Origin of the sequence: Mesorhizobium sp. M0051, assembly GCF_040323235.1 — a bacterium.
Taxonomy (GTDB): Bacteria; Pseudomonadota; Alphaproteobacteria; order Rhizobiales; family Rhizobiaceae; genus Mesorhizobium.
Genome location: NZ_JAMYUT010000015.1, coordinates 1 through 111,205, shown reverse-complemented (window position 1 = coordinate 111,205; position 111,205 = coordinate 1). Strand labels below are relative to the sequence as shown.

The 111,205-nt window shown below is 62.7% G+C and carries 111 protein-coding genes, 1 other RNA gene, 2 pseudogenes and 1 riboswitch (1 of these 115 cut by a window edge); of the genes and pseudogenes, 70 read left to right on the top strand and 44 right to left on the bottom strand.

Annotation, left to right across the window (positions count from 1 at the left end; translation table 11 throughout):
* Positions 1-458: the 5' portion of a LysR family transcriptional regulator gene (locus NKJ90_RS17410; RefSeq protein WP_023758592.1), read on the bottom strand. Its footprint begins 424 nt before the window's first position; the window shows 458 of its 882 coding nt (coding positions 1-458); its start codon is at positions 456-458; its stop codon lies beyond the left edge, outside the window.
* A gap of 164 nt (positions 459-622) precedes the next feature.
* On the opposite strand from NKJ90_RS17410, the gene NKJ90_RS17405 reads away from it, so the two are divergent.
* Positions 623-2,119: a CoA-acylating methylmalonate-semialdehyde dehydrogenase gene (locus tag NKJ90_RS17405; RefSeq protein WP_023758593.1), complete on the top strand. Its 1,497-nt coding sequence runs from the start codon at positions 623-625 to the stop codon at positions 2,117-2,119.
* Positions 2,120-2,363: 244 nt separating this feature from the next.
* Entirely contained in the window at positions 2,364-2,669 is a 306-nt protein-coding gene (locus tag NKJ90_RS17400) for a hypothetical protein (protein WP_023758594.1), read from the top strand.
* Positions 2,670-2,692: 23 nt separating this feature from the next.
* On the opposite strand, the gene NKJ90_RS17395 is transcribed toward NKJ90_RS17400, so the two are convergent.
* Positions 2,693-3,343 carry a GntR family transcriptional regulator gene (locus NKJ90_RS17395; RefSeq protein WP_031259971.1) on the bottom strand — a complete coding sequence of 217 codons (651 nt, stop codon included), beginning with the start codon at positions 3,341-3,343 and terminating at the stop codon, positions 2,693-2,695.
* Positions 3,344-3,449: 106 nt separating this feature from the next.
* Here NKJ90_RS17395 and NKJ90_RS17390 point away from each other — a divergent pair, with 106 nt between their 5' ends.
* The 13 genes from NKJ90_RS17390 to NKJ90_RS17330 all read left to right on the top strand — a co-directional run bounded on the left by NKJ90_RS17390 (position 3,450) and on the right by NKJ90_RS17330 (position 18,593).
* Complete coding sequence (locus NKJ90_RS17390; protein ID WP_023758596.1) at positions 3,450-4,343, top strand: dihydrodipicolinate synthase family protein; 894 nt, start codon at positions 3,450-3,452, stop codon at positions 4,341-4,343.
* A gap of 56 nt (positions 4,344-4,399) precedes the next feature.
* Complete coding sequence (locus tag NKJ90_RS17385; protein WP_031259973.1) at positions 4,400-5,737, top strand: NAD(P)/FAD-dependent oxidoreductase; 1,338 nt, start codon at positions 4,400-4,402, stop codon at positions 5,735-5,737.
* Between the two features lie 32 nt (positions 5,738-5,769).
* Positions 5,770-6,771 (top strand): 4-hydroxyproline epimerase, encoded by a 1,002-nt coding sequence (locus NKJ90_RS17380; protein WP_023758598.1) that lies wholly within the window; start codon positions 5,770-5,772, stop codon positions 6,769-6,771.
* A gap of 334 nt (positions 6,772-7,105) precedes the next feature.
* On the top strand, positions 7,106-8,008 hold the full coding sequence (locus NKJ90_RS17375) for a branched-chain amino acid ABC transporter permease (RefSeq protein WP_023758599.1): 903 nt from the start codon (positions 7,106-7,108) through the stop codon (positions 8,006-8,008).
* A 4-nt stretch (positions 8,009-8,012) separates the two neighbouring features.
* Complete coding sequence (livM, locus tag NKJ90_RS17370; protein WP_023758600.1) at positions 8,013-9,608, top strand: high-affinity branched-chain amino acid ABC transporter permease LivM; 1,596 nt, start codon at positions 8,013-8,015, stop codon at positions 9,606-9,608.
* Positions 9,608-11,158, top strand: coding sequence for an ATP-binding cassette domain-containing protein (locus tag NKJ90_RS17365; RefSeq protein ID WP_023758601.1), 1,551 nt, complete (start codon positions 9,608-9,610; stop codon positions 11,156-11,158). Before livM ends, NKJ90_RS17365 begins: the two co-directional genes overlap by 1 nt.
* A complete protein-coding gene (locus NKJ90_RS17360; protein ID WP_023758602.1) occupies positions 11,158-11,886 on the top strand; it encodes an ABC transporter ATP-binding protein in 729 nt (242 codons plus the stop codon). The genes NKJ90_RS17365 and NKJ90_RS17360 overlap by 1 nt, the downstream gene beginning before the upstream one ends.
* Before the next feature lie 112 nt (positions 11,887-11,998).
* Entirely contained in the window at positions 11,999-12,346 is a 348-nt protein-coding gene (locus tag NKJ90_RS17355; RefSeq protein ID WP_023758603.1) for a DUF6867 family protein, read from the top strand.
* Positions 12,347-12,483: 137 nt separating this feature from the next.
* The gene (locus NKJ90_RS17350; protein ID WP_352486401.1) at positions 12,484-13,602 is read left to right on the top strand and encodes a branched-chain amino acid ABC transporter substrate-binding protein; all 1,119 of its coding nucleotides are present in this window, start codon (positions 12,484-12,486) and stop codon (positions 13,600-13,602) included.
* Between the two features lie 304 nt (positions 13,603-13,906).
* Positions 13,907-17,365: a pyruvate carboxylase gene (gene pyc, locus NKJ90_RS17345; protein WP_023758605.1), complete on the top strand. Its 3,459-nt coding sequence runs from the start codon at positions 13,907-13,909 to the stop codon at positions 17,363-17,365.
* Positions 17,366-17,526: 161 nt separating this feature from the next.
* On the top strand, positions 17,527-17,787 hold the full coding sequence (locus NKJ90_RS17340; protein WP_013529099.1) for a DUF2312 domain-containing protein: 261 nt from the start codon (positions 17,527-17,529) through the stop codon (positions 17,785-17,787).
* Positions 17,788-17,833: 46 nt separating this feature from the next.
* The gene (locus tag NKJ90_RS17335) at positions 17,834-18,274 is read left to right on the top strand and encodes a hypothetical protein (RefSeq protein WP_023758606.1); all 441 of its coding nucleotides are present in this window, start codon (positions 17,834-17,836) and stop codon (positions 18,272-18,274) included.
* 7 nt (positions 18,275-18,281) lie between these two features.
* Positions 18,282-18,593 (top strand): hypothetical protein, encoded by a 312-nt coding sequence (locus NKJ90_RS17330; RefSeq protein WP_031259975.1) that lies wholly within the window; start codon positions 18,282-18,284, stop codon positions 18,591-18,593.
* A gap of 91 nt (positions 18,594-18,684) precedes the next feature.
* On the opposite strand, the gene msrB is transcribed toward NKJ90_RS17330, so the two are convergent.
* From msrB to NKJ90_RS17300, 6 genes are all read right to left on the bottom strand, one after another.
* Positions 18,685-19,089 carry a peptide-methionine (R)-S-oxide reductase MsrB gene (msrB, locus tag NKJ90_RS17325; RefSeq protein WP_013529102.1) on the bottom strand — a complete coding sequence of 135 codons (405 nt, stop codon included), beginning with the start codon at positions 19,087-19,089 and terminating at the stop codon, positions 18,685-18,687.
* Positions 19,090-19,194: 105 nt separating this feature from the next.
* Positions 19,195-20,385 carry a vWA domain-containing protein gene (locus NKJ90_RS17320; RefSeq protein ID WP_023758608.1) on the bottom strand — a complete coding sequence of 397 codons (1,191 nt, stop codon included), beginning with the start codon at positions 20,383-20,385 and terminating at the stop codon, positions 19,195-19,197.
* Between the two features lie 6 nt (positions 20,386-20,391).
* Positions 20,392-20,796, bottom strand: coding sequence for a type II toxin-antitoxin system HicB family antitoxin (locus NKJ90_RS17315; protein WP_023758609.1), 405 nt, complete (start codon positions 20,794-20,796; stop codon positions 20,392-20,394).
* An 11-nt stretch (positions 20,797-20,807) separates the two neighbouring features.
* Positions 20,808-21,002, bottom strand: a complete 195-nt coding sequence (locus NKJ90_RS17310) for a type II toxin-antitoxin system HicA family toxin (RefSeq protein ID WP_023758610.1) — start codon at positions 21,000-21,002, stop codon at positions 20,808-20,810.
* A gap of 62 nt (positions 21,003-21,064) precedes the next feature.
* Positions 21,065-21,511 (bottom strand): GNAT family N-acetyltransferase, encoded by a 447-nt coding sequence (locus tag NKJ90_RS17305; RefSeq protein WP_023758611.1) that lies wholly within the window; start codon positions 21,509-21,511, stop codon positions 21,065-21,067.
* A gap of 76 nt (positions 21,512-21,587) precedes the next feature.
* Complete coding sequence (locus tag NKJ90_RS17300) at positions 21,588-22,427, bottom strand: AAA family ATPase (RefSeq protein ID WP_023758612.1); 840 nt, start codon at positions 22,425-22,427, stop codon at positions 21,588-21,590.
* Positions 22,428-22,589: 162 nt separating this feature from the next.
* On the opposite strand from NKJ90_RS17300, the gene ssrS reads away from it, so the two are divergent.
* From ssrS to NKJ90_RS17280, 4 genes are all read left to right on the top strand, one after another.
* Positions 22,590-22,745, top strand: a non-coding RNA gene (gene ssrS, locus NKJ90_RS17295) — 6S RNA.
* A gap of 91 nt (positions 22,746-22,836) precedes the next feature.
* A complete protein-coding gene (locus tag NKJ90_RS17290) occupies positions 22,837-23,424 on the top strand; it encodes a 5-formyltetrahydrofolate cyclo-ligase (protein WP_023758613.1) in 588 nt (195 codons plus the stop codon).
* A gap of 70 nt (positions 23,425-23,494) precedes the next feature.
* On the top strand, positions 23,495-24,319 hold the full coding sequence (locus NKJ90_RS17285) for a TIGR00282 family metallophosphoesterase (protein WP_023758614.1): 825 nt from the start codon (positions 23,495-23,497) through the stop codon (positions 24,317-24,319).
* Between the two features lie 74 nt (positions 24,320-24,393).
* Positions 24,394-25,161 carry a TerC family protein gene (locus NKJ90_RS17280; RefSeq protein WP_031259977.1) on the top strand — a complete coding sequence of 256 codons (768 nt, stop codon included), beginning with the start codon at positions 24,394-24,396 and terminating at the stop codon, positions 25,159-25,161.
* Positions 25,162-25,244: 83 nt separating this feature from the next.
* On the opposite strand, the gene NKJ90_RS17275 is transcribed toward NKJ90_RS17280, so the two are convergent.
* The 3 genes and pseudogenes from NKJ90_RS17275 to NKJ90_RS17265 all read right to left on the bottom strand — a co-directional run bounded on the left by NKJ90_RS17275 (position 25,245) and on the right by NKJ90_RS17265 (position 26,603).
* Positions 25,245-25,712, bottom strand: coding sequence for an SRPBCC family protein (locus NKJ90_RS17275; RefSeq protein ID WP_023758616.1), 468 nt, complete (start codon positions 25,710-25,712; stop codon positions 25,245-25,247).
* Positions 25,713-25,738: 26 nt separating this feature from the next.
* A pseudogene (locus tag NKJ90_RS17270) lies at positions 25,739-26,100 on the bottom strand (hypothetical protein).
* Positions 26,101-26,120: 20 nt separating this feature from the next.
* On the bottom strand, positions 26,121-26,603 hold the full coding sequence (locus NKJ90_RS17265) for an SRPBCC domain-containing protein (RefSeq protein WP_023758618.1): 483 nt from the start codon (positions 26,601-26,603) through the stop codon (positions 26,121-26,123).
* Positions 26,604-26,655: 52 nt separating this feature from the next.
* Between NKJ90_RS17265 and NKJ90_RS17260 the strand changes: the two genes are divergently transcribed.
* From NKJ90_RS17260 to NKJ90_RS17250, 3 genes are all read left to right on the top strand, one after another.
* Positions 26,656-26,979: an ArsR/SmtB family transcription factor gene (locus NKJ90_RS17260; RefSeq protein WP_023758619.1), complete on the top strand. Its 324-nt coding sequence runs from the start codon at positions 26,656-26,658 to the stop codon at positions 26,977-26,979.
* A 211-nt stretch (positions 26,980-27,190) separates the two neighbouring features.
* Positions 27,191-27,940: a YebC/PmpR family DNA-binding transcriptional regulator gene (locus NKJ90_RS17255; protein ID WP_023758620.1), complete on the top strand. Its 750-nt coding sequence runs from the start codon at positions 27,191-27,193 to the stop codon at positions 27,938-27,940.
* Positions 27,937-28,233, top strand: coding sequence for an Rdx family protein (locus tag NKJ90_RS17250; protein WP_023758621.1), 297 nt, complete (start codon positions 27,937-27,939; stop codon positions 28,231-28,233). The genes NKJ90_RS17255 and NKJ90_RS17250 overlap by 4 nt, the downstream gene beginning before the upstream one ends.
* Before the next feature lie 18 nt (positions 28,234-28,251).
* Here NKJ90_RS17250 and NKJ90_RS17245 read toward each other — a convergent pair whose 3' ends face one another.
* Positions 28,252-28,401, bottom strand: a complete 150-nt coding sequence (locus NKJ90_RS17245) for a glycine zipper domain-containing protein (RefSeq protein ID WP_023758622.1) — start codon at positions 28,399-28,401, stop codon at positions 28,252-28,254.
* A 79-nt stretch (positions 28,402-28,480) separates the two neighbouring features.
* A complete protein-coding gene (locus NKJ90_RS17240; RefSeq protein WP_023758623.1) occupies positions 28,481-28,960 on the bottom strand; it encodes an anthrone oxygenase family protein in 480 nt (159 codons plus the stop codon).
* A gap of 126 nt (positions 28,961-29,086) precedes the next feature.
* Here NKJ90_RS17240 and NKJ90_RS17235 point away from each other — a divergent pair, with 126 nt between their 5' ends.
* Positions 29,087-29,728 carry a TetR/AcrR family transcriptional regulator gene (locus NKJ90_RS17235; protein WP_023758624.1) on the top strand — a complete coding sequence of 214 codons (642 nt, stop codon included), beginning with the start codon at positions 29,087-29,089 and terminating at the stop codon, positions 29,726-29,728.
* An 83-nt stretch (positions 29,729-29,811) separates the two neighbouring features.
* Here NKJ90_RS17235 and rpmE read toward each other — a convergent pair whose 3' ends face one another.
* Positions 29,812-30,033 carry a 50S ribosomal protein L31 gene (rpmE, locus tag NKJ90_RS17230; protein ID WP_006327661.1) on the bottom strand — a complete coding sequence of 74 codons (222 nt, stop codon included), beginning with the start codon at positions 30,031-30,033 and terminating at the stop codon, positions 29,812-29,814.
* A gap of 207 nt (positions 30,034-30,240) precedes the next feature.
* Here rpmE and NKJ90_RS17225 point away from each other — a divergent pair, with 207 nt between their 5' ends.
* On the top strand, positions 30,241-32,040 hold the full coding sequence (locus NKJ90_RS17225) for an ABC transporter transmembrane domain-containing protein (protein ID WP_023758625.1): 1,800 nt from the start codon (positions 30,241-30,243) through the stop codon (positions 32,038-32,040).
* A gap of 35 nt (positions 32,041-32,075) precedes the next feature.
* On the opposite strand, the gene NKJ90_RS17220 is transcribed toward NKJ90_RS17225, so the two are convergent.
* The gene (locus tag NKJ90_RS17220) at positions 32,076-33,563 is read right to left on the bottom strand and encodes a carboxypeptidase M32 (RefSeq protein ID WP_023758626.1); all 1,488 of its coding nucleotides are present in this window, start codon (positions 33,561-33,563) and stop codon (positions 32,076-32,078) included.
* 139 nt (positions 33,564-33,702) lie between these two features.
* On the opposite strand from NKJ90_RS17220, the gene NKJ90_RS17215 reads away from it, so the two are divergent.
* Positions 33,703-34,056: a DUF1304 domain-containing protein gene (locus tag NKJ90_RS17215; RefSeq protein WP_023758627.1), complete on the top strand. Its 354-nt coding sequence runs from the start codon at positions 33,703-33,705 to the stop codon at positions 34,054-34,056.
* 72 nt (positions 34,057-34,128) lie between these two features.
* Here NKJ90_RS17215 and NKJ90_RS17210 read toward each other — a convergent pair whose 3' ends face one another.
* The 9 genes from NKJ90_RS17210 to NKJ90_RS17170 form a co-directional block, all read right to left on the bottom strand.
* Complete coding sequence (locus NKJ90_RS17210) at positions 34,129-34,563, bottom strand: hypothetical protein (RefSeq protein ID WP_023758628.1); 435 nt, start codon at positions 34,561-34,563, stop codon at positions 34,129-34,131.
* A gap of 250 nt (positions 34,564-34,813) precedes the next feature.
* A complete protein-coding gene (locus NKJ90_RS17205; protein ID WP_023758629.1) occupies positions 34,814-35,845 on the bottom strand; it encodes a peptidoglycan -binding protein in 1,032 nt (343 codons plus the stop codon).
* A gap of 1 nt (position 35,846) precedes the next feature.
* A complete protein-coding gene (locus NKJ90_RS17200) occupies positions 35,847-36,872 on the bottom strand; it encodes a MotA/TolQ/ExbB proton channel family protein (protein WP_023758630.1) in 1,026 nt (341 codons plus the stop codon).
* 106 nt (positions 36,873-36,978) lie between these two features.
* On the bottom strand, positions 36,979-37,665 hold the full coding sequence (gene trhA, locus NKJ90_RS17195; RefSeq protein ID WP_023758631.1) for a PAQR family membrane homeostasis protein TrhA: 687 nt from the start codon (positions 37,663-37,665) through the stop codon (positions 36,979-36,981).
* 121 nt (positions 37,666-37,786) lie between these two features.
* Complete coding sequence (locus NKJ90_RS17190) at positions 37,787-38,587, bottom strand: inositol monophosphatase family protein (protein ID WP_023758632.1); 801 nt, start codon at positions 38,585-38,587, stop codon at positions 37,787-37,789.
* An 84-nt stretch (positions 38,588-38,671) separates the two neighbouring features.
* Complete coding sequence (gene efp / locus NKJ90_RS17185; RefSeq protein WP_023758633.1) at positions 38,672-39,238, bottom strand: elongation factor P; 567 nt, start codon at positions 39,236-39,238, stop codon at positions 38,672-38,674.
* Positions 39,239-39,377: 139 nt separating this feature from the next.
* On the bottom strand, positions 39,378-40,373 hold the full coding sequence (locus tag NKJ90_RS17180) for a tetratricopeptide repeat protein (RefSeq protein WP_050589516.1): 996 nt from the start codon (positions 40,371-40,373) through the stop codon (positions 39,378-39,380).
* Between the two features lie 46 nt (positions 40,374-40,419).
* The gene (locus tag NKJ90_RS17175; protein WP_023758635.1) at positions 40,420-41,067 is read right to left on the bottom strand and encodes a thiamine phosphate synthase; all 648 of its coding nucleotides are present in this window, start codon (positions 41,065-41,067) and stop codon (positions 40,420-40,422) included.
* Between the two features lie 132 nt (positions 41,068-41,199).
* The gene (locus tag NKJ90_RS17170; RefSeq protein ID WP_023758637.1) at positions 41,200-42,117 is read right to left on the bottom strand and encodes a DMT family transporter; all 918 of its coding nucleotides are present in this window, start codon (positions 42,115-42,117) and stop codon (positions 41,200-41,202) included.
* Positions 42,118-42,249: 132 nt separating this feature from the next.
* Here NKJ90_RS17170 and NKJ90_RS17165 point away from each other — a divergent pair, with 132 nt between their 5' ends.
* Positions 42,250-42,729 carry an Lrp/AsnC family transcriptional regulator gene (locus NKJ90_RS17165; RefSeq protein ID WP_023758638.1) on the top strand — a complete coding sequence of 160 codons (480 nt, stop codon included), beginning with the start codon at positions 42,250-42,252 and terminating at the stop codon, positions 42,727-42,729.
* Positions 42,730-42,928: 199 nt separating this feature from the next.
* The gene (locus NKJ90_RS17160) at positions 42,929-43,699 is read left to right on the top strand and encodes a sulfite exporter TauE/SafE family protein (protein ID WP_023758639.1); all 771 of its coding nucleotides are present in this window, start codon (positions 42,929-42,931) and stop codon (positions 43,697-43,699) included.
* 36 nt (positions 43,700-43,735) lie between these two features.
* Here NKJ90_RS17160 and NKJ90_RS17155 read toward each other — a convergent pair whose 3' ends face one another.
* The gene (locus NKJ90_RS17155) at positions 43,736-44,287 is read right to left on the bottom strand and encodes a DUF2269 family protein (protein ID WP_023758640.1); all 552 of its coding nucleotides are present in this window, start codon (positions 44,285-44,287) and stop codon (positions 43,736-43,738) included.
* A 329-nt stretch (positions 44,288-44,616) separates the two neighbouring features.
* Between NKJ90_RS17155 and NKJ90_RS17150 the strand changes: the two genes are divergently transcribed.
* The 19 genes from NKJ90_RS17150 (at position 44,617) to ftsH (ending at position 60,323) form a co-directional block, all read left to right on the top strand.
* Positions 44,617-44,997 carry a hypothetical protein gene (locus NKJ90_RS17150; protein ID WP_023758641.1) on the top strand — a complete coding sequence of 127 codons (381 nt, stop codon included), beginning with the start codon at positions 44,617-44,619 and terminating at the stop codon, positions 44,995-44,997.
* A gap of 377 nt (positions 44,998-45,374) precedes the next feature.
* Positions 45,375-45,908 (top strand): protease adaptor protein RcdA, encoded by a 534-nt coding sequence (rcdA, locus tag NKJ90_RS17145; RefSeq protein WP_023758642.1) that lies wholly within the window; start codon positions 45,375-45,377, stop codon positions 45,906-45,908.
* 179 nt (positions 45,909-46,087) lie between these two features.
* Positions 46,088-46,609, top strand: coding sequence for a crossover junction endodeoxyribonuclease RuvC (ruvC, locus tag NKJ90_RS17140; RefSeq protein ID WP_023758643.1), 522 nt, complete (start codon positions 46,088-46,090; stop codon positions 46,607-46,609).
* Between the two features lie 44 nt (positions 46,610-46,653).
* A complete protein-coding gene (locus tag NKJ90_RS17135; RefSeq protein ID WP_023758644.1) occupies positions 46,654-46,923 on the top strand; it encodes an AbrB/MazE/SpoVT family DNA-binding domain-containing protein in 270 nt (89 codons plus the stop codon).
* On the top strand, positions 46,901-47,338 hold the full coding sequence (locus NKJ90_RS17130; protein WP_023758645.1) for a type II toxin-antitoxin system VapC family toxin: 438 nt from the start codon (positions 46,901-46,903) through the stop codon (positions 47,336-47,338). The genes NKJ90_RS17135 and NKJ90_RS17130 overlap by 23 nt, the downstream gene beginning before the upstream one ends.
* A gap of 10 nt (positions 47,339-47,348) precedes the next feature.
* Positions 47,349-47,969 carry a Holliday junction branch migration protein RuvA gene (gene ruvA, locus NKJ90_RS17125; protein WP_023758646.1) on the top strand — a complete coding sequence of 207 codons (621 nt, stop codon included), beginning with the start codon at positions 47,349-47,351 and terminating at the stop codon, positions 47,967-47,969.
* Positions 47,970-48,036: 67 nt separating this feature from the next.
* Positions 48,037-48,321: an AbrB/MazE/SpoVT family DNA-binding domain-containing protein gene (locus tag NKJ90_RS17120; RefSeq protein ID WP_023758647.1), complete on the top strand. Its 285-nt coding sequence runs from the start codon at positions 48,037-48,039 to the stop codon at positions 48,319-48,321.
* A complete protein-coding gene (locus NKJ90_RS17115) occupies positions 48,318-48,722 on the top strand; it encodes a type II toxin-antitoxin system VapC family toxin (protein ID WP_050589510.1) in 405 nt (134 codons plus the stop codon). Before NKJ90_RS17120 ends, NKJ90_RS17115 begins: the two co-directional genes overlap by 4 nt.
* The gene (ruvB, locus tag NKJ90_RS17110; RefSeq protein WP_023758649.1) at positions 48,719-49,756 is read left to right on the top strand and encodes a Holliday junction branch migration DNA helicase RuvB; all 1,038 of its coding nucleotides are present in this window, start codon (positions 48,719-48,721) and stop codon (positions 49,754-49,756) included. Before NKJ90_RS17115 ends, ruvB begins: the two co-directional genes overlap by 4 nt.
* Before the next feature lie 155 nt (positions 49,757-49,911).
* Complete coding sequence (gene ybgC / locus NKJ90_RS17105; RefSeq protein WP_023758650.1) at positions 49,912-50,388, top strand: tol-pal system-associated acyl-CoA thioesterase; 477 nt, start codon at positions 49,912-49,914, stop codon at positions 50,386-50,388.
* A 273-nt stretch (positions 50,389-50,661) separates the two neighbouring features.
* On the top strand, positions 50,662-51,372 hold the full coding sequence (gene tolQ, locus NKJ90_RS17100) for a protein TolQ (protein ID WP_023758651.1): 711 nt from the start codon (positions 50,662-50,664) through the stop codon (positions 51,370-51,372).
* Between the two features lie 10 nt (positions 51,373-51,382).
* Positions 51,383-51,835 carry a protein TolR gene (gene tolR / locus NKJ90_RS17095; RefSeq protein WP_023758652.1) on the top strand — a complete coding sequence of 151 codons (453 nt, stop codon included), beginning with the start codon at positions 51,383-51,385 and terminating at the stop codon, positions 51,833-51,835.
* 8 nt (positions 51,836-51,843) lie between these two features.
* A complete protein-coding gene (gene tolA, locus NKJ90_RS17090; RefSeq protein ID WP_352486400.1) occupies positions 51,844-53,001 on the top strand; it encodes a cell envelope integrity protein TolA in 1,158 nt (385 codons plus the stop codon).
* Between the two features lie 67 nt (positions 53,002-53,068).
* Positions 53,069-54,352 carry a Tol-Pal system beta propeller repeat protein TolB gene (tolB, locus tag NKJ90_RS17085; RefSeq protein ID WP_502898032.1) on the top strand — a complete coding sequence of 428 codons (1,284 nt, stop codon included), beginning with the start codon at positions 53,069-53,071 and terminating at the stop codon, positions 54,350-54,352.
* Positions 54,353-54,390: 38 nt separating this feature from the next.
* Positions 54,391-54,768 carry a four helix bundle protein gene (locus NKJ90_RS17080; RefSeq protein WP_023758655.1) on the top strand — a complete coding sequence of 126 codons (378 nt, stop codon included), beginning with the start codon at positions 54,391-54,393 and terminating at the stop codon, positions 54,766-54,768.
* Between the two features lie 242 nt (positions 54,769-55,010).
* A complete protein-coding gene (pal, locus tag NKJ90_RS17075; protein WP_023758656.1) occupies positions 55,011-55,517 on the top strand; it encodes a peptidoglycan-associated lipoprotein Pal in 507 nt (168 codons plus the stop codon).
* Between the two features lie 224 nt (positions 55,518-55,741).
* Positions 55,742-56,839, top strand: a complete 1,098-nt coding sequence (gene ybgF / locus NKJ90_RS17070; RefSeq protein ID WP_023758657.1) for a tol-pal system protein YbgF — start codon at positions 55,742-55,744, stop codon at positions 56,837-56,839.
* Positions 56,840-56,898: 59 nt separating this feature from the next.
* Complete coding sequence (gene tilS / locus NKJ90_RS17065) at positions 56,899-58,269, top strand: tRNA lysidine(34) synthetase TilS (RefSeq protein WP_023758658.1); 1,371 nt, start codon at positions 56,899-56,901, stop codon at positions 58,267-58,269.
* A 125-nt stretch (positions 58,270-58,394) separates the two neighbouring features.
* Entirely contained in the window at positions 58,395-60,323 is a 1,929-nt protein-coding gene (gene ftsH / locus NKJ90_RS17060) for an ATP-dependent zinc metalloprotease FtsH (RefSeq protein ID WP_023758659.1), read from the top strand.
* A 363-nt stretch (positions 60,324-60,686) separates the two neighbouring features.
* Here the strand turns inward: ftsH and NKJ90_RS17055 are convergent, their stop codons facing one another.
* The gene (locus NKJ90_RS17055) at positions 60,687-61,562 is read right to left on the bottom strand and encodes a hypothetical protein (protein ID WP_023758660.1); all 876 of its coding nucleotides are present in this window, start codon (positions 61,560-61,562) and stop codon (positions 60,687-60,689) included.
* Positions 61,563-61,930: 368 nt separating this feature from the next.
* Here NKJ90_RS17055 and glmM point away from each other — a divergent pair, with 368 nt between their 5' ends.
* The 5 genes from glmM to serA all read left to right on the top strand — a co-directional run bounded on the left by glmM (position 61,931) and on the right by serA (position 68,482).
* Positions 61,931-63,283: a phosphoglucosamine mutase gene (gene glmM / locus NKJ90_RS17050; protein ID WP_023758661.1), complete on the top strand. Its 1,353-nt coding sequence runs from the start codon at positions 61,931-61,933 to the stop codon at positions 63,281-63,283.
* Positions 63,284-63,537: 254 nt separating this feature from the next.
* Positions 63,538-64,374, top strand: a complete 837-nt coding sequence (locus NKJ90_RS17045) for an outer membrane protein (protein ID WP_352486396.1) — start codon at positions 63,538-63,540, stop codon at positions 64,372-64,374.
* 169 nt (positions 64,375-64,543) lie between these two features.
* The gene (locus NKJ90_RS17040; RefSeq protein WP_348626154.1) at positions 64,544-65,443 is read left to right on the top strand and encodes an outer membrane protein; all 900 of its coding nucleotides are present in this window, start codon (positions 64,544-64,546) and stop codon (positions 65,441-65,443) included.
* 201 nt (positions 65,444-65,644) lie between these two features.
* Positions 65,645-66,820, top strand: coding sequence for a phosphoserine transaminase (locus tag NKJ90_RS17035; RefSeq protein ID WP_023758664.1), 1,176 nt, complete (start codon positions 65,645-65,647; stop codon positions 66,818-66,820).
* Positions 66,821-66,880: 60 nt separating this feature from the next.
* Positions 66,881-68,482: a phosphoglycerate dehydrogenase gene (gene serA, locus NKJ90_RS17030; protein ID WP_023758665.1), complete on the top strand. Its 1,602-nt coding sequence runs from the start codon at positions 66,881-66,883 to the stop codon at positions 68,480-68,482.
* A gap of 52 nt (positions 68,483-68,534) precedes the next feature.
* Here serA and NKJ90_RS17025 read toward each other — a convergent pair whose 3' ends face one another.
* A complete protein-coding gene (locus tag NKJ90_RS17025; RefSeq protein WP_023758666.1) occupies positions 68,535-69,446 on the bottom strand; it encodes a DMT family transporter in 912 nt (303 codons plus the stop codon).
* A gap of 206 nt (positions 69,447-69,652) precedes the next feature.
* Here NKJ90_RS17025 and NKJ90_RS17020 point away from each other — a divergent pair, with 206 nt between their 5' ends.
* Together NKJ90_RS17020 and NKJ90_RS17015 are read left to right on the top strand one after the other, a co-directional pair.
* Entirely contained in the window at positions 69,653-70,951 is a 1,299-nt protein-coding gene (locus NKJ90_RS17020; RefSeq protein ID WP_023758667.1) for an adenylosuccinate synthase, read from the top strand.
* A 74-nt stretch (positions 70,952-71,025) separates the two neighbouring features.
* Positions 71,026-72,684 (top strand): hypothetical protein, encoded by a 1,659-nt coding sequence (locus tag NKJ90_RS17015; RefSeq protein WP_352486393.1) that lies wholly within the window; start codon positions 71,026-71,028, stop codon positions 72,682-72,684.
* A gap of 23 nt (positions 72,685-72,707) precedes the next feature.
* Here the strand turns inward: NKJ90_RS17015 and NKJ90_RS17010 are convergent, their stop codons facing one another.
* From NKJ90_RS17010 to NKJ90_RS16995, 4 genes are all read right to left on the bottom strand, one after another.
* A complete protein-coding gene (locus tag NKJ90_RS17010) occupies positions 72,708-73,007 on the bottom strand; it encodes a CcdB family protein (protein WP_023762867.1) in 300 nt (99 codons plus the stop codon).
* Entirely contained in the window at positions 73,007-73,249 is a 243-nt protein-coding gene (locus NKJ90_RS17005) for a type II toxin-antitoxin system CcdA family antitoxin (RefSeq protein ID WP_031261359.1), read from the bottom strand. The genes NKJ90_RS17010 and NKJ90_RS17005 overlap by 1 nt, the downstream gene beginning before the upstream one ends.
* A 79-nt stretch (positions 73,250-73,328) precedes the next feature.
* Positions 73,329-75,149, bottom strand: coding sequence for an ABC-F family ATP-binding cassette domain-containing protein (locus NKJ90_RS17000; RefSeq protein ID WP_023762869.1), 1,821 nt, complete (start codon positions 75,147-75,149; stop codon positions 73,329-73,331).
* Position 75,150: 1 nt separating this feature from the next.
* On the bottom strand, positions 75,151-75,795 hold the full coding sequence (locus NKJ90_RS16995; RefSeq protein ID WP_023762870.1) for a thiamine diphosphokinase: 645 nt from the start codon (positions 75,793-75,795) through the stop codon (positions 75,151-75,153).
* Positions 75,796-75,882: 87 nt separating this feature from the next.
* Positions 75,883-75,997: riboswitch (TPP riboswitch) on the top strand.
* A gap of 43 nt (positions 75,998-76,040) precedes the next feature.
* Between NKJ90_RS16995 and thiB the strand changes: the two genes are divergently transcribed.
* From thiB to NKJ90_RS16975, 4 genes are all read left to right on the top strand, one after another.
* Positions 76,041-77,039, top strand: coding sequence for a thiamine ABC transporter substrate binding subunit (gene thiB / locus NKJ90_RS16990; RefSeq protein ID WP_031261361.1), 999 nt, complete (start codon positions 76,041-76,043; stop codon positions 77,037-77,039).
* Between the two features lie 236 nt (positions 77,040-77,275).
* Positions 77,276-78,895 carry a thiamine/thiamine pyrophosphate ABC transporter permease gene (gene thiP, locus NKJ90_RS16985; protein WP_023762872.1) on the top strand — a complete coding sequence of 540 codons (1,620 nt, stop codon included), beginning with the start codon at positions 77,276-77,278 and terminating at the stop codon, positions 78,893-78,895.
* Entirely contained in the window at positions 78,888-79,664 is a 777-nt protein-coding gene (gene thiQ / locus NKJ90_RS16980; RefSeq protein ID WP_023762873.1) for a thiamine ABC transporter ATP-binding protein, read from the top strand. The genes thiP and thiQ overlap by 8 nt, the downstream gene beginning before the upstream one ends.
* Before the next feature lie 257 nt (positions 79,665-79,921).
* Positions 79,922-81,391: a M48 family metalloprotease gene (locus tag NKJ90_RS16975; RefSeq protein ID WP_023762874.1), complete on the top strand. Its 1,470-nt coding sequence runs from the start codon at positions 79,922-79,924 to the stop codon at positions 81,389-81,391.
* 40 nt (positions 81,392-81,431) lie between these two features.
* Here NKJ90_RS16975 and NKJ90_RS16970 read toward each other — a convergent pair whose 3' ends face one another.
* A complete protein-coding gene (locus tag NKJ90_RS16970; RefSeq protein ID WP_023762875.1) occupies positions 81,432-82,295 on the bottom strand; it encodes an RNA polymerase factor sigma-32 in 864 nt (287 codons plus the stop codon).
* Between the two features lie 327 nt (positions 82,296-82,622).
* On the opposite strand from NKJ90_RS16970, the gene NKJ90_RS16965 reads away from it, so the two are divergent.
* From NKJ90_RS16965 to NKJ90_RS16955, 3 genes are all read left to right on the top strand, one after another.
* Positions 82,623-83,396, top strand: coding sequence for an amino acid ABC transporter substrate-binding protein (locus NKJ90_RS16965; RefSeq protein ID WP_023762876.1), 774 nt, complete (start codon positions 82,623-82,625; stop codon positions 83,394-83,396).
* A 138-nt stretch (positions 83,397-83,534) separates the two neighbouring features.
* Entirely contained in the window at positions 83,535-84,215 is a 681-nt protein-coding gene (locus NKJ90_RS16960; RefSeq protein ID WP_031261363.1) for an amino acid ABC transporter permease, read from the top strand.
* On the top strand, positions 84,212-84,991 hold the full coding sequence (locus NKJ90_RS16955) for an amino acid ABC transporter ATP-binding protein (RefSeq protein WP_023762878.1): 780 nt from the start codon (positions 84,212-84,214) through the stop codon (positions 84,989-84,991). Before NKJ90_RS16960 ends, NKJ90_RS16955 begins: the two co-directional genes overlap by 4 nt.
* Before the next feature lie 66 nt (positions 84,992-85,057).
* Here the strand turns inward: NKJ90_RS16955 and NKJ90_RS16950 are convergent, their stop codons facing one another.
* The 6 genes from NKJ90_RS16950 to NKJ90_RS16925 all read right to left on the bottom strand — a co-directional run bounded on the left by NKJ90_RS16950 (position 85,058) and on the right by NKJ90_RS16925 (position 93,150).
* Complete coding sequence (locus tag NKJ90_RS16950; protein WP_013529179.1) at positions 85,058-85,639, bottom strand: CarD family transcriptional regulator; 582 nt, start codon at positions 85,637-85,639, stop codon at positions 85,058-85,060.
* A gap of 365 nt (positions 85,640-86,004) precedes the next feature.
* Complete coding sequence (gene fdxA, locus NKJ90_RS16945) at positions 86,005-86,343, bottom strand: ferredoxin FdxA (RefSeq protein ID WP_023762879.1); 339 nt, start codon at positions 86,341-86,343, stop codon at positions 86,005-86,007.
* A gap of 234 nt (positions 86,344-86,577) precedes the next feature.
* On the bottom strand, positions 86,578-86,964 hold the full coding sequence (locus tag NKJ90_RS16940; RefSeq protein ID WP_023762880.1) for an RNA-binding S4 domain-containing protein: 387 nt from the start codon (positions 86,962-86,964) through the stop codon (positions 86,578-86,580).
* Between the two features lie 15 nt (positions 86,965-86,979).
* Positions 86,980-90,426 carry a helicase-related protein gene (locus NKJ90_RS16935; RefSeq protein WP_352486388.1) on the bottom strand — a complete coding sequence of 1,149 codons (3,447 nt, stop codon included), beginning with the start codon at positions 90,424-90,426 and terminating at the stop codon, positions 86,980-86,982.
* Positions 90,427-91,126: 700 nt separating this feature from the next.
* Positions 91,127-91,852 carry an acetoacetyl-CoA reductase gene (phbB, locus tag NKJ90_RS16930; RefSeq protein ID WP_023762883.1) on the bottom strand — a complete coding sequence of 242 codons (726 nt, stop codon included), beginning with the start codon at positions 91,850-91,852 and terminating at the stop codon, positions 91,127-91,129.
* Between the two features lie 113 nt (positions 91,853-91,965).
* Positions 91,966-93,150: an acetyl-CoA C-acetyltransferase gene (locus NKJ90_RS16925; protein WP_023762884.1), complete on the bottom strand. Its 1,185-nt coding sequence runs from the start codon at positions 93,148-93,150 to the stop codon at positions 91,966-91,968.
* Positions 93,151-93,455: 305 nt separating this feature from the next.
* On the opposite strand from NKJ90_RS16925, the gene phaR reads away from it, so the two are divergent.
* Positions 93,456-94,067 (top strand): polyhydroxyalkanoate synthesis repressor PhaR, encoded by a 612-nt coding sequence (gene phaR, locus NKJ90_RS16920; RefSeq protein ID WP_023762886.1) that lies wholly within the window; start codon positions 93,456-93,458, stop codon positions 94,065-94,067.
* 85 nt (positions 94,068-94,152) lie between these two features.
* On the opposite strand, the gene NKJ90_RS16915 is transcribed toward phaR, so the two are convergent.
* Complete coding sequence (locus NKJ90_RS16915; RefSeq protein ID WP_023762887.1) at positions 94,153-95,292, bottom strand: citrate synthase; 1,140 nt, start codon at positions 95,290-95,292, stop codon at positions 94,153-94,155.
* Positions 95,293-95,385: 93 nt separating this feature from the next.
* Here NKJ90_RS16915 and NKJ90_RS16910 point away from each other — a divergent pair, with 93 nt between their 5' ends.
* The 6 genes from NKJ90_RS16910 (at position 95,386) to NKJ90_RS16885 (ending at position 104,273) form a co-directional block, all read left to right on the top strand.
* Positions 95,386-96,474 carry a citrate synthase/methylcitrate synthase gene (locus NKJ90_RS16910; RefSeq protein WP_023762888.1) on the top strand — a complete coding sequence of 363 codons (1,089 nt, stop codon included), beginning with the start codon at positions 95,386-95,388 and terminating at the stop codon, positions 96,472-96,474.
* Positions 96,475-96,650: 176 nt separating this feature from the next.
* Positions 96,651-97,433, top strand: a complete 783-nt coding sequence (locus tag NKJ90_RS16905; protein ID WP_023762889.1) for a 3-hydroxybutyrate dehydrogenase — start codon at positions 96,651-96,653, stop codon at positions 97,431-97,433.
* A 49-nt stretch (positions 97,434-97,482) separates the two neighbouring features.
* Entirely contained in the window at positions 97,483-98,613 is a 1,131-nt protein-coding gene (locus NKJ90_RS16900) for a patatin-like phospholipase family protein (RefSeq protein ID WP_023762890.1), read from the top strand.
* Positions 98,614-99,485: 872 nt separating this feature from the next.
* Positions 99,486-100,661, top strand: coding sequence for an efflux RND transporter periplasmic adaptor subunit (locus NKJ90_RS16895; protein WP_031261367.1), 1,176 nt, complete (start codon positions 99,486-99,488; stop codon positions 100,659-100,661).
* A gap of 76 nt (positions 100,662-100,737) precedes the next feature.
* Positions 100,738-103,920: an efflux RND transporter permease subunit gene (locus NKJ90_RS16890; RefSeq protein ID WP_023762893.1), complete on the top strand. Its 3,183-nt coding sequence runs from the start codon at positions 100,738-100,740 to the stop codon at positions 103,918-103,920.
* Positions 103,921-104,114: 194 nt separating this feature from the next.
* Positions 104,115-104,273: a DUF3309 family protein gene (locus NKJ90_RS16885; protein ID WP_032908138.1), complete on the top strand. Its 159-nt coding sequence runs from the start codon at positions 104,115-104,117 to the stop codon at positions 104,271-104,273.
* 71 nt (positions 104,274-104,344) lie between these two features.
* Here NKJ90_RS16885 and NKJ90_RS16880 read toward each other — a convergent pair whose 3' ends face one another.
* Entirely contained in the window at positions 104,345-105,304 is a 960-nt protein-coding gene (locus NKJ90_RS16880) for an SDR family oxidoreductase (RefSeq protein WP_023762895.1), read from the bottom strand.
* Positions 105,305-105,399: 95 nt separating this feature from the next.
* Here NKJ90_RS16880 and NKJ90_RS16875 point away from each other — a divergent pair, with 95 nt between their 5' ends.
* A complete protein-coding gene (locus NKJ90_RS16875) occupies positions 105,400-106,308 on the top strand; it encodes a LysR family transcriptional regulator (protein WP_023762896.1) in 909 nt (302 codons plus the stop codon).
* Here the strand turns inward: NKJ90_RS16875 and NKJ90_RS16870 are convergent.
* The 3 genes from NKJ90_RS16870 to NKJ90_RS16860 form a co-directional block, all read right to left on the bottom strand.
* Entirely contained in the window at positions 106,272-107,447 is a 1,176-nt protein-coding gene (locus NKJ90_RS16870; protein WP_031261369.1) for an MFS transporter, read from the bottom strand. The two genes, NKJ90_RS16875 and NKJ90_RS16870, sit on opposite strands and share 37 nt — an antisense overlap.
* A gap of 98 nt (positions 107,448-107,545) precedes the next feature.
* Positions 107,546-107,854 carry a DUF1244 domain-containing protein gene (locus NKJ90_RS16865; protein WP_031261371.1) on the bottom strand — a complete coding sequence of 103 codons (309 nt, stop codon included), beginning with the start codon at positions 107,852-107,854 and terminating at the stop codon, positions 107,546-107,548.
* 11 nt (positions 107,855-107,865) lie between these two features.
* Positions 107,866-108,663, bottom strand: a complete 798-nt coding sequence (locus NKJ90_RS16860) for an N-formylglutamate amidohydrolase (protein WP_023762899.1) — start codon at positions 108,661-108,663, stop codon at positions 107,866-107,868.
* 322 nt (positions 108,664-108,985) lie between these two features.
* Between NKJ90_RS16860 and NKJ90_RS16855 the strand changes: the two genes are divergently transcribed.
* Positions 108,986-109,396, top strand: coding sequence for a DUF1036 domain-containing protein (locus NKJ90_RS16855; protein ID WP_352605849.1), 411 nt, complete (start codon positions 108,986-108,988; stop codon positions 109,394-109,396).
* Positions 109,393-110,826, top strand: coding sequence for a pyruvate kinase (gene pyk / locus NKJ90_RS16850; protein ID WP_023762901.1), 1,434 nt, complete (start codon positions 109,393-109,395; stop codon positions 110,824-110,826). Before NKJ90_RS16855 ends, pyk begins: the two co-directional genes overlap by 4 nt.
* Positions 110,827-110,832: 6 nt before the next feature.
* On the opposite strand, the pseudogene NKJ90_RS16845 reads toward pyk, so the two are convergent.
* A pseudogene (locus NKJ90_RS16845) lies at positions 110,833-111,117 on the bottom strand (hypothetical protein); the annotation flags it as partial.
* Positions 111,118-111,205 lie beyond the last annotated feature (88 nt).

Sequence of the window (111,205 nt, the reverse complement as noted above, 5' to 3'; positions counted from 1 at the left end):
ACCAGCCGGCCTTCGGTCGGCCGCTCGACGGTGATCGCGATATCGGCTTCGCGGCGCGACAGCGAGAAGGAACGCGGCACCGGCACAAGCTGGATCGTCAGTTCGCGGTGCAGCGCGGTCAATTCGCCGAGGCACTTGGCCAGGAAGGCAACGCCAAAGCCGTCGGGCGCGCCGATGCGCACCGTGCCGGAAACGTCGTCGCCTTCGCCGGCAACCGTTGAGCGCGCGGCGATCATGTCGCCCTCCATACGCTCGGCAATGTCGAGAAAGCGCTCGCCGGCCGGCGTCAACTCACTACCGGTGGTCAAGCGGCGAAACAGTTTTGTCCGCAAAGCATCCTCGAGCGCAGCGATGCGGCGCGAGACAGTGGCGTGGTTGAGCTCCAGCCGTTTGGCCGCGCCAAGGATCTGGCCGGCGCGCGCCACGGCCAGGAAGATGCGAACGTCATCCCAGTTCAATCTCTTAATCCGTACAGCAGCAATTGCATCCCGCCATTTGCGGGAATTGATGCTCGCCCGTCAATCGCTATCTATTTTCCGCACAACGGTTGCGTTCTCCCTCGCGTTGCCATCGCCGCTGCAAAGGCGGACAATGGGCCATCACAAACAAAGGGAGAGAGATCATGATCGACTACGGTCATTTCATCGGCGGCAAGCATATCGCCGGGACCAGCGGCCGCAAGCAGGATGTGATGCAGCCGATGGACGGCTCCGTGCGCGGCACGGTGGCACTGGCTTCGCAGGCGGAATTGCGCGCGGCTGTCGAGAATGCCAAGGCTGCACAGCCGAAATGGGCAGCGACCAACCCGCAGCGCCGCGTGCGCGTGCTGATGAAGTTCCTCGAACTCGTTGCCCGCGACTATGACGAACTGGCCGACATCCTGGCGCGCGAGCACGGCAAGACGATCGCCGACGCCAAGGGCGACATCCAACGCGGCCTCGAAGTGGTCGAGGTCTGCATCGGCGCGCCGCACATGATGAAGGGCGAATTCACTGACGGTGCCGGTCCCGGCATCGACGTCTATTCGATGCGCCAGCCGCTCGGCGTCGTCGCCGGCATCACGCCGTTCAACTTCCCGGCAATGATCCCGTTGTGGAAGATCGCGCCGGCCATCGCCTGCGGCAACGCTTTCATCCTGAAGCCGTCGGAGCGGGACCCGGGCGTGCCGATGCGTATTGCCGAGCTGTTCCTCGAAGCCGGCCTGCCGGCGGGCATTCTCAACGTCGTCAATGGCGACAAGGATGTCGTCGACGCCATCCTCGACGATCCCGATATCAAGGCCATCGGCTTTGTTGGCTCGACGCCGATCGCCCATTACATCTATTCGCGCGGCACCGCCGCGGGCAAGCGCGTGCAGTGCTTCGGCGGCGCCAAGAACCACATGATCATCATGCCTGATGCCGACATGGACCAGACTGTGGATGCGCTGATCGGCGCCGGCTATGGCTCGGCCGGCGAACGCTGCATGGCGATATCGGTGGCCGTACCGGTCGGCAACGACACCGCCAACCGGCTGATGGAAAAGCTCGTTCCGCGCGTAGAGAGCCTGAAAGTCGGTCCTTCGACCGACTCTTCCGCAGATTTCGGCCCGCTGGTAACGGCGCAGGCACTGGAACGCGTCAAGGGCTATGTCGACACCGGCGTCAAGGAAGGCGCCAAGCTGGTCGTCGACGGCCGCGGCTTCTCCATGCAGGGCTATGAAGACGGCTACTATATGGGCGGCTGCCTGTTCGACAACGTGACCGCCGATATGCGCATCTACAAGGAAGAGATTTTTGGGCCGGTGCTCTCGGTGGTGCGCGCGCCGACCTATGAAAGCGCGATCAAGCTCGCCAACGACCACGAGATGGGCAATGGCGTCGCCATCTTCACCCGTGACGGCGATGCCGCGCGCGACTTCGCCTCGCGGGTCCAGGTCGGCATGGTCGGCATTAACGTGCCGATCCCGGTGCCGATCGCCTACTACACGTTCGGCGGCTGGAAGGCATCTTCCTTCGGCGACCTCAACCAGCACGGGCCGGACGCGTTCCGCTTCTACACCAAGACCAAGACAGTGACCTCGCGCTGGCCGTCAGGCATCAAGGATGGTGCCGAATTCGTCATCCCGACCATGAACTAGCCGGACGATTTTCCGCTTGTGCGCCCTCGCCTAAGCCGCGGGGGCGCGGCATATCCGGCATCGAAGGCCCGGCCGAGGCGGCCGGGTCTTTCTGCATTCTGGCCGCGGCCTTGTCCGCAAAATCGCTAATGTGATGGAACCAAGCGGGCGCCATCCGCCTTAGCTTGTATTCCTGCGTCGATTGCAGGCCAATCAACAGCGCCGGTGGCAGCCGGGGTCCCCGTCTGGCGCGAGGAGGTGTCAGATGACACGAAGTCTTGTGGCGACGATGATCTTGGCGTCGCTTGCGATACCAGCCGTTGCCCCGCACGCTAGTGCTGCTGGACAATGCGCATCGCGAGTTGATCTGATCAAGGCGCTCGGCGAGAAGTTCCACGAAGTCGAAGCAGGACGCGGCCTCATCAATCCTAGCGTGGTTCTCGAGATTTTTGTTTCCGAGCAAGGCAGCTGGACAGTTCTGGCGTCCGATACAAAGGGCCAGAGCTGCATCCTGTCCATAGGCGAAGGCTGGGACAGCCCAACGATCACCGCCAATTTGCCGGGCACCTAAGCCAACCGGGCGGTTCGATTGTTTTACCGTGTCGCCGCGGCCTCGGCATGACCGCGCAGCAGCGCCATCAGCCGTTTGGCATCCTCGGCCGCGGCCTCTTCGTCACCGTCGAGGATCGAGCGGATCAGTGCGACATGATGTTCAGCGGATTCAGCAAGACCGGTGTCGGCCTTGTAGCGGAACCAGAAACGGCGGCTGTGGGTCTGCAAGGGTGCGGCCAGGCGGGCAGCGAACGGGTTATCGGCGGCCAGCGCCAGCGCATCGTCGAGCGCCTTGTCGGCCTGGATGAAGGCAAGCACGTTGCCCGCGATCACTGCCTTTTGCATGGCGAGGGCTGCCTCGTGAAACAGATCGGCAGCTTCGCGGCTGACAAAGCGGGCGGCCGAGCGGGCCAGGACCACCTCGACGCCGCGGCGCGCATCGAGCACGCGCAGCCAGTCGCCGGGATGTAGTGGAGCGATCGCGATGCCGGCGCGCGGGCGCACGTCGAGCAATCCTTCCCAGGCCAGCCGCTGGATCGCCTCGCGCACCGGCGTGCGGCCGAGCCCGAGCCTTTCGATCAGGGTGCCCTCGGTGACGAAGCTTGCGGGGGCCAGCTCGAGCGTGACGATCATATGCTCGAGTGTATGATAGGCCTTGGCAGCCGCCGGCTCGGTTGTGGTGCTCGCTTCCATGGACAGGCCGCCTCCTGATATATCTAGAATATATCATAGCGAAATCCGTATTGACAGGCGGTTTCCTGACAGATATATGGCTGATATATCAGATGGAGACATAATCATGTGGACCGGAGTTTTCCCCGCCGTCACGACCAAATTCACCACGGATGATCGTCTCGATCATGCCGAGATGGAGCGCTGCTTCAACCTGCAGATGGAGGCCGGCTGCGACGGCATCATCGTCTGCGGATCGCTCGGCGAAGGACCGATGCTGTCGCCTGACGAAAAGATCGAGGTGCTGAAGACCGCGCAGAAAGTTGCGGGCAAGAAGCCGGTGTTGCTGACCGTCAACGAGGCTGGAACCCGCGAGGCCGCCAGCATAGCTAGGCGTGCCGCGAAAGAAGGCGCCAACGGGCTTATGGTGGTGCCGAGCCCGATCTACCACACGAATGCAGAAGAGACCGTCGCCGCACTTCGTGCCGTAGCCGAGGCCGGCGACCTGCCGGTCATGATCTACTCCAACCGGCTTGCCTATCGGGTCGATGTCACTGTCGACCAAATGGAGGAGCTGGCGTCGGACAAGCGCTTCGTCGCCATCAAGGAGTCCTCCGACGATATCCGCCGCTCTACCGAGATCATCAATCGCCTGGGCACTCGCTACGACCTGTTTACCGGGGTCGACAATCTGGCCTTCGAGGCGTTGTCGGTCGGCGCCATCGGCTGGGTGGCCGGACTGGTCACCGCGTTCCCCCGCGAGACAGTCGCCATCTACCAATTGATGAAGCAGGGCCGCCGCGAAGAGGCACTCGCCATCTACCGCTGGTTCCGGCCGCTGCTCGATCTCGACGTATCGACCTATCTGGTGCAGAACATCAAGCTTGCCGAAGTGTTCGCGATCAACAGCAATGATCGCGTGCGCATGCCGCGACAGCCGCTGTCGGGCGAGCGCCGCAAGGCAGTCGAGAAGATCGTCAAGGACGCATTGGCGGTTCGGCCGACACTGCCGCAGTTCTGAGGCTTTCTTCTCCCGAACAGCCCTGCCGTCCACGGGGCAAAGATGGCGGCAGCCAGATGAAGGGCAGCACCTACGTGCAAGGAAATTCCAAGTCGCCGGAAACGGGGCGCCTACCCTCATCCGCCCTTCGGGCACCTTCGCCCTTTGAACAGGGAGAAGCGGAAGACGTCGCCATCGTCGGTGGCGGCATCATCGGTGTCTGCGCCGCCGCGGCTCTGGCCGAGGCGGGGCGCAAGGTCACGATCTTCGATCGGACCGGCATTTGCGAGGAGACGAGCTCAGGCAACGCCGCTGCCTTCGCCTTCTCCGACGTACTGCCGCTGGCGCATAAGAGCATGATGCGGCAGCTGCCGAAATGGCTGGCCGATCCGCTCGGCCCGCTCAGCATTCCGCCCGCCTATCTGCCGAAACTTCTGCCTTGGCTGATCCGCTTCTGGCGTGCCGGTGCGCCGGGGAAATACGAGGCTAGCCTTGCCGCTCAGGCGGGCATGATGAAGCTCGCCGAAGCGGAATGGATGGGCCTGCTCGATCGCTCCGGCACGCGAGGGATGCTGCGCGAGGACGGTTCGCTCGAACTCTACGAAAGCGAGGCCGAGTTTCAGGCCGGGTTGCCCGGCTGGGCGACGCGCGAGCGCTTCGGCATCGGCTTTAGCCATGTCGGGCGCGAGGAACTCGCCGCCTTGCAGCCGGGGCTTTCACCGCGCTTCGTCAAGGGCACTTTCGTGCCGGGATGGAAGACGGTCGCCGACCCGAAACTGCTCGGAAAAGCGGTGTGGGCCTATGCACAAACCAAGGGCGCCCGCTTTGAGATCGCTCGGATCGAGCGCGTTGCGACCAATCCGGAAGGTGCCGCGCTGACATTGGCCGACGGCACGACCAGGCAAGCCAGGCATCTTGTCATCGCCGCCGGCGCCTGGTCGCATCTGCTGGCGAGGCAACTCGGCGATCGCATTCCGCTTGAAACCGAGCGCGGCTACAACACGACGCTGCCGACGAGCGCCTTCGACGTGAAGCGGATGCTGATCTTCTCCGGACATGGCTTCGTCATCACGCCGCTCGAAACGGGGCTGCGCGTCGGCGGCGCCGTCGAACTCGGCGGCATCGAGCGACCTCCCAACTACAACAGGTCGAAGGCGTTGCTGCAGAAGGCGCAGAAATTCCTGCCGGGGCTCGATCCCTCAGGCGGGTGCGAATGGATGGGATTCCGCCCCTCGCTGCCGGATTCAGTGCCCGTCATCGGTCATGCATCGGGAAACCGGTCGGTGATTTATGCTTTCGGCCACGGCCATCTCGGCTTGACCCAGGCAGCAGCCACCGGACGGTTGATCCGGGAACTCGTCCTGGGGCAGACTCCGCCGATCGATCTGGCCCCCTTCAGTCCATATCGGTTTTGATTTTCGTGGGTTTTGATTTTTCGAGGAGCGTGATGGCCAAGAAATCCTTCTTCTGCATAGACGGCCACACCTGCGGCAATCCGGTGAGGCTGGTCGCCGGTGGCGGCCCGCTGCTGCAGGGCTCGACGATGATGGAACGGCGAGCGCATTTTCTGGCCGAGTATGACTGGATCCGCACCGGGCTGATGTTCGAGCCGCGTGGCCATGACGTGATGTCCGGCTCGATCCTCTATCCGCCGACGCGCGAGGATTGCGACATCGCAATCCTGTTCATCGAGACCTCTGGCTGCCTGCCGATGTGCGGCCACGGCACCATCGGCACGGTGACGATGGCGATCGAGCACGGGCTAATCAAGCCGAAGACGCCGGGGGTGCTTCGGCTCGACACGCCGGCCGGCCTGGTCATCGCCGAATACAAGCAGGTCGGCGACTATGTCGAGGAGGTGCGCATCACCAATGTGCCGTCTTTCCTCTATGCGGAAGGGCTGACGGTCGAATGCCCGCAGCTCGGCGAAATCGCCGTCGATGTAGCCTATGGCGGCAACTTCTACGCCATCGTCGAGCCGCAGAAGAACTATCGCGACATGGCCGACCATTCGGCCGGCGACTTCATCGCCTGGAGCCCGGTGGTGCGGCAGCGGCTCAATGAGAAATATTCCTTCGTGCATCCCGAGAACCCTGGCATCAACCGGCTGTCGCATATGCTGTGGACCGGCGCGCCGACCAACCCCGAGGCCGACGCCCGCAACGCCGTGTTCTACGGCGACAAGGCGATCGACCGCTCACCCTGTGGCACCGGCACCTCGGCGCGGATGGCGCAGCTTCATGCAAAGGGCAAACTCAAGGCCGGCGACAGCTTCGTTCATGAATCGATCATCGGTTCGCTGTTCAAGGGCAAGGTCGAAAAGGACGTCACCGTCGCGGGCAAACCGGCAATTGTTCCCTCGATCGGTGGCTGGGCGCGAATGACCGGATTGAACACCATTTTCATCGACGATCGCGATCCGTTCGCGCATGGTTTTGTGGTCAAGTGAAGGGAAACTTGACCCTACGGAAAGGAGCGGAACGAAAAACGGACTATGTCAGTAACGCAACGATTCTTCTCATCACCTAATTTTGACGGCGATTTCTTCGAAACGAGGCGCATGATGCGGTCGAATCGTCAAAGACATTGCGTTATGCCAATGGTAGGGTCCGCGATAGTCCAGGGGTCGGATACGGAAAAACGGGCAATCAGACGGCGTGTCGGCAAAACACGCACGACGATTGAAAAATGACGTTGCAATCCGGGCTCGAAACTTTACGACTAGGGGAAATACGAAAAGGAATGCGTCTGCATGGGCGACATTCCAGGGGAGCCACGTACACATGCAGTACTTTGTCCAGCAGCTTATCAACGGGCTGACGCTGGGATCGATCTATGGGCTGATCGCGATCGGCTACACGATGGTCTACGGCATCATCGGCATGATCAACTTCGCTCATGGCGACATTTTCATGGTGGGTGCCTTCACGGCCCTGATCGTCTTCCTCGCTCTAGGCGCGCTGTTCTATTCGGTGCCCGTGGTGCTGGCGCTGCTGCTCATGATGATCGTGGCGATGCTGCTCACCAGCCTCTACAATTGGACGATCGAGAAGGTTGCCTACCGGCCATTGCGCGGCTCGTTCCGGCTGGCGCCGCTGATCACCGCGATCGGCATGTCGATCGCGCTGTCGAACTTCGTCCAAGTGACGCAGGGGCCGCGCAACAAGCCGATCCCGCCGATGGTCAGTCAAGTCTACAACATCGGCGGCATCAGCGTGTCGCTGAAGCAGATCATCATCGTCATCGTCACGGCGCTGCTGCTGGTGCTGTTCTGGTACCTGGTCAACAGGACTTCGCTTGGCCGAGCGCAACGCGCCTGCGAGCAGGACCGCAAGATGGCGGCGCTGCTCGGCATCGATGTCGACCGCACTATCTCGATCACCTTCATCATGGGTGCGGCGCTTGCCGCCGTCGCCGGGACCTTGTTCCTGATGTATTACGGTGTCATCGCCTTCTCGGACGGCTTCACGCCCGGCGTGAAAGCCTTTACCGCAGCGGTGCTGGGCGGCATCGGTTCGCTGCCGGGCGCGGTGCTCGGCGGGCTGATGATCGGCTTCATCGAGAGCATGTGGTCGGCCTATTTCTCGATCGACTACAAGGACGTCGCGGCGTTCTCGATCCTGGCGATCGTGCTGATCTTCCTTCCTTCCGGCATACTGGGCCGGCCAGAAGTCGAAAAGGTCTGAGACCATGGCCGTCACCGTATCTCCGGAGCGCGACGTCGTCGCCACCCCTGTCCAGCGCGCCCTCAAGGAAGCCTTCTATGCCGGCGCCATTGCGCTTGGCCTGTTCGTCCTTTTCATCGGGCTGAAGACCGGTCAGAACATCTCCAATGAACTGGTCCTGACCGCGCGCTGGGGCCTGCTTGCGGCAGTGGTGATCGCCACGGCTGTCGGGCGGTTTCTTTATGTCGCCTATGGCCAGCCCTTCCTGGCCAACCAGAAGATCGCCGATGTCGCCACCGGCCTGTTGCCGAGCAGCGTTGCATCACGCTTCTTCCAGTTGCCGGCCTTTATCGCGGCCGTCATCGCCGCGGTGCTACTGTTCGTTTTCAACAATTCTCTCGCTGGATGGGTCGGAGCAGAACCGGCCGGCTATCTGCAATTCCTGCGCGCGCTCGCGGTCATCTATCTGCTGGCTTGCGTGATCTATTACTTCCGCGCCTTCATCCATGCCAACTTCACCAAATTGGGCGTCACGGCGCTGGTGCTCTATCCGATCCTCGTGGTGGCGGTGCTGTCGCTGAACGCCTGGTCGATTGCCGGAGGCCTGCAGGGTTCGCTGAAATGGGTCGATAATTTCGGCATCCAGATCCTGATCTATGTGATGCTGGCTTGGGGTCTGAACATCGTTGTCGGCCTCGCCGGCCTACTCGACCTCGGCTACGTCGCCTTTTATGCACTTGGCGCCTATTCCTATGCGCTTCTCGCCACGCATTTCGGCCTGTCGTTCTGGATCCTGTTGCCGGCCGCCGGCGCCATGGCCGCCCTCTGGGGCGTGCTGCTCGGCTTCCCCGTGCTGCGCCTGCGTGGCGACTATCTGGCTATCGTGACGCTGGCTTTCGGCGAGATCATCCGCCTGGTGCTCATCAACTGGCGCGAAGTGACCAACGGTTCGGCCGGCATTTCCGGCATTCCCAAGGTCAGCTTCTTCGGACTGATGTCGTTCAACGTGTCGGACTCGAACTACATCGCCAAAGTGTTGAGCATCACCCAGTCGGGTGCGTACTACAAGATTTTCCTCTATTATCTGATCCTGGGCCTGTGCCTGCTCACCGCCTTCGTCACCATCAGGCTGCGCCGCCTGCCGGTCGGCCGCGCATGGGAAGCGCTGCGTGAGGATGAGATCGCCTGCCGGTCTCTGGGCATCAACACCACCACCACCAAGCTGACCGCTTTTGCCACCGGCGCCATGTTCGGCGGCTTCGCCGGCTCTTTCTTCGCCGCGCGGCAAGGTTTCGTCAGCCCGGAATCCTTCGTCTTCCTGGAATCGGCCATCATCCTGGCGATCGTCGTTCTCGGCGGCATGGGCTCGCTGGTCGGAATTGCGGTTGCCGCGATGGTGATGATCGGCGGGACCGAGGCGCTGCGCGAACTCGACTTCCTCAAGCAGATATTCGGGCCGGACTTCACACCCGAACTCTACCGCATGCTTCTGTTCGGCATGGCCATGGTCATCGTCATGCTGTGGAAACCGCGCGGCTTCGTCGGCAGTCGAGAGCCGACCGCCTTTCTCAAGGAGCGAAGGTCGGTTTCAGGTTCCTTCACCAAGGAGGGCCACGGCTGATGAACGCGAATCCGTCCATGAACGAGGCCATCCTGCAGGTCGAGCATCTGTCGATGAAGTTCGGCGGCCTGGTCGCCATCGGCGACTTGTCCTTCGTCGCCAAGCGCGGTGAAATCACCGCGCTGATCGGACCCAACGGTGCCGGCAAGACCACCGTGTTCAACTGCATCACCGGCTTCTACAAGCCGTCGGAAGGCATGATCACGCTTAACCGGAACGACGGCTCGAGCTATTTGCTCGAACGCCTGCCCAACCATGAGATCCCGGCACGCGCCAAGGTGGCGCGCACCTTCCAGAACATCCGCCTGTTCTCGGGCATGACGCTGCTGGAGAACCTGCTGGTCGCGCAGCACAACAAGCTGATGAAGGCCTCGGGCTATACGATCCTGGGCCTGTTCGGCTTCAGCGGCTACCGCAGGGCCTCGGCCGAATCGGTGGATCTGGCCAAGCATTGGCTGGAGAAGGCCGATCTTGTCGATCGCGCCGACGATCCGGCCGGCGATCTGCCCTACGGTGCGCAGCGCCGCCTCGAGATTGCGCGCGCCATGTGCACGGGGCCGGAGCTTCTGTGCCTCGACGAGCCGGCGGCCGGACTCAATCCGAAGGAATCGGCGGCGCTCAACGAACTGTTGATCGACATCAAGGACACATCAGGCGCCTCGATCCTGTTGATCGAGCACGATATGTCGGTGGTCATGCAGATCTCGGACCATGTCGTTGTTCTGGAATATGGCCGCAAGATCTCCGACGGCAGCCCGCAGTCGGTGCGTACCGACCCGCGCGTCATCGCAGCCTATCTCGGCGTCGACGACGAGGACGTCGAGTCGGTGCTGACTGAAGTCGGCGACGAAGACGTCATCGAACAGCTCGATACCGGACCGGATGCCGCACACGGCCCGGGAACATCATCATCGTATCTCGCCGGGCCGGTGACCGACACGGTCGGCCACAGTTCAGGCGAGCGGGTCACGGTGGCCAAAGGCGCGTCAAAGGCCGGTCAGGTCGACGCAAAATCGCTCGCCGCGGCAGACAAGGCGGCCTCGCTGGCGGCGGTGCCGGCCGCGCCTCGCGCTCCGGCGGCGAAGGCAAAGCCTGCTCCGAAAGCTGCACCAAAGGCGGCAGCCGGAACGGCGGTGAAGTCGACTGCGCCGACCAAGCGGGCAGCCAAGGTCCCTTCCGCGAAGGCGCCTGCGGCGGCGGCAGGAGGAATCTCCAACCGGCTGCCAGCGCCTCGCGGTGGCAAGGCCGACAATTTGACCCGTATCAAGGGCATCGGTTCGGTCAACGAGAAGAAGCTCAACGATCACGGTATATTCCACTTCGACCAGATCGGCGCCTGGAAAAAGGCCGACGTCGAGGCTGCTGAAGCCTATCTCGCCTTTGACGGACGCATCGCACGTGAGGAATGGGTCAAGCAGGCCAGGCTGCTCAGCCAGGGCAAAGACACGGAATTCTCGCGCCGCGTCGATGCGGGCAAGGTGGCGACCAGCCATGCTTCCGGAAAAACTGCTGCCAAGCCTGTGGCGGGCAAGCGCGGGGGGAGCAAGTGATGGCCGGGACAACGCTGCTCGATATCAAGGGCGTGCAGACCTACTATGGCAATATCCGGGCGCTTAACGGCGTCGATGTCACCGTGAAGGAAGGTGAGATCGTTGCGCTGATCGGTGCCAACGGCGCCGGCAAGTCGACGCTGATGATGACCATTTTTGGCGCCCCGCGGGCTCGCGGCGGCACCATCACCTTTGCCGGCACCGACATCACCCAGATGCCGACGCATGAGATCGCGCGCATGCGCATTGCGCAGTCGCCCGAAGGCCGGCGCATCTTTCCGCGCATGACGGTGATGGAAAACCTGCAGATGGGCGCCAGCCTCGACAACCTCAAACACTATGACGAGGACGTCGAGAAGGTGTTCAAGCTGTTCCCGCGGCTGAAGGAGCGCATAGCCCAGCGCGGCGGCACGCTGTCGGGCGGCGAGCAGCAGATGCTGTCGATCGGACGCGCGCTGATGGCACGGCCGAAGCTGCTTTTGCTTGACGAACCGTCGCTGGGTCTGGCGCCGCTGATCGTCAAGCAAATCTTCGACGCGATCCGCGAACTGAACCGCACCCAGGGACTTACCGTGTTCCTTGTCGAGCAGAATGCCTTCGGCGCGCTGAAACTCGCCACGCGGGGCTATGTCATGGTCAACGGGAATGTGACGATGAGCGGCACCGGCAAGGAACTGCTCGCCAATCCAGAAGTGCGCGCCGCCTATCTCGAAGGCGGACATCACTGAATTTGAAGCGGAATGTGTGCGTTCGGTGTTCCGCTCCAAATCGTTTGTTTGTCGCATGATCCTTGTCCGAAAAGTCTGCAACCTTTCGGGATCATGCTAAGGAGACTTCATCATGCAGGGCATTCTCTATGAGGAACCCTCGATCTGGCAGTTCTTCTTCGTCACCTGTCTGCTCGGCGGCTGGGCGGCGTGGATGACGGGCAAGGCCAGTGCCCAGACATGGCGCAGCTTCGTCCAGTTGTTTGCCTATATGCTGGGGCTCGGCATCGGCATCCGCTTCATCCATCACGCGCTGTTCGGCGGCACGATGTTCTCGCTGCAATACTATGTCGTCGATACAATCGTGCTGATGATACTCGGTTTTGTCGGCTTTCAATACACGCGCACCAACCAGATGGTGACGCAATATAATTGGCTCTACGAGAGAGCTTCAATCTTGAGCTGGAAACCGAAAGGTTGACGTTCATCATTAGCGCCGCATCGAAATTGAATCGGCGTGACAAGTGCCTGAAAATCGGCAAACTATGCTTTCTGCGATAAGGGTGGGCATCGCATGAAAGCTTCATCCACGCCCACTCCGTAAATGGGAGCGTTTAAATGAAAAAGTCACTTTTGTCCGCCGTCGCCCTGACCGCGCTGGTCGCGTTTGGCGGCAGCGCGTGGGCTGACGTCCTGATCGGCGTAGCCGGCCCGATCACCGGCCCGAACGCCGCCTTCGGCGCGCAGCTTCAGAAGGGTGCGGAAGCCGCTGTCGCCGACATCAATGCCAAGGGCGGCATCAATGGCGAGCAGATCAAGCTCGAAGTCGGCGACGACGTCTCCGATCCGAAGCAGGGCATCTCGGTTGCCAATAAGTTCGTCGGCGACGGTGTCAAGTTCGTGGTCGGGCACTTCAACTCGGGCGTCTCGATCCCGGCATCGGAAGTCTATGCGGAAAACGGCATCGTCGAGATCACCCCGGCTGCCACCAACCCGAAGTTCACCGAGCGCGGCCTGTGGAACGTGTTCCGCACCTGCGGACGCGACGACCAGCAGGGTAGCATCGCCGGCGCTTATCTCGCCGCGAACTTCAAGGACGCCAAGATCGCCGTCGTGCACGACAAGACCACCTACGGTCAGGGCCTTGCCGACGAAACCAAGAAGGCGATGAATGCCAAGGGCCTGACGGAAGTCATGTACGAAGGCATCAATGTCGGCGACAAGGACTTCTCGGCACTGATCGCCAAGATGAAGGAAGCTGGCGTAACCATCATCTACTGGGGTGGCCTGCACACCGAAGCCGGTCTGATCATCCGCCAGGCGGCCGACCAGGGCCTCAAGGCGACGTTGGTTTCCGGCGACGGCATCGTGTCGAACGAACTGGCTTCGATCGCAGGTGACGCGGTTGCGGGCACGCTCAACACGTTCGGCCCGGACCCGCGCCTGATCCCCGCCAACAAGGAACTCGTCGAGAAGTTCCGCGAGCAGGGCTTCGAGCCGGAAGCCTACACGCTCTACTCCTACGCCGCCGTACAGGCGCTCGCCGAAGCAGCGACCGCTGCCAAGTCGAACGACCCGCAGGCAGTTGCCAAGGCGATGCATGAAAACGGCCCGTTCAAGACCGTGCTCGGCGACCTGTCCTATGACGCCAAGGGCGACCCGACGCTGCCTGGCTACGTCATGTACGAATGGAAGAAGGGCGACGACGGCAAGTACACCTACATCCAGAAGATGTAAGCTCGTCAGTCTCCAAGCTTTACAGATGCCCGGCGCTTCGCGCCGGGCATCTTACTTTTTTCCCCTGTTGCCTCGCCATCGAGGCCGGCAGACCAATGCAGCCCGCGCCTTTAGCCCGGAAACGATCGCGCTTTGACCGGTGGTGCCCAGCGCTTCGCTGCATGTTCGAATGAATGCGCCTGCCTTTGGCGCAAGATTCCATTTCAATCGGTTTAAGTGCGCGTCAATTTCGTTTGCACTGCAGCATTTTCACGCTAATCATTGCGCCGATTTCTGTTCCCTTCCGTTGCTGGAGCCTCAGTCCTTGGCCATCACGAAGATTCTCGTCGCCAACCGGTCCGAAATCGCCATTCGCGTCTTTCGCGCGGCCAACGAACTCGGTCTCAAAACCGTGGCGATCTGGGCCGAGGAGGACAAATACTCCCTGCATCGCTTCAAAGCCGACGAGAGCTACCAGGTCGGACGCGGGCCGCATCTGGCCAAGGACATGGGACCGATCGAAAGCTATCTGTCGATCGAGGAGGTGATCCGCGTCGCCAGGCTTTCGGGCGCCGATGCCATTCATCCCGGTTACGGCCTGTTGTCGGAAAGCCCCGAATTTGCCGATGCCTGTGCCCAGGCCGGAATCATTTTCATCGGGCCGAAGCCGGACACGATGCGCCGGCTCGGCAACAAGGTCGCGGCACGCAATCTCGCCATCGAGGTCGGCGTGCCGGTGATCCCCGCCACCGATCCGTTGCCGGACGACATGGATGCGGTCAAGAAACTTGCCAAGGAAATCGGCTATCCGGTGATGCTGAAGGCATCATGGGGCGGCGGCGGCCGCGGCATGCGTGCCATCCGCGCCGAAGCCGACCTTGCCCGCGAAGTCACGGAAGGCAAGCGCGAGGCGAAAGCCGCCTTCGGCAAGGATGAGGTCTATCTCGAAAAGCTGATCGAGCGTGCCCGCCATGTCGAGGTGCAGGTGCTGGGCGACACGCATGGCAACGCCGTGCATCTGTTCGAGCGCGACTGCTCGATCCAGCGCCGCAACCAGAAGGTCGTGGAGCGGGCGCCGGCGCCCTATCTCGAAATGTCGCAGCGCGAGGAGCTTTGCGACCATGCGCTGAAGATCGCCCGCGAGACCAGCTATATCGGCGCCGGCACGGTCGAGTTCCTGCAGGACGCCGACACCGGCAAGTTCTACTTCATCGAGGTCAACCCGCGCATCCAGGTCGAGCACACCGTCACCGAACAAGTGACCGGCATCGACATCGTCAAGGCGCAGATCCATATCCTCGACGGCTTTGCCATCGGCACGCCGGAATCGGGCGTGCCGGTGCAGAAGGACATAAGGCTAAACGGCCATGCCTTGCAGTGCCGCATCACTACGGAAGATCCCGAGCAGAATTTCATCCCGGACTATGGCCGCATCACCGCCTATCGCGGCGCGACAGGTTTCGGCATCCGCCTCGATGGCGGCACTGCCTATTCCGGCGCGGTCATCACCCGCTTCTATGATCCGCTGCTGGAGAAGGTGACGGCGTGGGCGCCGACGCCGGCCGAGACCATCGCCCGCATGAACCGGGCGCTGCGTGAGTTCCGTATCCGCGGCGTCGCCACCAATCTGACTTTCCTCGAAGCGATCATCAACCACCCGAGCTTCGCCGACAATTCCTACACCACCAAATTCATCGATACGACGCCGGAGCTGTTCCAGCAGGTCAAGCGCCAGGACCGTGCCACCAAGCTGCTCAACTATCTTGCCGACGTTTCGGTCAACGGTCACCCCGAGACGCGCGGCCGGCCGCAGCCGAAGGCCGATGCGGCCGCACCATTGGTGCCCTATCTCAACGGCAATGTGCCTGATGGCAGCAAGCAGAAGCTCGACGTGCTCGGACCGCAGAAATTCGCTGCCTGGATGCGCGACCAGAAGGAGGTGCTGGTCACCGACACGACGATGCGTGACGGCCACCAGTCGCTGCTCGCGACGCGCATGCGCACGCATGACATCGCCGGCATTGCCGGCACTTACGCGCGCGCCCTGCCGCAGCTTCTATCGCTCGAATGCTGGGGCGGCGCCACATTCGACGTCGCCATGCGCTTCCTCACCGAGGATCCGTGGGAGCGGCTGACGCTGGTGCGCGAGGCAGCGCCCAATCTGTTACTGCAGATGCTGCTGCGCGGCGCCAACGGCGTCGGCTACACCAACTATCCCGACAATGTCGTGCAGCATTTCGTCAAACAGGCGGCCGCCGGCGGCATCGACCTGTTCCGCGTCTTCGACTGCCTGAACTGGGTCGAGAACATGCGCGTCGCCATGGATGCGGTCGGCGCCGAGGGCAAGCTGATCGAAGCGGCGATCTGCTATACCGGCGACATCCTCGATCCGGCGCGGGCAAAATACGACCTCAAATATTATGTCGGCCTGACCGGGGAATTGCAGGCGGCCGGCGCCCACATCATCGCCGTCAAGGACATGGCCGGACTGCTGAAGCCATCCGCCGCACGGGTGCTGTTCAAGGCGCTGCGCGAAGCGACCGACTTGCCGATCCATTTCCACACCCACGACACGTCAGGCCTATCGGCAGCTACGGTGCTGGCGGCCGTCGACAGCGGCGTCGATGCTATCGACGCGGCGATGGATTCGCTCTCCGGCAACACGTCGCAGCCATGTCTCGGCTCCATCGTCGAGGCGCTGAAGGGCACCGAGCGCGATCCGGGCCTCGACCCGCAATGGATCAGGAAGATCTCGTTCTACTGGGAAGCGGTGCGCAACCAGTATGCCGCCTTCGAAAGCGACCTCAAGGGGCCGGCCTCGGAAGTCTACCTGCACGAAATGCCGGGCGGACAGTTCACCAATCTCAAGGAGCAGGCGCGTTCGCTCGGGCTGGAGACACGCTGGCACGAAGTGGCGCAGACCTATCACGACGTCAATCTGATGTTCGGCGACATCGTCAAGGTGACGCCGTCGTCCAAGGTCGTCGGCGACATGGCGCTGATGATGGTCAGCCAGGATCTGACCGTTGCCGATGTCGAGAACCCCAGCAGGGACATCGCCTTCCCGGACTCCGTGGTGTCGATGCTGCGCGGCGATCTCGGCCAGTCGCCCGGCGGCTGGCCTGAGAAGCTGCAGAAGAAGGTGCTGAAGGGCGACAAGCCGATCAAGGTGCGGCCCGGCTCGCTGCTCAAGCCGGCGGACCTCAAGGCCAACCGCAAGGAGATCGAAGCGAAGCTCGAGCGCAAACTCTCAGAGTTCGAATTCGCCTCGTGGCTGATGTACCCGAAGGTGTTTACGGATTTCGCCGGCGCGCAGGAGACCTACGGTCCCGTCAGCGTGCTGCCGACGCCGACCTATTTCTACGGCATGAAATCTGAAGACGAGATCTTCGTCGATATCGAGAAGGGCAAGACGCTGGTGGTGCGCTGCCTTGCCATCGGCGATGTCGACGAAAAGGGCATGGTCACCGTGTTCTTCGAGCTCAATGGCCAGCCGCGTCGTGTGAAGGTGCCCGACAGGGCGCATGGCGCGTCCGCCGCCAAGGCCCGCCGCAAGGCCGAGCCCGGCAACGAGGCCCATGTCGGTGCGCCGATGCCGGGTGTCGTCTCCGCGCTTTCGGTTGCCGCCGGCCAGGCTGTGAAGGCGGGCGATGTGCTGCTTTCCATCGAGGCGATGAAGATGGAAACGGCGCTGCATGCCGAGCGCGACGGCACCGTCGCCGAGGTGCTGGTCAAGGCCGGCGACCAGATCGATGCCAAGGATCTGCTCATCGCCTTCGGATGAGAAAAGGCGACCGTAGAGCCCATTCTGTCCGCACCTGGCGGCAGCCTTTCATGCAGCATCGATAACGGCTTGACCCGCCGCCGCTGGTCGGGCATCGAACCGGCTCAAATTTGCCGCCGTCGTCAACCGAGTCGCGGCGCGAAAAACGATGTGGAGAAAAAATGGCCGACGATATTACCGATACCAGCCAGACTGTTGCCGCCGGCCAGCTGCGTGCCTTCATCGAGCGCATAGAGCGGCTCGAAGAAGAGAAGAAGACCATTTCCGACGACATCAAGGAAGTGTTTGCCGAGGCCAAAGGCACCGGCTTCGACACCAAGGCGATGCGCACGATCATCCGGCTGCGCAAGAAGGACCAGGCCGAACGCCAGGAGGAGGAAACCATCCTCGACCTGTACAAGGCCGCACTGGGCATGGTCTAGGGCCAGCCAGCCCCGGCGCCGACGCCGGAGATACGGTTTTGGAGCCATGAGCGAATTCGACTTCGGCGCCCGACGCGCCTCTGAATTTCGCCAGCGCGGCTTCTGGGCGCTGTTCGCCGAACGGCACCCGGAAGAAAAAGCCCTGATGGCGAGGCGCGGACCGTGGTTCTGGCAGCGCGGGCTGCCCGACTTCGCATTGGTCCTTTCCATGTATGTCGCGCCGGCACAGAACCATGTCGGCGTCTTCTTCGGCCGCAACGAGAAGTTCGGCGCCACGCAAGCCTGGTCGCGACTGAAGCCGTTCCAGGCGGCGATTGAAGACAGGCTGAAACTCAGGCCGGAACAGAGTTGCGAAGGCCTCGGCATCAATTCGATGTGGCGGGTGAACTGTTATGCCGAGGACAATTGGCCGGCGATGACCGACTGGCTGGTGACCGAATGTTCGCGTATCGAACGTGCGGTCACAGAAGTCCTGGGGCAGGGGTAGATATCAGGTGTTGCCAGACGGCGTCGGATCCTTCTTCCGCTCACGCTGGCAAGGCCGGGTGCCGCTCGACCGGCTGTTCTGGCGCGACCTTGCCCTTGTCGGTACCGCGCTCAACGTCGCGTCCGCGGTAGCAGCGATTATCCTGCTTGCGCTGAAGCTGCCGCTTGTGCTGGTCCTGGCGGTGCATTTCGCGCTGGTGCCCTACAATATCTTCCTGACCTTTGCCGTCTGGCGAACCACGGAAAGGGCCAGTGGCATCAAGGCCTCGTTGATGACGCTCGGGGCTACACTGTGGCTGATCCTGACGGTAGTGGTCTGAGCGAGCATCGACCGCACCAGCCAATTTCACGGATCGCAGACAAAAAGGGCGGCCGCAGCCGCCCTTCCCATCTATCCCCCGATCGTTTGGCTCAAGCCGCCGGCTCGAATTTCAGCGCCACGCCGTTGATGCAATAGCGCAGGCCGGTCGGCGGCGGGCCGTCCTCGAAGACATGGCCGAGATGGCTGCCGCAGCGAGCGCAGTGGCATTCGGTGCGGACCATGCCGTAGCTGCGGTCGACAGTGTTCTCGACCGAGCCCGGTACCGGGTCGTTGAAGCTCGGCCAGCCGGTTCCGCTCTCGAACTTCAGTTTGGATTCAAACAAAGGCTGATCGCAGCCGACGCAGGAAAAGGTGCCGGCGCGCTTCTCGTAAAGCAAGGCGCAGCTTCCTGGCCGCTCGGTGCCGTGGCCGCGCATGACGGCATATTGCTCCGGCGTCAGCCGGGCGCGCCATTCAGCGTCGGTGCGGGTTACGGGGTAGGTATGGGTGTCCATTCGATCTCCTCAGCCTTGCCGGCTCGTTATTGGTTGCAGCCTCGTATTCGCACCAAGATAGGCATTTGTTACGCGTCTGCCCAGTTCCGAGAAGGCGCGCAAGGTTCAGTGCTTTCTTGAAAGCTGCTTCGTCGCGCCTTCGAGCCCGGCCAGTGTCAACGGAAACATGCGGCCGCCGAAAATGTCGCGGATCATCGCGATCGAATGGGTGTAACCCCAGTTCTTTTCGGCCTCGGGATTGAGCCACACCGCGTTCGGCCATTGCTGCAGCAGGCGGCCGAGCCAGACGCTGCCTGCCTCCGGATTCCAGTGTTCGACCGAACCGCCGGGATGAGCGATCTCGTAGGGGCTCATCGACGCGTCGCCGACGACGATCACCTTGTAGTCCGGCCCGTATTTGTGGAGGAGGTCGAAGGTCGGAATCACCTCGGCATGCCTGCGGCGATTGTCCCTCCACACGCCCTCATAGAGGCAGTTGTGGAAATAGAAATATTCGAGCTGGCGGAATTCGGCGCGGGCGGCCGAGAACAGCTCCTCGACGCTTTTGATGTGATCGTCCATCGAGCCGCCGACATCGAAGAACATCAGGAGCTTCACGGCGTTGCGGCGTTCCGGCCGCGTCCGCACGTCGAGATAGCCGTGCTCGGCGGTGGCGTGGATTGTTCCAGGCAGGTCGAACTCCTCCTCGGCACCCTCGCGCACCCAGCGGCGCAGACGCTTCAGCGCGATCTTGATGTTGCGGGTGCCGAGCTCGACGGCATCGTCGAAATTCCTGAACTCGCGTTTGTCCCACACCTTCACCGCGCGGCGGTTGCGGCTCTCATGCTGGCCGATGCGCACGCCTTCGGGGTTGTAGCCATAGGCGCCGAAGGGCGAGGTGCCGCCGGTGCCGATCCATTTCGAGCCACCCTGGTGGCGGCCTTTCTGCTCCTCCAGCCGCTGCTTCAGCGTCTCCATCAGCTTTTCGAAGCCGCCGAGCGCCTCGACCAGCTTTTTCTCTTCCTCGGTCAGGTGCTTTTCGGCGAGGCGACGCAACCAGTCCTCGGGAATGTTCGCGACATCGACCGCATCCGGTCCGCCGAGCGCTTCGATCCCCTTGAAGACATGCGAAAACACCTGGTCGAAGCGGTCGATATGGCGCTCGTCCTTCACCAATGCGGTGCGGGCGAGGTAATAAAAACCTTCGACATCATAGTCGACCAGCCCGGCTTCCAGCCCCTCCAGCACCGACAGATATTCCCGCAGCGAAACGGGAACGCGGGCTGCCTTCAGTTCGAGGAAGAACGGGATGAACATGGTCGGTTATCTGTGGCCTTCGATCTTCTCTCGTGCGGCGCTTGCAATGAATGCGGAACGCGTCAGGCCACGCCGGCCTGCTTCTTCGTCGATCGCCGCCAGAAGGCCGGCGTCGAGCGACAGATTGGCTCGGACGGGCCGGCCCGAGTCGATCAGCACCGGGATCATCACGGCGGATTCGCCGGCGGCAGTATCGAGTTCGTCTTGCAGGAGCAATTGCGCCACCGTACGCGAGACCGGTAACTGCAGATGTTTCGTCGCACGTGCTTCGACCCATTCGCGCACGGCGGAAGTCGCATCGGCAATGGCTTCTTCGGGGCTTGCGCCGCCGCCATGGCAGCCGGGAAGATCAGGGACGCGCACCCCCCAGATGTCCTCTGCCCCATCGAGAATTCCAACATAATGCGTCATGCGGTCTGTCCTCAAATCCATGCAGCCAGCCGGGCGATCGACCGGGCGACACCAGGAGATTGTTCACGATGCCTAGGCACGATGATCATCACCTCTGGCCGTTCCGGATGCTCATATTTGTCGTGCTTGCCGCCGCCGAAACTTACCCAGCCATCGCGCAAAAGCCTGATGATAATTTTGCGCGTATTGGTCTCGATCAACGGCATTACACACCCAGATCATGCGCAATATATTGCGCAATGGCGGCCATTTCAAGCTCCCACTTTCTTCACAATAGATCATACTCGATGAAGCCCGTTCGCCGTGCCACATGGTCGTAGAGCTTGCGCGCGGTGGTGTTGGTCTCGTGCGTCATCCAGTAGACGTTCTTGACGCCGATTTTCGCAGCTTCCTGTTTCACCGCCTCGATCAGCGCTGCGCCGATGCCCTTGCCGCGCACATCCGGGTCGGCGAACAGGTCCTGCAGATAGCAATTGTTTTTTTCCGACCAGCCGGAGCGATGGTAGAGATAGTGGGTGAGACCGACGACCTTGCCGTCGAGGGTCGCAACGAAACCCTTGGGTTCGAACTCACCCGGCGTGAACAGTCGTTGCCAAGTGACGGCATAGACCTCTTCGGGAAGCTTCGTCTCGTAGAAGGTCAGGTAGTCGGTCCACAGCCGCCGCCAGTCGGCGTGGTCGGACTGCGCGAGCGGGCGGACGATGATCTCAGACATTGCATTTCCTCCGAAGGTTCTGGCCGAAACTGCCTTCCAGTTCGGCCGGCAGCAACGGTCCACAGAAGGGAAAGCGCTACTGCTGCCTTCTGGCCATGAAGGCCAGCCGCTCGAACAGGTGCACGTCCTGCTCGTTCTTCAAGAGGGCGCCATGCAGTTTGGGCAGGGCATTCTTCGGGTCGGCGCGCAAATCTTCCGGCGCAATGTCGTCGGCGACCAGCAGCCTTATCCAGTCGAGCGCTTCGGAGGTCGATGGCTTCTTCTTCAGCCCCGGCACCTCGCGGATCTCGTAGAACTGGGTCAGCGCCGCCCGCACCAGGTTCTGCTTGATGCCGGGATAGTGGACATCGACAATTCTGTGCAGCGTGTCGACGTCGGGAAAGCGGATATAGTGAAAGAAGCAGCGACGCAGGAAGGCGTCCGGTAGCTCCTTCTCATTGTTGGAGGTGATGATGACGATCGGCCTTACGGCGGCACGGATAGTTTCGCCGGTCTCGTAGACGAAGAACTCCATCCGATCGAGTTCCTGCAGCAAATCGTTGGGGAATTCGATGTCGGCCTTGTCGATCTCGTCGATCAAAAGCACAACCTTTTTACCGGCCGCGAACGCCTCCCAAAGTTTGCCGCGCTTGATGTAATTCCTGATGTCGTTGAACCTGCTATCGCCGAGCTGGCTGTCGCGCAGGCGCGAGACCGCATCATACTCGTAAAGGCCCTGCTGCGCCCTGGTGGTCGACTTGACGTGCCATTCGATCAGATCGAGGCCGAGTGCCGCCGCCACCTGGCGCGCCAGTTCCGTCTTGCCGGTGCCGGGCTCGCCCTTAACCAGCAAGGGCCGCTCCAGCGCGATCGCCGCGTTGACGGCCACCATCAGATCCTTGTCGGCGACATAGGCCGCCGTGCCTTCGAAACGCATTTTTGCTCCTTGGTTGCCATGACAACCGTAAGGAGGCGGACTTGCCAGTGCAAGGCACGGCGGCGCTTGGCGCTGAACAGAAGCAACGGATTTGCAGAGAATAAAGTCGCCGGCCACGCTGTCTCTCTGGCGCTTGCCCGATGAGCCGCCTATATTGCGGGTGACGGTCTGTGCTTCCCGGCAGGAGAACATTTTCCCCGGGGCCTTAACGATCCTTAGGGAGCTGTCCCTGGGAAGACCCGTGGGTTTTCTCACACGGCGCCCACCTACTTTGTAGGTTCCCGGGATCGCTCTCTCCACCGGTTGTGTGGACCGTCGCTTCTCCAAGGCGTCTCCACGCATTCGGTGAATGATACGGTGGAAACGCCGCTCTTCTCCATTCAAATCTGGCCTTCTCCAGCGTTGGCGCATGACATTGTCTAGAGACCTGAAAAAGCAGCTTCGCCGCGAGGCACTTGGGCGCCGCGACGCGCTCGATGAATTCTGGCGGGTGGAGATCGCGCTGGAAATGGCTGAGACTGCGCGCGATCACCTCCACATCGAAGCGGGTCAGATCGTTTCCGGCTTCTGGCCGATGCGTTCGGAGGTCGACGTCAGGCCGCTGATGTTTGCGTTGCGCGAGAAGGGCGCACGGCTCTGCCTGCCGGCCATTCTCGACAAGACCACCATCGTCTTTCGCGAGCTGGTGCGCGGCGCGCCGATGGTCGAGATGGGTTTCGGCACGGTCGGTCCGCATGAGGAGGCTGAGGTGCTCGATCCCTCGGTGATGCTGGTGCCGCTCGCCGCCTTCGACGCGCGAGGCCATCGCATCGGCTACGGCGCTGGCTATTACGACCGCGCCATCGCCAGGCTGATCGACAAGGGACAGCCGCCGCGACTGATTGGCATCGCCTTCGATTGCCAGGAGGTGGCGCAGGTGCCGGATGAGGACCATGACGTCATCATCGCGGAAATACTCACCGAGAGCGGGTTGCGCCGCTTCGTGCCAAAATTGTAGATAAATGGACGCATGATCTTTCACTGGCGTCATGCAGCTTTTGCTTCGCTGACCTTCGGTGCGGGATCATATGAGACTTCTCTTCCTCGGTGACATGGTTGGAAAAACGGGACGCACCGCGGTGTGGGAACAACTGCCCGGGCTGATCTCCGACTTCAAACTCGATTTCGTCATCGTCAACGGCGAGAACGCCGCCGGCGGCTTCGGCATCACCGAAGACATCTTTCGCGAGACGATCGCGGCCGGCGCCGATGTCGTCACCACGGGCAACCATGTCTGGGATCAGCGCGACGCGCTGGCCTTCGCGCCGCGCGAAGAACGTTTCCTGCGCCCCTCCAACTTTCCCAAGGGCACGCCCGGACGCGGCTCCGGCGTCTACATCGCCAGGAGCGGCGCGCGCGTGCTGGTCGCCAACATCATGGGCCGGGTGTTCATGCATCCCGAGCTCGACGACCCGTTCCAGGCCGGCGAACGCGAGCTTGCCGCCTGTCCGCTCGGCGAGCAGGCGGATGCGGTGGTCATCGACTTCCACGCCGAGGCGACCTCGGAAAAGATGTGTTTCGCGCATTTCGTCGATGGCCGTGCCAGCCTCGTCATCGGCACCCACACACACCAGCCGACCGGCGACCACCAGATCCTCAATGGCGGCACCGGCTACATGTCCGACGCCGGCATGTGCGGCGACTATGATTCCTCGCTCGGCATGGACAAGGAGGAACCGCTCAACCGGTTCCTGTCGAAAGTGCCGAAAGGGCGCTTCGAGGCCGCCACCGGACCGGCGACATTGTGCGGCGTCGGGGTCGACATTTCCGACCGCACCGGGCTGACGGAGAAGATCGCGCCGTTTCGTCGCGGCCCGCGGCTGGAGGAAACCGCCCCGTCCTTCTGGTCGTGACATTGATATAGCCGCGCATAGTACCTAACTGCCGGCGACACTGCTCTAGATCGTTAATAGAGGGGACGACCTCCATGCAGCTCATCGAATTCCTGGCGCCGCATTTTCAATTCGCGTCCGATCCAACGGCCTGGGTCGCGCTGCTGACGCTGATCGTGCTGGAGATCGTTCTCGGCATCGACAATCTGATCTTCATCTCGATCCTGACCAACAAGCTGCCGGTAGCCCAAAGGGCCCGCGCACGCCGCCTCGGCATCTCGGCGGCGCTGGTCATGCGGCTAGTGCTGCTGGCCACCATTTCGATCATCGTTCAGTTGACGACGCCGGTGTTCACCGCCCTCGGCCGCGGCTTTTCCTGGCGCGACCTGATCCTTATCGCCGGTGGCCTGTTCCTTGTCTGGAAGGCAACCAAGGAAATCCATCACACGGTCGATCCCGACGACCACAAGGACACGATGCTGGGCGAGACGCTGCAGATCAGCCTTGCCGGTGCGATCTTCCAGATCCTGCTGCTCGACCTCGTCTTCTCCATCGATTCGATCATCACCGCCGTCGGCATGACCGACGAGATCGCCATCATGTATATCGCCGTGATCGTCGCGGTCAGCGTGATGATGCTTGCGGCCGGACCGCTGGCGGACTTCATCGCCAGGAACCCGAGCATCGTCATGCTGGCGCTGGGCTTCCTTTTAATGATCGGCATGACGCTGATCGCCGACGGCATGGGTTACCATGTGCCCAAGGGCTATATTTATGCGGCGATGGGCTTTTCGGCGCTCGTCGAGGGGCTCAACATGCTGGCCCGACGGCGCAAGAAGGCGAAGGCGGGCGGCGGGCACTGAGGGGCGGCGGATACCAAACCGAGATCAATCGCGTGCTCCGTCACCATGTGATTGAACAGGAAAAACGGCGATCTTGAGCCGGTTCAGTTCGTCGGCACACCCTTCGGGTGACGGTCGCCGATCAGGTCGAGCGTCAGGCCGTGTTCCAGCCACGCCTTGGCGCCGGCCAGCACGAGGGTGAAGCCGCCGGTTGAACCGATGGCCTCCTTCACCTGCTCGTCGCCGTTGCCGGCGAAACCGAAATTGCGAACCTCCACAAAGGTCGCATCGCCGGGCATTTCGGTGAAGGTCCAGACCACCGTGGTCGGCGGATCGCTCCACTGCATGACGATCTTGTCGTTCGCGACGATCTCGCTGACATCGACTGTCGTCGAGACGCCGTACATGCGCCACTCCCAACGAACCTGCTTTCCGCTGTCGAGACGGCCGCTGCCGTGGGTGAACCAGAATTTCGTGGTGATGGCCGGATCGACGATGGCCTCGAACACGTGGGCGACAGGCCGCCGGATCAGCATGCCGGCTTCGGCGGTCGGTGTCTCGCGGATTTCCATGGGATTGTCCTTTCCGGGCTTGGCGCTCACCAGGCGTCTGGTTCGCGCAGCATGTGAACGATGCTGGCTGGATTGCTGATCCAGCCGCCGCGGAAGCCCTCGCCCAGAGGCTCGATAGCATCGCAACGCACAATTCCGGCCCTGGCGAAATGATCCGCAGCGGCGGGAAAATCATCGGCAAACAGCTCCAGCCACACTTCGGCTTGGCTCATCATCGGCGCTTCATCGATCCACAAGCGGTTGGGACCGAGCTCGAAGCCGATTCCGGCGCCTTATCGGTGAACGGCTTCAGGCCGACGACGTCGCGGTAGAAGGCGACCGTCGTCTCATATTGGTGTGGCGGCACCTTCATGGCGATATTGATGCCACCGGTGATCTTCGCGGTCATTGCGGGCTCCGTCGTCATGTTCAGATATTGGTCTCGTTGGCGGGTTCGCCCTTCATCTCGCTGCGGTAGTAGCCCTCGCGCAAATTGATGCCGTATTCGACATAGGCCTTCATGCAGGCCAGCATCTGCGACCAGCCCTCGCAGTTGAGGTAGGATTTCTTCAGGCCGACCGCACCTTCCCGCCAGCCGCTCTCGGCGATGGTGACGAAGGTGCCGCCATCGTCGAGCGGTTCGAAATTCATCTCGACGCGGGTCTTGTAGGCCGGCTTGCCGTCGGCATCGGCGGCATCCCAGCGCAGCACGATGCGGCTGTCCTTGACCACCTCGTCGACCTCGACCGGCACCTTGCCCCACCAGACGACACTGGCACCCGCTTCCAGCGGCGCGCTGGCACCGCCGATCGTGGTGAAATAGCCGCTGAGTTTCGTTGGATTGACGACCGCGTCGAAGACGTCGGCGACCGGCCTGCCGATGCGTCCTGAAACACTGAATCCAAGTGACATATCCACAACTCCTTCCCTTGATTGGCCGAAGGATATGTTATAGAAATATAACATGTCAAGCCGATCGCAAGACGACAATGTTTTCAAGGCGCTGGCGCATCCGCGCCGGCGCGAAATCCTGGATCAGCTGAAGGATGCGCCAAGGACCACCGGCATGCTGTGCGATGCGTTTCCCGATATCGATCGCTGCACCGTGATGCTACACCTCAAGGTGCTGGAGGAGGCCGACCTCATCGTCGCGCGGCGCGACGGACGCGAGCGCTGGAACCATCTCAACGCGCTGCCGATCAAGCAGATCCATGACCGCTGGATCAGCCAGTATGCCGGCCATGCGCTCAGCATCATCGACCGGCTGAAGTCGGATCTGGAGGCGTGAGCGGTGGCGGCGATCCATGTCGTGCGTCCCATGCGCCGTGTGGCTGGACGAATTGAGCCGATTTATCTATAAGCCGGCCATTCCGACAGAGAACGCCGTGCTTCCACGAGTTGCACCTGGGACGCTCTGAAATTTTGAATTCGAGCATTGCGCAAGTCGAGGTGAGATCACCTGCTTCGGATGCTCTAGCCGAGAACACGACAGGGGTGCCATGGCTGGCCATTCACAGTTCAAGAACATCATGCACCGCAAGGGCCGCCAGGATGCGGTGCGGTCGAAAATGTTTTCCAAGCTGGCGCGCGAAATCACCGTCGCCGCCAAGAGCGGTACGCCCGACCCATCGATGAACCCGCGCCTGCGCCTGGCGATCCAGAACGCCAAGGCAGTGTCGATGCCGAAGGACAACATCCAGCGCGCCGTCAACAAGGCCTCGATGGGCGACGCCGAGAATTACGAAGCCGTGCGTTATGAGGGCTATGGTCCAGGTGGCGTCGCCGTCATCGTCGAGGCCCTGACCGACAACCGCAACCGTTCGGCCTCGAACGTGCGCGCCGCCTTCACCAAGGCGGGCGGGGCGATGGGTGAAACCGGCTCGGTGTCGTTCATGTGGGACCGCGCCGGCGAGATCTACTATCCGGCATCGGCCGGCAGCGCCGACAAGATCATGGATGCGGCGATCGAAGCCGGCGCCGATGATGTCGAGTCCGATGAGGAAGGCCACACGATCTATTGCGCCTTCGAAAATCTCGGCGAGGTATCGAAGGCTCTGGAAGGCGCGCTCGGCGAGGCCGAATCGGTGAAGCCGATCTGGCGGCCGCAAAACAATGTTCCGGTCGACGAGGAGCGGGCACAATCGCTGATGAAGCTGGTCGCCACTCTCGAGGATGACGATGACGTGCAAAGCGTCTACGCCAACTTCGAGGTCGATGACGAGACGATGGCCAAGCTCAGCGCGGCATGAGCGAAAAAGCGCTTCCCATCATCCGCATCACCTATTGCACGCAGTGCCAGTGGCTGCTGCGTGCCGGCTGGATGGCGCAGGAGCTGCTGTCGACCTTCGGCACCGATCTCGGCGAGGTGACGCTAGTGCCTGGCACCGGCGGCATCTTCACCATTTCCTGCAACGATACTCTGGTTTGGGACCGCAAGCGCGATGGCGGCTTTCCAGACGCGGCCAAACTCAAGCAGCTTGTGCGCGACGTCATCGATCCGGATCGCGATCTCGGCCATTCGGATCGAAAAACAAAGGCCTGAAGAGCGTCGGCAGCACCGTCACTTACGTCGCAACGCTCCGAAAGCCGCGCCTACGGCGATGCCCATAGCGATGCCGATTGGCAGATCATCCAGAGCGGCGCCGATCGCCGAGCCGACACCAACTCCGATGGCCATGCCGAAGGCCATGTTTGAGTACTGATCCTTCAAGATCCGTCTCCAAAAAACGTCCTGAACTTTTCAGGCGCGGAGCCTCACTGTCGGCCATCGATGGCTCCGCCCATTGCGGTCAACGCGCGGCGAACCAGAAGGATGCCAGCGCGGCTATGCCGCTGACGGTGCGGACATGGTTCCACATCACCCATTCATTGAGGTATCGCGACCACAGACTTGCGCCGCTGGCGCTTGCCGGATCGACGGTGGCGAGCGCATCGTTCAGCGGGACGTTGAAGACCATCGTCACCACCACGATGCCGATGAGATAGACCAGGCTACCGGCAATCAGCCAGAGCGAACCCGACTGGCTCCAGTCCATCACCGCGCCGGCGCCGACAATGAGGCACGCAAGCGCCGTGCCGAACAACGCTGTCATGAACAGCGGCGTCACAGCGGTCACATTGATCGAATTCATCGCCGCGATGCCGCCAGCGGCCGGCATGCGGCCGAGGCCCGGCATGACGAAGGTGGAAAAGGCGAAGAAGACGCCGCCGATGACGCCCGAGCCGATTGCGGCGATGAAGATGAGGATGGGCAGAACTTTCGCGATCATGTCAGTTGCTCCAGATGCCGGTTGCGGTTTCTTCTGCTTAAAATATGAGTATTCCTCACATTTGCAAAATGTGATAAACCCTCGTATTTGACGAGTCAAGCGATTTTGGTGGTATGAGAGATAGTCATGGAAGATGCGGCCTCGCCGGTTTCCCCTCAGGAGCAGATCGCTTCGCCGCGCCGGGCGCCAAGCCAGCAGCGCAGCCGCGAACGGGTCGAGCGGATGCTGGCCGCCGCTTCGGCGCTGATTGCCGAGCAAGGCAGCGACGCCATGCGCATGGGTGAAGTGGCGGAAAGGGCCGGTGTGTCGATCGGCTCGCTCTACCAGTTCTTTCCGGACAAGCGGGCGATCATCTGGGCACTGGCCGAGCGCTATACCGCAGAGAGCCAGGCCTGCATCTCGGCCGCACTAGCCGGAGTCAGTGACGCCGAAGGGCTGGGCCAAGCGTTTTCGGAACTCATCGATATCTACTACCGGCTGTTCCTGGCGGAGCCGGTGATGCGCGACATCTGGTCGGGCACGCAGGCCGACAAGGCGTTGCGCCAGCTCGAGCTCGCCGACAGCCGGGCCAATGCGGAGTTTCTGACCACGGTGCTGAAACGACTGCGACCGGCGGCCGATCCGGTGGCGCTGGAAACGACGGCGTTGCTGGTCTGGCAGATGGGTGAAGCCGCCATGCGGCTGGCGATCTCGGTCGAGCGGCAGGAGGGCGACAGGCTGGTCGCCGCCTACAAGCGGATGGCACTCAGGGAATTGCTGGCTGAATAGCAGGCGGAAAAGCGCCAGGATGAATGCTGCAACAAAAAACCCGCCACAAGGGCGGGTTTTCGATCTGCGATAGGTGTTCGCCCTTAGAGGCCGAAACCTTCGAAACGCTTCTTGAACTTCGACAGGCGGCCGCCGCGGTCGAGCAGGGTCTGCTGGCCGCCGGTCCAGGCCGGGTGGGTGGTCGGGTCGATATCGAGGTTCATCGTATCGCCTTCCTTGCCCCAGGTCGAACGGGTCATGTATTCGGTGCCGTCGGTCATGACGACCTTGATGGTGTGGTAATCGGGATGAATGTCGGTCTTCATGGTTCGGTTCCTGGCTTGCCGGCGCTGCTGACGGGCATAAGCCTGCGTCGATGCGCCCCTTTTTAAAACTCGAAGCCGCAGCTATTGAGGAGCCACGGCTTCTAAAACGGTCGGCGAGCCTATACATCAGCCGGAATTGAATCACAAGGCCGCGGCAAGCGCATATTGAAGCGCATGGCTCAAAGGGCGGCTAGAGGAAACACTGGGATGGCGCACATCAGCAGCGCAGACGAGCGCCGGCGCTCGCTCAAGCCGCTCGGGCGCCTGTTTCCGTATATCGCGCACTATCGCACGCTGTTCATCGGCGCCCTCATCTCGCTGGTCATCGCCGCGACAACGACCCTGGCGCTGCCGCTCGCGGTACGGCGCATGATCGATCATGGGTTCTCGTCGGCCAACACCATCTTCATCGCCGAATATTTCGCCGCGCTGGTGGCGATGGCCGCGCTGCTGGCGGCGGCATCGGCCGGCCGCTACTACTTCGTCATCACGCTTGGCGAACGCGTCGTCGCCGACATCCGCCGCGATGTCTTTGCTCATGTGACGACGCTGTCGCCTTCCTTTTTCGATACCGCCCAGTCGGGCGAGATCGTGTCGCGGCTCGCCGCCGACACCACGCAGGTCAAGTCCGCGGTCGGGGCGACGGCCTCGGTCGCGCTGCGCAACGTCATCCTTGGGCTCGGTGCTCTGGGGATGATGGTGATCACCAGCCCGAAACTGTCCGGCCTGGTGATTGCCGCTATTCCCGTCATCGTGCTGCCGCTGGTCGCTTTCGGCCGCTCGGTGCGGCGCAAGTCACGGCAGGCGCAGGACACGCTGGCCGATGCGACAGCCTATGCCAGCGAACAGGTCGGCGCGGTGCGCACGCTGCAGGCCTTCACCAACGAGAAGCTGGTCACCGGCCATTTCTCGGCTGCGGTGGAAGCCGCTTTCGAGGCGGCGCGCGCCTCGATCTTCGCGCGCTCCTTCCTCACTTTCTTTGCCATTTTCACCATCTTCTCGTCCGTCGTGGCGGTGCTGTGGTTCGGCTCGCGCGACGTGCTCGAAGGCTCGATATCGCCGGGCACGCTCGGCCAGTTCCTGCTCTATTCGGTGTTTGCCGCCGGCGCGCTGGGTGCGCTGTCGGAGGTGTGGGGCGAGCTTGCGCAAGCTGCGGGTGCTGCCGAACGGCTGACCGAGATCCTGGCCGAGAAACCGGCGATCCATGCTCCGGCAGATCCGAAGCCACTGCCCGCGGTCGCTAAGGGCGAGATAGTCTTCGACAACGTCTCCTTCTCCTACCCGGCGCGGCCCGACCGCGCCGCCGTGCACGGCTTGAGCTTTCAGGTCATGCCCGGCGAAACGGTAGCGATTGTTGGGCCGTCAGGGGCTGGCAAGAGCACGGTGTTTTCGCTGATCCTGCGCTTCTACGATCCCGAAACAGGCAAGATCCTGATCGATGGCGTCGACGTGCGTGAGGCCGATCCCGTTTCGGTCCGCCAGCGCATCGCCATCGTGCCGCAGGACGTCACCATCTTCGCGGCCACCGCGAGCGACAATATCGGCTTCGGCCGGCCGGGCGCCAGCAAGGCCGAGATCGAGACGGCGGCGAAGGACGCACTCGCCGACGAATTCATCCTCAGGCTGGAAAAAGGCTATGACAGCCAGGTCGGCGAACGCGGCGTGACGCTTTCCGGCGGCCAGCGCCAGCGGGTGGCGATCGCCCGCGCCATTCTGCGCGACGCGCCGATCCTGCTGCTCGACGAAGCCACCTCCGCGCTCGATGCCGAAAGTGAGACGCTGGTGCAGATCGCGCTGGAACGCCTGATGCAGGGCCGCACCACGATCGTCATCGCCCACCGGCTGGCAACGGTGCTGAAGGCCGACAGGATCCTGGTCATGGATGGCGGCTCGATCGTCGAGGAAGGCACGCATCAGAGCCTGGTCGCCAAGGGCGGCATCTATGCGCGGCTGGCCAAGCTGCAATTCGAAACAGGCGCCAGCGCCTTCAAGGGGGCGGCGGAGTAGTTCAAGCTGTCTGCACTCCTGAAGTGCCGGCCGCCCTACGCCGTTCCATAGCGCTGCTTCAGATGGTTCACGAGATAGGTGGCGTTGAGCTTTTCGCCGGTTGCGCGCTCGAGCAGATCCGGCGTCGACCAGCGTGATCCCTGCGACCAGATTTTTTGGCGGCGCCAGTCGTTGATCGCCTCGAAATTGCCTTTGGCAAGATCCTCGTCGGCTGAAGGATGTTCCCGCGTCAGCGCCGCCCATTGCTGCGCAGCCATCATCGCGCCCAGCGTGTAGGAGGGGAAGTAGCCGAAGGCCGCACCCGGCCAATGCACGTCCTGCATCGGCCCGTCGGCGGGGTTGTCAATGGTGGAAAGGCCGAGATAGTCGCGCATCTTGGCGTCCCAGGCTTCGGGCAGGTCGGCCACCTCCAGTCGGCCCGAGACGAGCTCCTGTTCCAATTCGTAGCGCAGGATGACATGCAAGGGATAGGTCACCTCGTCGGCATCGACACGGATCAGGCCGCGCTCGACGCGATGCACATGCGGCAGGATATCGTCGAGCGACCAGGCTTCGCCGAGATGCTTTTCGACCACCGGCAGCGCCCAGCGCCAGAAGGCCGGGTTGCGGCCGAGCTGCTTTTCGACGAACAGGCTCTGGCTTTCATGCACGGCCATGCCGCGCGCCTTGCCGAGCGGCCAGTGCGACCATGTCTTCGGCAGGTTCTGTTCGTAGAGCGCATGGCCGGTTTCGTGCAGCACACCCATCAGCGCCGACAGGAAATCGGAGGTCTTGTAGCGGGTGGTTATGCGGACATCGCTCGGTACGCCGCCGCAGAAAGGATGGTGCGACACCGATAGCGACCCGTGTGTCAGGTCGAAGCCGACCGCCGCCATCATGGCAAGGCCAAGCTCGCGCTGCCGGTCGATCGCGTAGGTGCCCGAAAGCGGCTTCAACGGGCGCTTGCGCAGCCGCGCGTCCTGGATCGCCAGCGCCTCCGGTACAAACCTCTTCAGGAAAGCCTTCAGGTCGGTGAACACCGGCGTGATATCGGCGGTGCGGTTGCCAGGATCGTACTGTTCCATCAGCGCGTCATAGGGGGCAAGGCCGAGCACGTCGGCACGCAGCGCCGCCTCCTCGCGCACCAGCGCCACCACGCCCTCCAGCGCCGGCTGGAAGGCCGCCCAGTCGTTCTTGGCGCGCAGGTCGCGCCACAGCTGCTCACAGCGCATGCGAGCCGTCGTCTGGCGTTCGACGAATTCGACCGGCAGGCAGGTCAGGTTGGTGTACTGCCGCCGCAGTTCCGCGACGGCGGCCCGTTGCTCTTCACCAAGCGCCTCGCCTTCTGCGACAGCGATCCAGTCCGCTATCTCCGGCGCCGTTGCCCTGGTGTGATACATGCCGGCCAGTGCCGACATCGCCTCGGCACGCTTCTCGCCGCCGCCGACGGCCATGTGAGTGGCTTCGTCGGCGCCGAGGATGGCCAGCGCATGCTCGAGCGCTTCGAGCTTATGGCCGAGATCATCGAGTTTCTGAAAGGACATGGCGGCTTCCGTGATTGAGGACGGCGCGAAAAGACACCAACGCAAAAGCCTTGGCAACCCTCAGGCACTGTGCCGGGAATGCATCTTGCGCTGATGCGGTCATGCGTGAAATGCTGCAGCCACAGTTGAGGGGAACAGCATGATCGGCGACATCCTGGTTGGGCTGGTGGCCTTGATCCATGCCTACATCGTCTATCTCGAGATGGTGCTTTGGGACACGCCGCGCGGGCACCAGGCTTTCGGTTTGACACCCGAATTCGCCGGTGCCTCGAAAGTACTCGCCGCCAACCAGGGGCTCTACAACGGTTTCCTCGCCGCCGGCCTCATCTGGGGGCTTTACCTCGGTGCTGCCGGTTTCCAGGTCAAGGTTTTCTTCCTGTTGTGCGTCGCCATTGCCGGCCTCTATGGTGCGGCGACGGTCGGCCGCAAAATCCTGTTCATCCAGACCGTGCCGGCGATTGCCTCCCTGATCGCGGTCTGGCTGGGCTGGTAAAAGGACGCCCGCGGAATTGAGTCCCGAGGGCGTCGGGCGGCCCTTCCTCTTGGACCGTCAGGGGCTACGGCTTCAGCCGTTCGGGTAGTTGCCGCCGTCGGCGCCGTCGCCCATCAGGAAGCCACTGCCGGTATTGAGCCTCAGCCGTTGGTCGACATTGTCGAGGCGGCGTAGCAGGTCATGGTATTGCGCGGCCGGTATCCTGCCATGATCCGACGCCGCGATTTTCTCAGCTGCCTGGGTAATGTGCGCGGTGCGCATTTCCAGCCGCTGCGCCACGGCCAGGGTGATGTTGTTGGCCCGCTTGGCGTCGACTATGCCTTGGCGAACGCCCTGGACCTGTTGGATGACACTGTCGATCCGGGGCCCCGTGAAATCGGTCGGGTCGGTTGCGTCGAGAGCACCCTTGTGATGGCCGGCGGCATAGGCGCCGGCAAGCGGAACGGCGATGAGAAACGCCGCGAGTGTTGCAGTTCTAAGCGGTGTCCTGGGAGTGAAAGAGCGCATCACGCGTCTCCTCTTGTAAAGGAAGGCGGCGGTTGTTCCGCCTGCCTTCTGGCCTTTGGGCCGTCCGGTTCCGTCGTGTCGCGATGCGGGAGACTCATCGCCGGCGGTTCTCAGCCCGGGCGGGAAGCTAGGACCGCCCTGCGACAATGTGTAATTAAAAAAAGATAATCTTTTCAGGTCTTGCCGGCGTCAGTCCACGCCCTAGAGTTGAGCCGACGAACAAATTCGCGTGAGCTCGCGTGATGAGAGATCAACGTTCGGTGAGCTTCAGTTCAATACGGCGGTTCTTGTTCCGCGCCTCTTCTGTGTCGGCGGCATCGAGCGGCTGAAACTCACCGAAGCCGGCGGCGACGAGCCGGTTGGCCGGCACGCCGTTCTCGATCAGAAATTTCACCACCGAGGTCGAACGCGCCGTCGACAACTCCCAATTGTCGCGATAGCGGCCGGTGCCGGAGAGCGGCTTGTTATCGGTATGGCCGTCGACGCGCAGCACCCAGTTGATTTCGGGCGGGATTTCCTTCTGCAACTCGATGATGGCGTCGGCGAGTTTCTTCATCTCGACCTTGCCGGCATCGTTGATCACCTCGGAGCCGGTCGGGAACAGCACTTCCGACTGGAAGACGAAGCGGTCGCCGACGATGCGGATATTCTCGCGGTCGGCGAGGATTTCGCGCAAGCGGCCGAAGAAGTCGGAGCGGTAGCGGTTCAGTTCCTGCACGCGCTGCGCCAACGCGACGTTCAGGCGGCGGCCGAGATCGGCGATCTTGGTGTTGGAATCGCGGTCGCGGGTTTCGGAGACGTTGAGCGCATCCTCGAGCGCGCCGATCTGCTTGCGCAAGGCCGCGATCTGCTGGTTGAGGATCTCGACCTGGCTCAGCGCCTGCTGACTGATCTGGCGCTGGTTATCGAGTTCGCCGCCCAGTGCCGCGGCGCGTTGGTTGGCGGCGTCACCGGCGCCCGCGCCTTGCGCCAGCAATTGTTCGAGCCGGCTCTTTTCCGCTTCGGTCGCCGACAGCGATGCCTGCAGATTGGCCAGCGAGTCATCCTTGTCCTGCGTTGATGAGCGCTCCAACGCCAGAAGCTGGGTCAATTCGTTGATTTGCGAGTTGAGGCGCGTGAGTGCCGTATCCTTGCCGGAAATTTCGCGACCGAGCAGGAACTGCGCCAGAACGAAGACGGTGAGCAGGAACATGATGGCCAGCAACAGCGTCGACAGCGCGTCGACGAAGCCCGGCCAATAGTCGATGCGGCGATCGGTGCGCCGGCCCCTGGCGAGTGCCACGTCAATGCACCCCAGGCTTCTTCAGGGCATCGGCGATCTTTTCCAGCGTGTTGCGCATCGCCTTCTGTTCGTCGGACTGGGCCTCGACCCAGTCGCGCATGATCTGCTGTTCCGAGCGCATGTTCTTGACCAGGCCGGAAATGCCGTCGGCGAGATTGGCCATGGCGGTGGCGACGCGTGGATTGGAGCCGCCGCCATTCTCCTGCATGCTGCGCAATCTTTCCGACAGGACCCGGATCTCGTCCGAGGATTCGGCCTTGGCCGGGTCAGAGACGACGATGTCGGACGACAGGTCGGTAACCGAGGACAGCCAGTTTTCCAGCTCGGTGTAGAAGCGCGTTTGGGCGCGGCCGGCCTGCAGGTCGAGGAAACCGAGCACCAGCGAGCCGGACAGGCCGAAGAGCGAGGACGAGAAGGCCGTGCCCATACCGGCCAGCGGCGCGGAAAGCCCTTGCTTGAGCGAATCGAGCACAGCCGCGGCGTCACCGGTGCCCGGATCGAGCGATTCAATCGTCTCGCGGATCGAGCCGATAGTGTTCAACAGGCCCCAGAAGGTGCCGAGCAGGCCGAGGAATACCAGCAGGCCGACGAGGTAGCGCGAGGTGTCGCGGCTTTCGTCGAGGCGCGTGGCGATGGAGTCGAGCATGGTGCGCATCGAGCTGGTCGAGAAAGCCGTGGCCGAGGAGCGGCCGATCATCGCCTTCATCGGCGCCAGCAGCACCGGTTCGGTGGTCTCCGAGCCGGCTCGGAAGGAGTTGACCCAACGAACTTCGCGAAACAGCCGTCCGACTTGGGCGAAGGCCAAGAGGATGCCGACCACCAGCACGCCCACGATCAGCCCGTTGAGGCCGGGATTGCTGCTGAAGGCGGTCGAGATCTGCCGGGTCAGGATGGCGGCGATGAAGGCGACGATGGCCAGGAAGATCACCATGGTCAGCAAAAAGACCTGCGGGCTTGAGAGTTTGTGCGGGTCGTAGATTAGGACATCAGAGCGCCTGCCCATGCCGAAGGATTTGAGAAAAGCCATCCGTGCCCCGTTTCCGATGCCGCCGCGATCACGTAAAGCGCGACTCTAAACGGAATTGTGACCAAATTGAATGGCGCTTGGCAAGATTGCCGCGTCGACGTCTGTGTCAGAGCCGATTGATGACCAGACAGTCGACCATGGCGGCCAGATGCAGGCCGGCGCCGGTGACGACGAAACCATGCCACAGCGCATTGTGGAAGCGCAGCCCCTTCCAGGCAAAGAAGACGACGCCGCAGGAGTAGACGATGCCGCCGGCGACGATGAGGGCGATCGACATCGTCGGCAGCGTCTGGACAAGGGGCTTGACCAGGATGATGCCGCTCCAGCCGATGGCGAGATAGAAGCCGATGGCCAGCCGGTCGAAACGGCCGGGAAAAAACACCTTGATGGCAATGCCCAGCACCGCTGCGGTCCAGACCAGGACAATCATCCAGCTCGCCAATGGCGAGCCTTCGAGCTGGGCCAGGAAAGGCGTGTAGGTCGCGGCGATCAGCAGATAGATCGCGGCGTGATCGAAACGTCGCAAGACCCATTTCGCCGGCGACGACACTGGCCAAAGATTGTAGGTCATCGACACCGACAGCACGGTGAGCAGCGAGACCACATAGAAGGCGGCGGCAATGTATTCGCCCGGCCCGACACGAAAGGCCGACAGCGCCAGCAATGCCGAACCGACCGATATCGCCAGCACGATGCCGACCGCGTGGACGATGCCGTCAGCGATCATCTCGGCGCGCGAATAGTGCCAGCGTCCAACGAATGGGATGTCGGGGGTGGGATCGATGTCGTTCACTGCCGGGTTTCCTGCGCCGAGCGCTCCAATTTGGACGCTCGCAGGGCAGTATTTCAAGTCTTGTTTGCGGTTTTACGACTGCGGCGCTTCAGCACGGCATGCCTTCAACGCGGCTTTCCTGTCAACGAGAAGAGAGCGGCTTCTTCACGGCCTTCAGCAGGGCTCGCTGGATGACCTCGTTGCCGGCGACAACCGAGCCGTTGTCGAGCATGTCCTGGCCGCCATCCATGTCGGAGACGAAGCCGCCCGCCTCGCGGATCAAAAGCAGCCCGGCGGCGATGTCCCAGGCGGACAGGCCCGTTTCCCAGAACCCGTCCATGCGGCCGGCGGCGACATAGGCAAGGTCGAGCGAGGCGGAGCCCATGCGGCGGACGCCGGAGACTTCGGCCATGACATTGCGCAGCTCGACGAGGAAATTGCCGTGATGGCCACGGCCGAGATGCGGCATGCCGCAGCCGATCACCGTGTCGACCAGTTTGATGCGTCCGGCGACGCGCAAGCGGCGGTCGTTCATGAAAGCGCCGCCGCCGCGTTCGCAGGTGTAGAGCTCGTCCATCGCCGGATTGTAGATGACGCCGGCAACGATCTGTCCCTGGCGTTCCAACGCGATCGAAACGGCAAAGAGCGGGATGCCGTGCAGGAAATTGGTGGTGCCGTCGAGCGGGTCGACGATCCAGCGATGCTGGCTGTCGTCACCCTCGACCGCGCCACGCTCTTCCATCAGGAAGGCATAGCCCGGCCTTGCCTTGGACAGTTCGGCAAAGACGATGTCCTCGGCCTTACGGTCGGCCTGACTGACATAGTCGCCGGGGCCTTTCATCGAGACCTGCAGGTTCTGCACCTCGCCGAAGTCGCGCGATAGCGAGCGGCCGGCCTTCATTGCGGCCTGGACCATGACGTTGAGGAGGGCTGAGCGTGCCATAGTGGTTCTTCCTGGTGCTTCGCTTTAGACACTGTCTTGATGTATGTCGGTGACCCAAAACCGGGGCCACCTGCGCGACATGCATCAGTCGGCGCGGCGCACGTAAGTGATTTCGTTGGTGTCGACGATGATGCGCTCGCCGGCGCCGATGAATGGCGGCACCAGCACGCGGATGCCGTTATCCAGGATCGCGGGCTTGTAGGATGAGGCCGCCGTCTGACCCTTCACCACCGGGTCCGCCTCGGTGATGGTCAGCGTCACATAGTCGGGCAGCGAAATGCCGATCGGCCGCTCTTCGTAGAGCTGGACCGTCACCATCATGCCGTCCTGCAGGAAGGCGGCGCGATCGCCGACGAAGTCCTTGTTCAGTTCGAGCTGCTCGTAACTTTGGGTGTCCATGAACACCAGCGCGTCTTCCTGCGCGTAGAGGAAGGAAAAGTCCTTCAGGTCGAGCCGGATCTGCTCGACCGTCTCGGCCGAGCGGAAGCGCTCATTGAGCTTGGTGCCGTTGATGAGGTTCTTCAGTTCGACCTGGTTGTAGGCGCCGCCCTTGCCGGGCTTGACGGTGTTGGTCCTGACCGCCACCCAAAGGCCGCCATCATGCTCGATGACATAGCCGGGACGGATTTCGTTGCCATTGATCTTGGCCATAATGAGGTGATCCGGGATGCTACCAACGGCCAGGCCGTGGTATGGGATGGTCGCTGCGAAAGCGATTTCGGGCTCCCAAGACCACAAAATGCCAGAAGAGGCAAGGGAGCGCCAAGTCGGGGTCGGGTTGGAGAGGCCGCTACGGCAGGCGGTTCGCCTTCTGCAGGGCCTGCTTGGTCTCGCCGTCGCTCAGCCCCTGCAGGAAATCGTCCATCTGCGGATCGATGAGGCCGGCGCGGCGGGCGACGATGTACCAGGCGCCGGCAAGGACGAGATCCGGATCGGTGCCGATGCCTTGCATATAGAGCTTGGCCAGGCGATTCTGAGCGGCGACATTGCCGCCTTCCGCCGCCTGCTTCGTCCAGCCGAAGGCGGATTTCAGGTCGCGCGCACCGCCGCGGCCTTCGATCATCCAGGCGGCGAGATCGATCTGCGCGGTGTCGTAGTTCTGTTGTGCCGCCTGCGCCAGCAGGCGCCTTGCCTGCACATCGTCACGCGGCCTGCCGCCGACGCCATTGGCGTAGATCTGCGACATCGCATACTGCGCGTCGGCAAGGCCCGTAGCGGCGGCGCGCTCATAGTAGGAGACCGCCTTCGCCATGCCGGCGTCGCCGGGGTCCTGCTGGACCAGCATCTGCGCGAAATTGAACTGCGCCAGCCGGTTGCCGGCTTCCGCGGCGGCCTGCATCAACGCATAGGCCTCCTTTTCGTCCTTCTTGACGTAGCGGCCGTCGAGCAGCATCAGGGCGTACTGGAACTGCGCTTCGGGTACACCCTGCTCGGCGGCCAACGCGTACCATTTCGCCGCCTCCGCCGAATTGAGCGGCACACCAAGCCCGCGCGACAGGATCTCGGCGACCAGGGTCTGCGCCGCCGGATCGCCGTTTTGCGCCCGGACCAGTGCCAGATTGTAGGCCGTCTTGTAGAGCCCGCGCTGGAAGGCGCCATAGGCCGCATCGGCGGGTTTTGCGCCGAAGCGGTCGGGGTTGACAGCGTCGGCGGAGGGCAGCGGCGTCGGTTCGGCCGTGGTGGCCGGCTGCGGCAGCGGCTGTTCGATCGGCTTGTTCGCGTGTGCGCCGACATCGGGTTTGGGCTGCGGCAGCAGGATGGTCTCGGCGGCCGCTGCCTGAACCATCAGCGCCGCAAGCAGAGCCTGGAGGGGGAGCCTCGCCCAGGGCACGTCAGTCCTCGAAGCGCGGCGCGGTTTCGTCGAGCAGCGCGTTGGCACTGGCGACGGCTGTCTTGGGATCGGTGCCGTCCGCGAATACGGCGCTCGACAGCGCCACGAACTCGGCACCTGTGGCACCCACCGCTTCGACCGAGGCAATGTCGGATCCGGCCATGACGATGCACGGGATCTGGATCATATCCGCCCACCATCTGCCGAGCGACAGGTTGCGCGGGTGCGGTTCTGGCTTGTTGTCGTAACCGAAGCGGCCGAAGAAGATGTAATCGGGCCGTGTTTCGCCAAGCTCAAGCGCGTCGTCACGTGTCTTGGCGCCGCCGGTGCCGACCATCATCTTTGCCTGGAAATGCTCGATCGTCTCGGCCAGTTCGGCCTTGGAGACCTCGACATGGATACCGTCGGCCTGGACGCGGCCAGCTATACGGGTGTCGCCGGCAATGATCACCGCCGCACCGGCGGCTTGCGCCGCGGGCACGACCTGTTCGGCGAAAGCCTGGAAGGAGGCCTCGTCCATGCCGTTCTCGGGCAGGATCAGCGACGCGACGTCGCCGCCTTCGAATGCCGCGGCGATACGGGCGGCCGGCACGCCGGGCGGCGCGATCAGCACGATGCGACAGCGATTGGGGGGCGTTGCGTCATTCATGGTTCTTCGGATCCCGCGTTTCGCCTATGCCGGGCGAAGATGGTTGGATTGCGGCATAGAGCAAAGTGCCCGCTTTGAACAGGCGGGCAGCCGGGATACCGATGTGGGCCCGCCGGACGCCGGCGGACCGCTTCATTTAACCGGGTGTGGACTTGCGATGGGCGTTTGGCCCTTCCACAGCCTCCAGCCGAGATTCATGCCGGCAGCGGCGATCAGAATCGCGGTGGCGCCGACGATCTGGCTCAGATACAGCCGATGGCCGAAGGCGACGACATCGACCAGAATGGCGACCACCGGGTAGATGAAGGATAGCGATCCCTGCAGATGCGTCGGCAGTTTCTGGATGGCGCCGTACATCAATATATACATCAGGCCCGTATGGACGATGCCGAGCGTCGCCAGCATGGTCCAGCTCCATGCATCGGCCGGAAGCTGCGAAAAATTGGCGAACGGAGCCAGCATAACGACGCCGACGCAGACCTGGATCAGTGCGATCAAGTGCGGCGGCGTGCCCTTGAGCTTCTTGGTGACAATGGCGGCAACGGCCCAGAAAAAAGCCGCTCCCAACGCCATGACGATGCCGGTAAAATAGTCCGTGCCGGCCATGTCGGCACTGGGTCCGGCATCAGGAGCGGCCTGCACGATCAGCACCATGCCGGCGAAGGCGATGGCCAGCCAGGTCAGCTTGGTCAGGGTCAGCCGCTCGGCGAAGAAGAGCGCGCCGAAGCCGACCAGCATGAAGGGCTGCGTGTTGTAGACAGCGGTGGCGATCGAGATCGACGCGCGGGAGAAAGCGCTGAACAGCAAAAGCCAGTTGACGACGATGGCGACGCCGCCGAGTGCGGCGATGCCGATGATACGCAATGACAGCCTGTTGCGCAGCAAGCCCAGCCCGGCGCAGATGATGAGCAGCGTCAGCGCGCCGAACGCGCAGCGCCAGAACACCACATCCATGATCGGCTGGCCGGACAGCACGACGAACCATCCGATCGTTCCCAGGATCGCCATTGCGGCGGACATTTCGACCGTGCCACGCACCGTGTCGTTCACAACAAACCTCCGTATCAGTTGAGCCGTTATGATCTCATGTGGTGACGCGGCTTTCTATCCGATAGGAAAGGAGATATTGATAAATGACCTAACTATATTAGGCCATGGTTCCAAATCAGCGGGAAATGTAAAATGCTTGATGATCTCGACCGAAATCTCCTCGAAATCCTAGTCAAGGATGCGCGGACCTCGCTGAAGGAGTTGGCCGCTCAGGTCGGGCTGTCATCGCCAAGCGTTTCGGAGCGGCTTCGACGGCTCGAGGAGCGCGGTGTCATCCGCGCGTTCACCGTCGAGATCGATCCGCTGGCGCTTGGCTATGCGTTGCAGGCGATCGTGCGCATCCGGCCTCTGCCGGGCAAGCTGCACATCGTCCAGAAGCTGATCGAGGAAATCCCCGAATTCGGCGAATGCGACAAGGTGACCGGCGATGACTGTTTCGTCGCCCGGCTGTTCGTGCGCTCGATCGGCGACCTCGACGGGATTCTCGACCGCATCGCCGACAAGGCCGAGACCAGCACCGCCATCATCAAGGCGCAGCCGATCCGGCGCCGGCCTCCACCGCTCGATGCAACGGCGCCTCGTGGCAGGGCAAAGCTCGTGCACGCATCCTGAACGGACTAGTCACGGCCGGTTTTCAGAGGACTGAATCGAAGGATCTCAAGCGGCCAATGTTCCTGCTGGTCTCGGCCAGTCGATAGGCAGTGCCTGCCATGGCAGTGTGCACAAGCCATGCCGATATTTGCTGTCGCTCAGCTCGGATTCTGGGTTATTCAAGCACCGACACGCTTTCCCTCCAGACCAGTTCCCTCCCATGTCAGGCCTGCTTTTCGATCCGTGGTTCTATGCGGCTGCCATTCCGGCGGTCATTCTGGTCGGCCTGTCCAAGGGCGGGTTTGGCGGCGCCGTCGGTTTCGTTGGCGTGCCGCTGATGGCGCTGACCATGCCCCCGGTGCAGGCGGCCGCTATCCTGCTGCCAATCCTGTGCCTGATGGACATCGTGTCGGTGTGGACATGGTGGGGTGTCTTTGACCGGAAGATGCTGTCCGACATGATGCCGGGAGCGGTCATCGGCATAGGGCTTGGCTGGCTGACGGCGGCATTGGTCACCGAAGGGGCAGTGCGGCTGATCGTCGGTGCCGTCGCCATAATCTTCGTCCTGCGCTGGCTCTATCTGCAGTTTCGCCATGGCGCCGGTCACGCGGCCGCGCCCAACCGCGTGGCTGCGGCCGCCTGGGGTACGGTCGCGGGCTTCACCAGCTTCGTTGCCCATGTCGGCGGCCCGCCCTTCCAGGTCTATGCCTTGCCGATCCGCCTCGATCCCAAGGTCCTGTCGGGCACGGCGGCGATCTTCTTTGCCGCCACCAATGCGCTGAAGCTGGTGCCCTATTTCGCGCTCGGCCAGTTCGACACCGCCAATTTGACGGCGTCGGCGGTGCTGATGCCGCTGGCGCCGCTCTCGACCATAGCCGGGGCGTGGCTGGTGCGGCGGATGCGCCCCGAAATCTTCTATCCCTTCACCTATGCAACCGTCGCGGTCGTGGCGCTGAAGTTGCTGTGGGACGGCATTGTTGGCCTGATGTAAAATAGGTGAGGCGGCTGCCGCCCTCTCTATCTGGGATCAGGCGGCGCTGGGTACGAGGCGACGGTTGCCGCCAAAGGCCAGTGCCGCGCCAACCAGGATGACCAGCACCATGCCGGCGAGGACGCCGATGTCACGCGCAGTCGGCTTGAGGACCATGTCGGCAATGATCACCAGCATCACCGCATAGTCGAAGCGTGCCGCGCGCATCATGCGGTCACCGATGGCAAGAACAGCCGATGTTACGCCCTCCTTGGCGATCATCTCGCCGATGCGCTCGCCGGTCGGCTTGAAGATGAGCATGCCGATCGAAAAGGTCGTGGCGTAGCCGGCAAGGCCGATCAGTATCCACAGGTCGGAGAAGCCGACCCAGAAGCTGCACATGATGAGGCCGAAGATCAGCGTCAGCATCGACATCGGCGCAAAAAACCTGCCGCCCAGTTGGCCGCTGGCGCGCATCGCCTGCAGCTTGTCCTCGATGTTGCCCGCCCGCTCGGCAAGCACGCCGAGAAGGAACAGCACGAAGCCACCACCAACCCACAGAACGGCCGAGATGACGTGAAGGAATTTGACGATCGAATACCAGTCCATGATGTGCTCCTTCAGTGTTCTGGTCGGATTTGCGGCGGCGTGATTTGCGCCGGCCGTCAGAGGAGCGGGCGTTTAGCGCGGTGCCTGTTTCGGAACGATGTCGCCTAAAGCCCGGCTTCGTTTCAGCGCAATGAAGAAGCGGCTGAGATAGTGAACGCGCTATCTGATTTCCTGCTAATATACGCATTGTCGGGAGGGAGTCGGCGCGATATCGTCCGGAATATTGCCGATGCTTGATAGTGCGCTAGCGTCGGGAGTCCGCGGCGACAACAGTCGCTTGACGATCAATCCACTCCCGCAAACGGGAAAGACATTTCGAGGGGAACATTATGCAAGGGGTAGCACGGAATTTCTTCACGCTGGCCATTATCTATGCGTTGTGCGGCATGGCGCTCGGTATCCACATGGCGATCAGCGAAGACCATGGCCAGATGCCAACCCATGCCCACACGATGGTCGCCGGATGGCTGATGTCGTCGGTCTTCGCCTTTTTCTACCATCTGTTTCCGGCCGTCGGGCAAAAGGTCCTGGCCAAGGTTCATTTCTGGCTGACTGCCATCAGCGGTATCGGGCTCATGATCGGCCTTTACATCCTGCTCGCCGGCAATCCGGGGATAGAACCGCTGCTCGGGATTTCCTCGATCGCGTTCTATGCGGGCATATTGCTGTTTGCCCTCATCGCTTTGCCGGCGGTCTGGAAGACGGCCTGAGCTGAACCAGAGGCAGTGAGGCTGTACTGTTACGGCACAGGATTGCGGCGTTCGGTCAAAAAACATCCGCGCCGTTAAGGCTTCATTAAGCTTTACAGGCGTTTACTATGTGCATCCAGTGATCTGGATTCTTACCGAGTGGTTGGAGCCACTTTGTTTGACGCCTCCCTGTTAAACTCCTGAGAGCCGCCTTATCCGCGGCTCTTTTTTTTGTCCGCATTTTCGGGGCAGGGGCCAGTGGACCGACGTTAACCTTCTGTTAAACATGTGCTTGCCTTCACCGGTGACGAAGCGCATTTTCAAGCTTCAGTCAGACGGGTTTCCGGGTGTATCGGCAGGGAGCCGAATCAGCCGGTTGCAAGTGCAGGGGCGTATCAATGAACGAGCTTTCGAAGGGCAGTGCGAAAACCGTCAAGCTGGCGGAACGCCGGGTTTTCTCGCAATCCTTCAAGCCGCTTTACCAGGAAGGTATGGGCCTCGTCGAACAGGCCGCCGAATACCTCGACGGCAAGGGCCGGGCCGAGGCGAAGAAACTATCCAGGCTGGCGGCCACCCTCTACGCGGCCGAATCGATGCGGCTGACCACCAGGCTTATGCAGGTTGCGTCGTGGCTGCTTTTGCAGCGCGCCGCCAACTCCGGCGAGATGACCCGCGACCAGGTCGCGTCTGAAAAATCCAAGGTGCGCCTCGACACCGCTTCCGCCCGTGACGAAGCCGCCGGCTGGGCCGAACTGCCCGAGGATTTCCTCGACCTCGTCACCCGCTCGCTGCGCCTGCAGGCACTGGTCCGCCGCATGGACGAGGAAATCTATGGCTCCGGCGCAGTGGCCGACATGCAGCCAGCGGCTCGCCGCCCCAATCCGGTTTCCGACCAGATCAGCCTGCTCAACACAGCTTTCGCCAGAGGCTAATGCATGTTGCCCAAAAGTGGGCCCCGGTTTTGGGAGAACGACATGCATCGCATCAAAAACCTAAAGCGCGTCGCCTGAATCCGTTCAAACGCGACGCGCTTTAGACCTCGGGCACTCCTCTGTTTCCGGTTTGTTCACATTTCGCTGGCATCGCTGTCCATCGGAGGTAGACTGGACGCATGGGGGAAGCGATTCGCATTATCGGTATCGATCCGGGGCTTCGGCGCACCGGCTGGGGGATTGTCGAAAGCCTCGGCAATTCGCTGCGCTTCATTGCTTCCGGCACCGTGAAGTCCGACGACAAGGCGGCTCTGGCGACGCGGCTCTGCCAATTGCATGACGGGCTCGCCGAAATCCTGCACCGCGCGATGCCGCACGAGGCGGCCGTCGAACAGACCTTCGTCAACAAGGACGCCGTGGCGACGCTGAAGCTCGGCCAGGCGCGCGGCATCGCCATGCTGGTGCCGGCGCGTGCCGGGCTCGTCGTTGCCGAATATGCGCCCAACGCCGTCAAGAAGGCGGTGATCGGCGTTGGTCATGGCGACAAGAAGCAGATCCACATGATGGTGAAGGTGCTGTTGCCGAAAGCCAGCTTCGATACCGAACATGCCGCGGATGCGCTGGCCATTGCCATCTGCCATGCGCATCATCGGCAGAGTATCGCGTACCGGATGGCGCTTGCCGGCCAGCTATGTTCTTGACTTGTTCACGCTGTGCGGATAAGTAATACCGCAAAGGTATTACCATGCGCGTGACCACCAAGGGGCAAGTTACGATCCCCAAGCCGATAAGGGACCGTCTGGGCATCGGCCCGGGCTCCGAGGTGGAATTCGTGGCCACCGACGGGGACGTTCGGCTGGTTGCCGTCAACGAGAATATCTCCGAAGAGGAGAAGTTGCGCAGGTTCAGCGATGTCCTTGACCGGATGGATGGGACGTTGGACCTGGGAGGCATGACCACCGATCAATATATGGAGTGGTTGAGGGGGCCGCGTGAAGATCTCGACGTTGATTGACACCAATGTCCTGATCGACGTCTGGGGACCGCCCGGACCGCTGAAAAGATGGTCGGCCTGGGCGATTGCTTCCTGCCGCCGCGACGGAGCCTTGGTGGTCAACACGATCGTCTGGTCCGAGCTCGCGCCGCTGATCGCGACGGAGACGGCACTTCGAAAAGCAGTCGACATGCTCGAGATGGATCGCGAGTTCCTGCCTTGGGAGGCGGCTTTCCTTGCAGGCGTCACGCATTCCCGCTATCGCCGGGCCAGCGGCGTTCGGGAAAGAACCTCGCCTGATTTCTTCATTGGCGCCCATGCGACCGTTGCAGGACATCGTCTTTTGACACGCGACGCGGCCCGTTATCGCAGGTACTTTCCCGACCTCGACATCATCTGTCCGGAAACGCACCCAAGAGGGGCCTATCTTCCATGAAAGATCTGGCATGATCGGCAAGCTCAAGGGCACGCTGGACGAGATCGATGAGGATCATTGCCTCGTCGACATCCATGGCGTCGGCTATGTCGCCTATTGCTCGGCGCGCACGCTGGCCGCGCTGCCTTCGCCCGGCGAAGCTGTGGTGCTGTTCATCGAAACCTATGTGCGCGAGGACATGCTGCGGCTCTACGGCTTTCAGTCGGTGCTGGAGCGCGAATGGTTCCGGCTCTTGATGAACAATGTACCGGGCGTCGGCGCCAAGGTGGCACTGGCTATCCTGTCAACGCTGGCGCCGGCGGATCTCGCCAATGCGATTGCGCTGCGCGACATCGCCATGGTTTCTCGCGCGCCGGGCGTCGGCAAGAAGGTGGCCGAGCGCATCGTCACCGAGTTGAAGAACAAGGCGCCGGCCTATGCCGGGTCCGCTTCGGGGACCATCGGCCTGAAGCAGGAGCTCGGCGACGGCGTGGCATCCGCGCCGATTGCCGACGCCGTCTCGGCACTGGTCAATCTCGGCTATTCGCGCGACACCGCGGCCAACGCGGTCGCGGCGGCGCTGAAGACGGCGGGCGAGCATGCGGATGCGCCGAGGCTGATCCGTTTCGGGTTGAAGGAACTGGCGCGGTGACATGGTTGTGGAAAAGAAAAATCCGGCTATCATATGATTGGTAAGAGATTTCTTAGAAAGTAAGAAAATGGGCGCTTACGCCAGTCTGACCTCGAAGGGTCAGCTTACAATTCCAAAAGATGTCCGGGACGCGTTGTCACTCAAAACGGGTGACATGATCGCCTGGACGGTCATGGATGGCTATCTGATTGGAACGCCGCGCAATCTCGACTTTGCAGACCTCGCCGGATTTCTGGGCGATCCGCCCGGCGGTCCGGCGTCACTAGAAGAAATCGACCTCGCGGTGCGGGATGCCGTTGGCAGGCATGTTGTCGGCGGCGGGTCGCAAGGCGGACGAGAGGGCGACGAGTGACGTCGATCGGCATTGATACGAACGTTCTGCTTCGAATGGTGCTGAACGATGATGCAGAGCAGCGGGTGAAGGCCCTCGCATTCGGCGAAGGCCTCAGCGCCGGTGCTCCCGGCTTCGTCAGTTTGATCGTGCTGGTGGAATTCAGCTGGTCGTTGATTTCGCGCTATAGGCTACCGAAAGAGCAGATGCAGGCGGCAATCCAGAGACTGTTGAAGATCAAGACACTGTTGTTCGAAGATTTCGATGCCATCGTGGTTGCGCTCGAAAGATCGAATTCGCCGCAGGTGGACTTTGCCGATGCATTGATCGCCGAGCACAATCGAAATCTGGGTTGCTCGCATACAGTCACGTTCGATCAGCGGGCCGCCAAATCCATTGCCAGTATGGAACTGCTCGCATGAGCCTGTCGCCCCGACTGATTGCGCCCGAAAAACGCGGCGAGGATGCCGAGCAGACCTTGCGGCCGCAGACGCTCGACGATTTCGTCGGCCAGGCAGCGGTGCGGGCCAATCTGAAGGTGTTCGTCGAGGCCGCCAAGGGCCGCAACGAAGCGCTCGACCATGTGCTGTTCGTCGGGCCGCCGGGCCTTGGCAAGACGACGCTGGCGCAGATCATGGCACGCGAACTCGGCGTCAATTTCCGCTCGACCTCCGGCCCGGTCATCGCCAAGGCCGGCGATCTCGCGGCACTGCTGACCAATCTCGAAGAAGGCGATGTGCTGTTCATCGACGAGATCCATCGCCTGAGCCCGGCGGTGGAGGAGATCCTCTACCCGGCGATGGAGGATTTCCAGCTCGACCTGATCATCGGCGAAGGACCGGCGGCGCGCTCGGTCAAGATCGACCTCGCGCGCTTCACCCTGGTCGCCGCCACCACGCGGCTCGGCCTGCTCACCAATCCGCTGCGCGATCGTTTCGGCATTCCGGTGCGGCTCAATTTCTACACCGTCGAGGAGCTGGAGCAGATCGTGCGTCGCGGCGCCCGCATCCTGCAGATGGCGCTCGGCGACGATGGCGCGCTGGAGATCGCGCGGCGCGCGCGCGGCACGCCACGCATCGCCGGGAGGCTGCTGCGCCGCGTGCGCGATTTCGCCTCGGTCGCCGGCGATGGTCATGTCAACCGGCAGATCGCCGACGAGGCGTTGACCCGGCTGGAAGTCGACGCGCTCGGCCTAGATGCGCTCGACCGCCGCTATCTGTCGATGATCGCCCGCAATTTCGGTGGCGGGCCGGTCGGCATCGAGACGATCGCCGCCGGCCTGTCCGAGCCGCGCGACGCCATCGAGGACATCATCGAGCCCTATCTGATCCAGCAGGGTTTCATCCAGCGCACGCCGCGCGGCCGAATGCTGACGGCCAATGCCTGGCGTCATCTCGGCCTGGATGCGCCGAAGGACCTGGCGCAGCAGCAGATCAACCTGTTCCAGGAAGAGTAGTTTTCCGAGAAGGCCGCTGCCCGGCCTGACGGCACCGAAGCCACCAGCACTAGCAACGCCGCCGACAAGGTCTTGATCATCGCCGTCAACAGTGCCATCCGATGCTATGTCCCGCGAGGAACAGGTGCCTCGTCGGGACTGAAAAAGGAAGCGCAATGGGCGATCATGGTGATTCGGCTCCGCTGCTGGCCGGACTTTCCGGCGCGCTGACGACGTTCGGCCACCGGCTGATGGCGCGGGTCTATTATGCCGACACCGATTTCTCGGGTGTCGTCTATCATGCGCGCTATCTCGAATTCTTCGAACGCGGCCGCTCCGACTATCTGAGACTCACCGGCGTGCATCACACCGAGCTTGCCGACGGCAAGCATGGCGAAAGAATTGTCTGGGTGGTGCGGCGCATGGAGATCGATTTTCGCGGCCCCGCCCGCATCGACGACATCCTGACGGTCGACACAAGCACCGAGGACATTTCCGGCGCGCGCATCTTCATGGCGCAGCAGCTCAAGCGCGGCGACGACGTGCTGGTGGAGGCCAAGGTCGAGGCGGCGATCATTGGCGAGAATGGCCGGCCAAGACGCTTTCCCAGGGAATGGGTGGCGGCGTTCATGCCCAAGGCCGCCGCCGACTAGCCCCGTTGCGATCAATTTGGCATGGCTTGCGCGTTGCCCCCTGGGCGTGGCAATGCGCCGCGCCTTATGTACTAACCCATCCTTAACCATAACGGTTCATGAAGAGATTGGTGAAGATTGGCGTGATCGTGCGCCTTCCTTTCACCAATATTTGCCCCGAAAAGGCCGCTAACGGCACAGATTGGGGTTGTTCCGGTAGCTTCGTGCGAACCGACCACAAGGGATGCCAGGGGCCAGCCACCAGCTTCGCCCGGAAATCTTAAGGACGTAACGATGGAAAATATCGCACTCGCCGACCCGGGCGCGCAATTGTCGATTTGGGCGCTGTTCAGCCAGGCCAGCTGGGTGGTCAAGCTGGTCATGATCGGCTTGCTCTGCGCTTCGGTCTGGACCTGGGCGATCATCGTCGACAAGCTGGTTTCCTACGCCCGCATGCGGCTGGCGCTCAACCGGTTCGAGCAGGTGTTCTGGTCGGGGCAATCGCTCGAAGAGCTTTACCGGACGCTTGCCGACCGCAAGACCACCGGCATGGGCGCCATTTTCGTGGCTGCGATGCGCGAGTGGAAGAAGAGCTTCGAGAAGGGCGCGAAAACGCCACTCGGGCTGCAGACCCGCATCGACAAAGCGATGGATCTGGCGCTGACCCGCGAAATGGAAAAGCTGGAGGGTCGCCTCGGCTTCCTCGCCACAACCGGCTCGGCGGCACCCTTCATCGGCCTGTTCGGCACCGTCATCGGCATCATGACGTCGTTCCAGGCGATTGCCGGTTCCAAGAATACCAGTCTCGCGGTGGTTGCGCCCGGCATTGCCGAAGCGCTGCTGGCGACAGCCATTGGCCTGCTCGCCGCCATCCCCGCCGTCATTGCCTACAACAAGCTGTCGTCGGACGCGAGCAAGATAGCGGTGCGCATGGAAGGGTTCTCCGACGAGTTCTCCGCCATACTCTCGCGCCAAATCGATGAAAAAGTGGCCCCCAAGGCCTGAGGAGTAGCAGATGGGTATGTCCATGGGCATGGGAGGACGCGGCGGGCGCGGCCACAGGCGGCGCGGCCGTCACCATGCACTGATGTCCGAGATCAACGTCACGCCGATGGTCGACGTGATGCTGGTGCTGCTGATCATCTTCATGGTCGCCGCACCGATGCTGACGGTCGGCGTGCCGATCGACCTGCCGGACACGCAAGCCAAGGCGATGAATGCCGACACGCAGCCGATCACCGTCTCGATCAACGCCGCCGGCCAGATATTCCTCCAGGAAACCGAGATCCCGATCGAGGAACTGGTGGCCAAGCTGCAGGCGATCTCGAAGACCGGCTATGAAGAGCGCATCTTCATCCGTGGCGACAAGTCCACCGACTATGGCACGGCGATGAAGGTGATGGCCCGCATTTCGGCTGCCGGCTACAAGAACATCGGCCTCGTTTCGTTGCAGGAACAGGATCAGTAGACAAGAAGATGAAGACCGGCCTCACCACATCGGTGATCTTGCATGCTGCGGCGCTGACCTTCGGCCTGTTCACACTGACGGCGCCGGCCGCGCTCCCGTCCTCCGATGTCGAGTCGGTGGCGGTCGATATCGTGCCGATGGAAGCCATCGCGCAGACGCTGCAGGGCGACAAGAAGGCCGTGATGCATGAAAAGCCGGCACCGGTGCCGACCCAGCGCCCGGACGTCGTTCCCGATGAGCAGAAGGTGGGCGAAAACAGCGTCGATACAGACAAGCCGATAACGCCAGAAGCCAAGCCCAAGCCCGTCGACATGACCTCGGCTCCGCCGCCGGCGCCGACCCCGATCGAGAAGCCGAAGCCCGAGGACGTGCCGAAGCCGCAGGAAAAGCCCAAGCCTACGCCGGCAACGGAAGTGGGGCCGGCGGCGACGCCCAAGGAAGAGGTCAAGCCCGAGCCGGTCAAGCAAGTCGATCCCAAGCCAACACCGGTCAAGCCGGCGCCGACCCCGCCGCCGCAGGACAAGACAGCGGCCATCGATCCGACGCCCGAGGTCAAGCCGGATGCCGTCGCTGAAGCCATAGCGCAGGAGCCGCCCGCCGAAGCGACGCAACTGCCCGACTCGGCGCCCGCGCCGGAGGCCCGGCCGAAGCCGCAACCGGCACAGGCCGAAAGCGCCAAGGCGCCGGACCGCAAGGATGCCGACAAGCCGGTCAAGGAGGCCTCGTCGAAGCCGAAGTCCGATGACAAGCAATTCAACGCCGACGAGATTTCCGCTCTCCTCGACAAGCAGAAGCCATCCGGCGGCGGCGCCAAGCGCTCGACGCAGCAGGCGTCGCTCGGCGGCGACAAGGATCAGGGCCAGAAGCTTTCCAGGTCGGAAATGGGCGCCCTGGAAAGCCAGCTCGGCGGCTGCTGGACCCTTCCCGCGGGCCTTGAAGGTTCCGAGAATTTCGTCGTCGTGGTGCGGTTCAACCTGGATGCCTCCGGCAAGCTGGACGGACGACCGGCCGTCGAAAAGTCGAGCGGAAGTCGTCAGTTCGACGAAAGCGCCGTCCGCGCGGTGCAAAAATGCGATGTCACCGGCCTGCAGGTTCCCGCGGGCAAGCAGGACATCTGGGCGGACGTCCGCGTCACCTTCGATCCTAGGGAGATGCTGGGTCTCTAGGGCCCGAGTATCCGAAAATCAGTACGAGAAGCGAGAAGACATGAAATCAATCCTCAAGCCGCTCCTGATGGTCGCAGCAATGGCGATGGGCATGACCGCGGCGGGCACGTTGCCGGCGCTGGCGCTCGTCGAGCTCAACGTCAACAAGGGCAATGTCGAGCCGCTGCCGATCGCCATCACCGACTTCCAGGGCGGCGATGCGCTTGGCGCGCAGATCTCGCAGATCGTCACCGCCGACCTGAAGCGTTCGGGGCTGTTTGCGCCGATCGACAAGAGCGCCTTTATCGAGAAGATCACCAACCCGGATGCAGCGCCGCGCTTCGATGACTGGAAGGTCATCAACGCGCAGGCTCTGGTCACCGGCAGCGTCAGCAAGGAAGCCGACGGCCGTATCCGTGCCCAATACCGGCTTTGGGACACCTTTGCCGGCCAGCAGATGTCCGGCGAGCAGTTCTTCGCCAACGATGCCAATCAGCGGCGTGTCGCCCACATCATCGCCGACGCCATCTATGAGCGGCTGACCGGCGAAAAAGGCTATTTCGACACACGCGTTGTCTTCATCGACGAATCCGGCGCCAAGAACGCGCGCAAGAAACGCCTCGCCATCATGGACCAGGACGGCGCCAACATCCGCTATCTCTCGGATGGCAAGTCGATCGTGCTGACGCCGCGTTTCTCGCCGAACCGGCAAGAAATCACCTACATGTCCTATGAGAGCGGCCAGCCGCGGGTCTACCTGCTGCAGATCGAGACCGGCCAGCGCGAACTGGTCGGAAATTTCCCCGGCATGACTTTTGCGCCGCGCTTTTCGCCCGACGGCCAGAAGGTGATCATGAGCCTGCTGCGCGACGACGGCAATTCCAACATCTTCGCCATGGATCTGCGCAGCCGCTCGACGACTCGGTTGACCAATTCGACCGCCATCGACACCTCCCCCTCCTATTCGCCGGACGGCAGCCAGGTGGTGTTCACCTCCGATCGCGGCGGCCGTGCACAGATCTACGTGATGGGCGCCGATGGCTCGGGCCAGAACCGCATCTCGTTTGGCGACGGCGTCTATTCGACGCCTGTATGGTCGCCGCGCGGCGATCTCATCGCCTTTACCAAGCAGACCGGTGGCGAATTCCAGATCGGCGTCATGAAGACCGATGGCTCCGGCGAGCGCATCCTGTCCTCCGGCTTCCAGCAGGAGGGACCGACCTGGGCGCCGAACGGCCGCGTGCTGATGTTCTTCCGCGACTCCGCCGGCGGGCCCAAGCTTGTGTCGGTCGATCTTACCGGCCGCAACGAGCAGTCGATCCCGACCACGAACTTCGCTTCGGACCCAGCCTGGTCGCCGCTGCTCGAGTAAGAGGCGAATTGGAGAAATGACGAATTGAAGAATCGAAGATGGAGAAACCGGCGAATTATATTAAGCGTGCGAAGGATCTAGAAGTTTATAAGCGCGCTTATGCGGTTTCTCTTGACGTACATAAAGCTACGCTCGCTTTCCCGAAGATTGAGCAATACGCTTTGGCCGATCAGTTGCGTCGTTCCAGCAAGGGAATCTGCGCCAATCTGGCTGAGGGATTTGCCAAGCAGACACACTCCAGACCGGAATTCGCACGGTTCGTTTCGATGGCGATGGGCTCGTGCAGCGAAGCGGAGACGTGGATATCTTACGCGTTCGATCTGGAATACATCAGCCGAGCGCAATGCGACGAGTGGCTGCAAGCATATGCGCATGTCCACGGCATGCTGATCAATCTGAGAGAAAAGCTGAAGTGAATTGTCCCGACGGGGTTCGTCATTTCATCAATTCCTCAGCTCTTCAATTCCCCTTTTTTCCATCACCTCGTCGCGTTTTGGCCGCATTTCCGCCTAGGGTCCGCGCCAACTGTGACCACGGACAAAGAGGTTGCGGACGGCAGCCTAAACCAAATTTTAACCGTGTTTCTTGAATGCCGGTTAACCCAAACGTGGTTACTGGGTGATCAACGAAATCACTCGAAATGCGAAGGAGAGGCGGCATGGGCCGTATCGCAGCACTTACCAGAAACCCAGTCATGATCGCGCTGGTGGCGATGCTCGCCATTGCCGGTTGCGCCTCGAAGAAGACGCCGAACAACGCGGCTGATCTTGGCCTCAACGGCGCCGGCGCGGCAACTCCCGGATCGGCGCAGGACTTTACCGTCAATATCGGCGACCGCATCTTCTTCGATACGGACTCGACCTCGATCCGTGCCGATGCGCAAACGACGCTGGCTCGCCAGGCACAGTGGCTTAACCAGTACAAGCAGTATGCTATCGTCATCGAAGGCCATGCCGACGAACGCGGCACGCGTGAATACAATCTGGCGCTCGGCGCCCGCCGCGCTGCCGCCACCCGCGACTTCCTCGTCGCCAAGGGCGTCTCGGCCAGCCGTCTGAAGACCATTTCCTACGGCAAGGAACGTCCGGTCGCGGTGTGCGACGACATCTCCTGCTGGTCGCAGAACCGCCGTGCGGTCACCACGCTCAGCGGCACCGGTTCCTGAGGCGGCGTGCAGCCGGTCGCGCGTCAAAAGAACGCGCGGCGTACAGCGGTAAAAATGCAACATACCTATGCGAAAGGCGGCCTCCGGGCCGCCTTTTTCATATCCGGATGTCGGAAACAAAATTTGGCCGAAGTCTCGGCTCCTGCTATGAGCCGAAGGCGCTTGGCTGGTCCCATTCTGATTGGAAGGCGCGAACAAGCTAACGAAATCACGGCGAGAGGCACATGCATTTGAGATCGGTTTTGAGCGGCACGCTTGCGCTGCTGCTTCTATCAGGCGTCACCGCCTCGGCTAGCGGCCCCGGGGCGAACGGCTCAGGGCAATCCAGCGAAAGCGGCTTTTCCTTCCACCTGCCCAGCATCGAACTGCCCGGCATTTTCGGTCAAAAGAAAAAGCCGGACCAGGTTCAGATGGTGCAGTCCGATCCTGCCGCCGTCACCAGCGTGGAAGAGCAGCTGCGGCAGATGAACGGCAAGATCGAGGAACTTAATTTCCAGGTCCTGCAAATGCAGGAACAGATCCGCAAGCAGCAGGAAGACAACGAATTCCGCTTCCAGCAGCTTGAAGGCGGTGGCACGCAAGGCGGACAGCCGCCGGCACAGAAGAAATCCGATGCCACCACCGGCAGCGACACCAACGTGGCAGCGGCCCCGGCAACGCAGCCGCCTGCCGCGCCCGGCAACAACCAGTCAGCAGGCGGCAAAACGGTCGAGGACGTCATCGTCGAGTCTCCCGATGGCGACCCTGGCAAGGTTATTCCCGGTACGGGAGCGCCTGAAAAGACCTTCGGAACCATCACCGTCGACAAGAACGGCAATGTCGTTGATGCCGGCGGCAACACTCAGTCGACCACGCCTGCGCAGGATACCGCGCCAGCCACCGGCGCGCCGGCCAAGACCGGCAAATCCGATACGGTGATCGCGGCATTGCCCGCCACCAACGACCCTGAGGAGCTCTACCGCAACTCCTACCAGTTCATCCTCTCAGGCGATTACGGCACCGCCGAACAGGGTTTCCGCGACCACATCGCCCGTTTCCCCAAGGATGCGAAGGCGGCGGACGCGCATTACTGGCTGGGCGAGTCGCTGCTCGGCCAGCAGAAATACCGTGACGCTGCGGAGACTTTCCTTGCCGCCAGCAAGGACTACCCCAAGGCCAAAAAGGCTCCCGACATGCTGCTGAAGCTCGGCGTGTCGCTGGTCGGCCTCAAGCAGCATGATGTGGCCTGTGCCACCTTCAGCGAAATAGGCAAGCGCTACCCCGACGTTTCCGGTGCGCTCAAAGAACGCATCAAGCAGGAGAAAGCCCTGGCTGCGTGCTGATCCTTTTCACGCATGTCGTTGCCCCGGAACCGGGACCAACCCTAAGGTGACATGCATTGATGGTCGACACCGAGGCTGATCTTTCGACCAGAATTTTTTCGCATACCGATTTTACCAGCGGCGCTGTTGCGGCCGTGTCCGGCGGCAGCGACTCGACCGCCCTGCTCATCCTTCTCAAACACCATCTCGACCGCATGGCGCCGGCGACGAAGCTGCTGGCGGTGACGATCGACCACGATTTGCGGGCCGGTTCAGCGGTGGAAGCGCAAGTGGTGGCGAAGCTTTGCGCGACATACGGAATTTCACACCGCATCCTGACCTGGTCGGGCCCCAAGCCTTCGACCGGTCTGCCCGCGGCGGCGCGTGAGGCGCGCTACCGGCTGCTGGCCGAGGCGGCGCAAGCGGAAGGCCTCGGCCTGATCCTCACCGGCCATACCGCCGACGACCAGGCAGAGACGGTGCTTATGCGGCAAGCGCGCCAGGAAGGGTTGGCCCAGGACGCGGGCCGCGGGCTTGCCGGCATGGCGCCGGCCACCTTGTATGACTGGCGCAGTTGGATCGTGCGGCCGCTCCTCGGGTTGCGGCGCGCGGCATTACGCGACGTCCTGCGGCGTCAAAATATCGGCTGGGCCGACGACCCGACCAATGCCGACAAGGCTTTCGAGCGGCCACGGATGCGTGCAACCCTTGCCGACGGCAACGGCGCGCGGCGCATCGACGACGCACTGGCATTGGCCGCGCATGAGGGCCGTGCGCGCAGTCAACTCGGCCTCGCCGCCGCAAGCCTGATCCACGATTTCGCGACCCATCAGGTCACGGGCCTCATTCGTCTCGATCCTCACTTGTTGAGCGCAGCCGACGATCGGGCAGCCGTTTATGCGCTCCGCATTCTCTTGGCCACCATCGGCGGGATGGACTTCCTGCCGGATCAGACGCGTAGCGAGGCACTGTTGGGTCGGCTGAAGGCGGGATTTCTTTGCGCCACATTGTCGCGGACGGTTGTCGATTTCCGGCGCGCAGGCATCTTCCTCCGCCGCGAGGCGCGCGGCTTGCCCGCTGCCACCGCCGCCAGCGACGAAACCCTCTGGGATGGCCGGCGGCATATCACATTAAACGACGGCAGCGGCACATTGTTGATTGCCCCGTTCGGCGCAGCAGCGGCGAAGCGGCTGGCCATTGGTGAAGGAAAGGCCCCGCCGAGCCTGATGCGCGCCGCGCTCGCCGCCGAGCCGGCGTTGTGGCAGGCCGGTGAATGCCTTGATTTGTCTGAACATGATAGGGTGTCCACGACAGTTGAAGTGCGGCCGGTCGTTGCACCCTTTGCCCGCTTCCTGCCGTCCTTCGATCTGGCGCCGGCGCGTGCCGTTGCCGGGCTGATTGGCGCGCCGAAGCTGCCCGCCCTGCCTTTCAGCGGCCACAGTGCCGGTTGATGATAGGGCGAAAGCTTAACCCAGACATGCTGTTATGCTTGGCAAGGGGAGGCGCTCTCCCTATGTTAGGCGCAAGTTTCCTCTCACGACGTGTGTCCGCCCTGCGGATGCCAACGGGACAATTGATGAATCCGAATTATCGCAACCTCGCGCTTTGGGCGATCATAGCGGTCCTGCTCATAGCGCTGTTCAATCTGTTCCAGACGCCGCAGACGCGAGGGGCTTCCAGCGATGTACCTTATTCGCAGTTCCTGCAGGATGTCGCGGCGGGCCGGGTCAAGACGGTGACCATCGCCGGCGCTCGTATCAGCGGCACTTACACCGACAATTCCAGCGGCTTCCAGACCTATTCGCCCGGCGATCCATCGCTGGTCTCGCGACTGCAGGACAAGAACGTCACCATCAACGCGCGGCCTGAGAGTGACGGTTCCAATTCGCTGTTCGGCTACCTGATCTCATGGCTGCCGATGATCCTCATCCTCGGCGTCTGGATATTCTTCATGCGCCAGATGCAGTCCGGGTCCGGGCGCGCCATGGGCTTCGGCAAGTCGAAGGCCAAGCTGCTCACCGAGGCGCATGGCCGGGTCACCTTCCAGGATGTCGCCGGCGTCGATGAAGCCAAGGAAGATCTGGAAGAGATCGTCGAATTCCTGCGCGATCCGCAGAAGTTCCAGCGGCTCGGCGGCAAGATCCCGCGCGGAGTGCTGCTCGTCGGCCCTCCGGGAACCGGTAAGACGCTACTTGCCCGTTCGGTTGCCGGCGAAGCCAATGTGCCGTTCTTCACCATTTCCGGTTCGGACTTCGTTGAGATGTTCGTCGGCGTCGGCGCAAGCCGCGTGCGCGACATGTTCGACCAGGCCAAGAAGAACGCGCCCTGCATCATCTTCATCGACGAAATCGATGCCGTCGGCCGCCATCGCGGTGCCGGTCTCGGTGGCGGCAATGACGAACGCGAGCAGACGCTGAACCAGCTGCTGGTCGAGATGGATGGTTTCGAATCCAACGAAAGCATCATCCTGATCGCCGCTACCAACCGGCCCGACGTGCTCGACCCGGCGCTGCTCAGGCCGGGCCGCTTCGACCGCCAGGTCGTGGTGCCGAATCCCGACATCGTCGGCCGCGAAAAGATCCTGAAGGTGCATGTGCGCAACGTGCCGCTGGCGCCCAATGTCGATCTCAAAGTCGTCGCTCGCGGCACGCCCGGCTTCTCCGGTGCCGATCTGATGAACCTCGTCAACGAATCGGCCCTGATGGCGGCGCGGCGCAACAAGCGCCTTGTCACCATGGCCGAGTTCGAGGACGCCAAGGACAAGATCATGATGGGCGCCGAGCGTCGCTCGTCGGCGATGACCCAGGCCGAGAAGGAGCTGACCGCCTATCACGAGGCCGGCCACGCCATCCTGGCGCTCAACGTGCCGTCGGCCGACCCGCTGCACAAGGCGACCATCATCCCGCGCGGCCGCGCGCTCGGCATGGTCATGCAGTTGCCGGAGGGTGACCGCTATTCGATGAGCTACAAATACATGATCTCGCGCCTTGCCATCATGATGGGTGGCCGTGTCGCCGAGGAGTTCAAGTTCGGCAAGGAAAACATCACCTCGGGCGCCTCCTCCGACATCGAGCAGGCGACCAAGCTGGCGCGAGCCATGGTCACGCGCTGGGGCTTTTCCGACAAGCTCGGCCATGTCGCCTATGGCGACAACCAGGAGGAAGTGTTCCTTGGCCATTCGGTGGCGCGCACGCAGAACGTCTCGGAAGAGACCGCGCAGATCATCGACGCCGAAGTGCGCCGCCTGATCGACGAGGCCTATTCCACGGCGAAATCCATCCTGACCAAGAAGAAGAAGGAATGGATCGCGCTGGCGCAAGGGCTGCTCGAGTACGAGACCCTGTCCGGCGACGAGATCAAGCAATTGATCGCGGGGCAGAAGCCTTCACGCGACCTCGGCGACGACACGCCGCCGAGCCGTGGCTCGGCCGTGCCGAAGTCCGGCGGCCGGCGCAAGAAGGGCCCCGAGCCCGAAGGCGGAATGGAACCGCAGCCGTCAAGCTGAGTTCGACAAGAGATGATTTAGAGACGCCGCGGCATGGTCCGCGGCGTTTTTGTTTGGAGACTTTGCTGCCCGTCTGCCTTAGCTTAAGACGGGCCAAGCCGGCGACCCCACTCATCTGCCTGCCGGCATCTTCTCCCGGCATAGTGACGGGCAGAAGGGCCCCGCCTTCCTGCGATTTCGCCAATCACACCTGCGTTGCCAGGATGGCGCCGGCGTCGCGGTCAGCTACTTTCTCCCCGTCACCACGTCACTATACGGGGAGGGGCGGCACCAAACGAGCGCGAATGGCGTGCCCGGCATTTGACAAAGACCGCCCCGCGAACCTTGCGGTTCGCGGGCCTGTCTTTCAGATATTTTTGTCGTTCAGCCCTTCAGCTTTGCGTTGCACAGGCTGTAGAAGCCGCCGCCCTTCTGGATCCACTTGAGGCCGCCAAGCGCGTTGGTGTCCTTGAGGGCATAGTACTGGTCGAGGCAAGTATGCATGCGGCCCTTGCCTGGGGTCTCGCTGGTATATTTCGGCGAGATCGCGGACGGGAAAGTGACGCCCTTGGGCGCAACCGTGGTCGGCTTCGCCGGCTCTTTGGTGTAGCTCGCCTCGTCGGCGGCCGGCACGGTGTCGTCATCGGACGCGCTGGCGCCGCATTCGGTCTTGCGGAAGTCGTTCCACTTCATGCCTTTCAGCGTATCGGCCGTCTTGGCAGCCTGATACTTCGTACTGCATTCGGCCATGCTCAGACCTTTGCCGCTAGTATCGGCGGGAGCCGCGGCAGCCTTGGTGGTTGCCGGCTTGGCGGCGGCCGATGCACCGGCGGCGCATTCGGACTTGCGGAAATCGTTCCACTTCATGCCGTTCAGCGTGCCGGCAGCCTTCGCCGCCTGGTACTTGGCGCTGCATTCCTTCGCCGTCAGACCCTTGGCCGTGCTGTCCTCGGCCGCAGCGGCTGCCTTGGCCGGCTTCGTCTCGGCAGCCTTCCTGGTGTCGGCAGCTTTCTTGGTGTCGGCTGCCTTCGTGTCGGTTGCTTTGGTTTCGGTTGCCTTGGTGTCGGTCTTGGCCGCGGCGTCGGTGCCGCATTGGGCCTTGCGGAACTGGTTCCAGGTCGCCCCGGCGAGTGTTCCGGCATCCTTGGCGGCGTTGTATTTCGTGCTGCACTCGGCCATCGTCAGTGCGTTGGCGGGCGCGGCCAGAAACAAGGTCGCGACGGCGAGGCCGGTCAAAGTGGCAAGTCGGTGGATGAGCATAGCGTTTCTCCGTTGCAGCAGCCCATGTTACGTCCCGGCGAATCAATAACGCTCAACGGTCGGTTGCGCCAGATGCTAAGTAGCGTATATATCGCCTAAAGCTGGGCTTTGCCGATAAGGTGATGAAATCGTTGTCCGTTGCCCGCTTCAGAGCAAGATTTTCCAGGTTCATCTGCGCTGAAAGGCTTGCATGACTGGTATATTGGAGCATGGCTGTTTCAGCATGTTAGGTTGCAGCCGTGTTGTGTGCAGTGCACAACAAGAATTTTCTAAGGATTGGTAACATATAATCACACAATGTGATCATGGCGCCCCGGCCAATTGTGGCATGACGTGCCGGGGAAGAAACGTTGAGGAATCGGGCTACCATGGCAGGGAATTATTTCGGCACGGACGGCATTCGCGGGCGCGCCAACAAGTTTCCGATGACCGCGGAAATCGCGATGCGGGTCGGCATGGCCGCCGGCCTCTCCTTCCAGCGCGGCAGCCACCGTCATCGCGTCGTGCTCGGCAAGGACACCAGGCTTTCCGGCTATATGATCGAGAATGCCATGGTCGCCGGTCTGTGTGCCGCCGGCATGGACGTGTTCCTGCTCGGCCCAATCCCGACTCCGGCGGTCGCCATGCTGGTGCGGTCGCTGCGCGCCGATATCGGCGTCATGATCTCGGCTTCGCACAATCCCTACTATGACAACGGCATCAAGCTGTTCGGACCCGACGGGTACAAGCTCTCCGACGAGATCGAGGAGCGCATCGAGAGCATGCTCGACAAGGACATAGAACTGGCGCTCGCCGATTCCGACGGGCTTGGCCGCGCCAAGCGCGTCGACGGCGTGCATGATCGCTATATCGAATTCGCCAAGCGCACCTTGCCGCGCTCGATGTCACTCTCCGGGCTCAGGATCGTCGTCGATTGCGCCAATGGCGCGGCCTACAAGGTGGCGCCCGAGGCGCTGTGGGAACTGGGCGCCGAAGTCGTCGCCATCAATGTCGAGCCCAACGGCTTCAACATCAACAAGGAATGTGGCTCGACCCATCCCGCCGGCCTGCAGAAGAAGGTGCACGAAGTGCGCGCCGACATCGGCATCGCCCTCGACGGCGATGCCGACCGGGTCGTCATCGTCGATGAGAACGGGGCGATCGTCGACGGTGACCAGATCATGGCACTGATTGCTGAATCCTGGCATCAGAGCGGGCGGCTTGCCGGCGGCGGCGTCGTTTCGACGGTCATGTCCAATCTCGGGCTCGAGCGCTTCCTCGGCGACATGAAGCTGCAATTGCACCGCACCAAGGTCGGCGACCGTTATGTCGTCGAGCATATGCGCGCGCACGGGCTGAATGTCGGCGGCGAACAATCCGGCCATATCGTGCTGTCGGACTTCTCGACCACCGGCGACGGCCTGGTTTCGGCGCTGCAGGTACTGGCCTGCATCAAGCGGCAGGGGCGGCCGGTCAGCGAACTGTCGAAGAAGTTCGAACCGGTGCCGCAGCTTCTGAAGAACGTCCATATTTCCGGCGGCAAGCCGCTCGAGCAAGCGCCGGTCAAGGCAGCCATCGAGGATGCCCGTACCCGCCTCGGCAAGGCTGGGCGGCTGGTTATCCGACCCTCCGGCACCGAGCCGCTGATCCGCGTCATGGCCGAGGGCGACGACCCGCAATTGGTCGAGTCCGTCGTCAATGGCATCGTTGAGGTTATCTCCGAAACGCGCAGCGCAGCTTAATCACAAGCCCGCCCGCGAGGGTGCCGCACTCATATCTTCGCCAGCTCAAGCCCGCCCTTCCGGCGGGCTTTTTTGGTCGGTCCGGCGGTCGATCCCGACATCCTGAAAACCGCTCAACGATCCCTCGAAGTGTCGGGATTCGTGGTTAAGCAACAGGGTTAAACGCCTTTTAACCTTTGCACTTCATTATCCACGACTGAAAAGCAATTGCATTCGGACCGATGGCCGTTCCGAACTTCTCAGGGGTGACATGCATGTTCAATACAGCCAGAAAGGTCCTGCTCGCCTTACTGTTCGCAGGTCTGGCAGGACCACTGTTCGCGGCCGACCTGCCGGAACCGGTGGTCGAGGAGGCTCCGCCTCCGACCGTCTACGAGCAGCCGGTCGAAGTCGGCGGCTGGTACATTCGCGGCGACATCGACTATCACAAGTCGACCGTGCGCGGCATCGACTACATGACCTACACCGTCGATCCCTGTAACTGTACGGTCATTCCCGGCAGCAAGAGTTTCGACTTCGGCAAGCTCAAGGGCGGTTTCTCGCTCGGTGCCGGCGTCGGCTACAAGATCAACGACCATTTCCGTACCGATCTGACGGCCGACTACTGGTTCAAGTCGAACTTCAACGGCGGCACATCGGATATCAACGGAACATCGACCGAAGTGTCGAAAATGAGCGCCTTGCTGCTGCTGGCCAACGCCTATGTCGATCTCGGCACCTATAGTGGCATCACGCCTTACGTCGGCGCCGGCATCGGCGGTGCGCGCGTCAAGTGGGATACTGTCTATGACCCGAACACCACCGAGACCAACCCGGGAGCGTCCAACTGGCGCTTCGCCTACGCTCTGATGGCCGGCGCTTCCTACTGCCTGACCGACAAGATCATCCTCGACGCGGGCTATCGCTTCAGCCACATCCAGGGCGGCCGAATGTTCGAATGGGATGTCAGCAGCTCCGGCCCCGGCTTCGATCGCGGCATCAACACACACGAGGTTCGCGGTGGCCTGCGCTACCAGTTCGGTGGCAGCAACGGTTGCGCAGCGCCGGTCGTGGCCTACCAGCCCGAACCCGAGCCGATCTACACCAAGTAACACCGGCATTACCTGAAATTCTCGTGAGCCGCCCGGCACCCGCCGGGCGGCTTTCGTTTGAGCCCTATGTAATGAAAGCTCGGCCGAAATGAATTCGCTAACGCTCTGTTAGCCTTAACCGGCACTTAACCACTATGGTTAACAATGCTCCCTGAAACGATGGCTGCCGTTGCTATTGCCAGCGGGCCAAATTCGGGAGTCGGGGACCATGAGAATCATTTCGCGTGCGGCGCTGGCGCTTGGCGCCTTAGCCTTCTTGCCGCTGGCGACCTTGCATGCTGCCGACTACAATCCGCCGATCTATGTCGACCAGGCGCCCGACTATGTGCCGGTCGAGGTCGGCTCCGGCTGGTATTTGCGCGGCGATATCGGTTACGCCTTCAGTCATCCGTTCAAACATGAGGAAACATCGAGCGGTCCGCTCGACAGTTTTACTGATGAGAGCAGCCTTTTCACGGGCAGCATCGGTATGGGCTATCATGTTAACGACTATCTCAGGGTCGAGCTGAACGGCGGGATTCTACCAACCGACAAATTCGGCGAGCACGCGAAGCTCGCCGCCACCTGCGACGGTCATACGCTCGAGGCCGACGGATTTGGAAATATCAATTCCGTTCCGGTCTCACAGGCATGCGATCTCTCCGACAACGCCTCCAACAAAGGCTACAGCATCATGGCCAACGGCTATGTGGATCTGGGCACTTACGTTGGGCTCACTCCCTATATCGGCGGTGGCATTGGTCTTGCTTACAACAAATATTTCAGAAGCATAGGCGCACGCGACTGCGTGGAAACACCGACCAATTCCGGCGGCACCGGCGGGTTTTTCTGCGACGATCCCGCCGGCTATGAAGGTCAGACCGACAGCGAGGGCAAATTCAACCTAGCCTACTCGATCGGTGCAGGACTTTCCTATCAGGTCACCAAAAACGTTTCTGTTGATCTCGGCTACGAATATTTCTCAGTGCCGAGCGCAAAATACGTCGCCTTTGATGGCGGTGCCTTCAATATCCGCAAGGGTATCGACTACCAGACGGTCAAGCTCGGGCTGCGTTACGACCTCTGGTAGGTGCTACGCATAAGAAGAACAGGACGGGCGGATCCTCGGGTCCGCCGCTCCCGGTTTTGCGCCATGACATTTTCGTACAGATCGCCGGTATCCTGCCCGCGACAAAAACTTTCCTCTTGACGCCCGAGGCCTGAACGCATATCGCCGTCCGTGGGCCACCCCTCCCCAACGAGGGGCCACTATCTGGAAGGATAGACCACGATGACGACGCATGCGAAGCCCGGACTGCGTCCGGCAAACCCTAATTTTTCCTCAGGTCCCTGCGCGAAGCGCCCCGGCTGGTCAGTCGAGGCCCTGAAAACTGCAGCGCTCGGCCGTTCCCATCGCGCCAAAATCGGCAAGGCCAAGCTCGAACAGTCGATTTCGCTGACGCGGGAAATTCTCCAGGTCCCGGCGGACTACCGCATCGGCATCGTGCCGGCATCGGACACCGGCGCGGTCGAGATGGCGCTGTGGTCGCTGCTCGGCGAGCGCGGCGTCGACATGGTCGCCTGGGAGAGCTTTGGCTCCGGCTGGGTCACCGACGTGGTCAAGCAATTGAAGCTCGCCGACGTGCGCAAGATCGAAGCCGGCTACGGCGAACTGCCCGACCTCACGAAGATCGATTTCGACCGCGATGTGGTCTTCACCTGGAACGGCACCACGTCCGGCGTGCGCGTGCCGAACGGCGATTTCATCCCTGCGGATCGCCAGGGCCTGACCATCTGCGACGCGACTTCGGCTGCCTTCGCACGGAGGCTCGACTTTGAAAAACTCGATGTCGTCACCTTCTCCTGGCAGAAGGTGCTGGGCGGCGAGGGCGCGCACGGCATGCTCATCCTGTCGCCCCGCGCCGTCGAGCGGCTGGAAACGTACAAGCCTTCATGGCCGCTGCCGAAAATCTTCCGCCTGACCTCGGGCGGCAAGCTGATCGAGGGCATTTTCAAGGGCGAGACCATCAACACCCCCTCGATGCTGTGCGTCGAGGACTATCTCGATGCGCTCAACTGGGCGAAGTCGATTGGGGGCCTCGACGCGCTGATCGCCAGGGCGGACGCCAATGCGGCTGTCCTCGATCGATTTGTCGCCAAGTCCGCGTGGCTCGGTCATCTCGCCGTCCAACCGGCGACGCGGTCGAACACGTCCGTGTGTCTGTCCTTCACCGATCCGGATGTGTCCGCGCTCGATGCCGATGGGCAAGCGGCTTTCGCCAAGGGACTGGTTTCGGTGCTCGACAAGGAAGGGGTCGCCTACGACATCGGCGCCTATCGCGACGCACCGCCCGGCCTGCGCATCTGGTGCGGCGCGACCGTCGAGACGTCGGATCTCGAAGCATTGCTGCCTTGGCTCGACTGGGCCTTCGCTGCGCAGAAGGCGTCGCTGAAAGCGGCGGCCTGAGATTGTCAGTGGCGGCCTTCGGCCGCCCATATCCCAACAATCCATCTCAAGGAGGCCGCTATGGCGCCCCGCGTTCTCGTCTCAGACAAACTCTCTCCCACAGCCGTGCAGATCTTCAAGGATCGCGGCGTCGAGGTCGACTATCTGCCCGATCTCGGCAAGGACAAGGAAAAGCTGCTCGAAGTGATCGGCCAATATGATGGCCTCGCCATCCGCTCGGCGACCAAGGTCACCGAAAAGTTGATCAATGCCGCCACGAAGCTCAAAGTCGTCGGCCGCGCCGGCATCGGCGTCGACAATGTCGACATCCCGGCGGCGAGCCGCAAGGGCATCATCGTGATGAACACGCCCTTCGGCAATTCGATCACGACAGCCGAACATGCGGTGGCGATGATCTTCGCGCTTGCCCGCCAGATCCCGGAAGCCAACGCTTCGACCCATGCCGGCAAATGGGAGAAGAACCGCTTCATGGGCGTTGAGATCACCGGCAAGACGCTGGGCGTCATCGGCTGCGGCAACATCGGCTCGATCGTCGCGACGCGCGGCGTCGGCCTGAAGATGCATGTCGTCGCCTTCGACCCGTTCCTGTCGGACAAACGCGCCGAGGAACTCGGCGTCGAGAAGGTCGAACTGGACGAGCTTTTCGCCCGCGCCGACTTCATCACGCTGCACACGCCGCTGACCGACAAGACGCGCAACATCATCGACGCCGCGGCAATCGCCAAGATGAAGAACGGCGTACGCATCATCAACTGCGCCCGCGGCGGGCTGATCGTCGAGGCCGACCTGGTGGCGGCGCTGAAGAGCGGCAAGGTGGCAGGCGCAGGCGTCGACGTGTTCGAGGTCGAGCCGGCCGAGCAGAACGCGTTGTTCGGCATGGAGAATGTGGTGGCGACGCCGCACCTCGGCGCCTCGACGGCGGAAGCGCAAGAGAATGTCGCGCTGCAGGTCGCCGAGCAGATGGCCGACTATCTGATCAAGGGTGCCGTCTCCAATGCCATCAACATGCCGTCGATCACCGCCGAGGAAGCCCCACGACTGAAGCCCTTCGTCAAGCTTGCCGAAGTGCTCGGCGCCTTTGTCGGCCAGGTCACCGAAGACCCGATCACGGAGGTCGAGATCCTGTTCGACGGCTCGACGGCGACAATGAACACCCGCGCGCTGATCAGTGCCGCGCTTGCCGGGCTGATCCGGCCGCAGGTCTCCGACGTCAACATGGTGTCGGCGCCGATCATGGTGAAGGAGCGCGGCATCATCGTTGCCGAGGTCAAGCGCGACAAGTCGGGCGTGTTCGACGGCTACATCAAGCTGACGGTAACGACCGAGCACAAGACGCGCTCGATCGCCGGCACCTGCTTCTCCGACGGCAAGCCGCGTTTCATCCAGATCAAGGGCATCAATCTCGATGCCGAGGTCGGCCAGCATATGCTCTACACGACCAATGCCGACGCGCCGGGCATCGTCGGCCTGCTAGGCACCGTCTGCGGCGAGAACGGCGTCAACATCGCCAACTTCCAGCTTGGCCGCAACCGGCCGGGAGGCGATGCCATCGCGCTGCTCTATCTCGACGCGCCGTTCCCGGAGGCCGTCCTGGAAAAGGTCAGGAAGCACAAGTCGATCGACTCGGCCAAACGGCTGCAGTTCGACATCAACGCCGTGTGATCCCGGACTTGCCGTGGAAGATCGAAAGGCGCGGCCTGGTCCGCGCCTTTGTTCAGCGTGTCCTGGCTGATGGCAGGTTTGCTGCCTTGCGCCCGCTGTATTCGGCAAGCCCGATGCCGCCCAGCACGAGCGCCAGCGCCAATGCCTGATAGAACTGGAACGTCTCGCCGACGATCAGCACCGACAGCAGCGTGCCGAAGATCGGCACCAGATTGATGAACAGGCCGGCGCGGTTGGCGCCGATCAGTTCGTTGCCCCTGATGTAGAAGATCTGCGAGATCACCGAGGCGCCGATCGCGGTATAGACGATCACCGCCCAGCCGCGCGCGTCGGGCACGATAACCTTGCCGGCAGCGACCTCCCACAGGAAGAAGGGCACCGAGGTAACGAGAGCGGCAACCGACAGGGCGAGCATCAGGCTCTGCCAATGCATCACCGGTTTCAACCGCAGCCCGACCGAATAGCCGCTGTAGAGAAACACGGCGACCAGCATGATGGCGTCGCCGAAATTGAGCTCCAGCGTCAACAGCCGGCGCGGGTCGCCGTGGCAGGCGGTCAGGATCACGCCGGCGATGGTCAGAATGACGCCGACAATCTGCGCCCAGTTCACGCGCAGGCGGAAGAAGATAAAATTGGCTGTCATGATCAGGATCGGCATCGCCGCCTGTTCGATCGAGACGTTGATCGCCGTCGTATAGTTGAGCGCCGTGTAGAAGATGGTGTTGAACAGAGTGAAACCGCTGGCACCGAGGGCCGCAAGGAGGATCCAGTGCTTGCGCACCACAGGCCAGTCCTTGCGTATCGTCTTCCAGCCGATCGGCAGCATGATCGCCGCGGCCAGCACCCAGCGCAGGAAGACCAGCGTCATCGGCGAGACGTGATCGACTGCCAGCTTGCCTGCCACCGAGTTGCCGCCCCACAGCAAGGTGGTGAGCAGCAGGACTATGTAGGCGCTTCGATGCATGGTGGGATTCCGGCCGCGGGCCGCGGTGTTTGTCGGCCTATTGCCCCCGTGCGTCCAAGTAAATGATGTTAAGCCCGAAAATTGTTATGCCTGAGGGCATTTTCGGCGGCAAAGAAAGGTCGCGCTCGCGAGGTCTTGACGTTATAGAGGCCTGTCGTTTCGAACCATATTCAAGCCGCTTGGCGGCGTCTCAAGGGAAAAGAAACATGGCCAATGTGGTGGTCGTCGGCTCGCAATGGGGCGATGAAGGCAAGGGCAAGATCGTCGACTGGCTGTCGGAGCGCGCCGATGTCGTGGTGCGTTTTCAGGGCGGCCACAATGCCGGCCACACGCTGGTCGTCGACGGCAAGGTCTACAAACTGTCGTTGCTTCCGTCGGGCGTCGTGCGCCAGGGCAAGCTGTCCATCATCGGCAATGGCGTCGTTTTCGACCCGCACGCTTTCGTCGCCGAAGTGGCCAAGCTCAAGGCGCAAGGTGTCGAGGTGACGCCGGACCGCCTGAAAATAGCCGAAAACACAGCGCTTATCCTGTCGCTGCACCGAGAACTGGACGGATTCCGCGAGGACGCAGCTTCCAATTCCGGAACGAAGATTGGCACGACCCGTCGTGGCATCGGCCCTGCCTATGAGGACAAGGTGGGCCGGCGCGCGGTCAGGGTGATGGATTTGGCGGATTTGGAAACGCTACCCTTGAAGGTCGACAGGCTGCTGACGCACCACAATGCGCTGCGTCGTGGGCTTGGCCATGCCGAAGTCACGCATGACGCCATCATGCAGGAATTGACCTCGGTCGGGCACGAGATCCTGCCCTATATGGACCGGGTCTGGAAAATCCTCGACGACAAGCGCCGGGCTGGCGAGCGCATCCTGTTCGAGGGCGCGCAAGGCACGCTGCTCGATATCGACCATGGTACCTATCCGTTCGTCACCTCGTCGAACACGGTCGCAGGACAGGCCGCCGCCGGCTCCGGCGTCGGCCCGGGCGCCATCGGCTATGTGCTCGGCATCACCAAGGCTTACACGACGCGCGTCGGCGAAGGTCCGTTCCCGACCGAGCAGAGGAACGAGGTCGGCGAATTCCTCGGCACGCGCGGCCACGAATTCGGCGTCGTCACCGGCCGCAAGCGACGCTGCGGCTGGTTCGACGCCGTGCTGGTGCGCCAGGCCGTCGCCGTCAACGGCATCAAGGGCATCGCGCTGACCAAGCTCGACGTGCTCGACGGGCTGGACGAGATCAAGGTCTGCACCGGCTACCGGCTCGATGGTGAGATGATCGACTATCTGCCGGCCAGCCAGGGCGCGCAGGCGCGTGTCGAACCGGTCTATGAGACGCTGGAGGGCTGGAAAGGCACCACCGCCGGCGCGCGCAGCTGGAACGATCTGCCGGCCCAGGCGGTCAAATATGTTCGCTACATCGAGGAGCTGATCGGTGCCCCGGTCGCGCTCCTTTCCACCAGCCCGGAACGGGACGACACGATACTTGTGACCGATCCGTTTCAAGACTAGTTTCTCAGCCTTTCCGGGCATAGCGGCTGATTTGCGGGGGCCGGCGCGGAAACAAAATACAGGTCGACTGAAGCATGGCAGATTTCGTTTTTGTTCTGAAGAAAGCGATAGACGGTCTCGGCGATCCGTCGCCAGAGATGCGGGCGAAGGTCTACGAAAAGGCCCGCTCTACGATCGCAGCGAAGATTGCCCAGCGCGATCCGCCGCTTTCGCCGGAGGATGTCGCAAAGCAGAAACGCGGTCTGGAAGATGCCATAGCGAACGTCGAGCGGGACTATGCCAAGAGCGTGCCGGAGACCGACCCGCTCGCGGAACTGGAACATATCTTTTCCTCGATCGATCGCAACAAGAACCAGCCAAGCCACACGCGGCAACCGGCCAAGGCGGTGCCGGCCTGGCCGGCACCGCCTGCGGCCAAGCCTGAACCTTATCAACCCGCGCCGCCACCTGCCTCCAAGGTCGAGCCAAGCTGGCAAAGGCCAACGCCGGCGCCTGCCCAGCCGGCTCGCGCCGATACGCCCCTTCCAGCTATGGACGCTGAGGAGGCCGACGACGGTGTCGATGTGTTTTCCAGCAACGAAGAGCCGGCGTCGGACACTTTCCAGCGCCTGCGCCCGGCGGAGCGTAAGCGCAGCTATGGCGGGCTGATCGCCGCCGCCGTCGCGCTTCTGGTCATCGCCGGTGGCGGCTACGGCATCTGGCTGAACAAGGACGCCTTCGGCAAGATGCTCGGGCTCGACGGCACCAAGGTCGCGACAAAGACCGAACCCGTGAAGCCGGCACCTGCCAAGCCGGCAACCACCGCCGCGGCGCCGGCGCCAGCACCAGCGCCCGCAGTTGGCGGCACGGAAGCTGAAAGCACGAAATTCACCCAACGGCTGACGCCGCAAGGCAGTGAAGTCGACCCGGGCCCGGCCGGCGGACAAAGCGGCATCGGCGAAGGCGAATCGGTCGCTGCGCTGACCACGCCGCCCTCGGCGACCAACGCGCCGCCGATTTCCGCACCGGCCGCCGGCACTCCTCCCGCGGCTACGCCTCCGGCGGCAGGTGCCGCCCCCGCAACACCGCCTGCCAACGGAGCTGCCCCGGCGGCGCCGGCCAACGCCGCCGCCACTCCGCCAGCACCGGCGGGTGCTGCGCCGGCGGCACCGGCCACCGCGCCGGCGGAAACCGCGCTGCCGGTCGGCCAGAAGGCGATCTTCTACGAGGAGCGCACCAGCACCGCCCAGGGCTCGGCGGAGCCGGGCAACATCGTCTGGTCGCTGGTACAGGAATCGCCCGGTGGCGACCTGCCGCCAGAGCCGGCGATCCGCGCCGAGGCGACCATTCCCGGCAAGGACATCCAGTTGCGCATGACGATCCGCCGCAACACCGACCAGACACTGCCGGCCAGCCATATCATCGAGATGATCTTCCTGACGCCGGACGGCTTTGAAGGCGGAGGCGTCGACAACATTCTGCGCGTCGCCATGAAGGGTTCGGAACAGGATGCCGGCAGTCCGCTGATCGGCATTCCGGCCAAGATCGCCGACGGCTTCTTCCTCGTCGCGCTGAACGACACAAAGGCCGACGAAGACGCCAACATGACCTTGCTGCGTGGCCAGGACTGGATCGACGTGCCGATCGTCTACAAGACCGGCCGGCGGGCATTGCTGACCATGGAAAAAGGCATTCCCGGCGAGAAGGTGTTCGACGAGGCGATCAAGGCCTGGCAGGCGAAGACGGCGGGCTGAGAAGGGCGCCGGCTGTGGTGCGCTCAGAAGCCTTGGAACAGCATGTCGAGTGCGGCGACGATGTCGTCGTGGTGCTTCATAAGGTTCAGTCGACTTTCGCCTAATTCACTGGCAGGAACGGTGGCAATCAGATGTGTTGCCATAACCAGCTTTCGACCGTTGATCTCAAAGATCGGATGAAGCTTTCGCATCGGCGGTGGAACAGTCGCGATCGGCAGAAGCGGGACGACCGCCCGCGTTTTGAAGTAGTCGAGGAGCTCGGACTGAACGTCGAGCAAATAGCGGCCCTCGATTTGATCGCCGAAGACATCATAGCGGGGCATCAGAATTGCCGGTACTCTTCCAGCGGAATGCCCTGTTTTTCGACATAGTCATTCCACGCGTCCATGGTGGCGCGGTTCTCAAGTTTCCATAGGCGCGCTTTTTCGGCCGCCACCGCTTCCGCGATGCCAGCCTCTGCAGCGCGAGAGACATTCACGTCAAGGCCCTTGGCTTCCCGCATGAGATTCGAATCGATCGATAGATTTGCTGGCTGACGGGTCGCATTCACGGCAATCTTACGCATAGTAGCCTCCGCAACATGCGCATAATATATGCGCATTTTCGCGTCGCTGCAATAATCAGAAGGTGCTGATGCGGTGAGACTACCCTTCCATCTCTTCGCGCAGCATCTCCAGTTCCAGCCATTCCTCCTCCAGTGCTGCCAGCGTCGCGCGCTCCTTGTCGAGGGCGGCGATGGTTTTCTGGAACGAGGCTGGATCACGCTCGTAATAGGCCGGATCGGCGATGTTGTTCTCGAGCCTAGAGATCGACGCCATCACAGCTTCGATTTTCTTGGGCAGCGATTCCAGCGCGAATTTCTGCTTGAACGACAGTTTCTTCGCCGGCCCCTTTGGCGTTGTGGACTCGCTCTTGCCTGGTGCGGGCGCTTCACCGTTTTCGGCCTTCGCCCGTGCCTTGCGGTCGTCCAGCCTGGTGCCGCCGCGCTGCGCCAGCATGTCGGAATAACCGCCGGCATATTCGATCCAGCGGCCGTCGCCATCCGGCGCGATCAGGCTGGTCACGGTGCGGTCGAGGAAATCACGGTCGTGGCTGACCAGGATGACCGTTCCGGCAAACCCGGCGACCAGTTCCTGCAGAAGCTCCAGCGTCTCCATGTCGAGATCGTTGGTCGGCTCATCGAGAACCAGAAGGTTTGCCGGCCGGGCCAGCACGCGGGCCAGCAAGAGCCGCGCTCGCTCGCCGCCGGACAGTTCTCGCACCGGCGTGCGCGCCTGCTCCGGCTTGAACAGGAAATCCTTCATGTACGAGACGACATGGCGCTGCTCGCCATTGATGACGAGGTTTTCGCCGCGTCCGTCGGTGAGATACTGCGCCAAGGTCTCCTGCGGGTCGACCGCCTCGCGCTTCTGGTCGAGCGTGGCGATTTCCAGATTGGTGCCGAGCCGCACCGAACCGGCATCGGGCTTCATCTCGCCGGTCAGCATCTTCAGCAGCGTCGTCTTGCCGGCACCGTTCGGCCCGACCAGGCCGACCCGATCGCCGCGCTGGATGCGAGTCGAAAACCCCTTGACCACGGTGAGATCGCCAAAGCTCTTCTCGATATTCTTGGCCTCGATCACCAGCTTGCCGGATTCTGCGGCATCGCTGGCCACCATGGTGGCCGATCCTTCGGCGCCGCGATGCCCGCGAAAACGTTGGCGCATGGTCTGCAATTCGCCCAACCGGCGCATGTTGCGCTTGCGCCGCGCCGTCACGCCGTAGCGCAGCCAGTGCTCCTCACGCACGATCTGGCGGCCAAGCTTGTGCTGCTCGCGCTCTTCTTCCTCCAGCACCAGGTCGCGCCATTCCTCGAAATGGCCAAAGCCCTTGTCCAACCTGCGGGTCTGGCCGCGATCGAGCCAGACCGTGACGCGCGATACACGCTCGAGAAAGCGGCGGTCGTGCGAGATGACGATCAGTGCCGACGAGGTGCGGACAAGCTCCTCCTCCAGCCATTCGATCACGGATAGATCGAGATGGTTGGTCGGCTCATCGAGCAGCAGGATGTCGGGTTCGGGCGCCATGACGCGGGCAAGGGCGGCGCGCCTCGCCTCGCCGCCGGATAGGTCGTTGGGCCGCTCCTCGCCAGACAAGCCGAGATGCTCCATCAGATAGCTGGCGCGGTACGGGTCGTCGGCGGGGCCAAGTCCGGCCTCGACATACGCCCGAACACTGGCAAAACCCTCCATGTCGGGCATCTGCGGCAAATAGCGTATGGTCGCCGAAGGCTGGCGGAACACCTCGCCGTCCTGCGGCTCGATCAGGCCGGCGGCTATCTTCAGCAGCGTCGACTTGCCCGACCCGTTGCGGCCGACCAGCGCGATCTTGTCGCCTGCCGACGCCGTCAAGGCGGCACCATCGAGCAGCGGCGCGCCGCCGAAGGTCAGTTTTATACCGTCGAGATTGAGAAGGGGCGGGGCCATATCAGCTTTCAGGCAAGGGATAGGGATGGGCGAGCAGTATCGCGCGGCCGTGGCCCAGCGCGATTTCGAGGCGGCCCCTGACCTCATTGGAAATGGTCAGCGACGAGCCAAACGCCACCCCGACGTGGTTCAGCGGCCATTTGGCGCCGGTGACGGTCAGGCCGGCGAGTTGGGAAAAGCCGAGCACCGAAAACAACGTGCCGTCGGCATAGTCGAAGCCAGCCTTGCCGTGGAGCAGGGGGACGCCCTCCTGGGCGCCGCTGGTCAAAAGCACATCCGTCCTGGCCTCGGCCAGCCGCAGGGCCAGCGCCAGATGCAGGAAGGCGTGGTCGGCGCGCTTGCCGCCGAAGGCGCCGGCGAGCACCAGGCTGGTCGCACCGAGCTCCAGTGCGGCGGCGATGGCCAGTTCGCCATCGGTCTTGTCCTTTTCGGCCGGGAAAGTCCGGCGGGGGACAGTCGCGAGATCGTCCGGCAGATTGGCCGGCACGGAATCGAAATCCCCCACCCATAGTTCCGGGACAAGGCTGAGCAGCCGCGCATGGCCGATGCCGGCGTCGGCGGCAATCACGCGGGAGCCTTCGACCTGGCGGTCGAGCCGTGGCGTGCGGATGAGATCGCCGCCAAGCAGGATGGTGAATGTGCTCATATCGTGTGGCCCTTACCAGCCTGGCACCGGAAACGGAAGGCGGCAAACTCCCACTTGCGTGGAGGATCGGCCCGGCCTATGTGTCGAAACGCTCTAACGGGGTGCCGGACGCGATCTTCGCGGACTGGCTGAGAGGCAGTCTCGCCAACCCGCTGAACCTGATCCGGTTTGTACCGGCGGAGGGATTAGACGTTTCGGACAGTCCGACGCCTCAATTCCTTTCAATTCGAACGAAGGAGGCGCCGATGCGCACGCTCTTATACGCTCTTGTCTCAGCCATGACCTTGGTCTTGTCCGGACCGGCCTTGGCCAAGGACAAACTCACCGTCTACACCTATGAAAGCTTCACCGCCGACTGGGGTCCGGGTCCCGTGGTGAAGAAGGAATTCGAGGCCGAATGCGGTTGCGATGTCGAGTTCGTCTCGGTCGCCGACGGCGTCGCGCTGCTCAACCGCGTCAGGCTGGAAGGCGCATCGACCAAGGCTGATATCGTGCTCGGCCTCGACACCAATCTGACCGCCGACGCCAAGGCCACCGGCCTGTTCGCACCGCATGGCGCGGTGGCGGACGTCTCTGTGCCAGGCGGCTGGAGCGACGACACTTTTGTCCCCTTCGATTACGGCTATTTCGCTGTCGTCTACGACACCGAGAAGCTGAAGAGCCCGCCGAAAAGCCTGAAGGAACTGGTCGACGGCAGCGCCGACGACAAGATCGTCATCCAGGATCCGCGCACCTCGACACCGGGCCTTGGCCTGCTGTTGTGGGTCAAGTCTGTCTATGGCGACAAGGCGCCGGAGGCCTGGGCCAAGCTCAAGGCGAAGGTGCTGACGGTGACGCCGGGCTGGAGCGAGGCCTACGGCCTGTTTACCAAGGGCGAAGCGCCGATGGTGCTGTCCTACACGACCTCGCCGGCCTACCACATGGTCGCCGAAAAGACAGAGCGCTACCAGGCTGCCTCTTTCGAGGAGGGCGAATATCTGCAGATCGAGGTCGCGGGCATCACCACGACAGGGGCCAAGAACCCGCTGGCGGCAAAGTTCATGGCCTTCATGACAGGGCCGAAATTCCAGGATGCCATCCCAGAAACCAACTGGATGTTCCCGGCCGGGAAGACCGGCAAGCCGCTCAACCCGGCCTTCGACAAACTGGTCAAGCCGACCAAGACATTGTTGTTCAGCCCCGAGCAGGTCGCCGCCAACCGCAAGGCCTGGGTGGATGAGTGGCTGACGGCGATGAGCAAGTAGGGCTCAGCCACATCGGATGTTTGCGCCAAGCCACCCCCCTCTGGCCTACCGGCCATCTCCCCCTCAAGGGGGGAGATCAGCTGCTTTGCTGGCGGCTCGCCCCCGGCAACGTCGGAGGTTGGCGAAGGCATGGGTAACGGCTAATCTCCCCCCTAGAGGGGGAGATGTCCGGCAGGACAGAGGGGGGCGCGACGGAGCGCAATCCTCGCTAAGAACCTCAAGTCAGGTGGCCCAGCGTGCAACGCGCGCCTGACCCCCGCATCACCACCGGCATCCTGGCGCTCGCCGCCATCGCGCTGCTCATCGGCGGCGCATTTGCCGGCCTGCTTTTCGAAGGCGGCCACGACATCTCGGGTGCCTGGGCAGCCTTCGATTCCTATCTCCTGCGCGTCGTGCGCTTCACGCTCTGGCAAGCGGCACTGTCGACGCTGCTCTCCGTCGTGCCTGCGCTGTTCGTCGCGCGCGCCATGTCGCGGCACCCACGCTTCTTCGGCCGCGCCTTCATCCTGCAACTGTTCGCCGTACCGTTAGCGCTGCCGGCCATCGTCGCGGCACTCGGCGTGCTGGCGCTTTATGGCCGCGCCGGCTATTTCGCAGGCTTGCTCACGGTGATCGGCGGTGGAAGCTGGCCGGGCATCTACGGCCTGTCGGGCATTCTCGTCGCCCATGTCTTCTTCAACCTGCCGCTGGCGACAAGGCTGTTCCTCGAGGCGCTGCAGACCATACCAGCCGACCAATGGCGGCTGGCGAGCCAGCTCGGCATGACGTCTCGCCCGGCGTTCAGGCTGATCGAATGGCCAACTCTGCGTGCCGCATTGCCAGGTGTCGCCGGACTTATCTTCATGCTCTGCATCACATCCTTCACGATCGTGCTGACGCTCGGCGGCGGGCCGGCCGCGACGACGTTGGAGGTCGGCATCTACCAGGCGCTGCGCTTCGATTTCGATCCAGCGCGGGCGGTGACGCTGACGCTGCTGCAGATCGTCCTGACCTTTATCGTGGTGCTGGCCCTGACCCGGCTTGGCGCCAATGTGGTCGGCGACACCAACCTGCCGGTTGCCCAACGCCGCTATCTCTCCGTCAACAAGAGCGAGAGCTGGCTGAACGCCATGCTCATCGTCTTGGCGCTGCTGTTCGTCGTCGGGCCGATGGCGGCGACGGTGACGGCGGGTTTGAGTGCCGACCTCGGCCGGCTTGCCGGTGAGGCCACTGTCCGACAGGCTATTCTGACCAGTGCGGTGCTGGCCTTGCTGTCTGCACTGCTCTCGGTGATGCTGTCGCTGGCGCTGACCATGGCGCGGAGGGCACTGGCGTTGAACCGCCGGGCTGGCCCCCGGACAACGCTTGAGCATGTCACGGATACAGGCGCCGGCTTTGTCCTGGTCGTGCCGCCGATCGTCATCGGCGCCGGCTGGTTCTTGTTGCTGCGCCATTTCGGCGATGTCTTCGCCATCGCCCCGGTCATGGTCGTCGCCGTCAACGCGGTGATGGCGATGCCGTTCGCCCTGCGCGCCGTCCGTCCCGCCTACGATGCGGCAAGCGAGCGTCACGAACGGCTCTGCGCACAGCTCGGCATTACGGGCTGGAACCGGTTGGTTCTGGTCGACTGGCCGTCCCTGCGGCGGCCGCTCGCCACCGCCTTCGCTTTCGCCATGGCCCTTTCGCTCGGCGACCTCGGCGTCATTGCCTTGTTCGGCAGTGATTCCGTGCAGACATTGCCCTACCTTCTCCTGGCGCGCATGGGCAGCTACCGCACCGCGGATGCCGCCGGCCTGGCACTGCTGCTGGGCCTCGTCTGCCTCGCGCTGATCGTGGCGGCGCACTGGCTGGGAAGGGAGAGGGTCCGGGATGGTTGATGGAAAGGCCAGCCGGCTTGAAAAAGGCGCGCCGGTGCGGCTGGACAGGGTGTCGTTCAGCTATGGCGAGATGCCGCTCGTCTTCGACGTCGAGTTCGCCACGTCGAAGATCACCGCCATCATGGGGCCGAGCGGGTCGGGCAAGTCGACCCTGCTCAATCTGGTCGCCGGCTTCGAGATGCCACAGTCGGGCCGCGTGCTGATCGGCGGCGCCGACGTTAGCGCCGACCCGGCCTCGGCGCGGCCGGTATCGATGGTGTTCCAGGAGAACAATCTCTTCGCCCATCTTTCCGTCGAGCAGAATGTCGGGCTCGGCCGCTCGCCAGCCTTGCGGCTGACCGAGGCGGACCGCGCCGCGATCGCCGAGGCACTTATACGTACCGGTCTCGGGGGCAAGGAAAAACGCCTGCCACGCGAACTTTCGGGTGGGGAACGCCAGCGCGTCGCATTGGCCCGCGTTCTGGTGCGCGACCGGCCGGTGCTGCTGCTCGATGAACCCTTCGCGTCGCTCGGGCCCGCTTTGCGCGACGATATGCTGGATATGGTCGCCGCCGTTCATGCCGAGCGTGGCATGACGGTGCTGTTTGTCACCCACCAGCCTGAAGACGCTCGCCGTATCGGCGAGCACATGGTGTTTCTCGACAATGGGATGGTCGCGGCAATCGGCAAGGCAGATGATTTCTTCACTGGGGCTGGTCCCGAAGTGTTCCGGCGCTATATCGGCGAGAGTGGCGGTTTATCACGAGATATTGCCCGGAAGCGGACATAATTTACGGTCAAACCGGCTCCAGGCGATGTGGCGCTTGCTTGCCATGACTGGAGGAGTGTGGCTAGGTCCGACCTGCTGGTCCGGCACAGGACGTGATTTGCCTGCAGCATCCGCCGCCCGCCCGAGGGACGTGCAACGGATGCTGCAGCAGTTTAAGATAGCGCATGACGTGTTCCGAAGATCGCCCCCGGTTTTCGTGGTTATGCGCCGGGACCCGAAAGGAAACCGTTCTGGCGATCGGCGTTGATAGACTACGAATGAATCCGCTGGCGCGTTTTCTTGCGCTGGCCGGTTTTGCCGTGGCGCTGGCGAGCTGCCAGATGTTCATGCCGCCGGAAGTACAGGAGTCCGGCTTCCAGCCTTCCGACAAGCCGATCACGGTCGACAACGTTGGCGCCAACAACAAGCTCGCCGAACTGGCCAAAGCGCAGCACCCGCGCATCCTGGCGACTTATGGCGGCGAATATTCCGACCCCAAGCTCGAGCGCATGGTCGCCAAGGTGGTCGGCAATCTGACGGTGGTGTCTGCCAACCCGACGCAGACCTATCGCATCACCATCCTGAATTCGCCCAACGTCAACGCCTTCGCGCTGCCCGGCGGCTATCTCTACATCACCCGGGGCCTGCTGGCGCTGGCCAATGATTCGGCTGAGCTTGCCGCTGTCATCGCCCATGAAATGGGCCACGTCACCGCCAATCACGGCCTGCAGCGCCAGCAGCTGGAGGCCGAGGAGGGCCTGGCGACGAAAGTGGTTTCCGATGTGCTGGGCGACAGCCCGACCGCCAAGGCGGCGCTGATCCGCGGCAAGCTGAGGCTGGCGCAATTCTCCCGCAACCAAGAGCTGGAAGCCGACGCCATCGGCATCAAATCGATCGGCGAAGCCGGCTACGATCCTTTCGCCGCCGGCCGCTTCCTGCAGTCGATGTCGGCCTATACGGACTTTCGTTCGATCAGCGGCGCCACCGATGCCAGCCTCGACTTCCTGGCCACGCACCCCAACACGCCGCAGCGCATCGATCTGGCGCAGCGCCATGCCCGCCAGTTCGGCGCGCCGGGCGTCGGCTCGCGCGACCGCGATTCCTTCCTCGCCGGCATAGACGGCCTGCTTTATGGCGACACGCCTGAAGAAGGCTATGTGCGCGGCGAAACCTTCCTGCATCCGGGCCTCGGCGTGTCCTTCTCGGTGCCGCAGGGTTTCATCATCGACAATTCGGCGGCCGCGGTGACGGCAACCGGTCCCGGCGATATGGCGATCCGCTTCGACGGCGTCTCGATCGACAAGAACCGCGCGCTGACCGACTATATCCGCAGCGGCTGGGTGGCCGGCCTCGACGACAGCAGCGTCAAGCAGGAGACGATCAACGGCAACGAGGCGGCGACGGCGCATGCCGGCGCCGAAGGATGGCAGTTCGACATTGCCGTGATCCGTGCCGGCGGTCAGGTCTACCGGCTGTTGACTGCGGCACCTTCGGCCAGCACCTCGCTGGATGCGGTCGCGCGTTCGGTCAGCGGATCTTTCCGTATCCTGAGTGCTGCCGAAAAGGCCGCGTTGAAGCCACTGCATATCCGCGTCGTCACCGTCCAGCCAGGGCAGACGATGGGTTCGCTTTCGGCTCAGATGGTTGGCGTCGATCGCAAGCTCGACCTGTTCCGCGTGCTCAATGCGCTGTCGCCGGGCGCCGCGGTTTCTGCCGGCGACAAGGTCAAGATCGTCACCGACAAATAAGAGCTCGCTGCGAATTCATTTGCTGAACGTCTGTTACAGATCAGGCGGCAGTCGCCATGAACTCCGGGTTCTGCTTCACCAACGCCACCTTGAGCTTTTCCATGGCGCGGGCCTCGATCTGGCGGACACGTTCCTTGGAAATGCCGAGCGTCTCGCCGAGCGCTTCGAGTGTCGCGCCCTCGTCATTCAGCCGGCGCTCCTCGATGATCCTCAGCTCCCGTGCGTTGAGCGCGCGCAGCGCCTCCCTCAGCCATAGCGAGCGGCGCGCGACATCGATCTTGTCTCCGACGATCTCGTCGGGCAGCGGATCGTCGGAGACCAGGAAATCCATGCGCTCGGTCGAACCCGCATCATCGGCAACCGGCATGTTGAGCGAGGAATCGGGTGCCGACAGGCGCGAATCCATCATCGCCACATCGGCTTCGGAGACGCCGAGTGTCTCCGACACTTCGCGGTATAGGGTCGCGTTCGACAGCGGCTCGGCGCCATTCGCCAGCCGGGCGCGCAGGCGCCGCAAGTTGAAGAACAGCGCTTTTTGCGCCGAACTGGTGCCGCCGCGCACAATCGACCAGTTGCGCAGGATGTAGTCCTGCATCGAGGCGCGGATCCACCACGTCGCGTAGGTCGAAAACCGCACCTCGCGCTCCGGCTCGAAGCGGGCTGCGGCTTCAAGCAGGCCGACGTGGCCCTCCTGGATCAGATCGCCGAGCGGCAGGCCGTAGTGGCGGAATTTCGAGGCCATGGAAATGACCAGCCGCATATGGGCGACGGTGATGCTGTGCAATGCGTTCTGGTCGTTGTCCTCTTTCCAGAGCAATGCCAGCCGATGCTCTTCATCACGTTCGAGGTAGGGAGCCTTCATTGCCGCGCGGACCATGATCCGTCCTGCCGTGTCTTCCATCATGAGGCGCTCCCTGGCTCAGGCGATGCGGATGACTTTGCAAACTTGGCTGGCGCCCGGTTGAAATAGCGGCGTCGTGCCCTAGAACTGCCAGAACGTGCGGTACGCCGGAAAGGTTCCCTGGTTGTTGCCGGGCGGATCAGGTTGCTTGAACGATGTCTGCAGGACCGGTGACGGCCTCGATTGCCGCCAAGAAACGCCATTTGGAGAATCCAATTTCAAAAACGTGTGATTTACGAAATCCGGTTCCTTATTTTCTCACCTCGCATCTGGCAGTTTCCAGCGCTCACACAATGCCGGATATCCGGCCAAGGACGGGATCACAGAAAAATGAAATGGCTGAAGTCGCTCATTATCGCCGGAACGCTGCAGGCTCTGGCTGTCACCGCAGGCAATGCCGGCGCCAATCTCGACCAGATCAAGCAGGCCGGGGTCATCAAGGTCGGCACGGAAGGCACCTATGCGCCATTCACCTATCATGACACTTCCGGCGCCCTGGTCGGCTTCGATGTCGAAATCGCCAAGGCGATCGCCGACAAGCTCGGCGTCAAGGCCGAGTTCCTCGAAGGCAAGTGGGACGGGCTGATCGCCGGCCTCGACGCCAATCGCTATGACGCCGTCATCAATGAAGTCGGCATCACCGATGCCCGCAAGGCCAAGTACGCCTTCTCCGATCCCTACATCGCCTCCAAAGCAGTGCTGATCGTGCGCGGCGACAACACCGACATCAAGACGTTCGCCGATCTCAAGGGCAAGAAGTCGGCGCAGTCGCTGACCTCGAATTTCGGCAAGCTGGCCGAGGCGAACGGCGCCGAATTGGTCGGCACCGATGGCTTCGACCAGTCGATCCAGCTGCTTTTAACCGGCCGTGCCGACGCCACCATCAATGACAGCCTGTCGTTCCTCGACTTCAAGAAGCACAAGCCCGACGCCAATGTGAAGATTGCCGCGCAAGAAGAAAACGCTGACTATTCCGGCGTCATCGTGCGCAAGGGCGATCCGGAACTTGTTGCGGCGATCAACAAGGCGCTGGCCGACATCAAGGCCGATGGCACCTACCAGAAGATCGCCGACACCTATTTCGGCCAGGACGTTTCGAAGTAAGCTGATGAGGTGGGCCCGGTCTCCGGCCCACGAGACATATGAAGCGGCGAGCCGTCTTTGACCGGCCGCCGCTTTTGTCGTGATATGTCTGACGCATTCACGCCTTGATGAGCCGCCTCGACCATTGGAGAATCTTACGTGCCGCACTGGCTGCAACTGATGCTGGAGTCACTGCCTTCGCTGTTGTGGGCGGCGCTGATCTTCACCGTGCCGCTGACGCTGTTGTCCTTCGCTCTCGGCTTGACGGTCGGCCTGGGTGCTGCGCTCGCCCGGCTGTTCGGACCGAAGCCCCTGGTCGCGCTGGTGCGCTTCTACGTCTGGATTTTTCGCGGCACGCCGCTCCTGGTTCAGCTGTTCCTGATCTTCTACGGCCTGCCGTCGGTCGGCATTCTGCTCGATGCCTTCACCGCGGCGTTGATCGGCTTCACGCTCAACATAGGCGCCTACACGTCGGAGATCATCCGCGCTGCGATAGGCTCGGTGCCGAAGGGCCAGTGGGAGGCCGGCTATTCGATCGGCATGACCTGGAGCCAGGCGATGCGGCGCACCATCCTGCCGCAGGCCGGCCGGGTCGCGGTGCCGCCGCTCTCCAACACTTTCATCTCGCTGGTCAAGGACACGTCGCTGGCGGCCGCGATCACCGTGCCGGAAATGTTCCAGGCGGCGCAGCGCATCGTCGCCACCACCTATGAGCCGCTTATCCTCTATGTCGAGGCGGCGATGCTCTATCTGGCGATGAGTTCGGTGCTGTCGGCCTTGCAGACGCGACTGGAAACCCGGCTCAACCGCTATGGCGGCTTCCTGGAGGCGCGCTCATGATCGGCCTCACCAACATCGAGAAACGCTTCGGCGACAACCTTGTGCTGAAGGGCGTGACGGTCACCATTGCCGAAGGCAGCGTTACAGCGCTGGTCGGGCCTTCAGGCGGCGGCAAAAGCACCTTGCTGCGCTGCGTCAACCTTCTGGAGATCCCGACTTCGGGCACGGTGCGCATCGGTGACGAGGCGCTGGAATTCCAACCCGGCGTCAGGGTTCCGGCCAGGGATATCCAGCGCCTGCGGCTGCAGACCGGCATGGTGTTCCAGAACTTCCAGCTGTTTCCGCATCGCACCGCGATCGAAAACGTCATGGAAGGGCTGGTGACGGTGCTGAAATGGCCGCCGGAGAGGGCACGCGAGCGGGCGCTCGCCCTGCTGGAAAAAGTTGGGATGGTGCACAAGGCGGACGCTTGGCCGGCGACGCTGTCGGGCGGCCAACAGCAGCGTGTGGCGATCGCGCGTGCCTTGGCGCCGTCGCCGAAAGTTCTGCTCTGCGACGAGCCGACCTCGGCGCTTGACCCGGAACTGGCGCAAGAGGTGGTAGACGTGCTCGGCAAGCTCGCCAGCGAAGGCACGACCATGGTGATGGCGACGCATGATCTGCGCCTCGCCTCCAAGATCGCCCAGGAAGTGGTGTTTCTCGATGCCGGCGTCATCGTCGAGAAAGGGCCGGCCGCGCTGCTGTTCGGCAATCCCGAGAAGCAACGGACGAAGCGGTTTATTGCGACGCTGAAGCAGGAGGCGGAGAGGGAAAGTGGCGGCGACGGATCGCTGTAGCTTCATCGTCAAAAAGCAAAAAACCCGGCGCAAGGCCGGGTTTTTCATGAACTCAAAGGCAAAAGCTCAGGCAGCTTCTTCCTGCTCGGCTTCCTCATTATCAGCCTTGGCACCCCGCTTAGGCCCCTTGTTGAGGTTGACCTCGATCAGGCGCACGGCTTCGGTTTCCGACATGCGATTGACGGCCGCGATCTCGCGGGCCATGCGGTCGAGCGCTGCCTCATAGAGTTGGCGTTCGGAATAGGACTGCTCTGGCTGGTTGTCGGCGCGGTAGAGGTCGCGCACAACTTCCGAGATCGAGATCAGGTCGCCGGAATTGATCTTCGCATCATATTCCTGGGCGCGGCGCGACCACATGGTGCGCTTGACCCGGGCGCGACCCTGCACGACCTTCAGCGCGCGCTCGACATAGTCCTCTTCCGACAGCTTGCGCATGCCGATGGAGGTCGCCTTGGCGACCGGCACCTTCAGGCGCATCTTGTCCTTCGAGAAGTCGATGACGAATAGTTCCAGCTTATGTCCAGCAACTTCCTGCTCGTCGATCGACACGATCTGGCCGACGCCGTGCGCCGGGTAGACGATGTACTCGCCGGTCTTAAAACCGTGACGCGCAGCGGTGGACTTTTTCTGCGGGGTGATCGTAGCCATTACGCCCTGAACTCCTTGTTGTGGTACCGGCGTCCTGCCGGCCCGAACTCGCGCGATCGGGGGAGCCGATCGTTTGCCGCACAACAGATGACCCACCGGAAAAGCCGGACCGGCAAACGCAATATTGCGACCGCCTGGCCCAGATCGCTCTGGTCCGGAATGGGATTTTCACCTTTCAGTGATTTGGGGCGTCTGCGCCATAAATCGACGTGTGTCACCGGCATATTTGGCTCATGTAACACAAAAAGTCGGAAGAATCAAGGTTTTGCTGCGTAAGCGAACGCCACAGGTCAACGCCGCCTGTCAAGGCGGTTAATGTGACGTGCCCCTTACCCCGCGTAATTCAGGCCTTTGCGGCCGTGTTGTCAATCGCCTTCGCCGGGCTCGGGCGAGAAGTATTTCTCGAACTTGCCGGCCTCGCCGTCGAAGGATTTGGCGTCGGCCGGTGGCTCCTTCTTGGCGGTGATGTTGGGCCATTTATCGGCGTATTCGGTGTTGATCTGCAGCCATTTGTCGAGCCCCGGCTCGGTGTCGGGCTTGATCGCGTCGGCCGGGCATTCCGGCTCGCAAACGCCGCAGTCGATGCACTCGTCGGGATGGATGACGAGCATGTTCTCGCCTTCGTAGAAACAGTCGACCGGACAGACCTCGATGCAGTCCATATATTTGCATTTGATGCAATTGTCGGTCACGACATAGGTCATCGGTCGGCTCCGGTACGTCCCATTTTTGTTGGGCTTTTTCCGTCAGGTAACGCCTTTATCGGCCGCTTGCAAGGGTAGCGATTGCGGGTGGTGCCGGTGTTTCGGGAATGTATATCAGACGACAGGCCCGGCGGCAGTCAGCCATGTCCCGCGAAACGTCTTGATTGCCGGGTTCAGTTTTGCCTCAGGCGTGTCGTTGTCCCATTCCCGCTGCGTGTTCCTGGATGTCAGGCATCAGTCTTCGCCGAGCAAGCGGTCGGTCTGGCGGCGTTCCTTCTTGGTCGGGCGGCCGCTACCGGCCTCGCGCAGCCCCGGAATTGCATCAGGAGGGGCTTCGCCCTTCGGCGCGGGCGGTGGCGAGATATCTTCGTACAGCGTGCGGGCCTCCTCGGCCGGGCCACGTCGAACACCGGCGCCAAGCACCTTCCAGACGAAGATGCGCCGCTCGAGCGTGATGGTCAGCACGTCGCCAGGCTTGACCAGATCGGAGGCCTGCGCTGCTTTGTCGCGATTGATGCGCACGCGGCCGGCGACCACCAGTTTCGCTGCCAGCGAGCGTGATTTCACGGCGCGCGAGAAGAATAGCCATTTGTCGATGCGCTGGCGGCCTTCGACGACCATCGAGGCGAGCCAGGTCTACTTCTTCAGCTGGTCGCGCAGAGCGGCGAGCTTGGCAAACGGCGAGTCAGGATCGAAGCGCACCGGGCGTTCCTCGCGCGGCTTCGGCTGGAAAGCCGGCTTGCTGCCTTGCGCACCCTTGCCGTCCGGCCTGCCGCCCTTCCAGTCGGGCCGGCCATCGCGTCGGTCCGACCGCTCGCCTTGCGGGCGGCCATCACGCCGCTGTTCGCCTTGCGGGCGGCCGTCACGCCGCTGTTCGCCTTCGGCCTGAGGCTTGGGCTTGAACTTCGAACGGTCGAAGCGCGGCTTGCCGGCGCCTTCGCGCCGTCCTTCATGGGCCGGACGATCGCCAGGTGGAACTGCGGCTGGGGCGCCGGCAGCATCCACAGGCGCATCGCTTCGGCCGCGCCCTTGCCCGTTGCGCGGGCGATTGTTCCTGCGGCTGTCGTCGCGGTTGCGCGGGCGCTGTTCGAAGCGACCCTGGCGCCACAACAGTATGGGCTTTGGCGCTTCGGCTTCTGGGGCGGGTTCGCTGCTGGCGGCCGCTTCAGCCGCCGCTGCAGGTTCGTTTGGCGCGGCGTCCGTTGCGGGCGCGGCATCTGGCGTCAGCTCGGCCGGTGCGGTTTCAATCTCGGCAGCTTCAGCCGCTGCCTGTGGTTCAACCGGCGCAGGTTCGGCGGCCTCTGCAACAATCTCGGCTACCGGCGCTTCGTCCTGCACGGTTTCGACTGGAGTGTCCGCCTGTTCCGCCACATCGGGCACAGTAGGTTCTGCGGCGGTGTCTGCGATGATTTCGGCAGGACTTTCGGCCGGCGTTTCCGAAGCGGCCACTGCGTCCGATGCCGGCTCCGAACCTTCGATCGCTGCCTCCGCGGCCGCGTCGGTTGCCGCGGCTTCTGCCGCCTTGGCCTGTTCGGCACGTGCCGCCGCTTCCGCCGCCAGCTTGGCAGCGGCAGCTTCGCGCGCGGCATTGTCCTGTGCTTCGAGCAGTGCCTTGACCTCGACGGCCGGTTTAGGCTCGGCGCGGTAGCCCAGGCCTTTCAGGATTTCTTCCATGTCGTCGGCGGTGGCGCCGAGGATCGACATCATGGGCGGCGTCACCATGAAGGACTGGCCGTCATAGGCGCCGTCCGGGCGTTGCCCGAGACCCGGCTTCCAGTTGGTCGCCGGGCGGATCAGGTCGGCCAGCCGTTCCAGGATGTCGATGCGCACGGCGCGGCGGCCGAGATTGCGGTAGCCGGCCAACTTGTAGAAGGTCTTGTCGAAGGCAGGATCGATGACCACCGATGTGCGGCCGGAAGCGAGCGCGTGAACCACGTCGCCAAAGCCGGGCTTGTCCTTGCCGTCGTTCTTCAACGCCCAGAGAAGCGTCACCAGTCCGGCGGGCGCCGGCTTGATCAGCGCCGGCACGAAGACATGGTAGGCGCCGAAGCGCACGCCAAGCCGGCGAAGGGCGGCGCGACCTTCCTGGTCGAGCGACTTCATCTCCTCGGCGATGTCGCGGCGGTTGATGAGACCGAAATTCTCGACCAGCTGGAAGGCGATGCCACGGCCGATGCCGGAAATCTGGTCGGCATTCTTAAGGTCGACCAGCGGCTTCAGCAGCGATTCGATCTGGAAATTGACGAACCGCTCGGCACGCGCGACGACCTTGTCGCGTGCCGGGCCAGTCAGCTGTTCGTCGGCCAACAGCACCAGGCGCGGCTTCAGCGCGTCTTCGCCCGAAACCAGCGTGCCGATCGGCGCGCCGATCCAGCGCAGCGTGCCGTCCGAGCCAAGCGCGATGTCGCCATTGGCTGAAGCGCCGAAGCGCTCGGCGCGCGCCTCGAACTCGGCGGCCAGCGCCTTCTGGGCGGCGGTGCGCACGGCCTTGGCGTCTTCGCCGCCGACGGTCTGGTCGGCGGTGAAGCGGAACCCTTGCAACTCGCCGACATGGTGGCCTTCGACAAGGACGGTTCCGGTAGGACTAATTTCGGCTTCAGGCATGGTATTTTCTCTAAGGCGCCGCATGAGGACGGAAGTCCTGCGGTCTACGAAGCGTTTCGTCAACCGCTCATGCAGCGCATCCGACAATCTGTCTTCGATTTCGCGCGTCTTTTCCTGCCAGTGTGCCTGATCGGCCAGCCAACCGGGCCGGTTCGACACGAATGTCCAGGTGCGGATCTGGGCAATGCGATGCGACAACGTGTCGATGTCGCCCTCGGTGGTGTCGGCGCGGCGCACCTGCTCGGCCATGTAATTCTCGTCGACATGGCCATGCCGTGCAAGGTCCGTGTAGATCGAAGCAATGAGGTCTGCATGCTGGGCCGGCGCGATCCTGCGGTAATCGGGCAGCGCGCAGGCCTCCCACAGCAGCGCCACGCGTTTGGCATTGCTGGCAAGAGCGCGGATGTCTTCGTCGCGCGACAGATATTCAAGCGCCTGCGCGTCGACTGCAGGCAGCGCACGCGTCAGTCCTTCGACCGGGGCATTGGTTTCGATCGAGCGCTTCAGCGCATCGAGGCTGGCGAAGTCGAAACGCGCGGTTCGCCATTGCAGCACCTTCACCGGATCGAAATCATGGCCTTCGATCTTCTTGATCAGTTCCTCGTCCAGCGGGTCGACCTGGCCGGTGACGCCAAAGGTGCCGTCGCGCAGATGCCGACCGGCGCGGCCGGCGATCTGGCCAAGCTCGGCCGCCATCAGGTTGCGATACTGATAACCATCGAACTTCCGGTTCTGGGCGAAAGCGACGTGATCGAGATCGAGGTTGAGGCCCATGCCGATGGCGTCGGTGGCAATGAGATAGTCGACATCGCCCGACTGGAACAGCGCCACCTGGGCGTTGCGGGTGCGTGGGCTGAGCGCGCCGAGCACGACTGCGGCACCGCCTTGCTGCCGGCGGATCAGTTCGGCGATGGCGTAGACCTCGTCGGCGGAGAAGGCGACGATCGCCGTGCGCCGCGGCAGACGGGTCAGTTTCTTGGAGCCGGCATAGGCAAGATGCGACAGCCTCGGCCGCGTCACCACAGAGACGCCTCTCAGCAGGCGCTGCAAAATGCCGTGCATGGTGGCGGCACCGAGCAGCAACGTTTCCTGACGGCCGCGCAGATGCAGGATGCGGTCGGTGAAGATGTGGCCGCGTTCGAGGTCGCCGGCAAGCTGCACCTCGTCGATGGCGACAAAGGCGGCATCGGTCTCGCGCGGCATGGCCTCAACGGTGCAGACCGAATATTTCGCGCCCGCCGGCTGGATCTTTTCCTCGCCGGTGATCAGCGCGACCTTGTGGGCGCCAACCTTTTCGCAGACGCGGGCATAGACCTCGCGCGCCAGCAGCCTGAGCGGGAGGCCGATGATACCACTCTCGTGTGCCACCATGCGCTCGATGGCGAGATGGGTCTTGCCGGTGTTGGTGGGCCCAAGTACGGCAGTCACGTCGCGACCCGAAAGGATCAGTGGCTCAGTGTGTTTCGGCTGGATGTTCATTGATCCGGAAATAAGGCTTCTGGCCTCTGGTTGTCGGGAGCGTGCCTCAACTGGCGCGTATGACAGGGGACACATAGGGATTTCGGGCGAGAAGCGAAAGCGGAATGTTCCGCCGGCGGCTAGAAGGGGTCTTTGTCAAGCTCTCAATCGGCTGCGGATTAACGGATAGAACGAGTCTGGAACGAATCGGCGACGAATCAGTGACTCCTGCAGATTCAGCTTTTGTTCACGGCTATATGTGGGTTTTGCGACCACTGAACGCACCACATGCTGAATCCCGGAACTGGCCCGTTTCATGCTAGGAGGGCTATGACGTTAACCTTTGCCCATGAGCGATCATGAAGGCTTGGCGTTCCTCGCCCAACGGCATGAAATTATTGATCGTTCCTAATCAACGTTAAGGATTGGGCTGGCGATTCAGGTCGCCATCGTTAACTTTCCGGTCAAAGCATCGGAGACGAATCGGCGATGGCATGATTTTCCTGGTTTGTTCACCCCAATACCTAGTGTTGTAGACAGGTTTTCCACCAATTATCCACAGGCTTGGGAACAGGTTTCGCACACGGCAGCGGCCGGCCGTTAACCTTTGCGTGCCGGATTGGGTCAGCGACCGACGAGGACATCTCGAAAAGATCAGGCTGGCAACGAAAAACGGGCCGGCGTACCGGCCCGTCGATCTATCGCCTACATCGCCGCGTCGTCAGACGAAATACTGGCCGCCATTGGCTGTGATGGTCGAGCCGGTGATGAAGCCGGCATCTTCGGAAGCCAGGAAAACGACGCAGCGCGCGATCTCCTCGGGCTCGCCGAGGCGGCCGACGGGGATTTGCGGGATGATGCGCTCGTTGAGCACCTTCTCGTCGATCGCCTTGACCATCTCGGTGGCGATGTAGCCGGGGCAGATGACATTGACGGTGATGCCCGCGCGCGCCCCCTCTTGAGCCAGAGCTTTGCTGAAACCGATGTCGCCGGCCTTGGCGGCGGAATAGTTGACCTGGCCGGCCTGGCCCTTCTGGCCGTTGATCGAGGAGATGGTGATGACACGGCCGAACTTGCGGTCGCGCATGCCGCTCCACAGCGGATGCGTCATGTTGAAGACGCCCGACAAATTGGTGTCGATGACCTCTTTCCACTGCTCGCGCGTGATCTTGTGGAACATGGCGTCACGGGTGATGCCGGCATTGTTGACCAGCACCGAGACGGGGCCGAGATCGGCCTCGACTTGGCTGATGCCGGCGGCGCAGGCGTCATAGTCGGCGACCGACCATTTGTAGACCGGAATGCCGGTCTCGGCCTTGAATTTCGCCGCCGCTTCGTCATTGCCGGCATAGTTGGCGGCAACCGAATAGCCGGCGTTCTTCAATGCGATCGAGATCGCCGCGCCGATGCCGCGCGATCCGCCTGTGACGATTGCTACCTTGGTCATGAAGTTCCTCCTCCCTAGAGTTTTTCGTGAATGGTCAATAGTGAATGGTGAATGGTCGAAGACGGACGGCTACCCGCCATTCACCATTCGCCACTCACCATTCACTCTTTTTCTCAGATTGCCTCCACGCACATGGCGACGCCCATGCCGCCGCCGATGCAGAGCGTAGCGAGGCCCTTCTTGGCGCCGCGCCGGCGCATTTCGAAGACCAGTGTGTTGAAGATGCGAGCGCCAGATGCGCCAATCGGGTGGCCGATGGCGATCGCACCGCCATTGACGTTGACGATCGAAGGATCCCAGCCCATGTCCTTGTTGACGGCGCAGGCTTGCGCCGCAAAGGCCTCGTTGGCCTCGATCAGGTCGAGATCGCCGACCGACCAGCCGGCCTTTTCCAATGCCTTGCGCGAGGCGGGAATAGGTCCGGTGCCCATTATCTGCGGATCGACGCCGGCGGTTGCCCAGGACACGATACGCGCCAGCGGGGTGATGCCGCGCCTCACCGCTTCCGCTTCGCTCATCAGCACAGCACCTGCGGCGCCGTCATTGATGCCGGAGGCGTTGGCGGCGGTTACCGTGCCGTCCTTGTCGAAAGCCGGCTTCAGCTTGGTCATGGCGTCGATCGTGGCGCCATGACGGATGTACTCGTCCTGGTCGACAATGGTGTCGCCCTTCTTGCCCTTGATGGTGACGGCGACGATCTCGTCCTTGAATTTGCCGGCCTTCTGCGCGGCCTCGGCCTTGTTCTGCGAGGCCAGTGCGAACTGGTCCTGGTCGTCGCGGGTGATCTGGAACTGGCGCGCGACGTTTTCGGCGGTGTTGCCCATGTGATAGCCGTTGAAGGCATCCCACAGCCCGTCCTTGATCATGGTGTCGATCAGCTTGAAGTCGCCCATCTTGACGCCGGCGCGCAGGTGCTGGGCATGTGTCGAAAGCGACATCGATTCCTGGCCGCCCGCGATGATCACCTTGGCGTCGCCGCTGGCGATCTGCTGCATGCCGAGCGCAATGGCGCGCAGCCCCGAGCCGCAAACCTGATTGAGGCCCCAGGCCGTGGTTTCCTTGGGCAGGCCGGCATTGATCGATGCCTGGCGGGCCGGGTTCTGACCCTGCGCCGCGGTCAGCACCTGACCAAGGATGACCTCGTCGACCTCGCCTGGTTCAACACCGGCGCGCGACAGCAATTCCCTGATGACGACGGCACCGAGCTCATGTGCCGGGGTGGCGGCGAAGGCGCCGTTGAAGGAGCCGACCGGTGTGCGTGCGGCGCTGGCGACGACGATGGAATTGGCAGAGGTCATTTTCTTCTCCGGACTTCGAGCTGTCGTATTTTTGGGCGTTGTTGGCGACTTTTCTTGCCCTTTCCATGATCCAAGTCAAACCGGAAATGGGCATGGCGCCCATGCGTCGCAAGCGGGTCGTGCTTCGCCGGGGCGGCAGTTCCCTCATTGCTGCGCAGCATATTTTGGCCGCTATGCAGCATTTAGTGATCCCGCACTGCACAAACTGCTTGGAATTGTGAGGCTTTTGCGCATATCCTCAAAAAAGGCACAATCGTTATCGGCGGCTTACTCAGAGGCCCGCCGGTGTCCCCGGGAGGATGTAGATGGCCGCGAAAGACGATCCGATCATCATCAAGAAATACGCCAATCGCCGCCTCTACAACACCGGCACCAGCACCTATGTGACGCTCGAGGACCTCGCCGAGATGGTCAAGAAGGGCGAGGAGTTCACCGTCCAGGACGCCAAGACCGGTGACGACATCACGCATCCGGTGCTGACCCAGATCATCTTCGAACTGGAGAACAAGGATGGGCAGAACATGCTGCCGATCCCGTTCCTGCGCCAGCTGATCGCCTATTACGGCGACCAGATGCAGATGATCGTGCCGAGCTTCCTCGAACAGTCGATGCTCGCCTTCTCCAAGGAGCAGGAGCGCTTTCGCGAGCAGATGAAGGGTGCTCTCGGCAAGTCGCCGCTGGACATGATGAAAATCACCACGCCAATCAAGGCGCTGGAGGAGCAGACGCGCCGCAATATGGAAATGTTCCAGAATGCGATGCGTCTGTTCACGCCGTTTCCGCCCGCGGGCTCCGCACCAGCCGCTACGCCAGCGTCCGAGCCGGCCAAGAAGGAAACGCCTGACAAGCCCGACGACCTGCAGGAACTGAAGGACCAGATCGCAGCCATGCAGCGCAAGCTCGATACGATGTCTTGAGGCGTTCGGATCGAAAGATCCGATAGCAACGGCACATCGGATCGCTGCCCGTCCCACTTTTCCGAAGACCGGTACCCTTTCGGCCCTATGGCAGCACTCCCACATAACGGCCGCGGGGTCTGATAAGGCCTCCGCTTGTTATCTGTTCGACCGTATGCGCGGCCCAGCCGACGCTGCGTGCGAGTGCGAACAGGCGGAACGGCGCATCGCGGGGCAAGCCAAGGCTGCGCGTCAGCGCGGCCAGGGCAAAGTCAATGTTGGGAAGCGCACCGGTCGCGGCATGGGCCGCGTCGCACAGCGACGACAGTGAGCCATCGACCTCGACAACCGACAGCAGCGCTTCCGCCCGCGGATCGCCGTCGGGATAGAGCTGATGACCGAAGCCCGGCAGCGGCCGATCGTGACTGAGCCAGCGCCGGATCGTCGCATCGGCGCCGTGCAGCGCCGCATCCTCGGCCAGTTGCATCACCGCCTCGCCGGCGCCGCCATGGCGAGGGCCTGACAGTGTCGAGAGCCCCGCGAGCAGGCAAGCGGCCAGCGGCGCGCCGGTCGAGGCCGCGACGCGCGCGGCGAAGGTCGACGCGTTCAGTTCATGATCGGCAAGCAGGACAAGCGCGCGGCGGATCGCTTCCGCGCCGCCGGCACCCACCGACCAGTCGTGCGCCAATCGCCCATGGACCGGACCTGGTCTGGCCGGCGCGCCCAGCGCGCGGGCCAATACGCCGACAGCGTGCGCGGCGTCGGCATGCAGCGACACGGCATTGCGCCCGAGAGATGGGCGCCCCTGGCCGGCAAGCATGGCAAGTTGCGCAAAGGCCGCGGCTCGGCTGTCTTCAAGGGGTGCATCCGGCAACTGCGCTTCGAAAGCCACCGGTCCAGGCAGATCCCATAGCACTGCGGCTGCTTCTTCCAGTGTCGCATTCGCGGAAAGCGCAACGGCGTCCTGGCCACGGTAGACAAGGCGACCGTGCGAGACGGTCGAGATCGCCGTTACGATCGATGGCTCGCCCCAGGCAATGGCGCTTTCGGCGATGGCCGAGGCGCTTCTTCCGCGCGCCCTCCGGGTCGCCAGCGCCGCTATGTCGTCGGCACGATACTGGCTGCGGCGCGGATCGGCGCGGTCGGGCCGCATGCCGATGCGCCCACGGCTGACATAGGCGTACAGCGTCTGCGCCCGCACCTGGAGACGCTCAAGCGCTTCTTCTCGCGACAGCCACTCGGACATATCGAACTCTCATATTGATTCCATTGATCAAGATTGATGACCATGTTGCCCAGCCTTATCTCCGATCCCCAAAAGCTTCAAGGAGACAAGGCTATGGCGAATGGGCTCGATGATGTTGTGGCGGCGGAAACTGTGCTCTCCGATGTGGATGGTCTTGGCGGTCGTCTGACGGTCCGGGGTCATTCGCTGCCGGAACTGGCCGGCCGCTGGAGCTATGCCCAGGTGGTTCGGCTGCTGCTGGATGGCTTTTTCGACAAGCTTCCCGATGATGCGGAGCTGACGCGGGCTCTGGGTCAGGCGCGTGCGGACGTGTTCGAGCGGCTTTCGCCATCGCTGCCCTTGCTGGCATCGCTCGATGTCTACAGCGCCATGCGCGCCGGCATGGCGCTGCTGCCGGACGGCGACACGCTGGCAGATGCCTTGCTGCTGATCGCGGCGCCGGCGGTGCTGACGCCGGCCTTACTGCGCCTGCAGCGCGGCGAGGAGGCGATCTCCCCGGACAGCCGGGGCGATCACGCCGCCGACATGTTGCGGATGCTGAGTGGCAGCGTCGCCTCGCCAGGGCTGGTGAAGGCGCTCGACACCTATCTGGTGACGGTCTGCGATCACGGTCTCAATGCATCGACCTTTGCGACACGCGTGGTCGCGTCCACGCAGGCCGCGCTGACTTCGTCGGTGCTGGCCGGGCTTGGCGCGCTCAAGGGGCCGCTGCATGGCGGCGCGCCTGGCCCTGTCATCGAGATGCTGGATGCAATCCAGGCGCATGGCGATGCGGCCGGCTGGCTGCGCGACGCAGTCGCGCATGGCGATCGCATCATGGGCTTCGGACATCGCATCTACCGCGTGCGCGATCCCCGTGCCGATGTGCTGAAAGCGGTGGTGCGGCAACTCGGCGGCGAGGGCGAAGCCGGCCGCCGGCTGGCCTTCGCGGAGACGGTGGAGCAAGCGGCGCTCGACGTGCTGCGGGTTGCCAAGCCGTCGCGCTCGCTGCAGACCAATGTCGAGTTCTACACCGCGCTGCTGCTGGAAGCGGCGGGCTTTCCCAGCCAAGCCTTCAGCAATGTCTTTGCTGCCGGGCGTGTTTCCGGCTGGATTGCGCATGCGCGCGAGCAGCAGAAAACCGGTCGGCTGATGCGCCCGCAGTCGTGTTATGTCGGGCCGGTACCGGACCTGGTTGCCTGAGGCTTCTTTCGCTTGCGGGGAAGGGCGGGGCGATTTGGCTTACGTCCTGCTGCGGCGGCTCATGACAAAAATGTCATCTCGCCGGACAAATCTGGCCGCTGTTATTGCGTCACATTGGGCATATATGCTGCACTGCAACATAGACCTACTCTTGCCGCAACCAGAGGATTCCGCCCTTGGCCACCAGGAAAACCGCAGTCATCACCGGCTCCACATCCGGCATTGGCCTGGCCATAGCCCAGGCGCTGGCGGGCGAAGGCCATAATGTCGTCGTCAATTCCTTCTCCGACACGGAAGCCGACCACGCCATCGCCGATGCCATCGCCAAACAACACGGCGTGAAGAGCGCCTACGTCAAGGCCGACATGTCGAAGGCGGCGGAATGTAGGGCACTTGTCGCCAAAGCTGCCGAGGCATTCGGGTCGGTCGATATTCTGATCAACAATGCCGGCATCCAACATGTGGCGCCGGTGGAGGAATTCCCGATCGAGAAATGGGATGCCATCATCGCCATCAACCTGTCTTCGGCGTTCCACACCGTCGCCGCCGCCATTCCGCTGATGAAAAAAGCCGGCGGCGGCAGGATCGTCAACATCGCCTCAGCGCATGGGCTGGTCGCATCGCCATTCAAATCGGCCTATGTCGCGGCCAAGCACGGCATCATGGGGCTGACCAAGACGGTCGCGCTCGAGCTGGCGCGCGACAAGGTCACCTGCAACGCCATCTGCCCCGGCTATGTGCTTACGCCCCTGGTCGAAGCGCAAATCCCCGACCAGATGAAAGCCCACGCCATGGACCGCGAGACCGTCATTCGCGAGGTCATGCTGGACAAGCAGCCGACCAAGGAATTCGTCACCGTCGAGCAGATCGCGGCAGCGGCGCTGTTCCTGTGTTCGGACGCTGCGGCGCAGGTCAACGGCACGCATCTCTCGGTCGACGGCGGCTGGACCGCCGCGTGAGGCCAGAATTTTCTCATCCCCCAACGCGGGACAGATCAAGGACGACGCCATGACCAAAAACGGCAAGGCGGAGGAGACGAAGAAGATCAACATAGCGCTCCAGGGCGGCGGCTCGCACGGAGCCTTTTCCTGGGGTGTGCTCGACCGGCTGCTGGAGGACGGCAGGCTGGAGATATCAGCGGTGTCAGGCACCAGTGCCGGCGCCATGAACGCGGTGGCGCTGGCCGACGGTTTTGTCCGCGGCGGGGTTGAGGGCGCAAGACAGAAGCTCGACGATTTCTGGCGTGCGGTGGCGGCCAAAGGCCGGTTCAGCCCGGTGCAGCGCATGCCGTGGGATGTCGCCTGGGGCAATTGGTCGATCGAGAACACGCCGGGCTATGTCTTTTTCGACACCATGTCGCGGGTGTTCTCGCCCTATGCCGCCAACCCGCTGGGCCTCAATCCGCTGCGTGACGTGGTTGCCAAGGAGATCGATTTTAAGAATGTCCGCGCCTGCAAGTCGATGGAACTGTTCATTTCGGCGACCAATGTCGAAACCGGACAGTTGCGCGTCTTTTCCGACGGCGAGATCGACCTCGACACGGTGATGGCTTCGGCCTGCCTGCCGCAGCTGTTCCGCGCCGTCGAAATCAAGGGCGTCCCCTATTGGGACGGCGGCTATGGCGGCAATCCGGCGCTTTATCCGTTCTTCAAGACGGCGGCGACCGAGGACGTGCTGATGGTGCAGATCAATCCGGTGGTGCGGGAGGGAACACCAAGGAGCGCCAATGAGATCCAGAACCGCATCGACGAGATCACCTTCAATGCGGGGCTGCTGCGCGAATTCCGCTCGATCGCCTTCGTCAAGGAGCTGATCGCCGCCGGCCGTCTGCCGCATGGCGAATACCGCGACATCCGCATGCACCGCATCGATGCCGACGAGGCGTTCAAGGACCTGTCGGCATCGTCGAAGGTCAATGCCGAATGGGCGTTCCTGACCTATCTGCGCGATCTCGGCCGCACCGCCGCGACCGACTGGCTGGAAGAGAATTATGACGCTGTCGGCAAGCACCCGACGCTCGATCTCTCAGGCGAACTCGATGACGGTTTCAAGCCGATGCGCGGTCCTGCACCAGGCCGGCGGGTCAAGGAATTCCTCGCCGCGCGGAAGAACCCAGAGGTGGTTCGCCGTCGGGCCTGAACTCAACCTCGACACAACTCGACTTCATCCCGGCTTTAGGGTAGGTCGATCGTCCTGATCAGGGCCGCGGGTGCCCGGAGCTGCCCTGGCGCCTTCACGTGGCCTTTGCATGAAAAGTTCCCTATCATGCTGACGCCTACTGCCATGCTTGCCTTCACAGCACCGTTCGCGATCGCGCAAGAGAGCCCGACGCCAGCGCCGGCGACGGTCGATGCGGCTACAGAACCGTCCGAATGAGGCAAGATCTACGCCGTGTTTTCGCGTCCGCGCTGCGCCGACCGCCGTGTCGTGGACGACCGGCCGCGCTGGTCCGGTGCGCATTATGGTGGCACGCGCGTTCACGCCTTCAACGTCCAGAGCGGTGTCGATGGGTCTGGTTTCGGCAATCCGGGCTTGTGTTGCACGACACGCCATTTGTCCAGCTATTCCAATATTTTGCATGGGCAACCCGGGACCGACGGCTGGCATCTGGCATCGACCAAGATGGCCCGGTTCGGAAGGTCCTCGCCGGAATTCTGCACCCGGATCAAGGATCCAGCCGCCAGCAATGGCGGGCATAGCCTGCAGGATGTGGCGCTGTATGCGCGCGACGACAAATTGGCTGCCTGGGGCTGGGCCCGGTGGAGATCGCGAGTCAGCGCCAGGCTCGGCGGAAGACACATACGAGACGATCGAAAATGGATAGCGACGCGCGCATCTTGTCCGGTGGCGCAATGATCTTGCAACTTTCGGACTATATTGCGGTACAACTTTGATGTAGAAGCGCGCTTCGCCGATCACGGCAAATTGAACACGGCTTGGCGCGCACCCATATCGGCGACGCGCCCGCGTTATGAGGACGCCGGCCGAACCCGCAGTGGAAAACAACGACGATGCCAAGAATCAGGTTTCACAAGCTTGCAGCCATTGTTGTGCTCATTGGTTTCGCGGCCTGGATGGCGACAGGCGAGTTTTCGTCCGTCGGCAGCGTGGCCGCCAACAATGCAAAGGCAGCCGGAGTCGAGCAGGCCAAGGCGCCGGACGCCAACAAGCCCAAAGCGGCGGAAGCCGAGCCGAAGGCGCCGCTGCGCACCGTGGCGGTGGTGACGCCGCCGCGCAAGACCTATGCACGCGCTATACGTGTTTCCGGGCTGACCGAAGCCGACAAGCGGGCGGTGCTGGCGACGCGCGTCGCCGGCGTGATCGACAAGCTGCCGGTCAAGCAAGGCCAGCACGTCAAGACCGGCGATCTGGTGATGATGCTTGCGGCGGAAGAAAAGATCTCGATGGTCGACAACGCCAGGCAATTGGTTGTGCAGCGTCAGGCCGAGTTGGAAGCGTCGCTGCAACTGATGAAGTCAGGCAATTTGCCGAAGCTGCAGCTCGACACCGCGCGCTCCAATCTGACCCTGGCGCAATCGCAGCTGGATACCGCGCAGGCCGAGCTTGACCGCAACGAAGTCAAGGCGCCGTTTGACGGCGTTATCGACAGGGTGCCGGTGGAGCTTGGCAGTTCCATCATGCAGGGCGGCGAGGTGGCAACCATCCTCAAGCTTGACCCGGTGATTGCCCGCGGCGAAGTCAGCGAGCGCGACCTGGGCTATCTCAAGCTCGGCGACAAGGCCAATATACGACTGGTCAGCGGCCAGACCGTCGAAGGCACCGTGCGCTATATCAGCCGCGACGCATCATCGGCGACCCGGACCTTCCGCGTCGAGGTGGCGATCCCCAATGGCGACGGCTCCGTGCCGGCTGGCATGACGGCGGAAATCGCGCTCAACGCACAACCGACCGACGCGGTGCTGCTGCCGCGCTCGGTGGTGACGCTCGGGGACAAGGGCGACCTCGGCATCCGTGCCGTCGCCAAGGACAACAAGGTGGCGTTCTTCCCGATCGACCTTGTCGACGACACGCCGACCGGCCTCGTGCTCGGCGGCATTCCGGCCGATGCGCGCATCATAGTCGCCGGCCAGGAACTGGTGAAGGAAGGCGATCTGGTCAATCCGGTCGAGGCCGACCAAGCGACCATCAAGAAGCTGCTGGGCGAGGCGACCGCCGGCACCCAGTAGTATAGCGATGGACTAGCCCTGGATGGGGACAATCGGCTGCGACGCAGCTCCTGAAATTCAAAAACAGGCGTTAGCCATGGATATCGTCAGACTCGCAATCAACAATGCCCGGCTGACCATCTCGGTCCTGGTCTTCCTCATCCTTGCCGGGGCGGTCGCCTATCAGTCGACGCCGAAGGAGGCGGAGCCTGACGTTCCGATTCCGATGATGTATATCAGCCTGGTCTATCAGGGCATTTCGCCTGAGGATTCGGAACGGCTTTTGTTGCGGCCGATGGAAAGCAAGCTGAAAAGCTTGAAGGGCCTCAAGGAAATGCGTTCGGCGGCCTTCCAGGGCGGCGGCTACGTGCTGGTCGAATTCCAGCCGCAGACCAATCTGGCCACCGCGCTTCAGGATACGCGCAGCAAGGTGCAGGACGCCAAGGCCGACCTGCCACAGGCCGCCGAGGAACCGACAGTCAACGAAGTCAACATTTCCGAGTTTCCGGTGCTCGTCGTCACGCTGTCGGGCGAATTGCCCGAACGCGTGCTGACCGCCGCAGCACGCGAACTGCGCGACCGCATCGAAGAAGTACCCGGCGTTCTCGAAGGTTCGCTGCAAGGTGCGCGCGACGACCTCGTCGAGGTCGTCATCGACCCGATGAAGCTGTCTTCCTATGGGCTGCAGCTCGATCAGCTAATCGGTGCGGTCGGCAGCTCCAACAGTCTGGTCGCCGCCGGCAACATCGAAGGCTCGGAAGGCAAGTACGCCGTCAAGGTGCCTTCGCTGATCGAGACGCCGGAGGATGTGGCGGCGCTGCCGGTGGTCGCCGGCCCCAACGCCGTGGTGCAGGCCAAGGACATCGCCACGATCCGCTCGACCTTCAAGGATGCCGAAACGGTGACCCGCCTCAACGGCAAGCCGGCCATCGCCATCGAAGTCAAGAAGCGCATCGGCTCCAACCTTATCGACACCATCGCCAAGGTGCGGACGGTGTCCGACGAGTTCGTCAAATCCATGCCTGCGGGCATGAACGTCACCTACACGCAGGACAAGTCGGTCTTCGTCAACCAGCTGCTGGGCGATCTGCAGAACCACGTCATGATCGCCGTTATCCTGGTGTTCATCGTCATTCTCTATGCGCTGTCCGGCCGTGCCTCGCTGCTCATTGGCCTGGCCATTCCGTCGTCCTTCCTGATCGGCATCCTGCTGCTAGCGATGATGGGCTACACGATCAACATGATCGTGCTGTTCAGCCTCATCCTGGCCGTCGGCATGCTGGTCGACGACGCCATCATCGTCACCGAGTTCGCCGAGCGACGGATGAGCGAAGGCATGCCGAAGGAGGAAGCCTTCGCGCTTGCCGCCAAGCGCATGGCCGGCCCGGTCATCGCCGCGACGATGACGCGTATCGCCGCCTTCTCGCCGCTGCTGTTCTGGCCGGGCATCATCGGCGACTTCATGAAGTACATGCCGATCACCCTGATCGTCACGCTGTCGGCCTCGATGCTCTACGCGCTGGTGTTCGCGCCGACGCTGGGGGCGATCTTCGCCAAGGCGCCGCCGCATCACGAGGATGACAATCGCGACGGCTGGTACATGGCGATCGTCAAGCAGGCGGTGCGTTTCCCCGTCACCGTGCTGGTGCTGACCGTCGCGCTGCTGTTCGGCGTCGGTTTTGCTTATTCGAAATACGGCGCCGGCGTCGAGTTCTTCCCGAATGTCGAGCCCGACTATGGCCTGCTCTACGTGCATGCGCGCGGCAATCTCTCGCTGGCCGAAATGGATACGGCGACCAAGGTCGCGGAAAACAGGCTGCTCGGCTGGCCCGGCGTCAAGTCGGTCTATACCCGCGTCGGCAAGACGCAAGGCGGCGGCCAGGATGTACCTGAAGACGTCGTCGGCGTCATTCAGTACGAATTCATCGACTGGCGCGAGCGCAAGTCGGCGAACCATATCCTGGATGATTTGCGCGGCGTCATGGCCGGCATTCCCGGCGTCGATGTCGAGGTGCGCGTGCCGGAGGCCGGCCCTCCGACCGGCAAGCCGATCCAGATCAGGCTTTCGGCCGTCGACCCCAAGGGGCTCGACGACAAGGCCCGTGCGGTCGCGGCGCGCATTGGCAAGGTGCCGGGCGTCATAGACATTTCCGATGGCCTGCCGCCGCCCGGCGTCGACTGGGCGCTCGAGGTCGACCGTGCCAAGGCGGCGCAGTACGGCATCAGCCCGACCTCGGTCGGCACCGTGGTGCAACTGGTGACCAACGGACTTAAACTCTCGGAATACCGTCCTGCCGGCGCCGATGACGCCGTCGACATCCGGCTTCGCCTGCCCGAGGACCGGCGCACGCTGTCGACGCTCGACGAACTGCGCGTGCAGACCTCGCAAGGCTCGGTGCCGATCTCGAACTTTGTCGTGCGCAAGCCTGAACCGACGGTCGGTATCCTCAACCGCATCGACGGCGCCCGTACGGTGGTCGTCCAGGCCAACGTCGCCGCCGGCGCCCAGGTCGCGGCCGTGCAGGAGCAGGTCACCAAGGCCGTCTCAGATATGGATCTGGGCAGCGGCATCCGCTGGAAGCTGGCTGGCTCGAACGAGGACAGTGCCGAAGCCAGCGCCTTCCTCAGCAAGGCCTTCGGAGCGGCGATCTTCCTGATCTTCCTGGTGCTTTTGGCGCAGTTCAACAAGTTCACCAGCGTCTGGCTGGTGCTGTCCTGCGTGGTCATGGCCACGATCGGCGTGTTCCTTGGGCTGCTGATAACAGGCGAGACGTTCGGCATCGTCATGTCGGGCATCGGCGTCATCGCGCTGGCCGGCGTGGTGGTGAACAACAACATCGTGCTGATCGACACCTATGACCGGCTGCGCGAAGAGGGCTGGGACAAGGTCGAGGCGGTGCTGCAGACCTGCCGCGAACGCGCCCGTCCGGTGGTGCTGACGGCGGTGTCGGCCATTCTCGGCGTGCTGCCGATCGCCTTCGGCCTTGGCCTCGAAATCTTCCATCACGAGACCACGATCAACGCGCCGTCGACGCAATGGTGGATTTCATTGTCGTCAGCGATCGTCTTCGGCCTGTCCTTCGCCACAGTACTGACGCTGGTGGTGACACCGTCGATGCTGATGGTTTTCACCCGCGCCAAAGTCAGGCCTGGCGCGCGGCGCGGCTGGTTCAACCGGCTGTTCTGGCGCGGCAAGGGCGAGATCTCGTCGGCCGATGCGCCAGGACAGGACGATGCCGGAGCCGAGCCGGAGATCGCCTTTCCAAAAGCCGCCGAATAGACCCCGTTGCCGATTTGAACGGCAAAGGCCGCCCGGAACAACCGGGCGGCCTTTTGCATTGTTGTCTCCAAGAGCAACGTGAAGCGTTGTCTCCCAGACAAATGCGAAGCATCGCCCCGGAAGCAACGTAAAGTGATGTCCCGGGTGCAACGCAAAGCGTTGTCACCGGAGCAATGCTGGACGGAGAGTTTGCCATGCCGATCACCACCATTATCATCATCGTCCTGGTTCTCGTCCTCATTGGCGCCGTGCCAGCCTGGCCGCATTCGCGTTCCTGGGGTTATGGGCCGTCGGGCATTGTCGGGGTGGTGCTGGTGGTGCTTCTGGTGCTGGTGTTGATGGGAAGGGTTTAGCCCGTCCTTCCCGGAGAGACCTCTCGATGTAAAGAGATCGGGCAGGCAGCCATGGCTGCCCGCCGGGCCTGTCAGGCAGCTTTCGCAGCGCCGTTCACGGTGGCGATGCCGATATCCTCAAGAGCTTCAGTGACCGCCTGATCCAGCGGCGTGTGGGGGATCGCACCGATGATGCCTTCCAGCCGCGTCGAAACCAGTTGATGCGGCTCGAAGCGCAGATAAGACATCGACACGATCTCGCGCCACATCGCCACGAACGGGCTGCCGGCGCGCAGCACCCACCACGGCATCGAGGTCATCTTGAGCGGGCGACCGAGCGCCTTCTCTGCCGCGGCCTTGAGTTGCCGGTCGGTGATTGCATGGCCGGGAAGGTTCAGGGCTTCATAGGTGCCGAGCTTGTCGAGGTTCTGCGCCAGGCCGACGAAGGCCTTGGCGAAGTCCGGCAGGTAGGCCCATTCATGCACGAGATCGACTGGACCAGGCGCGGTGTAGATGCCCTTGGTCATCTTGGCGGCGACGACCAGGTCGAACCATGAACCGCTGCCGGTGCCGCCGAAGAAGTCGCCGGCGCGCAAGAGAATGGTACGCACCCGGCCGGCGTCGGCCTCGCAGCGAAACAGATCCTCCATCGCGGTGCGAATACGGCCCTTTTCGGTCGTCGGGTGGAAGGGCGTGTCCTCGGTGATCACCGCCGGCATTGGCGAGCCGTAATTGTAGACGGTGCCGGGGAAGAGGTGCAGCGTGTCATTCGCATGGCAAGCGGCCATGACGTTCTCGGCCATCGGCAGGCACTTGCCCCAATCGGTGTAGATCGGGTTGAGGCCGTTGAAGATAATGTCGACGCCTTCCGTGGCGCGGATCAAGCCCTCGCGGTCGAGCGCGTCGCCGGCGACCGCCGTGGCGCCGTTGAGTTCGGCCGGCACCTTGCCGCTGCGGGTGATTGCGCGGACATCATAGCCGGCATCGATGAAGGCCTTGGCGACCACGCGGCCGAGCCGGCCATTGGCACCGAGAATTGCGATCTTGGTCATTTCTGGTCTCCGTGTTTGCGTTTGCAGCCTGAATATGATCGCTCCGCAAGTGAATTGAAATTGACAACGATTGGCGGGCTGATATTCAAAAATGAATGGTCGAATTCGATTGGAACCTGATCAAGAGCTTCGTCACCGTGGCGGAAACCGGCAGCTTGTCGGCTGCCGCGCGAAAACTGTCGGCGAGCCAGCCGACACTTGGCCGCCACGTCGCCGAACTGGAGCAGGCGCTGGGTGTCACGCTGTTCCGGCGCGGGCGGCGCGGTTATGAACTGACGGAAGCCGGCAGCACGCTGTTTGAACGCGGCAAGGCAGTCAACGAGCAGGCAAGCGCTTTTTCACTGCTGGCGCTGGGATCGGTCGAGGCAATCGAGGGCACCGTGCGTATCGCCGCCAGCGAAGTTGTCGCCGCCTATGTGCTGCCGGAGATGACGGCGCGGCTAGGGATCGAGGAGCCGGGCATCGAGGTTGAGATCGTCGCCTCCAATCAGGTCGAGAACCTGCTGCGCCGCGACGCCGATATTGCTATCCGCATGGTCAAGCCGGCGCAGAATGAACTGGTGGCGCGCAAGGTGTGCGATATTCCGCTCTGCGCCTGCGCGGCAAAATCCTATCTCGACCGTCGTGGCCGCCCGCAGGAGCCATCCGGCCTTGCCGATCACGATCTGGTCGGCTTCGATCGCAGCGACGAGATCATCAGGGGCTTCACCCAGTATGGCATCCCTGTTACGCGGAGCAGTTTCCGCTTCAGGGCCGACAACCAGATCGTCTTTTGGGAGGCGGTGCGGGCGGGAAACGGCATCGGCTTTGGCCAGGAGCCTCTGGTCGATCGCGATCCGCTGGTCGAGAAGCTGCTGCCGGGCCTGCCCTTGCCAGATCTGCCGGTGTGGCTGGCCATGCATCGCGACGTGCGCACCAGCGTGCGTATCCGCCGCGTGGCAGATTTCCTCTACGAAGAGCTGAAACTTTATTCGGCCGGTGCGGCCGCAAACTCGGCACGGTGAGCAAGGCCGGCCATCAGCAGCACGACGATCAGCAAACCCGACATGGCGACGAAGATCGGACCGAAGCTCGAATGCTCGGCAACGAAGCCGATCGCCGACGGCGCCACCAATATGCCGGAATAACCCATGGTGGTGACGACGCTCATGCCGGTGCCCGACGACATGCCTTCCTGGTTGCCGCCGGCAGAAAAGATGATCGGCACCATGTTGGCGATGCCGAAGCCGCATAGCGCAAAGGCGGCGATTGCAAGCCAGGGCGAGGGCGACAGTCCGGCGATCAGCATGCCGGCAGCCGCGACAACCGCCGAGCCGCGTAGCGTCGTGACCGCGCCGAAGCGGTTGCGTACGCCGTCGCCGAAGAACCGCATGATCGCCATGACGCCGGAAAAGGCAGCATAGGCGAGACCGGCGACGGCAAGGTCTGCGCCGAGTTCCTGCCTGAGATACAGCGCCGCCCAGTCAAGCACCGCACCTTCGGAAACCATCGTCAGCAGCGCCATCAGGCCGACGAGGTAGACCAGCGGGTTGGCCGGCAGCGTGAATTTGCGATGCTCGGCCGCCTGCGGCCTGTTCTCGCCGATCAGATAGCCAACCGCCACGGCGATCACCGCGAAAGCGAGCACAGTCACCACCGCCGCGTGGGCGAGATGGCCGTAGGTCTGGATGACGAAGCCGCCGAGGCCGCCGCCTGCGAAACCGCCGAGGCTCCAGAACCCATGCGACGACGACATGATGGCGCGGGAGAGCCGCCGTTCGACCACCACGGCATTGGCGTTCATGGCGACGTCCATGCCGCCGATCGAGCCACCGAAGATGAACATGGCGATGGCTGCAAGCGGCACATTGGGCGCCAGCGCCACGACCAGCAGTCCGAGGCTGCCGCACAGGCCGAACCAGCGCAGCACCGTTCGCGAACCATGTCTGGAGATCAAATGGCCGCACCAGGTCATGGCGGCGACGGCGCCGGCGCCGAACAGCAGGATCAACAAGCCGAGCGTGAATTTCGAGATGTCGAGCCGGGTCAGGAACACCGGAATCTGAGGCGCCCAGCTGCCGGTCAGAAAGCCGTTGGCGAGGAAAATGGCCGCAACGGCCCATCGTCCGCGAATGGCAGTCTGCATGGCTGTTGACGCGTTCATAAGGCGTATCCGGTCAGAAAATGGCTTCGCGCGGCAAATTAGATCGATTCAATTTCCAGTCAAGCGCTCTATTTCGAAAGCGTTTGGGCCAAGCGGGCTTAGTGGTCCTTGGGGCGCCTTGCCTCGAATTCGGCCTTCTTGGCGTCGGAGGCCTCGGTCTGATTGAGTGCCTGCCATTGCGCATAGGGCATGCCATAGACGATCTCGCGCGACTGGTCCTTGCTGAGGTCGACGCCCTCGGCATTGGCCGCGTCTCGATACCAGTTCGACAGGCAGTTGCGGCAGAAGCCGGCGAGGTTCATCAGATCGATGTTCTGCACGTCGCTGCGTTCGCGCAGATGTTGGACCAGCCGGCGAAAGGCGGCGGCCTCGAAGTCGCGCTTCTGCTCGTCGCTGAGTTCGGTCATCGAAACCTCCGTCATAGCGGCCCGGTGCGCGAGCCGAACATCTTCACGACATGTATATCGGGACGGCGATTGATCGCGTCAACGATCAGCGCCAACCGTTCGGCCCAGTCGAGCGCGCCCTTCTGGTCTGCTATCAGATCCTGGCGGATTTCGATCAATGCATGAGCGAAGCCGTTGATGATGGCGTGCTTGTACATGGTGTCGCCGCGCAGCGCGCCGTCATAGGGTTCGTTATCGCCGACGACGAGGTCTTTGTCCTCGGCCAGCATGTCTATCAGCGGGCGTGCCACCCGATCGTCGAGGTCCCACAGGATGCCAACATGCCAGGGACGCTGGACCCCTTGCATGGCCGGCGTGAAGGAATGCACCGACAAGATGAAGGGCGCCTGCGTGGAGGCCCGCGCGACCGAGGCAATCACGGCGCCGACGGCATCGTGATAGGGCCGGTAGAAGCCATCGAGCCGCCTTTCGCGCTCCTCGGGAGCGATGGGGTAATTCCCGGGCACCACAGTGCCGTCATAGAGTTGGCGAATAAGCGTCGGATCGTCCTCGCCGCGGTTGGGATCGATCAGCAGCCGCGAAAAATTGGCGAGCACCGCCGGCACGTCGAGCAAAGCGGCCAGTTCGCGCGTTACCGTTTCGACGCCGATGTCATAGGCGATGTGGCGGTCGAACTCCGCCGCCGGCAGGCCGAGCCTGCCATAATCGTCGGGCAGGTCGCGGCGGGCATGGTCGCACAAGAGCACGACGCCTCGCTTGCGGTCGCCTTCGACAATATCGCAAGGCGCGAAAACTGTGGATCGGGTCATTGTCGGGAAATGGTCTGTTCGCTGGCTTCCGGGGAGGGTGCTATCGTCATTCCACGAAGACGACGCTTGCGCAATGCCGTTGTTTGGCCAAGGTTTCCCTGGAAATCTGGCAGAGGCCGGCGAATTGTGCGCCGGAGCCTTCTAAATCGATTGGAATTGGACAAAACGGTGCGTTGACATGCGCCCGGACTTTTCCGAAAAGGGGCGCAGAGAGATGCTGATGTGGTTCTTGAGGGGTTTTCGGATGAGTTCCGCTGGCAGGCAGCGCATGTGCTCTGCCTTTGCCACGCCGCTCTTGATCCTTGCCATCGGCTTGTCGGCGATGGTCGTGGCCTCGCCGGCGCGCGCCGATTTTCGCGTCTGCAACGCCACGCAGAATCTGGTCGGCGTCGGTATCGGCTATCGCGCCAAGGCCGGCTGGATCACCGAAGGTTGGTGGCACATCGAGGGATCGAGCTGCAAGACGCTGATCGAAGGGCCGCTGTCATCAAGGTTTTACTATCTTTATGCAGAAGACGCCGAGCGCGGCGGACGCTGGGACGGCCCGATCAACATGTGCGTGGCTGAAAAAGAGTTCAAGATCGCCGGCGTAACCGACTGCGTCGCACGGGGCTTTCAGCGCGCCGGATTCCAGGAATATGACACGGGCGAACAGGGAAACTGGATGGTCCAGCTGACCGATGAGTCCACAACGGGAGGCGCTCCAGCCGCCCCGGGAACAAACAGTCAATGAGACGTAGCCGCAAGGTCAAGATCCTAGCCACCATCGGTCCGGCCTCCTCGTCGGAGGAGATGCTGAAGAAACTGTTCGAAGCTGGCGCCGATGTGTTCCGCATCAATATGAGCCATACCGATCACGAGTTGATGCGCACTCTGGTCGGACGCATCCGCACTGTCGAGGAAGCGGTCGGCCGGCCGATCGGCATCCTGGCCGATCTGCAAGGGCCAAAATTGCGCGTCGGCAAGTTCGCCAATGGCAAGGAAGTGCTGACCGTCGGCCAGACCTTCACGCTCGACGACAATCCCGAACCCGGCACCTCGACCAGGGTCTATCTACCGCATCCCGAAATCCTGACCTCCGTCGAGGCCGGACATCGCCTGCTGATCGATGACGGCAAGCTCGAATTGAAGGCGGTGAGAAGCGACGGCAAGTCGATCGTCTGCACCGTCGTCGCCGGCACCACGATCTCCGACAAGAAGGGCGTCAGCCTGCCCGATACCGACCTGCCGGTCGGCGCGCTGACCGAGAAGGACCGCAAGGACCTCGATGCCGTGCTGGCCACGGGCGTCGATTGGGTCGCGCTGTCCTTCGTCCAGCGGCCCGAGGATCTTGCCGAGGCGCGCAAGATCGCGCGCGGCCGGGCACTGATCATGGCCAAGATCGAAAAGCCGCAGGCCGTCGCCCGGCTGGCCGAGATCATCGAACTGTCCGACGCGCTGATGGTCGCCCGCGGCGATCTCGGCGTCGAGATGCCGCTCGAGGCGGTACCCGGCATCCAGAAGCAGATCACGCGCGCGGCCCGCCGCGCCGGCAAGCCGGTGGTGGTTGCAACGCAAATGCTGGAATCGATGATCACAGCACCGGTGCCTACCCGCGCCGAGGTGTCGGATGTTTCGACCGCAGTCTTCGAAGGCGCCGATGCCGTCATGCTGTCGGCGGAATCGGCGGCGGGCGCGTATCCCGTCGAAGCCGTGGCGATGATGAACCGTATCGCCACCAAGGTCGAAACCGATCCGACCTATGCCGGCATCATCAACGCACAGCGTTCCGAGCCGGAAGCGACCGGCGCCGACGCCATTTCGCTGGCCGCCCGCGAGATCGCCGAGACGCTGAAACTTTCGGCGATCATCACCTATACGGCGTCCGGCACCACGGGCCTGCGCGCCGCCCGCGAGCGTCCGCAAGTGCCGATCGTCGCGTTGTCGCCGATCGTCAACACGGCGCGCCGGCTGTCGCTGCTATGGGGCACGCATTGCGTCGTCTCACCCGACGCAATCGATCTTGACGACATGGTCGACCGCGCCTGCCGCATCGCCTTCGAGGAGGGCTTCGGCAAGCCCGGCGACCGCGTCATCATCACCGCCGGCGTGCCGCTGAGGACGCCGGGCTCGACCAATATGCTGCGCATCGCCTATCTGGGATCGGAAGCGGCCGGCCGGTAAGCCGCTTCAACGGCGGTCGCCCCGGACCCGGCTAATCGCCGTCCGTTGGTGTGGTGCAGCAAACCATTCCGCAACGCTTCGGATCATGGCCGGGACATGGTCTGGGTCGTCGACGAGTTCAGCCAACTCGGACAGACGATGGACGCCGGTCAGGATGGAGATACGTTGGCGGTCCAGCACGCGTCCGGTCGCGATTTCATACGCGGCGACTATTCGCCCTGTAAGGTCCGGCGCGATAAAATTCGAGTAGATGAACTCCTGGTGCAACGCACCTATGCCTGAATCGGCAAAGTAGTCGACCGTGAACTATCCGCAAGCCGTTGATCTGGCATGTTGATTGAGGCGGATAGCGGCTTTTGGATTGCAGGATTAGCGGTTT

Bases quoted from the DNA above. Each gene is read 5' to 3' on its own strand.
- NKJ90_RS17405 (WP_023758593.1), top strand. From the start codon at position 623: ATGATCGACTACGGTCATTTCATCGGCGGCAAGCATATCGCCGGGACC.
- NKJ90_RS17400 (WP_023758594.1), top strand. From the start codon at position 2,364: ATGACACGAAGTCTTGTGGCGACGATGATCTTGGCGTCGCTTGCGATA.
- NKJ90_RS17395 (WP_031259971.1), bottom strand. From the start codon at position 3,343: ATGGAAGCGAGCACCACAACCGAGCCGGCGGCTGCCAAGGCCTATCAT.
- NKJ90_RS17390 (WP_023758596.1), top strand. From the start codon at position 3,450: ATGTGGACCGGAGTTTTCCCCGCCGTCACGACCAAATTCACCACGGAT.
- NKJ90_RS17385 (WP_031259973.1), top strand. From the start codon at position 4,400: ATGAAGGGCAGCACCTACGTGCAAGGAAATTCCAAGTCGCCGGAAACG.
- NKJ90_RS17380 (WP_023758598.1), top strand. From the start codon at position 5,770: ATGGCCAAGAAATCCTTCTTCTGCATAGACGGCCACACCTGCGGCAAT.
- NKJ90_RS17375 (WP_023758599.1), top strand. From the start codon at position 7,106: ATGCAGTACTTTGTCCAGCAGCTTATCAACGGGCTGACGCTGGGATCG.
- livM (WP_023758600.1), top strand. From the start codon at position 8,013: ATGGCCGTCACCGTATCTCCGGAGCGCGACGTCGTCGCCACCCCTGTC.
- NKJ90_RS17365 (WP_023758601.1), top strand. From the start codon at position 9,608: ATGAACGCGAATCCGTCCATGAACGAGGCCATCCTGCAGGTCGAGCAT.
- NKJ90_RS17360 (WP_023758602.1), top strand. From the start codon at position 11,158: ATGGCCGGGACAACGCTGCTCGATATCAAGGGCGTGCAGACCTACTAT.
- NKJ90_RS17355 (WP_023758603.1), top strand. From the start codon at position 11,999: ATGCAGGGCATTCTCTATGAGGAACCCTCGATCTGGCAGTTCTTCTTC.
- NKJ90_RS17350 (WP_352486401.1), top strand. From the start codon at position 12,484: ATGAAAAAGTCACTTTTGTCCGCCGTCGCCCTGACCGCGCTGGTCGCG.
- NKJ90_RS17340 (WP_013529099.1), top strand. From the start codon at position 17,527: ATGGCCGACGATATTACCGATACCAGCCAGACTGTTGCCGCCGGCCAG.
- NKJ90_RS17335 (WP_023758606.1), top strand. From the start codon at position 17,834: ATGAGCGAATTCGACTTCGGCGCCCGACGCGCCTCTGAATTTCGCCAG.
- msrB (WP_013529102.1), bottom strand. From the start codon at position 19,089: ATGGACACCCATACCTACCCCGTAACCCGCACCGACGCTGAATGGCGC.
- NKJ90_RS17320 (WP_023758608.1), bottom strand. From the start codon at position 20,385: ATGTTCATCCCGTTCTTCCTCGAACTGAAGGCAGCCCGCGTTCCCGTT.
- NKJ90_RS17315 (WP_023758609.1), bottom strand. From the start codon at position 20,796: ATGACGCATTATGTTGGAATTCTCGATGGGGCAGAGGACATCTGGGGG.
- NKJ90_RS17310 (WP_023758610.1), bottom strand. From the start codon at position 21,002: ATGCCGTTGATCGAGACCAATACGCGCAAAATTATCATCAGGCTTTTG.
- NKJ90_RS17305 (WP_023758611.1), bottom strand. From the start codon at position 21,511: ATGTCTGAGATCATCGTCCGCCCGCTCGCGCAGTCCGACCACGCCGAC.
- NKJ90_RS17300 (WP_023758612.1), bottom strand. From the start codon at position 22,427: ATGCGTTTCGAAGGCACGGCGGCCTATGTCGCCGACAAGGATCTGATG.
- NKJ90_RS17290 (WP_023758613.1), top strand. From the start codon at position 22,837: ATGACATTGTCTAGAGACCTGAAAAAGCAGCTTCGCCGCGAGGCACTT.
- NKJ90_RS17285 (WP_023758614.1), top strand. From the start codon at position 23,495: ATGAGACTTCTCTTCCTCGGTGACATGGTTGGAAAAACGGGACGCACC.
- NKJ90_RS17280 (WP_031259977.1), top strand. From the start codon at position 24,394: ATGCAGCTCATCGAATTCCTGGCGCCGCATTTTCAATTCGCGTCCGAT.
- NKJ90_RS17275 (WP_023758616.1), bottom strand. From the start codon at position 25,712: ATGGAAATCCGCGAGACACCGACCGCCGAAGCCGGCATGCTGATCCGG.
- NKJ90_RS17265 (WP_023758618.1), bottom strand. From the start codon at position 26,603: ATGTCACTTGGATTCAGTGTTTCAGGACGCATCGGCAGGCCGGTCGCC.
- NKJ90_RS17260 (WP_023758619.1), top strand. From the start codon at position 26,656: ATGTCAAGCCGATCGCAAGACGACAATGTTTTCAAGGCGCTGGCGCAT.
- NKJ90_RS17255 (WP_023758620.1), top strand. From the start codon at position 27,191: ATGGCTGGCCATTCACAGTTCAAGAACATCATGCACCGCAAGGGCCGC.
- NKJ90_RS17250 (WP_023758621.1), top strand. From the start codon at position 27,937: ATGAGCGAAAAAGCGCTTCCCATCATCCGCATCACCTATTGCACGCAG.
- NKJ90_RS17240 (WP_023758623.1), bottom strand. From the start codon at position 28,960: ATGATCGCGAAAGTTCTGCCCATCCTCATCTTCATCGCCGCAATCGGC.
- NKJ90_RS17235 (WP_023758624.1), top strand. From the start codon at position 29,087: ATGGAAGATGCGGCCTCGCCGGTTTCCCCTCAGGAGCAGATCGCTTCG.
- rpmE (WP_006327661.1), bottom strand. From the start codon at position 30,033: ATGAAGACCGACATTCATCCCGATTACCACACCATCAAGGTCGTCATG.
- NKJ90_RS17225 (WP_023758625.1), top strand. From the start codon at position 30,241: ATGGCGCACATCAGCAGCGCAGACGAGCGCCGGCGCTCGCTCAAGCCG.
- NKJ90_RS17220 (WP_023758626.1), bottom strand. From the start codon at position 33,563: ATGTCCTTTCAGAAACTCGATGATCTCGGCCATAAGCTCGAAGCGCTC.
- NKJ90_RS17215 (WP_023758627.1), top strand. From the start codon at position 33,703: ATGATCGGCGACATCCTGGTTGGGCTGGTGGCCTTGATCCATGCCTAC.
- NKJ90_RS17210 (WP_023758628.1), bottom strand. From the start codon at position 34,563: ATGCGCTCTTTCACTCCCAGGACACCGCTTAGAACTGCAACACTCGCG.
- NKJ90_RS17200 (WP_023758630.1), bottom strand. From the start codon at position 36,872: ATGGCTTTTCTCAAATCCTTCGGCATGGGCAGGCGCTCTGATGTCCTA.
- NKJ90_RS17190 (WP_023758632.1), bottom strand. From the start codon at position 38,587: ATGGCACGCTCAGCCCTCCTCAACGTCATGGTCCAGGCCGCAATGAAG.
- efp (WP_023758633.1), bottom strand. From the start codon at position 39,238: ATGGCCAAGATCAATGGCAACGAAATCCGTCCCGGCTATGTCATCGAG.
- NKJ90_RS17180 (WP_050589516.1), bottom strand. From the start codon at position 40,373: ATGGTTCAGGCAGCGGCCGCCGAGACCATCCTGCTGCCGCAGCCCAAA.
- NKJ90_RS17175 (WP_023758635.1), bottom strand. From the start codon at position 41,067: ATGAATGACGCAACGCCCCCCAATCGCTGTCGCATCGTGCTGATCGCG.
- NKJ90_RS17165 (WP_023758638.1), top strand. From the start codon at position 42,250: ATGCTTGATGATCTCGACCGAAATCTCCTCGAAATCCTAGTCAAGGAT.
- NKJ90_RS17160 (WP_023758639.1), top strand. From the start codon at position 42,929: ATGTCAGGCCTGCTTTTCGATCCGTGGTTCTATGCGGCTGCCATTCCG.
- NKJ90_RS17155 (WP_023758640.1), bottom strand. From the start codon at position 44,287: ATGGACTGGTATTCGATCGTCAAATTCCTTCACGTCATCTCGGCCGTT.
- NKJ90_RS17150 (WP_023758641.1), top strand. From the start codon at position 44,617: ATGCAAGGGGTAGCACGGAATTTCTTCACGCTGGCCATTATCTATGCG.
- rcdA (WP_023758642.1), top strand. From the start codon at position 45,375: ATGAACGAGCTTTCGAAGGGCAGTGCGAAAACCGTCAAGCTGGCGGAA.
- ruvC (WP_023758643.1), top strand. From the start codon at position 46,088: ATGGGGGAAGCGATTCGCATTATCGGTATCGATCCGGGGCTTCGGCGC.
- NKJ90_RS17135 (WP_023758644.1), top strand. From the start codon at position 46,654: ATGCGCGTGACCACCAAGGGGCAAGTTACGATCCCCAAGCCGATAAGG.
- ruvA (WP_023758646.1), top strand. From the start codon at position 47,349: ATGATCGGCAAGCTCAAGGGCACGCTGGACGAGATCGATGAGGATCAT.
- NKJ90_RS17120 (WP_023758647.1), top strand. From the start codon at position 48,037: ATGGGCGCTTACGCCAGTCTGACCTCGAAGGGTCAGCTTACAATTCCA.
- ruvB (WP_023758649.1), top strand. From the start codon at position 48,719: ATGAGCCTGTCGCCCCGACTGATTGCGCCCGAAAAACGCGGCGAGGAT.
- ybgC (WP_023758650.1), top strand. From the start codon at position 49,912: ATGGGCGATCATGGTGATTCGGCTCCGCTGCTGGCCGGACTTTCCGGC.
- tolQ (WP_023758651.1), top strand. From the start codon at position 50,662: ATGGAAAATATCGCACTCGCCGACCCGGGCGCGCAATTGTCGATTTGG.
- tolR (WP_023758652.1), top strand. From the start codon at position 51,383: ATGGGTATGTCCATGGGCATGGGAGGACGCGGCGGGCGCGGCCACAGG.
- tolA (WP_352486400.1), top strand. From the start codon at position 51,844: ATGAAGACCGGCCTCACCACATCGGTGATCTTGCATGCTGCGGCGCTG.
- tolB (WP_502898032.1), top strand. From the start codon at position 53,069: ATGGTCGCAGCAATGGCGATGGGCATGACCGCGGCGGGCACGTTGCCG.
- NKJ90_RS17080 (WP_023758655.1), top strand. From the start codon at position 54,391: ATGGAGAAACCGGCGAATTATATTAAGCGTGCGAAGGATCTAGAAGTT.
- pal (WP_023758656.1), top strand. From the start codon at position 55,011: ATGGGCCGTATCGCAGCACTTACCAGAAACCCAGTCATGATCGCGCTG.
- ybgF (WP_023758657.1), top strand. From the start codon at position 55,742: ATGCATTTGAGATCGGTTTTGAGCGGCACGCTTGCGCTGCTGCTTCTA.
- tilS (WP_023758658.1), top strand. From the start codon at position 56,899: ATGGTCGACACCGAGGCTGATCTTTCGACCAGAATTTTTTCGCATACC.
- ftsH (WP_023758659.1), top strand. From the start codon at position 58,395: ATGAATCCGAATTATCGCAACCTCGCGCTTTGGGCGATCATAGCGGTC.
- NKJ90_RS17055 (WP_023758660.1), bottom strand. From the start codon at position 61,562: ATGCTCATCCACCGACTTGCCACTTTGACCGGCCTCGCCGTCGCGACC.
- glmM (WP_023758661.1), top strand. From the start codon at position 61,931: ATGGCAGGGAATTATTTCGGCACGGACGGCATTCGCGGGCGCGCCAAC.
- NKJ90_RS17045 (WP_352486396.1), top strand. From the start codon at position 63,538: ATGTTCAATACAGCCAGAAAGGTCCTGCTCGCCTTACTGTTCGCAGGT.
- NKJ90_RS17035 (WP_023758664.1), top strand. From the start codon at position 65,645: ATGACGACGCATGCGAAGCCCGGACTGCGTCCGGCAAACCCTAATTTT.
- serA (WP_023758665.1), top strand. From the start codon at position 66,881: ATGGCGCCCCGCGTTCTCGTCTCAGACAAACTCTCTCCCACAGCCGTG.
- NKJ90_RS17025 (WP_023758666.1), bottom strand. From the start codon at position 69,446: ATGCATCGAAGCGCCTACATAGTCCTGCTGCTCACCACCTTGCTGTGG.
- NKJ90_RS17020 (WP_023758667.1), top strand. From the start codon at position 69,653: ATGGCCAATGTGGTGGTCGTCGGCTCGCAATGGGGCGATGAAGGCAAG.
- NKJ90_RS17015 (WP_352486393.1), top strand. From the start codon at position 71,026: ATGGCAGATTTCGTTTTTGTTCTGAAGAAAGCGATAGACGGTCTCGGC.
- NKJ90_RS17010 (WP_023762867.1), bottom strand. From the start codon at position 73,007: ATGCCCCGCTATGATGTCTTCGGCGATCAAATCGAGGGCCGCTATTTG.
- NKJ90_RS17005 (WP_031261359.1), bottom strand. From the start codon at position 73,249: ATGCGTAAGATTGCCGTGAATGCGACCCGTCAGCCAGCAAATCTATCG.
- NKJ90_RS17000 (WP_023762869.1), bottom strand. From the start codon at position 75,149: ATGGCCCCGCCCCTTCTCAATCTCGACGGTATAAAACTGACCTTCGGC.
- NKJ90_RS16995 (WP_023762870.1), bottom strand. From the start codon at position 75,795: ATGAGCACATTCACCATCCTGCTTGGCGGCGATCTCATCCGCACGCCA.
- thiB (WP_031261361.1), top strand. From the start codon at position 76,041: ATGCGCACGCTCTTATACGCTCTTGTCTCAGCCATGACCTTGGTCTTG.
- thiQ (WP_023762873.1), top strand. From the start codon at position 78,888: ATGGTTGATGGAAAGGCCAGCCGGCTTGAAAAAGGCGCGCCGGTGCGG.
- NKJ90_RS16975 (WP_023762874.1), top strand. From the start codon at position 79,922: ATGAATCCGCTGGCGCGTTTTCTTGCGCTGGCCGGTTTTGCCGTGGCG.
- NKJ90_RS16970 (WP_023762875.1), bottom strand. From the start codon at position 82,295: ATGATGGAAGACACGGCAGGACGGATCATGGTCCGCGCGGCAATGAAG.
- NKJ90_RS16965 (WP_023762876.1), top strand. From the start codon at position 82,623: ATGAAATGGCTGAAGTCGCTCATTATCGCCGGAACGCTGCAGGCTCTG.
- NKJ90_RS16955 (WP_023762878.1), top strand. From the start codon at position 84,212: ATGATCGGCCTCACCAACATCGAGAAACGCTTCGGCGACAACCTTGTG.
- NKJ90_RS16950 (WP_013529179.1), bottom strand. From the start codon at position 85,639: ATGGCTACGATCACCCCGCAGAAAAAGTCCACCGCTGCGCGTCACGGT.
- fdxA (WP_023762879.1), bottom strand. From the start codon at position 86,343: ATGACCTATGTCGTGACCGACAATTGCATCAAATGCAAATATATGGAC.
- NKJ90_RS16940 (WP_023762880.1), bottom strand. From the start codon at position 86,964: ATGGTCGTCGAAGGCCGCCAGCGCATCGACAAATGGCTATTCTTCTCG.
- NKJ90_RS16935 (WP_352486388.1), bottom strand. From the start codon at position 90,426: ATGAACATCCAGCCGAAACACACTGAGCCACTGATCCTTTCGGGTCGC.
- phbB (WP_023762883.1), bottom strand. From the start codon at position 91,852: ATGACCAAGGTAGCAATCGTCACAGGCGGATCGCGCGGCATCGGCGCG.
- NKJ90_RS16925 (WP_023762884.1), bottom strand. From the start codon at position 93,150: ATGACCTCTGCCAATTCCATCGTCGTCGCCAGCGCCGCACGCACACCG.
- phaR (WP_023762886.1), top strand. From the start codon at position 93,456: ATGGCCGCGAAAGACGATCCGATCATCATCAAGAAATACGCCAATCGC.
- NKJ90_RS16915 (WP_023762887.1), bottom strand. From the start codon at position 95,292: ATGTCCGAGTGGCTGTCGCGAGAAGAAGCGCTTGAGCGTCTCCAGGTG.
- NKJ90_RS16910 (WP_023762888.1), top strand. From the start codon at position 95,386: ATGGCGAATGGGCTCGATGATGTTGTGGCGGCGGAAACTGTGCTCTCC.
- NKJ90_RS16900 (WP_023762890.1), top strand. From the start codon at position 97,483: ATGACCAAAAACGGCAAGGCGGAGGAGACGAAGAAGATCAACATAGCG.
- NKJ90_RS16895 (WP_031261367.1), top strand. From the start codon at position 99,486: ATGCCAAGAATCAGGTTTCACAAGCTTGCAGCCATTGTTGTGCTCATT.
- NKJ90_RS16890 (WP_023762893.1), top strand. From the start codon at position 100,738: ATGGATATCGTCAGACTCGCAATCAACAATGCCCGGCTGACCATCTCG.
- NKJ90_RS16885 (WP_032908138.1), top strand. From the start codon at position 104,115: ATGCCGATCACCACCATTATCATCATCGTCCTGGTTCTCGTCCTCATT.
- NKJ90_RS16880 (WP_023762895.1), bottom strand. From the start codon at position 105,304: ATGACCAAGATCGCAATTCTCGGTGCCAATGGCCGGCTCGGCCGCGTG.
- NKJ90_RS16875 (WP_023762896.1), top strand. From the start codon at position 105,400: ATGGTCGAATTCGATTGGAACCTGATCAAGAGCTTCGTCACCGTGGCG.
- NKJ90_RS16870 (WP_031261369.1), bottom strand. From the start codon at position 107,447: ATGAACGCGTCAACAGCCATGCAGACTGCCATTCGCGGACGATGGGCC.
- NKJ90_RS16865 (WP_031261371.1), bottom strand. From the start codon at position 107,854: ATGACCGAACTCAGCGACGAGCAGAAGCGCGACTTCGAGGCCGCCGCC.
- NKJ90_RS16860 (WP_023762899.1), bottom strand. From the start codon at position 108,663: ATGACCCGATCCACAGTTTTCGCGCCTTGCGATATTGTCGAAGGCGAC.
- NKJ90_RS16855 (WP_352605849.1), top strand. From the start codon at position 108,986: ATGGTCGTGGCCTCGCCGGCGCGCGCCGATTTTCGCGTCTGCAACGCC.
- pyk (WP_023762901.1), top strand. From the start codon at position 109,393: ATGAGACGTAGCCGCAAGGTCAAGATCCTAGCCACCATCGGTCCGGCC.